The organism is Amycolatopsis sp. QT-25, from assembly GCF_029369745.1.
GTDB lineage: Bacteria > Actinomycetota > Actinomycetes > Mycobacteriales > Pseudonocardiaceae > Amycolatopsis.
In genome coordinates, this window is record NZ_CP120210.1 from 1,425,601 (window position 1) to 1,540,943 (window position 115,343).

Below are 115,343 nucleotides of genomic sequence, written 5' to 3' on the forward strand. Positions count from 1 at the left end.
TGCCGGAGATCCAGAAGGCGGCGGGGCCGGGCGCGGTCTTCGACACCATCGTGATGATCGAGAACTACCCGCACACCGCCGACGGTCTCGGCGACGACGGCGGGATCAAGATCGGCTCGGTCGCCACCCGGACTGGCACCAGCTATCCGCTGAGCATGAACGCCGGTCTCGGGGATCGCTTGCGGGTCAACGTGTCCTACCGGCCGGACCGGATCAGCCGGGAGACGGCCGCCGAGGTCGCGAGGCAGGTCGTGCGGGTCGCCGGACGGATACCCGCGGAGGCTTCGCTTCCCGTCGGCCGCCTGGCCGTGACGAGCGAAGCGGCACGCGCGTCGGTGGTGGAGCGCTGGAACTCGACCGGCGAAGCGCACGGCGGGCCGTCCGTGGTCGAGGCGTTCCGGAGCAGGGTGGGCGCCTCGCCGGAGGCGGTGGCGGTCGTCGACGGGGGACGCACCCTGTCCTACGCCGAGCTGGACCGCGCATCGGATCGCCTGGCGGGATACCTGGCCGCGACCGGCGTCCGGCGCGGTGACCGCGTCGGCGTGGTGCTGGAGCGCGGCGTGGACCTGCTCGTCGCCCTCCTCGCGGTGTGGAAAGCGGGGGCGGCGCAGGTCCCGGTGAACACGGACCATCCCGCGGACCGGATCGAACGGATGCTGTCCGACGCCGGGGCGTCGGTGGCGGTCTGCGTGGAGAAGACCCGGACCGCGGTGCCGGACAAGGTCGAGCCGGTGGTCGTGGACGCGCCGGAAGTCGCGGGAGCACGGCACGGGGCACCGTCGCTCACGGTCGGAGCGCACGACGTGGCCTACGTGATGTACACGTCGGGGTCGACCGGTGTGCCGAAGGGAGTCGCGGTACCGCACGGCAGCGTGGCGGCACTGGCCTGCGACCCCGGCTGGTCGCAGGACCCCGGTGATCGCGTGCTGCTGCACGCGTCCCACGCGTTCGACGCCTCGCTGGTCGAGATCTGGGTGCCACTGGTCAGCGGTGCCGCCGTCGTGGTCGCGGAGCAGGGGGCGGTCGACGCGCAGCGGTTGCGGGAAGCGATCGGACGCGGCGTGACCACCGTCCACCTGACGGCCGGGACCTTCCGGGTCGTGGCCGAGGAGTCGCCGGAGGCCTTCACCGGGCTGCGGGAGATCTTGACCGGCGGTGACGCCGTGCCGCTCGCCTCCGTCGCGCGGATGCGCCGGGCGTGCCCGGAGGTCCGGTTCCGCCAGCTCTACGGACCCACCGAGATCACCTTGTGCGCCACGTGGCTCGTCCTCGAACCGGGGGCCGGAACGGGGGACACCCTGCCGATCGGCGGGCCGCTGGACGGCAGGCAGGCCTACGTCCTCGACGCGTTCCTCCAGCCGGTGGCGCCGAACGTGACCGGGGAGCTGTACCTCGCCGGCGCCGGGCTGGCACACGGCTACGCGGGCGCCACCGGTCAGACGGCGCGGCGGTTCGTCGCCAACCCGTTCTCCTCCGGCGAGCGCATGTACCGCACCGGGGACCTGGCGCGCTGGACCGACGACGGCGAGCTGCTGTTCGCCGGGCGTGCCGACGCCCAGGTGAAGATCCGTGGCTATCGCGTCGAGCCGGGTGAGATCGAGGCCGCGCTGACGGAGGTCCCCGGCGTCGCGCAGGCGGTCGTGGTGGCACGGGAAGAGCGTCCCGGCGAGAAGCGGCTGATCGCCTACGTCACCGCGGAATCGGGACAGAGCCTGGAATCCGGCGCGATCCGCGAGCGGCTCGCGGACCGGCTGCCGGAGTTCATGGTGCCCGCCGCGGTGCTGGTGCTGGACACCTTCCCGCTGACGCTCAACGGGAAGATCGACCGCGCGGCCCTGCCCGCCCCCGAATTCACCGGGAAGCAGGCCGGTCGCGCCCCGCGCACCGAGACCGAACGCGTGCTGTGCGACCTGTTCGCCGAGATCCTCGGGCTGGACCGGGTCGGCGCCGACGACGGTTTCTTCGAGCTGGGCGGGGACTCGATCCTCTCCATGCGCTTGGCCGCCCGTGCGCGGCGCGAGGACCTCGTCTTCGGCGCGAAGCAGGTCTTCGAGCAGAAGACCCCCGCGGCGATCGCGGCGATCGCCGAACGCGGCGGGGTGGCACGGCCCGACGCCGAGGACGGTGTCGGTGAAGTCGCCTGGACGCCGGTCATGCGGGCGTTGATCGACCGTGATCACCACGCGATGACGCGGGGGGCGCTCGCGCAGTGGGTCACCGTCGGTGCGCCCGAAGACCTGTCCGCAGAGGTGCTGACCGCCGGTTTGCGCGCCGTGATCGACGCCCACGACCTGGTGCGGAGCCGGGTCGTCGAGCACGACGGGGAAGAGCCCCGGCTGGTCGTGGCCGACCGGGGAACGGTCGACGCGGCGAGGCTGGTCCAACGGGTCGAGGCCGGCACGGGTGACCTCGACGAGGTCGCGGATCGGTGCGCCCACGAGGCGGCCGGACGGCTGGATCCCGCCGGCGGAGTGATGGTCCAGGTGGTGTGGGTGGACGCGGGACCCGGCCGGAGGGGGCGGCTCGTCGTGGTGGCCCACCACATCGCGGTCGACGTGGTGTCGTGGCGCGTCCTGCTGCCGGACCTGCGACTGGCCTGTGAAGCCGTGGCCGACGGCCGGGAGCCGGTGCTCGATCCGGCGCACGTGTCGTTCCGGCGCTGGGCGCGGACACTGACCGAACAGGCGGTGAGCCGCACCGCCGAACTCGAAACGTGGACGCGGATCCTCGACGGGGCACCGGCGCGGGTGGGCGAACTCGACCGGTCGCGGGACACCGTGTCGACCGCGGGGCGCAGGTCCTGGACCCTGCCACGGGACCGGGCGAGCGTGCTCGTGGAGAAGGCCACCTCGGCCTTCCACTGCGGTGTCCACGAGGTGCTGCTGGCCACCCTGGCCGGCGCGGTGGCCCACTGGCGCGGCGGTACCGCCGTCGTGGTGGACGTCGAAGGGCACGGCCGTCAGCCCCTCGACGAACTGGACCTGTCGCGGACGGTCGGCTGGTTCACCGACGTGCATCCGCTCCGGCTGGACGTGGCCGGGGTGGACACCGCCGAAGCGCTCGCCGGTGGTGGCGCGGCGGGCAGCCTGCTGAAGAAGGTCAAGGAAAACGTGCGGGCCGTGCCCGACGGGGGCCTCGGCTACGGAATGCTGCGGTACCTCAATGCCGAGACGGGCCGGGTACTGGCGGCGCTGCCGGAGGCGGAGATCGGGTTCAACTACCTCGGTCGTTTCTCCGCCCGGCGCGGCGGCGCGGCGGAGCCCTGGGAGATCGCGGGGACCATCGGCGGCACGGCGGAACAGGACGCGCCGTTGCGTCACGTCGTGGAGATCGACGCGGTCGTGCTGGACTCCGCCGACGGACCCGAGTTCGGCCTGACCGTGACGTGGGCCGGGCGGGTGCTCGGCGAGGCCGACGCGGAGTCGCTCGCGAAGGCGTGGCTGGCCATGCTGACCGGCCTCGCCGCCCACGTCGGCGACGACCGCTCCGGCGGGTACACGCCGTCGGACTTCCCGCTCACCGCGCTGACGCAGCGAGAGGTGGAAGAGGTCGAGGCCGCCGTACCGGGCCTGCAGGACATCTGGCCGCTCTCGCCACTGCAGGAAGGTCTGCTGTTCCACGCCGCCGACGAGCGCGGCCCGGACGTCTACGCGAGCCTGCGGACCCTCGCCCTCGACGGTCCGCTGGACGTCCCCCGCTTCCGGGCCTCGTGGCAGGCGCTGCTCGACCGGCATCCCGCCCTGCGCGCGAGTTTCCACCAGCTCGAGTCCGGCGAGGCCGTGCAAGCGGTCGCCCGCGAGGTGGCGGTGCCGTGGCTGGAGACCGATCTCTCCCACCTGCCCGAAGACGAGGCGCTGGCGGAGTTCGACCGTCTCGCCGCGGCACTGCACGCCGAACGGTTCGACCTGACCCGGGCACCGTCGCTGCGACTGCATTTGGTGCGCCTCGGGGAAGGACAGCACCGGCTGGCCCTCGCGTCGCACCACATCGCGGCCGACGGGTGGTCGCTTCCGCTCCTCATCATCGACGTGGTGGCGGCCTACGAAGCCGGCGGCGACGGCCGGGCCCTGCCCGTCCCGACGTCGTACCGCGACTACCTCACCTGGCTCGCCCGCCAGGACAAGGCGGCCGCCAGGGAGGCATGGCGGACCGAACTCGCGGGACTCGACGAGGCGACCCACGTCGTGCCGCCGGACTCGATCATCGCGCCCATCGAACCCGACCGCGTCACGTTCGAACTCGGCGAGGACGAGAGCAGGCGGCTGGTCGAATTCACCCGCGGTCACGGCATCACGGTGAACACGCTGTTCCAAGGGGTCTGGTCGCTGCTCCTCGCCCGGCTGACCGGACGCGACGACGTGGTCTTCGGTGCCACGGTGGCCGGGCGCCCGCCCGAGATCCCCGGTGTCGAGTCCGCCGTCGGCCTGTTCATGAACATGCTGCCGGTCCGGGCTCGCCTGACCGGCGCCGAACCGTTCGTCGACATGCTGGCGGACCTGCAGGAACGTCAGGTCGGGATGATGGCGCACCAGCACATCGGGCTGGCCGAGATCAACCAGCTGGTCGGGCCGGGCGCGGCGTTCGACACGATCGTCGTCTTCGAGAACCCGCCGTCCCCGCTGAGCCCGTCCGACGACCCCGACGCGCTCGTCATGCGTCCGGCGGCGATCCCGAACGACACCGGGCACTACCCGCTGTCCATGCGGGTGTCCGCGGCCGGGGGCATCCGCGGTGAATGCATCTACCGCCCGGACGCCTACGACCGGGCACAGGCCGAAGAGGTCGTCGCGTCGATCCTCCAGGCCGTGGCGCAGGTCGTGGCCGAGCCGCGGCTGCCGGTGGGCCGGGTCGCCCTGCTCGCGCCGGAACAGCGCCGTCTGGTGGTGGACGAGTGGAACCGGACCGACGTCCCGTTCGACGCCGAGGCACTGCCGGTGCTGTTCCGCAGGCAGGTGGAGCGGTCGCGGGACGCGGTGGCGGTGGAGGACGCCAGGCGCCGCCTGTCGTTCGGCGAGCTGCTCGACGAGGTGGAATCCCTGGCCCGGCTGCTCGTGGGGCTGGGTGTGCGGCGGGAGACCAGGGTGGGCGTGGTGGTCGGCCGCTCGGCCGAGCTGGCGGTGACCCTGATGGCGGTGTCGTTCGCCGGTGGGTCGTTCGTGCCGGTCGATCCGGACTACCCGCGAGAACGGATCGAGCTGATGCTGACGAGTTCGGCACCCGAAGTACTGGTGTGCACCACCGCCACCCGGTCGGTCGTGCCCCCGGGGTTCGCGGGCTCGGTGCTGGTGCTGGACGAGCTGCCCGCTTCCGATCCCGACGTGGTGCTGCCGCGGGTCGCGGCGACCGACGCGGCGTACGTCATCTACACGTCGGGGTCGACCGGCGTGCCCAAGGGGGTGATGGTCACCCACTCCGGACTCGGCAACCTCGCCGCGGCGCATATCGAGCGCCTTGGCGTCACGTCCTCCTCGCGCGTCCTGCAATTGTCCGCCATCGGTTTCGACGCCATCGTTTCCGAGCTGTACATGGCTTTGCTGGCGGGCGGGACGCTGGTGCTGCCCGACGCGGAGAGCATGCCGCCGCGGGTGACCCTCGGCGACGCGCTGCGGCGGTGGGGCATCACCCATCTCACCGTGTCGCCGAGCGTGCTGGCCGCGGAGGAGGACCTGCCGGACAGCCTGGAAAGCGTGCTGACGGGCGGCGAGGTGTGCACGCCCGCGCTGGCGGACCGCTGGTCACCGGGCCGCCGGATGATCAACGCGTACGGGCCGACCGAGACGACGATCTGCTCGACGATGAGTTCCCCGTTGTCACCGGGACACGAAGTGGTCCCGCTCGGCGGCCCGATCCGGAACGTGCGGCACTACGTACTCGACTCCTTCCTGCAGCCGGCGGCGCCCGGAGTGGCGGGGGAGCTCTACATCGCGGGGGTCGGCCTCGCCCGCGGTTACCTCGGGCGTCCGGGGCTGACGGCGGAACGGTTCGTCGCCAGCCCGTTCGCCCCCGGGGAGCGGATGTACCGCACCGGCGACCGGTTCCGCTGGACCACCGACGGGCAGCTGATGTTCGTCGGCCGGGCCGACGCGCAGGTCAAGGTGCGCGGATACCGGGTCGAGCCCGCCGAGATCGAGACCGTGCTGTCGGAGCATCCAGGGGTCTCCCAGGTGGCCATCGCCGTCCACCGGGACGGGCCGGGCGACAAGCAACTGGTGGCCTACATCGTGCCGTCGGCGGACACCCCCGCCGGCCCGCTGATGACCGCGCTGCGCGAGCTGGCCGCCGAACGACTGCCGGAGTACATGCTTCCTTCGGCGTTCGTCCCGCTGGACAAGATGCCGCTCACGCCCAACGGCAAGCTCGACCATCGGGCGCTCCAGGCTCCCGACTTCGCCGGGCTGACCTCCGGACGGGATCCGCGCACGGCCACGGAAAAACGGCTGTGCGAACTGTTCGCGGAAGTGCTCGGCCTGGACCGCGTGGGTGCCGACGACAGCTTCTTCGAACTCGGCGGCGACTCGATCACCTCGATGCAGCTGTCCGCCCGTGCGCGCCGGAAGGGGCTGGAACTGACCCCCTGGCAGGTGTTCGAAGAAAAGACGCCGGAACGGCTGGCGGAGCTCGTCACGGAACTCCCGGCCGAAGGCGGGAACACCGTCGCGCCGGAACCCGAGGCGGGCATGCTCGTCGCCCTTTCCCCTGACCAGTTGGACCAACTCGAGGCCGGATTGGCCCGCGATTAACCGCCATAAGGAGCAGATCGTGACCGTTGACGACACTCGCGCGAAGCCCCGCTCCAGCGTCGAGGACGTCTGGCCTCTCTCGCCGCTGCAAGAAGGGATGCTCTATCACACCGCCCTCGACAACGACGGGCCCGACACCTACACGGTGCAGACCGTCTACGGCATCGACGGCCCGCTGGACGCGGGACTCCTGAGGGCGTCGTGGCAGGCACTCGTGGACCGGCACGCCGCGCTGCGGGCCTGTTTCCGCTTCGTCAGCGGCGCACAGATGGTGCAGGTCATCGCGCGGGACGCCGAGATCCCGTGGCGGGAAACGGATCTGTCCGGGCTGCCGGACGACGTCGCCGACGGCGAGGTGGACCGGCTGGCCGCGGAAGAGGTGGCCGAGCGGCTGAGCATCGAGGTCGCGCCGCTGATGAAACTGCACCTGGTCCGGCTGGGACCGGAACGCCACCGGCTCGTGCACACCCTTCATCACGTCCTCACCGACGGCTGGTCGATGCCGATCATCCATCGCGAGCTCTCCGCGATCTACGCCGCGGGCGGCGGCGCTTCCGGGCTGCCGCCCACCGTGTCCTACCGGGACTACCTCGCCTGGCTGGGACGGCAGGACAAGGACGCGGCCCGGACCGCCTGGCGGGACGAACTCGCCGGATTGGACACCCCGACCACGGTCGTCCCCGCCGACCCGGCCCGCGTGCCGGACATCCGCACGGCGGTGGTCGAACTGTCCCCGGAGCTGACGGACGGCGTGGCCAGGCTGGCGCGCGGCAACGGCCTCACCCTCAACAGCGTCGTGCAGGGCGCTTGGGCCGTCGTGCTGTCGCAACTGGCCGGGCGCACCGACGTGGTGTTCGGCGCGACCGCCTCGGGGCGGCCCGCGGACCTGGCGGGCGTCGAGTCGATGGTCGGTCAGCTGCTCAACACCCTGCCGGTGCGGGTCCGGCTCGACGGCGCGCGGCGGGCCGTCGACCTGTTCGCCGAGCTGCAGAGCAGTCAATCGGCGCTGATGGCCCACCAGCATCTCGGCCTGCAGGACGTGCTGGCCCTCGCCGGACCCGGAGCGGTCTTCGACACGCTCGTCATCTACGAGAACTTCCCCCGCGCCGGGCTCGGCGGACCGGACGACACCGGTCTGGTCCTGCGCCCGGTGAAGCGAGGACGCAACTCGTCGCATTACCCGTTCACCCTGATCACCGGACCGGGGGAGCGGATGCCGCTCATCCTCGACTACGACCGTGGCCTGTTCGACGAGGCGGCCGCGGAGTCGGTCGTCGGCGCGCTGGCCAGGGTGCTGGAGCGGCTCGTCGCCGAGCCCGACGTCCTCGTCGGCAGGCTGACGCTGCTGAGCGAGGCCGAGCACGCCTTGGTGGTGGACGAGTTCAACGCCACCGAAGGCCCGGTACCGGGGGCGTCCGTGGTCGAGCTGTTCGGGCGGCGGGTGACCGCGGCGCCGGACGCGGTGGCGATCACCGACGCGGGCGGCACGGACCTGACCTACGCCGACCTCGACCGGGCGTCGAACCGGCTGGCCGGGTACCTCGCCGAGCGCGGTGTCGGCCGGGGAGACCGGGTCGGGGTGGCCATGAAGCGGTCACCGGAGCTGCTGATCGCGTTCCTGGCGATCTGGAAGGCGGGCGCCGCCTACGTCCCGGTGGATGTCGAGTACCCGGCCGAGCGGATCGCGTTCATCCTCGCCGACTCGGAGCTTTCGACCGTCCTGTGCACCGAGGCCACCCGTGGTGTCGTGCCGTCGGGCGCGATCGTCCTCGACGCGCCGGAGACACGTGCCGCCATCGGCGCTTCGGCCGCCGCGGCGCGGGAGTTCCGGCCGAGCGCGGACGACCTGGCGTACGTGATGTACACGTCGGGATCCACCGGCACCCCGAAGGGCGTGGGCATCCCCCACGGGGCCGTGGCGGGCCTGGCCGGCGACGCGGGCTGGCGGATCGGTCCCGGCGACGGCGTGCTGATGCACGCGACGCACGTCTTCGATCCCTCGCTGTACGCGATGTGGGTGCCGCTTTCGACGGGTGCCCGAGTCCTGCTCACCGAACCGGGCGTGCTGGACGCGGCCGGGGTGCGGCAGGCCGTCGCACGCGGCGCGAACTTCGTCCACCTCACCGCCGGTACCTTCCGCGCGCTCGCGGAAACGTCGCCGGAGTGTTTCGAGGGCCTGGTCGAGATCGGCACCGGCGGCGACATCGTGCCCGCGCAGTCCGTGGAGAACCTGCGGCGGGCCCAGCCCGGCCTGCGGGTGCGGAACACCTACGGACCCACCGAGACCACCCTGTGCGCCACGTGGCTCCCGATCGAACCCGGCGACGTGGTCGACCGGGAGCTGCCGATCGGCCATCCCATGACGAACCGCCGGATCTACGTCCTCGACGCCTTCCTGCGGCCGGTCGCCCCCGGCGTGGCAGGCGAGCTGTACATCGCGGGCACGGGCCTGGCGCGCGGGTACCTCGCCAAACCGGAGCTGACGGCCGAGCGGTTCGTGGCGTGCCCGTTCCTCCCCGGCGAGCGCATGTACCGCACCGGCGACCTGGCGCGCTGGACCCGCGACGGCGAGGTGGTGTTCCTCGGGCGCACCGACGAACAGGTCAAGATCCGCGGTTACCGGGTGGAGCTGGGCGAGGTGGAGGCCGCGCTGGCGGCCCAGCCGGGAGTGGTCGAAGCGGTCGTCGTGGCGAGGGAGGACCAGCCGGGGGAAAAGCGCCTGGTCGGCTACTTCGTCTCCGACGGCGGTGACCCGGGCGCGGAGGAGATCCGGCGGCGGATGGCACTGGCCCTGCCCGCGTACCTGGTGCCCATGGCCGTCATCGCCCTGCCGGGCCTGCCCGTCACCGCCAACGGCAAGGTCGACCGCCGGGCCCTGCCCGCCCCGGATCTCGCGGGACGCGCGGCGGAGAAGGCGCCCGAGAGCGAGGCCGAGAAGGTGCTGTGCGCGCTGTTCTCCGAGATCCTCGGCGTCGACCAGGTGGGGGTCGACGACGCTTTCCACGATCTCGGCGGGAGTTCGGCGCTGGCCATGCGGCTCATCGCGCGGATCCGTGAGGAGCTCGGCGCGGATCTGCCCATCCGGCAGCTGTTCTCCTCGCCCACCCCGGCGGGGGTCGCGAGGGCGCTCGCCGCGAAGGCCCGCCCCGCGCTGGAAGCCGCGAAACGGCCGGACCGGGTGCCCCTCACCGCCCGGCAGCTGCGCGCCTGGCTGCTGGCCCGTCCAGGGGAAGAGACGGCCGGTCTGCACCTCTCGTTCGCACTGCGCTTGCGCGGCCGGCTGGACGTGCCCGCGCTGGCGGCGGCGCTCGGTGACGTCGCGGCCAGGCACGAGATCCTCCGCACGACCTTCCCCGGGGACGCGCGGAGCGTCCACCAGCACATCCAGGACGCCTTGGCGGTCGAGCTGACCCCGGTGCCCGCCACCGAGGAGGCCCTGCCCGGGTTGCTCGCCGAGCGGCGTGAGCTGGTCTTCGACCTCACCCGGGAGGTGCCGTGGCGGTGCGACCTCTTCGAGCTTTCGGAGAAGGAGCACGTCCTGCACCTGCGGGTGCACCGCATCCTCGCCGACGAGGACTCGATCGACGTGTTCTTCCGGGACCTGGCGGCCGCGTACGGCGCGCGCCGCGAGAACCGGGTCCCGGAGCGCGCGCCGCTGACCCTGCAGTTCGCCGACTACGCGATCTGGGAGCAGCGGCTGCTCGCCGACGAGGACGAACCGGGCAGCCTGACCCACGAGCAGGTCGTCTTCTGGCGGGACAACCTGGCGGGGATCGACGGGGAGACGGTGCTCCCGTTCGACCGGCCGCGGCCCGCCGTCCCGTCGCGGCGGACCGGAGCGGTCGGGGTGCGGCTGGACGCGGATGCGCACGCCCGGCTGACGGGGGCGGTGGAACGGCTCGGCGCGGACACGCACCAGTCGGTGCACGCCGCGCTCGCCATGCTGCTGAGCAGGTTCGGCGCGGGTCAGGACCTGGTGATCGGCACGACGCTGCCCAGGGACGAGGACCTCATCGACCTCGAACCGATGATCGGGCCGTTCGCCCAGCCGCGCGCCCTGCGCACGGACGTTTCGGGTGACCCGACCTTCCTCGAAGTCGTCTCCCGGGTCCAAGAAGCGGCCCAGGTCGCGGCCCAGCACCCCGACGTGCCTCTCGAACGGGTCGTCGAGCTGCTGGACCTGCCTGCCTCGCTCTCCCGGCATCCCGTGTTCCAGGTGGGCCTGCGGGTGGACGAGGAAGACCTCGGGTCGTGGGACGCGGCGGAACTGCCCGCCCTGCGCACCGAGGTCGAACCCGGCGGGACCGAGGCCAGGGAGCTGGATCTCGCGTTCGAGCTCACCGAGCGCTTCGACGACGACGACAACGAGGGCGGCATCGACGGCGTCCTGCGGTACGCCGCCGACCTGTTCGACGAGGCCACGGCCGAATCGGTGGCCAGGCGACTGGTCCGCGTCCTGGAACAGGTGGCGGAGGATCCCGGGCGGCGGATCAGCGATCTGGACATCTTCCTCGACGACGCCGAGCGCGGACGTCCGGTCATCGCACCGGCGCGGTGGTCCGGCGCGGTGCCGGCGGTGGTCGCGGCCCTGGCCGGGGAAAGCCAGCTCGGCGCCCTCCTGCTCGACGAGCGGCTGAACCCGGTGGCTCCCGGGGCCGTCGGCGAGCTGTACGTCACGGGGCAGGCGGTGGACGCGGGAACGGCCGGGGCGCCCACCGTGCCTTGTCCGTTCGGGCAGCCGGGGCACCAGATGCTGCCCACGGGCCTGCTCGCCCGCAAGACGCCCGCCAAGACCCTGGTCGTCGTGGGCGAGCGCCGGCGATCGACCGCCGCGGTGCGGACGGGTGACTTCGAGATCCTGTTGCCGCTGCGGGCAGGCGGCGACCGCCCGCCCCTGTTCTGCGTCCACGCGAGCGGCGGGTTGAGCTGGAACTACGAGCCGCTGCTGCGGTACCTGCCCTCGGATCAGCCGGTCTACGGGGTGCAGGCGCGCGGACTGGCCCGGACCGAACCACTGCCGGGCAGCGTCGACGAGATGGCGGCCGACTACCTCGAGCAGCTCCGCGCCGTGCAGCCGACCGGGCCGTACCACCTCCTCGGCTGGTCTCTCGGCGGGCGGATCGCGCAGGCGATCGCGACCCTGCTCGAAGCGGCGGGGGAGGAGGTCGGGCTGCTCGCCCTGCTCGACGCCTATCCCGTCTACATGGGACGGAACGCGACCGGCACGCCGAGCCAGCAGGCCGCGCGCGACGAAGAAGCGCTCGAAAAACGGAATCAGCAGGACCTGGACCTCGCGGGGCAACTGGTCAAGGGAGCGGGCGCCCGCTCGCGGCTCGAAGCGGTCATGCGCAACCTCTGGGAGGTGGGGCCGCGCCACACCACTTCACCCTCCTCGGGCGACATCCTGCTCTTCATCGCCACCGTCGACCGTCCCGGCCACCTGCCCGTCCCGGTGGCGAAAGACAGCTGGAAGGAGTTCACCAGCGGGGCCATCGAGCCGCACGAAATCCCGTCCAACCACTACGACATGGTGCAACCCGCGGCGCTGGCCCAGATTGGACCCATCGTCGCCGAGAAACTCCGGTCCCGGCCGGAACGTGAAAGGACACAACGATGACCAACCCATTCGACAACGAAGACGGTTCCTTTTTCGTGCTGGTCAACGAAGAAGGGCAGCACTCCCTCTGGCCGACCTTCGCGGAGGTGCCCGCGGGCTGGACGCGCGTGCACGGCGAGGCGAGCCGTCAGGAGTGCCTCGCCTACGTCGAGGAGAACTGGACGGATCTCCGGCCGAAGAGCCTCATCCAGGAAGTCGGCGCCTGAAAAGGTGTCCAACCGCTCAAGGCGGCCGGTCGGACGGGCTCGGCGCTCGTCCGACCGGCCTGACCGGTGGCCGGGCGAGGTGAAAGGACCTGTGCAGTGATCGAGGAGAACGACGTCGTCCGTGGCACGTTCGAGGAGATCAACGTCGATTTGGCGTTGGCGATCCACCGGCGTGCCCGCTTCGACCCGGTGCCCGAGCTGAGCGCTTTGATGGCCCAAGGCCCGATGGCCGTCCTGGGCGTCGAAGACGCGCCGGAAGGACGGACCGCTTGGCTCGCGATGGGGTACGACGAGATCCGGCAGGTCCTCGGCTCGGACAAGTTCAGCGCCAAACTGCTCTACGGCGGAACCGCGGCGGGCTTCACTTTCCCCGGTTTTCTCACCCAATACGATCCGCCGGAGCACACGCGCCTGCGCCGGATGGTGACGTCCCCGTTCGCGATCCGGCGGATACAGGGATTCCGGCCGCAGGTCGAGAAGATCGTCGACGCCACACTGGACGCCATCGAGGCCACCGGCGGCCCGGTCGACTTCGTCCCGCGGTTCGGCTGGCCCATCGCGACGACGGTGACCTGTGACTTCCTCGGCATTCCCCGCGACGATCAGGTGGAGTTGTCGCGTGCGCTGCACGCCAGCCGGGCGGAGCGGTCGGGCAAACGGCGCGTGGCGGCGGGGAACAAGTTCTGGACGTACATGAACCAGGTCGTGAGCCGCACGCGCCGTGACCCCGGCGACGATCTGTTCGGTGTGGTGGTGCGCGAACACGGCGACGACATCACCGACGCGGAGCTGATCGGTGTGGCGTCGTTCGTCATGGGGGCGGGCGGGGACCAGGTGGCCCGCTTCCTCGCGGCCGGCGCGTGGTTGATGGTCGAGCATCCCGAACAATTCGCCGTGCTGCGGGAAAAGCCGGACACCGTCCCGGATTGGCTGGACGAGGTGGTCCGGTATCTCACCAGCGACGAGAAGACCACCCCGCGCGTCGCGCTGGAGGACGTGAACATCGGTGGCTGCCCGATCAAGGCGGGCGACGCCGTCACCCCTTCTTTCCTGGCGGCGAACCGCCGCGACTTCCCCGGCGAGGAGGACCGGTTCGACATCGGCAGGGAAAAGCCCGCGCATGTCGCGTTCGGGCACGGCATCCACCACTGCCTCGGCAGACCGCTGGCCGAGATGGTGTTCCAGGTGGCGATTCCGGCGCTGACGCACCGCTTTCCCACGTTGAAGCCGGCCGAACCACACCGGGAGATCAAGTTGGGGCCGCCGCCGTTCGACGTGGAAGCCCTCCCGCTCGACTGGTAGCGCCGGCGGATGGTGGAAGTACACGAAGGCCCCCTTCCTGTACTCAGGCGCAAGGAAGGGGGCCTTCATGTACCGAGGAACAGTGACCGTGACGGGTGGTTCGGCTCGTCTTGTAGCAGAGGAGCTTTTCCTTTGAGTGGTGACGATTCGCGCCCGGTCCACATCCGGCGGCAGGGTCTCGACCCGGCGGACGAACTGCTCGCCGCCGGAGCGCTGACGGAGGTCACCGTCGGCTCCGGCGCGGACGCCGTGACGACCTGGATGGCCACCACGCACGCCGTCGTGCGGCAGGTGCTGGGCGATCACCAGAGGTTCAGCACCCGGCGCCGCTGGGACCGGCGGGACGAGATCGGCGGGGAAGGGATCTTCCGGCCACGCGAACTGGTCGGCAACCTGATGGACTACGACCCGCCGGAGCACACGCGGCTGCGGCAGAAGCTGACGCCCGGCTTCACCCTGCGCAAGATGCAGCGCCTGCGGCCCTACATCGAACAGATCGTGTCCGATCGTCTCGATGCCCTGGAACAGGCGGGATCGCCGGCGGATCTGATCGAGCTCGTCGCCGACGAGGTCCCCGGTGCCGTGCTGTGCGAGCTGATCGGGGTGCCGCGCGACGACCGCGCCATGTTCATGCAGCTGTGCCACGGGCATCTCGACCCCGCCCGAAGCCAGAAGAGGCGCGCGGCCGCGGGTGAAGCGTTCTCCCGCTACCTGCTGGCGATGATCGCCAGGGAACGGAAGGACCCGGGCGAGGGGCTGATCGGAGCCGTGATCGCCGAATACGGGGACGAGGCCACGGACGAGGAGCTGAGGGGCTTCTGCGTTCAGGTGATGCTGGCGGGCGACGACAACATCTCCGGGATGATCGGGCTGGGTGTGCTGGCGATGCTGCGGCATCCCGAGCAGATCGAGGCGTTCCGGGGCGACGAGCAGTCGGCACAACGGGCGGTCGACGAGCTGATCCGGTATCTGACGGTGCCCTATGCCCCGACGCCGCGGATCGCCAAGGAGGACGTCACCATCGGGGACCAGGTGGTGAAAAGAGGGGAGAGCGTCATTTGTTCCCTCCCCGCGGCCAATCGTGACCCCGCGCTGGTACCGGATCCGGAACGCCTCGACCTCACCCGCGAGCCCGTTTCCCATGTCGCGTTCGGCCACGGCATCCATCACTGCCTGGGTGCCGCTCTGGCCCGCCTCGAACTGCGCACGTTCTACACCATGCTGTGGCAGCGTTTTCCCACCCTGAAACTCGCGGATCCGGAGCAGGGGAACATGTTCCGCCTGACCACCCCCGCGTACGGACTGACTTCCCTGCTGGTCGCGTGGTGATCGGCCCCGGCCGTTCCCGGGCGGCGGGGTCGTCCACGCGAGGCGCTGGACCTCCGCTCGGCGACCGATGAAACTGGAGCCGACGACGGGGCGGGTCGACAAGGCACGAAACGCATTCCCGGTCAGTTAAGGAGCTTCCACTCGACATGGGGAACGGTATCGATCAGGCCGCGCCACTCCTGCGGGAGCCGGCGAACTTCCAACTGCGGACGAAGTGCGATCCGCATGCGGACAATTTCGACCTCCGGGCGCACGGCCCGCTGTTCCGCATCGTCGGGGAAGCGTCCGCTCAACTGGGCCGAGACTATGTCTGGCAAGCCTGTGGCTATGAGGTGGTCCGCAAGATCCTGGGGGATCACGAGAATTTCTCGACGCGTCCGGTGTTCACGCAAGGGGAGTCCGGGGCGCACGTCGAGTCCCAGTTCGTCGGGCAGATATCGACTTACGACCCGCCGGACCACACCCGTCTGCGACGAATGCTGACGCCCGAGTTCACACTCCGGCGGATTCGCCGGATGGAACCCGCGATCCAACGCCTCATCGACGATCGGCTCGACATGGTGGAGGCCGAGGGACCGCCCGCGGATCTCCAGGGGTTGTTCGCCGACCCGGTCGGCGCGGGTGTCCTGTGCGAACTGCTCGGCATCCCGCGCGACGATCGGCGTGAGTTCGTCCGCCGGATCCGGCGGAACGTCGATCTGGGCCGGGGGCTCAAGGCGAGGGCGGCCGACAGTGCGGCGTTCAATCGGTACTTGAACGGGTTCATCGCACGGCAGCGGAAGGATCCCGACGACGGATTCCTCGGCATGCTCGTGCGCGACCACGGTGACACCGTCACGGACGAGGAACTGAAGGGCCTGTGCACGGCGCTGATCCTCGGTGGGGTGGAAACCGTCGCCGGGATGATCGGCTTCGGGGTCTTCGCGCTGCTGGACAATCCCGACCAGATACCGCTGCTTTCGGCGGGCCCGGAAAAGGCCGATCGCGTGGTCGCCGAACTGGTGCGTTATCTGTCGCCCGTCCAGCAGCCGAATCCGCGCCTCGCCATCAAGGACGTGGTCGTCGACGGCAGGCTGATCAAAGCGGGGGATTATGTCCTCTGTTCCATTCTCATGGCCAACCGGGATGACGCGCTGACCCCGGAGCCCAACGTATTCGACGCGAACCGGGATTCGGTCTCGGACGTCGGATTCGGGCACGGAATCCATTATTGTATCGGCGCGGCGGTGGCGAGGTCGATGCTGCGGATGGCTTATCAGACCCTGTGGCGCCGCTTTCCCGGACTGCGGCTGGCCGTGCCCATCGAAGAAGTGAAGTTTCGCAAGGCGTTCGTCGACTGCCCTGATCAGGTGCCGGTCACCTGGTGACGCACGGCGGGGCACAAAAGGTTCGGCGGCCACAACGGATTGACACTCGATCGAGGAATGGTGGGGATATGTCGGTGGAAGATTTCGATGTGGTCGTGGCCGGTGGCGGGCCGGGTGGTTCCACCCTGGCCACCCTCGTCGCCATGCAGGGGCATCGGGTGTTGCTGCTCGAAAAAGAGGTGTTCCCGCGATATCAGATCGGTGAGTCGCTGCTGCCCGCCACGGTCCACGGGGTGTGCCGGATGCTCGGCGTCTCCGACGAGCTGGCCAACTCCGGCTTCCCGCTGAAGCGGGGCGGCACGTTCCGCTGGGGCGCCCGTCCGGAGCCGTGGACGTTCCACTTCGGCATCTCCTCCAAGATGGCCGGTTCGACGTCGCACGCCTATCAGGTCGAGCGGGCGAAGTTCGACCAGATCCTGTTGAACAACGCCAAGAGCAAGGGCGTGGTCGTGCGCGAGGGGTGCGCGGTCGACGACGTGGTGGAAGAGGGCGAGCGCGTCACCGGGCTGCGGTACACCGACCCCGATGGCCACGAGCGTGTGGTGTCGGCGCGTTTCGTGGTCGACGCGTCGGGCAACAAGAGCCGCCTGTACTCCCACGTCGGCGGCACACGGAACTATTCGGAGTTCTTCCGCAGCTTGGCGCTGTTCGGGTACTTCGAGGGCGGCAAGCGGCTGCCGGAGCCGGTTTCGGGCAACATCCTGAGCGTGGCCTTCGACAGCGGCTGGTTCTGGTACATCCCGCTGAGCGACACGCTGACCAGCGTCGGCGCCGTGGTCCGCCGGGAGGACGCCGACAAGATCCAGGGTGACCGGGAGGCGGCGCTCAACGCGCTGATCGCCGAGTGCCCGCTGATCTCGGAATACCTCGCGAACGCGACCAGGGTGACCACCGGCAAGTACGGCGAACTGCGTGTCCGCAAGGATTATTCGTACCAGCAGACGACCTTCTGGCGCCCGGGGATGATCCTGATCGGCGACGCCGCCTGCTTCGTGGACCCGGTGTTCTCCTCCGGCGTGCACCTGGCGACCTACAGCGCGCTGCTGGCGGCGCGGTCGATCAACAGCGTCCTCGCGGGCGACCTGGACGAGAAGACCGTGCTGAACGAGTTCGAGGCGCGGTATCGCCGCGAGTACGGCGTGTTCTACGAGTTCCTCGTCTCGTTCTACCAAATGAACGTGAACGAGGAATCGTATTTCTGGCAGGCCAAGAAGGTCACGAACAACCAGCACACCGAGATCGAGTCCTTCGTCGAGCTGATCGGCGGCGTGTCCTCCGGTGAGACGGCGCTGACCGCCGCGAACCGGATCACCGAGCGCAGCGCGGAATTCGCCGCCGCCGTGGACGAGATGGCAGGCGGCGACGGGGACAACATGGTGCCGATGTTCAAGTCACAGGTGGTCAAACAGGCGATGCAGGAAGCGGGCCAGGTGCAGATGAAGGCGCTGCTCGGCGAGGACGCCGAGCCCGAGGTGCCGCTCTTCCCCGGCGGGCTGGTCACTTCGCCCGACGGGATGAAGTGGCTGCCGCACCACCCCGTGTGACACCGACGCGGTTCGGGAGGGTGCGCCGTGGGCGGGGATCGGACGGAACAACGGAGGCGGAAATGCGTGTGTTGATTTCGGGGTGCGGCTCTCGCGGGGACACCGAACCGTTGGTGGCACTGGGGGTTCGGCTGCGGGAACTCGGCGCGGAGGTGCGGATGTGCCTGCCGCCGGACTACGCGGAGCGGTGCGCCGAGGTCGGGGTGCCGATGACGTCGGTCGGCCGTCCGGTGCGGGCGGGGGCACGCGAGCCCGGCGAACCGCCGCCCGGTGCGCCCGAAGTCGTCACCCAGGTGGTCGGCGAGTGGTTCGACAAGGTGTCGGCGGCCGCCGAGGGGTGTGACGCGGTGGTGGCGTCCGGTCTGCTGCCCGCCGCCGTCGCCGTGCGCTCGGTGGCCGAGAAGCTGGGCATCCCGTACCACTACACCGTCTGGTCTCCGGACCATCTGCCGTCGTGGCACGACGCCGCCCAGCGGGAGTCGTACAACCAGGGCTCCGACAAGCATTTCGGTGGGGTGGTCAACGACAGACGGGCCGGGATCGGCCTGCCCCCGGTGGAGAACCTGTTCGATTACGGCTACACCGAGCAGCCCTGGCTGGCGACGGATCCGATCCTGGCTCCGCCGCCGGGCGGTGCGTACGCCCGGCAGACCGGCGCGTGGATCCTGCCGGACGAACGGCCGCTTCCCGCGGAGCTGGAGGCATTCCTGGCCGACGGCCCGCCGCCGGTGTACGTGGGTTTCGGCAGCTCGTCCGGAGCCACGACCGCCGGCGCGGTGCAGGTGGCCATCGAGGCGATCCGTGCCCAGGGCCGCCGGATCGTCGCCTCCCGTGGCTGGGCCGACATGGTCCTGCCCGAAGACGACGCCGACTGTTTCGTCGTCGGTGAAGTGAATCTCCAGGAACTCTTCGCCAGGGTGGCCGTCGCCATCCACCACGACAGCACGGGTACGACGTATGTGGCCACGCAGGCGGGTGTCCCCCAGATCGTGGTGCGCAACGTGATCGACAACGTCGTGGAGCAGGTGTACTTCGCCGATCGGGTGGCCGAACTGGGTGTCGGTGTGGCACTCGAGGGTCCGATCCCGGCCTTCGAGGCCATGTCGGCCGCGCTCACCACGACGCTGGCCCCGGACACCCGCGCACGGGCGGCGGTCGTGGCGGGCACGATCCGCACCGACGGGACGACGGTGGCCGCGGAAGAGCTGTTCGACGCGGCAGGCCGGGAGAAGCCCGCTGTTCCCGCCTGACGGGCGACAACCTACCGAACGGGGAAGCAGATGATGCGTGTCTTGTTGTCGACGTCCGGCAGCCGCGGCGACGTCGAGCCGCTGATGGCGCTGGCGGTCCGGCTGCGGGAGCTCGGCGCGGAGGTGCGGTTGTGCGCGCCCCCGGACTCCGCGGACCGGGTGGCCGAGTTCGCGCTGCCGCTGGTGCCGGTCGGCCGCTCGGCGCGGCCGAAGGCGGACCGGAAGGCCCCGCCCTCGCGCGAGGAAATGGCCCGGTTCATGACCGAGTCGATCACCGTGCAGTTCGACGAGATCCCGGCGGCCGCCGAGGGCTGTGACGCGGTGGTGACGACCGGCCTGCTGCCCGCGGCCGTCGGTGTCCGGTCGGTGGCCGAGAAGCTGGGCATTCCCTACTTCTACGCCTTCTACTGCCCGATCTACGTGCCGTCGCCGTACTACGCGCCGCCGCCGCCCATCGGCGAGCCGCCCGCCCCGGAAGGCACCGGAATCCGGGAGTTGTGGGAACGGAACAAGCTGAGCGCCCTGAAGCGCTACGGGGCAACGCTCAACGGCAAACGGGCCGAGATCGGCCTGCCGCCCGTGGAGGACATCTTCACCTACTGCTACACCGAACAGCCGTGGGTGGCGGCGGATCCGGTACTGGCCCCGCTGCGACCGACGGACCTCGGCGCGGTGCAGACCGGCGCGTGGACCCTGCCCGACGAACGGCCGCTGTCCGCGGAACTGGAGGCCTTCCTCGCCGCCGGGTCACCTCCGGTGTACGTGGGCTTCGGTAGCCTGCACGCTCCCGCCGACGCCGCGAAAGTCGCCATCGAGGCGATCCGCGCCCAGGGCCGCCGGGTGGTTCTTTCCCGCGGCTGGGCCGATCTGACCTTGATCGACGACCAGGAGGACTGCCTGGCCATCGGCGAGGTCAACCAGCAGCGGTTGTTCGGCCGGGTGGCCGCCGTCGTCCACCACGGCGGGGTCGGCACGACGACCGTGGCCGCCCGTGCGGGCGTTCCCCAGATCCTCATCCCCCAGATCGCGGACCAGCCGTATTACGCCGGCCGGGTCGCCGAGCTGGGCATCGGGGTGGCACACGAAGGCCGGACACCGACCTACGCCTCGTTGTCCGCCGCCCTCACCACCGCGCTGGCGCCGGAAACCCGCACCAGGGCGGAAGCCGTGGCGGCCACCATCCGCACCGACGGGGCGACCGTGGCCGCGGAACTGGTGCTCGACGCGGTGAACCGGCAGAAGACGTCCGTTCCCGCGTGAACCATCGCCCCCGACCCGCTTCCCTTTCGTCCCTCGAGAAAGGTTCGAGACCGGCCATGATCGACCAACCGGACACCGCCACCCGAACGTATCAAGCCAGCAGGATGTGGCAGCAGATCGGTGAAGCACACCTCAACCGGGAGATGATCGCCGACCTGGCCGGATTCAAGAACAGCGAGGTCAATTACCGGCTCGCGCTGGTCAACGTGCAGACGAACGGCGTGCGGTTCCTGAAGACGCTGATCTATGGCCTGGCCGGCAGCTTGAGCAAGGACGCCTGGGCGGGGCTGACCCGTATCCGCCACCGCGAAGTGGGTGATCCGATTTCGGTGACCTACCACGGTGAGCAGGTGGACCTGGACTATCTGCGGGCCGCGCTGGAACTGGAGTTCATCGCGAACCGGGTCGACCTGGACCAGGCCGAGGTACTGGAGATCGGCGCCGGGTACGGGCGGACCGCCCACGCGATCATCTCCAATCACGAGATCTCCGGATACTGCGTCGTCGACCTGCCGAACACCCTGGAACTGTCGCGGAAGTACCTCGCCGCGGTCCTGACCGAGGAGCAGTTCGCCAAGGTCGACTTCGTGCCGGTGGACGCGATCGAAAGCACGCTGGCGGACCGGAACTTCGACCTCTGCCTCAACATCGACTCGATGGCCGAGATGAGCGCGGAGACGGTGCGGTCCTACCTCGCCCTCATCGATCAGCGGTGCCGCCACTTCTACGTGAACAACCCGGTGGGGAAGTACATGGACAAGAGCCTGGACTCGCACGCGCGCGGCGAGGAGGCCGTCGCGCTCGCCCTGAGCACCGGGCTGCTGACGGAGATCATCGACATCCACGACAACCGGGCCGTCGAAGCGCAGGCGCGGAACTACGTCGAGGCCTACGTGCCGGGCCCCGACTGGCACTGCGTCGCCGACGAGTGGGCCCCGCCGTGGAGCTACCTCTGGCAAGCGCTGTACAAGCGGCAAGGTCGTTGACGGACTCCGGTCTGTCGAGGGGTAAGGCAAGGGTGTCGTGTGGGTGGCAAGTCCGTGAAGGCCTCCTTGAGAGACCCAGGGTCCCTCAAGGAGGCCTTCACGGACTTCAAGACCCGGCGCCGGCGGCAGGTCGACTCACCTCTCGAATGACGCAGTGCGCATAGCTCGGAACGGCATCGGCATCAGGAAAACGTCCTTGGTGACGGGCAAAGGAGCGTCGGGGCGGGGCCGGTCGGCCCGGAACTGCGCCGTCCAGGGCACCTGGAGTCGGTCGAGACGGTCCGCGTGACAGAGATTTGTCCTTGAGAAAGCCCATCGGAACAGAGGTGCGGAATGCGTGTGTTGTTGTCGACGTGCGGATCACGAGGAGACGTCGAACCTCTGGTGGCACTGGCGGTGCGTTTGCGCGACCTCGGCGCGGAGGTGCGGATGTGCGCTCCGCCCCCCGCCGCGGAGCGGCTGGAGGAGGTCGGTGTCGCCCACGTGCCGGTCGGGGTGAAGCAGCGGGTGATGTTGCAGGAAGGGATGCCGCCACCGTCGCCCGAGGACGAGCGGCGGTTCGCGGCCGAGGCGATCGACATGCAGTTCGACAACGTCCCGGCCGCGGCCGAAGGCTCCGACGTGGTGGTGGTGACCGGGGAGATGGCCGCCGCGGTCTCCGTGCGGTCGGTGGCCGAGAAGCTGGGCATCCCGTACCACTACGCCGCCTACAGCCCCGTCTATCTGCCGTCCTCGCATTTCGCGCCGCCGCTGGACGAACGGACCACGCCGGGCGTGACCGACAACCGGGTGCTGTGGGAGCAGCGCCACGAGCGGTTCTACGAGCGGTTCGCCGGTCCTCTCAACAGCAGGCGGGCAGCGGTCGGCCTGGCTCCGCTGGAGAACCTGTTCGACTACGGCTACACCGATCGGCCGTGGCTGGCGACGGATCCGGTGCTGGCCCCGCTCCAGCCGGGCCTGGACGCCGTGCAGACCGGCTCGTGGATCCTGCCCGACGAACGCCCCCTTTCCCAGGAGGTCGAGGCGTTCCTGGACGCCGGGACACCGCCGGTGTACGTGGGTTTCGGCAGTTCGACCGCGCTCGGCACCGGGGAGCTGGCGACGTCGGTCATCAGGGCGATCCGGGCCGAAGGCCGCCGCGTGATCCTTTCCCGCGGCTGGGCCGAACTGTCCCTGCCCGACGAAGGGCCCGACTGTCTCGCCGTCGACGAGGTGAACCTCCAGGTCCTGTTCGGCCGGGTGGCCGCCGTCGTCCACGGTGGCAGCGCGGGTACGACGCACGTGGCCGCTCGAGCGGGTGCCCCGCAGATCATCGTCGCCCGGCACACGGATCAGCCCTATTACGCGGACCGGGTGGCCGCATTGGGGATCGGCGCGGCACACCACGATCCCTCCCCGAGCTTCGACTCCCTGCCGGCGTCGCTCGCCGCGGTCTTGCGCCCGGAGACCAAGGCCAGGGCGACCGAAGTGGCGGGCATGATCCGCGAAGACGGGGCCGCCGCCACCGCGGAGCGCCTGCTGGCCGCGGTCAGGCGGAAGAATTCCGCCGTTTCCGTGTGACCCGTCGATCCGGCCGGCGGCTCGTCCAGCCTTCACCTGTTGTCCCGTGGCACCGTTGACGCGAAAGTGACGCTATGTCTCAAGACCTCCGGCTACTGGCGCTCTCCCCCCATCTGGACGACGCGGTCCTGTCCTTCGGCGCCGGCCTCGCGCAGGCGGCGCAGGACGGCGCGGAAGTGCTCGTCACCACGGTGTTCGCCGGTACGGCGCCGCCTCCTTATTCGCCCGCGGCGGAGCGGATGCACTCGATCTGGGGACTTTCGCCGGAGCAGGACGCGCCGCTGCATCGACGGAACGAGGACATCGCCGCGCTGGCACATCTGGGGGTCGGCCACCGGCACGGCCGGTTCCTCGACGCCATCTATCGCAAGCTCCCCGACGGCCGCTGGCTGGCCGACAACGTGGAGGGCCGCAAGAAGCTGGCGATCAGCAGGCAGACTTCGCAGAGCGACCCGGAGCTGTTCGCCGCGGTGCAGGACGACATCGAAGCGCTCGTCCGAGAATTCGAGCCGACCTTGCTCGTCACCTGCGCGGCCATCAGCCATCACGTCGACAACGAGATCACGCGGGACGCCGCGCTGCTCATCGCGGCGGAGAAGGATCTTCCGGTCCGGCTGTGGGAAGACCTTCCCCACGCGGTCTTCGGCATGGGCTCGGCCGAACTGCCGTCGGGGTTCCGGCTCGGCGAGCCCGAGGCCGTCGTGGTCGAAGCCGAGGCACGGACCCGGAAGTTCGAGGCGCTCAAGCTCTATTCCTCGCAGATGCTGATGCTCAACGGGCCGCAAAAGGATCTGTTCGAGCAGTTGGACGGACATGCCCGCAAGATCTCGCCGGACGGTGCCTATCGCGAAACGACCTGGCCTGTCGTCTCCCGCGACGACAGCTGAGACCGCAGCACACGAAGAACTCGATCAGTCGGTACGGCAGGGGCGCCGTATCGTGCCGGGAGGTAACCGAATGTCCGAAACGCTCACCGTTCAACCGTCACCGAGTCCGGATCCGGTGCCCGAAGCCGGATCACCCCGCTGGATGCTTTGGCGTTCCCCGTCCGGACAACCGCCCTGGGCCCGGCCCGCCTTGCTGGGCATCGCCTTCGTGGCGGCGGTGCTCTATGCCTGGAACCTGCCGCGGGTCGACTACGCGCCGCTGTATTCGGACGCGGTCCGGAGCATGTCCGAGAGCTGGAAGGCGTTCTTCTACGCCGCCGTGGACCCGGAGGCGACGGCCACACTCGACAAGCTCGGCGGCTCGTTCGCGGTGCAGGCCGTCTTCGCCAAGGTCTTCGGCTTTCACGCCTGGTCGCTGGCGCTGCCGCAGGTGATCGGCGGCGTGCTCTCGGTGCTGGTGCTGTACCGGGTCGTGCGGCGATGGGCGGGTGTGGTCCCCGGTCTGCTCGCCGCGGCGATCCTCACCTTCACCCCCGTCGCCGCGTCCATGTTCGGGCACAGCATGGCGGACGGCCTGCTGACCCTGTGCCTGGTGCTGGCGGCCGACGCCTTCCAGCGCGCCGTGCTGGAAGCACGGCTCCGGTCGCTGCTCTGGGCCGGCGTCTGGGTCGGGCTGGGTTTCCAGGCCAAGATGATCACCGCGTGGATGATCCTGCCCGCGTTGGCGATCGGTTACCTGCTGACCGCGCCGACCGAACTGCGTCGCCGGGTGAAGCACGTGGCGATCGCCGGAGTGGTGACGCTCGCGGTTTCGCTGTCGTGGATCGCGCTCTACACCTTCACGCCGGCCAGTGCCCGGCCCTATGTCAGTGGCACCACGAACAACAGCGCGGCCGCCATGGTGTTCGGCTACAACGGCCTCGGGCGGGTGGGGATCGACGTTCCCGGTGCGCTGCCTCCCACCGGCCGGATGGCCGGACCGCCGGTGCTCGGTCCGCCGGACAATCCGCTGGACCGGTCGAAGCTGCGCGGCTCGAAGGGCGAGCCGGGTGAAGCGGGTCCGGGTCAGGCGGGGCCGGGTGAAGCCGGTCCGGGTCAGGCAGGGCCGGGTGAAGCCGGTCCGGGTCAGGCAGGGCCGGGTGAAGCGGGTCCGGGTCAGGCGGGGCCGGGTGAAGCGGGTCCGGGTCAGGCGGGGCCGGGCCCGGCGGGACGGGACCCGAGCAAGCTGAAGCCGGGTGACGTGATGGTGCTGCCCAACGGCGATGTGATCGTGGGGCCGGGCGGTGATCCGCCGCCGCCGGAGGACCCGTCGAAGGTCGCGAGCCGGGTGGACCCGGTGTTCAGCTGGTACAAGCTGTTCGACGGCCACCTCGGTGTCGCGATCGCCTGGCTGTTCCCCCTCGCGTTGCTGGCACTGGCCTGCGGGCTCTGGTGGCGGCGCCGGGCCGAACGTACCGACCCGGTGCGCGGCGGCTTGGTGTTGTGGGGGGTGTGGCTGGCGACCTTCACCGTCGTCTTCAGCGCGAGCGAGGTCGCGCACACCGCCTACGTGGCCACTCTCGCGCCCGCGATCGCCGCGCTTTCCGCCTTCGGCATCGTGCTGTTCTGGCGGGCGTACCAGGGCGGTGGCAGGCAGGCGTGGCTCCTGCCGCTCGCGCTCGCGGTCGAACTGGCCTGGGGTGCCTGGCTGTGGTCCGCTTACCCCAACTTCCTGCCGTGGGCGAAATGGGGAACGCTCGCGCTCGGCGTGCTCGCCCTTGTCGTGCTGGTTCTGGCGCGAGTGGCCAAGGGGGCCTCCGCCACGCTCGTGAAGGCCGGATTGGTCGTCGGTGTCGTGGCCATGCTCGCCGCGCCCGCCGCGTACTCCGTCTCCGTGCTCGACTCCGACTACGCGGGCGACTCCTTCGACGCCAACGCGGGGCCGGCCTCAGGTTCCGCGTGAGGTGAGCGCGGGCTCCGCGTTCGCGTGGCTCGCAGTGAAGTACATGATGGCCCCCTTCCTTGCGCCTAGGTACAGGAAGGGGGCCTTCATGTACTCGGGAAGATGTGAAGCGCCGTCGGTAACGCGAAAGGGGCTTCCCTCGCATCGCATGCGAGGGAAGCCCCTTCACAACTACCCCTGGCAGCTCAGGGAAGCCGCGGCGTGATGAGCGCCGCGAGCCGTGCGACGCCCTCTTCGATCAGTTCCGGCGTGAGCAGGCTGATCGACAGCCGAAGCTGGTGGAATCCGCCCTTGCCGCCGTAGAAGTGGTGCATCGGGGTGAACAGCACGCCGTGGTCGCGGGCGGCGATTTCCAGCAGCTCGTCGTCGACGACGAACGGGACGGTGACGGTGACGAAGAAGCCGCCCGTCGGGGTGTTCCAGCCGACGCCGGCGCACGAGCCGAGCTCACGGTCGAGCGCGCTCAGGGTGAGCTGGAGATTGCGCTGGTAGATGGCGATTTCCCGCGCGTTGGCCGTGGTGAGGCTGAAGTCGTTGAGCAGGAGCTTCCCGGCGATCACCGCCTGTGCGATGGGGGAGGTGTTCACCGTGAGCATGCCCTTGAGCTTCGAGAGCTGGTCGGCGAACAGGCCGCCGTCGGCCATCCGCTGATCCGCCACCGCGAAGCCGACCCGGGCGCCGGGCATGCCGGTCTTGGCGAAGGAGCCGAGGTAGACCACGGAGCCCGACCGGTCGAGCGACTTCAGCGAGGGGAGCCGCTCGGAGCCGAACAGGCCGTACGCGTTGTCTTCCAGGAGCAGGATTCCGTGCGCTTCGGCGACATCGAGGAGACGGTGGCGCGACGGCAGATCCATGCTGGTGCCGGTGGGATTGGCGAAGTTCGGGGTCACGTAACAGGCCCGCACCCGCTTGCCCTGTTCGTCGGCGCGCTTCAGCTGGAGGACGAGGTCGTCCGGGTCGATGCCGTTGTCGGTCGAGCGCACCGGCCACACGGGCGTGTCGGTGAGCAGCGCCGCCCCGGTCAGGCCGACGTAGGTGGGGGCGGGGGCGAGCAGCACGTCCCGCTCGCCCGCACGCAGCGTGCGGAGGACCAGGAACATGGCCTCCTGCGCGCCCACCGTGACGACGACGGATTCGGGGGCGGCGTCGATGTTCTCGTCCTCGGCGAGATTCCGGGCGATGAGATCGGCGATGACGCCCTTGGTGGTGCCGTATTGGAAGAGAGTGCGGGTTATCCCGGCCTCGTCCAATTTCCGGTCATCGCGCAGATGGGCGCAATAAGCGTCGATGTACTCGTGAATGAGCCGGATGTCGAAGAACTCTTCGTACGGCCGGCCTGCCGCCATGGAAATGGCCACAGGGTATTCGTCGATCAGCTCGTTGAGCAGGTTCATCGACGAGATGGCCGGATCGGTGAGCGATCCGTGCAGCGTTTCCACGTTCAAGTGAGTGGACAGACCGTTTGAATCCATGAATACTAGGATTTCCATACGCCGCCGAGGTGTCAAGAAAAGGCCGTGGACGCCGGGATCGTTCCCGTGGTCCGGTCCCATTTCCCGGAAGTGTCCGGGTTGTCCATCGCCGAATACTCCGGACACTCGATCTCTGCGGGTACGGTCGGATACGCGCCACGGCAGCCGGAAAGGACGCGGCCGTTGCGAGGAAACACTTTCGCCGGGACGGCTTCGGTGACCTCCGGCCGCCCCACCACCGAATCGCGGCGCAGCAGCCATATTCCCGGAGGAGCATCATGCTGATGACAACCGAGCACGGGATCCGGTTGTCCTACAACGACTGTGGTGACGGCCCGCCCGTTCTTCTGCTGACCGGCACCGGTGCGCCGAGTTCGGTGTGGGACCTGCATCAGGTGCCCGCGTTGCGCGCCGCCGGATTCCGCGTGATCACCATGGACAATCGCGGGATTCCGCCGAGCGACGACGGCACGGCGGGCTTCGCCATCGAAGACCTCGTCGCGGATGTGGCCGCCCTGATCGACTTTCTCGACGCGGTGCCGTGTCGCGTGATCGGGACGTCGATGGGTTCGTACGTCGCGCAGGAGGTCGCGCTCGCCCATCCGGAACTGCTGCATTCGGTCGTGCTGATGGCGGCCTGTGGCAAGAGCAGTCTCGTCCAGCGCGAGCTCGCCGAGGGTGAGGCGAAGCTGATCGAACAGGGCATCGAGTTGCCGCCGGGGTTCCTCGCCGCGGTCCGTGCCATGCACAACCTGGGGCCCGCGACCCTCGCCGACGACGATCTCGCCGGAGACTGGCTCGACCTGTTCGCGGCGTCGGGGCAGTGGGGGCCGGGCGTCCGGGCGCAGTTGCTGCTGAGCGCGTTGCCGGATCGCCTCGACGCCTATCGTGCGATCGAGGTGCCCTGCCACGTCGTGTCGTTCGAGCACGACCTCGTGGCGCCACCGGCCGCCGGGCTCGAACTGGCTTCGGCGATCCCCGGCGCGACCCACCGCACGATCTCCGCGTGCGGGCATTTCGGCTACCTCGAGAACCCGGAAGCGGTGAACCGCGAGCTGATCCGGTTTCTCCGCACCGAATCGCGCGAGACACTGGGAGAGACCGCATGACCGTCCTTTCGGCGGCCACGACACCGGCCCTGTTCGAGGCGACCGCAGCCGTGCTGCCGGATCGCCCGGCGGTGGCCATGGACAGCACCACGCTCACCTACGCGGAGCTGAACGGCGAGGCCAACCGGCTCGCCCGGCGGCTCGTGGCGCACGGCATCGGCCCGGAGCGGCTCGTCGCGCTGGCGATGCCGAGGTCGATCGAATTCGTCATCGCGATCCTTGCCGTGCACAAGGCCGGTGCCGCGTACGTGCCGGTCGACCCGGACTATCCGGAGGAACGCAAGCGGCAGATGCTGGACGACACGGCGGCGCACTGCCTGTTGTGCCTGCCGGGGCAGGATGTGGCAGGCGCCCCCGTCGTCCTGAGCGTGGAACGGGAACCGGGTGGGGCCGAGCCGAACCTGGACGACCACGACCGGATCGGCCCGTTGCGTCCCGGCCATCCCGCGTACGTCATCTACACCTCGGGTTCGACGGGACGGCCGAAGGGCGTGCTGGTCACGCACCGCGGCATCCCGAACCTCGCCGACGACTACGTGCGACGGCAGGAACTGGGGCCGGAGAGCAGGTTGCTGGCCTTCGCCTCACCCAGTTTCGACGCCGCGGTCGCCGAGTTCTGGCCGATCTGGCAGGCCGGTGGCTGCCTCGTGCTGGCTTCCGCGCCGGATCTGGTGCCGGGGGAGCCGCTCGGCAGGCTGGTGCGGGACCAGCGCATCACCCATGTCACGCTGCCGCCGTCCGCGCTGGCGCCGCTGGAGGAGGCGGGTGGCCTGCCCGCCGGGCTGACCCTCCTGGTCGCCGGCGAGGCCTGCCCCGCCCCGGTCGCGAAACGCTGGGCCGCGGACCGCGTGATGATCAACGCGTACGGTCCGACGGAGACCACCGTCGCGGTGACCGCGAGCGAACCCCTGACCGGTGAGGAGACGCCACCGATCGGCAGGCCGATCACCGGTGTCCGCACCTACGTCCTGGACGACCGGCTGCGGCCCGTGGAGGACGGGGACGTTGGCGAGCTGTACACGGTGGGACCCGGTCTCGCTCGCGGTTACCTCCGGAGAGCGGCCGCGACCGCGGAGCGGTTCCTGCCGGACCCCTTCGGTGGCCCGGGTGAGCGCATGTACCGCACGGGGGACCGGGTGCGGACGCGTTCGGACGGTCAGTACGTCTTCGTCGGCCGGGTCGACGACCAGCTGAAGGTACGCGGCCACCGGATCGAGCCGGGCGAGGTCGAGGCCGCCCTGCTGGCGGTGGACGGGGTGGCCCAGGCGGTGGTGACCGAGCACGAGAACAGGCTCGTCGCCTATGTGGTCGGCACCGGCGGCGAACGCGTGCCCGCCGAACGGCTCCTGCCGCCGCTTCGGGCGCAGCTTCCCGGCTATCTGGTGCCCGACGTGGTCGTCGGCTTGCCGAGCCTGCCGGTCTCGCCGAACGGCAAGATCGACCGGGTCGCCCTGCCCACTCCCGAAGAGGAACACGCGGGCCGCGCGGCGGGGCGGGAACCGCTCACCCCCACGGAAATCATCCTGGCCGAACTGTTCGCCGAAGTGCTCGGCGTCAGCAGTGTCGGCGTGGAGGACAGTTTCTTCGAGATCGGCGGTCATTCGCTGCTCGCGACCCGGCTCGTGAGCCGGATCCGGGAACGCCTGAAGATCCGGCTGAGGGTGCAGGCGTTCTTCGACGCGCCGACAGTGGCACGGCTCGCCAAGGTGCTCGACGGCGCACATCCCTGACCTGGAGACCATTCATGCAGACGACGGCAGCCGTCGACCTCGGCAATCCCGACCTGTACACGACCTCGGACCGGCACGACCGGTGGCGAGCGTACGCGGCGGAAGACGCGATGGTGTGGAGCGAGCCGGGCAGCTCACCCAGCGGGTTCTGGTCCGTGTTCTCGCATCGGGCGTGCGCCGCGGTGCTCGCCCCCTCCGCCCCGTTCACCTCCGAATACGGGATGATGATCGGCTTCGACCGCGACCATCCCGACCACTCGGGTGGCCAGATGATGGTGGTCTCCGAACAGGATCAGCACCGGAAATTACGCAAACTGGTCGGGCCACTGCTTTCGAGGGCGTCCGCCCGGAAGCTCTCGGAGCGGGTGCGCGCCGAGGTGCGCGGTGTACTCGACCGGGTTCTCGACGGCGGGGTGTGCGACGTGGCCGCGGCGATCGGCCCGCGGATCCCCGCCGCCGTCGTCTGCGAAATCCTCGGCGTGCCCGCCGAGGACCAGGACATGCTCATCGACCTGACCAACCACGCGTTCGGCGGTGAGGACGAACTGTTCGACGGGATGACCCCGCGCCAGGCGCACACCGAGATCCTCGTCTACTTCGACGAACTGATCACCGCGCGCCGCGCGAGCCCTGGCGAAGACCTCGTCAGCACCCTCCTGTCCGACGGCGACCTTTCGATCGACGACGTGGTGCTCAACTGCGACAACGTGTTGATCGGGGGAAACGAGACCACGCGGCACGCGATCACCGGTGCGGTGCACGCGTTCGCCGCGGTTCCCGGACTGCTGGAACAGGTACGGGACGGGAGCGCCGACGTCGACACCGTCGTGGACGAGGTGCTGCGCTGGACCTCGCCCGCCATGCACGTGCTGCGGGTGACGACCGATGAGGTCACCGTCAACGGCCGTGCCCTCGAAGCGGGCACCCCGGTGGTCGCGTGGTTGCCCGCCGCGAACCGGGATCCCGCCGTGTTCGACGAGCCCGACACGTTCCGGCCGGAGCGGAAACCCAACCGGCACATCGCCTTCGGGCACGGCATGCACCACTGTCTCGGCTCCGCGCTCGCGCGGATCGAGCTGGCGGTCGTGCTGCGGGAAGTAGCCGAGCGGGTTGCGCGGGTGGAGCTGGCCGAGGAGCCGTCCTGGCTGCGCGCGGTCGTCGTGCAGGGATACCGGGGACTTCCGGTGCGGTTCACCGGCCGCTGATCATGTCTGTCCGAAGTGGACGGAAGTGTCAAGCGGACAACATTGATGCGGAAATGGCTTCGCGTCATCCTGTGATCGAGGATTACATCTATTCCACGGAGGAATGTCTTGTCTTCTCAAGAAACCACGCAGAATTTCGAGATCGACCATGTGGAGCTGTACGTGGCCGACCTCGAGGCGGCCGCGTCCGGCTGGATGGACAGGTACGACTTCTCCGTCGTCACCACCGACCGGTCGGCCGACCACCGCGGCGTGACGTTGCGGCACGCCGCGATCACGCTGGTGCTCACCGAGCCGCTGTCCGACCGCCACCCGGGAGCGACCTACCTGCAGACCCACGGCGAAGGGGTGGCCGACATCGCGCTGCGCACTCCCGACGTGGCCGCCGCTTTCGAAGCGGCGGTGAAGGGCGGTGCGGAACCCATCCGTGAGCCGGAGAAGCGCGCGGACTCGGTCGTCACGGCCACCGTCAGCGGTTTCGGCGATGTCGTGCACACCCTGATCCAGAGCGACACCACCGAGGAAGCCTCCCGCGGCAAGGGAGGGGTGGAGCTGCGGGAGATCGACCACTTCGCGGTCTGCCTGAACGCGGGGGATCTCGGCCCCACGGTGGCGTTCTACGAGCGTGCCCTCGGGTTCAAGCAGATCTTCGAAGAGCACATCGTGGTCGGTGCCCAGGCGATGAACTCCACCGTCGTGCAGAGCGTGTCGGGGGCGGTCACCCTCACCCTGATCGAGCCCGACAAGACCGCCGACCCCGGCCAGATCGACGACTTCATCAAGGAGCACCACGGTTCCGGCGTCCAGCACATCGCCTTCACCAGCCCGGACGCGGTCCGCGCGGTCAAGGAGCTTTCCGGGCGTGGCGTGGAATTCCTGAAAACCCCGGACACCTACTACGACCTGCTCGGCGAGCGGATCGAGCTGGAGACGCACTCGCTGGACGATCTGCGCGAGACGAAACTGCTCGCCGACGAGGACCACGGCGGCCAGCTGTTCCAGATCTTCACCGCCTCCACGCATCCGCGTAAGACGATCTTCTTCGAGATCATCGAACGGCAGGGCGCGGGAACGTTCGGCAGCTCCAACATCAAGGCGCTGTACGAAGCCGTGGAGCTGGAGCGGACCGGGCAGAGCGATCTCGGCCGCGCCCGGCGATGACCCCTCTCTGCCTGGCCGACCTCGAACGTGCCGCGCGGACGGCCCTCCCCGGCGAGATCTGGGATTTTCTCGCCGGGGGCAGCGGGGCCGAGGCATCGCTCGAGGCCAATCGCGCCGCACTGGAGCGGATCTTCGTGATCCCCCGGATGCTGCGCGACCTGACCGGCGGCACCACCGATGCCGAGGTCCTCGGCCGGCGCGCCGCGCTTCCCGTCGCGGTCGCGCCGGTCGCGTACCAGCGGTTGTTCCATCCCGAAGGGGAGCTCGCGGCGGCACGCGCGGCGCGGGACGCCGGCGTGCCGTACACCCTCTGCACCCTGAGCAGTGTTCCGCTGGAGGAGATCGCGGCCGTCGGTGGGCGGCCGTGGTTCCAGCTGTACTGGCTGCGCGACGAAAAGCGGTCACTGGAGCTCGTACGCCGTGCGGAGGACGCCGGTTGCGAGGCGATCGTGTTCACCGTCGACGTGCCGTGGATGGGACGGCGGTTGCGTGACCTGCGAAACAGCTTCGCGCTGCCGGATTCGGTGACGGCGGCCAACTTCGACGCCGGGGTGGCCGCGCATCGCCGTACCGAAGGGCTTTCGGCCGTCGCCGACCACACCGCGCGCGAATTCGCGCCGGCCACCTGGGCATCCGTCGAGGCGGTCCGTGCACAGACGGACCTGCCGGTGGTGCTCAAGGGGATTCTCGCGGTCGAGGACGCCGTCCGCGCCGTCGACGCGGGTGCCGCCGGAATCGTGGTGTCCAACCACGGAGGCCGTCAGTTGGACGGCGCCGTACCGGGGATCGCGATGCTGGGGGAGATCGCGGACGCGGTCTCCGGTGGCTGCGAAGTGCTGCTGGACGGCGGGATCCGGACCGGTGAGGACGTGCTCAAGGCGGTCGCGCTCGGAGCGTCGGGGGTGCTGGTGGGACGGCCCGTCATGTGGGGGCTGGCCGCGGCCGGGCAAGAGGGCGCCCGCCAGGTGCTCGACCTGCTCGCCGTCGAACTCCGGAACGCGATGGGCCTGGCGGGCTGCGACTCGCTGAGCGCGGTCCGGCGGCTGGGCACACGGGTCGTCCGGTACGGCTGACGGCGCTGACGGCGCCGACGGCGCTGCTGCGGACGGGTCTTCCCGACGGCGAACACCGCATTGTTCTGTTCGTGTCCACCACATGCCTAGTGTCTCCGCGGTGGACCTTCCCTGAAGGAGGAAGGTGCTTCTCTCGCTTCCCGCGCCGATCGCCCCGATCGCCGCGCACAGTCTCCTGATCTTCTTGCTCCAGGCGGGCTTGCTGCTCCTGCTCGCCGTCGTCTTCGGGCGGCTGGCCGCCCGGTTCGGGATGCCCGCTGTCGTCGGCGAACTGTTCGTCGGGGTGCTCCTCGGCCCTTCGCTGCTGGCGTGGGCCGCACCGGGGGTGCACGGCTGGCTGTTCCCGGCGGTCGCCGAGCAGTACCACCTGCTCGACGCCGTCGGCCAGATCGGTGTCCTGCTGCTGGTCGGTCTCACCGGTATGCAGATGGACATGCGCATGGTCCGGCGGCGCTTCGGTGCCGCCGCCGGTGTCGGCTTCGGCGGCTTGATCATTCCTCTCGGCCTCGGTATCGGCGCGGGTTTCGTCCTGCCGCGGGTGCTGATTCCCGGCGGCACCGACGTCACCGTCTTCGCACTGTTCCTCGGCGTGGCGATGTGCGTCAGCGCCATTCCCGTCATCGCCAAGACCCTCATCGACATGAACCTGTTGCACCGCAACGTCGGGCAGCTCACGCTCGCCGCGGGAATGATCGACGACGTGTTCGGCTGGTTGTTGCTGTCCGTCGTCAGCGCGATGGCGGTGCAGGCGGTCACGGCGGGCACCGTGCTCGGTTCCCTTGCCTGTCTGCTCGCCATCGTCGTCTTCGCGCTCACCCTCGGCAGGCCGCTGGCGAGGGGTGCGCTGCGCGTGGCGGGCAAGTCCGACGGTCCTTGGGCCACCGTCGGTGTCGTTGTCGCCCTGCTGCTCCTCGCTTCGGCCGGTACGCACGCTCTCGGTCTCGAGGCCCTCTTCGGGGCGTTCGTCTGCGGCATCCTGATCGGTACGGCGGGGAAGGTGGACCCGGTCAAACTCGCGCCCCTGCGCACGGTCGTCCTTTCGGTGTTCGCGCCGCTCTTCTTCGCCACGGCCGGGCTGCGGATGGATCTCACCGCGCTCATCCGTCCGGAGGTACTCCTGACCGGACTCGCGGTGCTCGCGCTGGCCATCATCGGCAAGTTCGCCGGCGTGTACGCCGGAGCGCGGATCAGCGGCCTGAACAAGTGGGAAGGACTGGCACTCGGTGCCGGGCTGAACGCGCGCGGGGTCATCGGGATCATGGTCGCCACCGTGGGCCTGCGGCTGGGCATCCTCGGCGTGGAGATCTACACGATCGTCATCCTCGTCGCCATCGTCACCCCGCTGATGGCGCCGCCCATCCTGCGGTTCGCGATGAAGAGGCTGGAGCAGACCGCCGAGGAACAGGTGCGGGAGACCGAACAGCGGGCTTGGAGCACGCAAACGGCGACGAACCAGAAAGAACAGCTTCTCTAGTTTCTCCTGCGGCAACCAGGATCGCGCGAAACCAAGCCCCGGTCCGAATCCGAAAGCGAATTGGACGACCTGGACCGCCGACAGCCTCCGAAGCTACCTTTTGCCGGGGCATGGGGGCCGACGTAGCGAAGACGCGCCCGGGACTTCCGTTGGTGCACAGGGAGACCCTCGCGGTTTTCCTCGGTGCCGGCCACTGACCGATCGACGACATGGAGCAGCGCGATGACGAGAAGTCCTTTGATGCTGCGTCGCCCGGTACCACCTCCCACGGTGCGCCCGCGTGACGATCGCGGCCATTCCGATCGCATCGCCTTGTCGGCGACCACCACCGGCGGAGCGCACATGCGGACCGAAGACGTCCGCGCGTGGATCGCGGAACGCCGTGAAGCCAACGTCTTCCACGTCGAACACATCCCGTTCGCGGCTCTGGACCAGTGGGGCTTCCAGGCCGGGACCGGCAACCTCGTGCACAGCAGCGGACGGTTCTTCGCCATCGAGGGCCTGCACGTGATCGAGCACGACGGTCCGCACGGCGACGGCCCCTACCGCGAGTGGCAGCAGCCGGTCATCAAACAGCCCGAGGTGGGCATCCTCGGCATTCTCGCCAAGGAGTTCGACGGGGTCCTGCACTTCCTGATGCAGGCGAAGATGGAGCCGGGAAATCCCAATCTGGTGCAGCTTTCGCCGACCGTGCAGGCCACCCGCAGCAACTACACCAAGGCGCACGGCGGTACGAACGTCAAACTCATCGAGTACTTCGCCCCGCCCGACCCCGATCGGGTCATCGTCGACGTCCTCCAGGCGGAGCAGGGTTCCTGGTTCTTCCGCAAGAGCAATCGCAACATGATCGTCGAAACCCTCGAAGACGTGCCGATGGGGGACGACTTCTGCTGGCTCACCCTCGGCCAGATCGCGCAGCTGATGTACGAGGACGAGACGATCAACATGAACGCGCGGAGCGTGTTGTCGTGTCTTCCCTACCATGACCCGGCTCCCGGCGCGGTGCTCTCCGACGTCCAGCTCCTGTCGTGGTTCACGAACGAGCGGTCGCGCCACGACGTGCGTCCCAGCCGCATTCCGCTCAAGGACGTCCGCGGCTGGAAGCAGGGTGCCGAAGCGATCGAGCACGAGGACGGCCGCTACTTCAAGGTGCTGGCGGTGGCCGTGAAAGGCGGCAACCGCGAGAAGATCAGCTGGACCCAGCCGTTGCTGGAATCGGTCGGGCCGGGTGTCGTCGCGTTCCTCGTGCGCGAAATCGGCGGTGTGCCGCACGTTCTCGTGCACGCCAGGGTCGACGGTGGTTTCGTGGACACGGTCGAGCTGGCGCCGACCGTCCAGTGCACGCCCCACAATTACGCGCATCTGCCTGCGGAGGACCGCCCGCTGTTCCTCGACGCCGTCCTGGACGCTCCACCGTCGCGGATCCGTTACGAGGCGGTACATTCCGAAGAAGGCGGCCGCTTCCTCGACGTGCGGGCCCGCTATCTCGTGGTGGAGGCGGGCGACACGGCCGATCCGCCGCCCGGTTACGCCTGGGTCACGCCGGCCCAGCTCACCGCGCTCACCCGGCACGGGCACTACGTCAACGTGGAGGCCCGCACCCTCCTGGCGTGTATCAACGCCTTGACCGCACAGCCGCACGGAGGTGCGTGACATGAAGCTGATCACCGTTCTCGGCGCCTCGGGCTTCATCGGCTCGGCCGTCACGCGCGAACTGGCCCGGCGGCCGATCCGGCTGCGTGCGGTGGCGCGCAAGCACTTCACCCCCGCGCCCGGCCGAGCGGAGACCACCGTCGTCACCGCCGACCTCACCGACCGTGCGGCGCTCGCCGACGCGGTGGCGGGTTCGGACGCGGTCGTCTACCTGCTGCTGGGAGACGGCGGCTGGCGTGCCGCCGAGACCGAGGGCGCCGAACGCGTGAACGTGGGCGTGCTGCGGGACCTCGTTGATGTCCTCGGAAGTACCGGAGGGACGCCCCCGCTGGTGGTGTTCGGCGGTACCACCTCGCAGGTCGGTGTGCCACCACGGGAACCGCTCGACGGGAGCGAGCCCGACCAGCCGGCGACTCCGTACGACGTGCAGAAGCTCGAGGCCGAACAGCTCCTCAAGAAGGCCACCGCCGATGGCCGGGTGCGCGGTATCAGCCTGCGGCTGCCGACGATCTTCGGCGAGACCGCGACGGAAGGCGCGAACCAAGACCGCGGTGTCGTGTCCGCCATGGCGCGGCGAGCGCTCGAAGGCCTGCCGCTCACCATCTGGGGTGACGGGACGGTGCGCCGCGATCTGATCCACGTCGAGGACGTCGCGAAGGCGTTCACCGCGGCACTGGACCACCCGGATGCCCTGGTGGGCGGGCATTGGCTGATCGGGGCAGGCCGGGGCGACCGGCTGGGCGAGGTGTTCCGGCTCGTGGCGAAGGAGATGTCCGAGCACACCGGAACGAGCCCGGTGGAGGTGACCTGCGTGGAACCACCGTCCCACGCGCCCGCGACGGATCTTCGCAGCATCACCATCGATTCCACCTCCTTCCGGACGATCACCGGCTGGCGTCCGGAGATCTCGCTGTCCGAAGGTGTGCGCCGCACCGTCGCCGCATTGACCACCCCAGTTCACGGAAAGGCTCGCTCATGACCACGCGCGTTTGGGACTACCTGGCCGAATACGGGGAGGAGCGGCTCGACCTGCTCGACGCGGTCGAGACGGTCTTCAACTCGGGACAGCTCGTGCTCGGCGCGAGCTTGCGCGGCTTCGAAGCGGAGTTCGCCGCGTACCACGGGGTCGGGCACTGTGTCGGCGTCGACAACGGGACGAACGCCATCAAGCTCGGCCTCCAGGCGCTGGGGGTCGGTCCGGGCGACGAGGTGATCACCGTGTCGAACACCGCCGCTCCGACCGTGGTCGCCATCGACGGAACCGGTGCCACGCCGGTCTTCGTCGACGTCCGCGAGGACGACTTCCTGATGGACACGGGCCAGGTCGCCGCCGCGATCACCGAGCGCACCAAATGCCTGCTGCCCGTGCATCTGTACGGGCAGTGCGTGGACATGGCCCCGCTGAAGGAACTCGCGGCGAAGCACGGACTGTCCATTTTGGAGGACTGCGCCCAGGCGCACGGGGCCCGGCAGAACGGCACGATCGCGGGGTCGACCGGGGACGCGGCCGCGTTCTCCTTCTATCCCACCAAGGTGCTCGGCGCGTACGGCGACGGTGGTGCGACCATCACCTCCCGCGAAGACGTGGAGCGACGGCTGCGGCGGTTGCGGTACTACGGCATGGAAGAGCGTTACTACACGATCGAGACACCCGCCCACAACAGCCGGCTGGACGAGGTCCAGGCCGAGATCCTGCGGCGCAAGCTCAAGCGGCTCGACGCGTACACGGCAGGCCGCCGCGCTGTCGCCGAACGCTACGCCGAAGGTCTCGGCGACACCGGGCTGAAGCTTCCGCGGACCGTTCCCGGCAACGAGCACGTGTACTACGTGTACGTGGTGCGCCATCCCCGGCGCGACGAAATCCTCGAGCGGCTCAAGGCGTACGACATCCAGTTGAACATCAGCTACCCGTGGCCCGTGCACACCATGACCGGGTTCGCCCACCTCGGCTACGAGACCGGCTCGCTGCCGGTCACCGAGAAGCTGGCAGGCGAGATCTTCTCGCTGCCGATGTACCCGGCGCTTTCCCCGGACCTGCAGGACAAGGTCATCCACGCGGTCCGCGAAGTGCTGTCCGCCCTCTGATCACGCCAACCACAGGAGCAGCCGTGCAAGCACGTAAACTCGCCGTCGAGGGAGCGCTCGAATTCACTCCCCGCGTCTTCCCGGACGATCGGGGCCTGTTCCTCTCGCCGTTCCAGGAGGAAGCCTTCATCGAGGCCCACGGCGGACCGCTTTTTCCGGTGGCGCAGACGAACCACAGTGTGTCCAAACGAGGCGTGGTGCGCGGCGTCCACTACACCGCGACTCCGCCGGGGATCGCGAAGTACGTTTACTGCGCCCGTGGCAAGGCCTTGGACATCGTGGTCGACATCCGGGTCGGCTCGCCCACGTTCGGGAAGTGGGACGCGGTCCTGATGGACCAGGAGGCCCATCGGACGATGTACTTCCCCGTCGGGGTCGGCCACGCCTTCGTCGCGCTCGAGGACGACACCGTCATGTCCTACATGCTTTCCGGCGGTTATGTGGCGGAGAACGAACTCGCCCTCTCGGCCCTGGATCCCGCACTGGGCCTGCCCATCGACTCCGGCGTCGACCCGGTCCTGTCCGAACGGGACCAGGTGGCCATCACACTCGCCGAAGCGCGGGAGCGGGGCCTGCTGCCCGACTACGCCGCCAGCCGCGAGATCGAGCGGCGGCTGTCCGGAGTCCCGCTCTCCGCCTGACTTTCGCTCTGTCCGTGAAGGACTCCTTGAGGGACCCAGAGTTCCTCAAGAAGTCCTTCACGGACCATCACCCGAAACGAGAACAGAGAAAGGTGAGATCGATGCCCGCTGCGCACGTCAAGCAGCTCCTTCGAAGCAAGCTGCGAACTTGGGGATGGATGTATCGATGACTGCTCTTGCCGAATCAGCCGAGGACTTTTCCGCACTGACGGATCTCCCCGAGATCACCCGGTTCGCCGGGGTGGGGACGGCGGTTTCCGCGTCGTCCTACTCGCAGGCCGAACTCCTCGAACTCCTCGACATCGAGGATCCGAAGATCCGTTCGGTCTTCCTCAACAGCGCCATCGACCGGCGTTTCCTCACCCTGCCGCCGGAGGGTCCCGGCGGTGCCCGCGCGGCGGAACCGCAGGGTGACCTCCTCGACAAGCACAAGAAGATCGCCGTCGACATGGGCTGCCGGGCGCTGGAAGCCTGCCTCAAGTCGGCCGGAGCGACGCTTTCGGACCTGCGTCATCTGTGCTGTGTCACCTCGACCGGGTTCCTGACCCCCGGGCTGAGCGCGCTGATCATCCGAGAGCTGGGCATCGACCCGCATTGCAGCCGCTCGGACATCGTGGGCATGGGCTGCAACGCCGGGCTGAACGCGCTCAACGTGGTGTCGGGCTGGTCCGCGGCTCATCCGGGCGAACTCGGCGTCGTCCTGTGCAGTGAGGCGTGTTCCGCCGCCTACGCCCTCGACGGCACCATGCGGACCGCGGTGGTCAACAGCCTCTTCGGCGACGGATCCGCGGCCGTCGCGCTCGTTTCCGGCGACGGACGCGTGCCGGGTCCGCGTGTCCTGAAGTTCGCCAGCTACATCATCACCGACGCCCTCGACGCGATGCGCTACGACTGGGACCGTGACCAGGACCGGTTCAGTTTCTTCCTCGACCCGCAGATTCCCTACGTGGTCGGCGCGCACGCCGAAATCGTCATCGACCGGCTGCTGTCCGGGACGGGTCTGCGCCGCGGCGACATCGGCCACTGGCTGGTGCACTCCGGCGGGAAGAAGGTGATCGACGCCGTCGTCGTCAACCTCGGCCTGAGCCGGCACGACGTCCGCCACACCACCGGTGTGCTCCGTGACTACGGGAACCTTTCCAGCGGCTCCTTCCTCTTCTCCTACGAGCGGCTCGCCGACGAAGACGTCGCCCGCCCGGGGGATCACGGCGTGCTCATGACCATGGGGCCCGGCTCCACGATCGAAATGGCGCTGGTCCAATGGTGACGCGTAACGAAGTCGAGGGTGAACCGATGCTGCGCTTCGACGGCTCCCGTCCGCTGTCCGCCGCGGTGGTCGAGGAGATCGACGGCCTCTGCGACCGTGCCGAGGACCAGCGTGCACCGGGACCGGTCATCCTCCACGTCACGGGCGCCCCGCCCGCCGACTGGGCGAAGGGGCTGGCGGTCGGCCTGGTCTCCAAATGGGAGCGGGTCGTGCGCCGGTTCGAGCGGCTCGGCAGGCTCACCGTCGCGGTGGCGTCGGGCGACTGCGCCGGAACGGCACTGGATCTGCTGCTCGCCGCCGACATCCGGATCGCCGAGCCGGGGACCCGGTTGCGGCTCGCCTGGGCGGGCGGCGGCGCCTGGCCGGGGATGAGCCTCTACCGGCTCACCCAGCAGGCCGGTGCGGCCGCCATCCGGCGGGCCGTGCTGGTCGGCACCCCGATCGAGGCGGATCGCGCGCTCGCCCTCGACCTGGTCGACGAGGTGTCCGACGACCCGGCGAAGACGCTGGCCGAGCTGGCCCGGATCACGGACGGACCCGAAACGGCGATCCGCCGTCAGCTGATCTTCGAAGCGGGCTCGACCACCTTCGAGGAGGCGCTCGGTGCCCACCTGGCCGCGGCCGACCGCGCCTTGCGGCGGGAAGCCAAGTCGTGACGACGGATTCGCCTGCTTCCCCGCCAGGGCTCGATCTCCGGGCCCTGGCGGGGGAGGCCCACCGGGTCGACGACGACGTCCGGGCCCTGCGCGCGGCCTTCGTCGAGGCGCACGCCGAAGAGATCTACGGCGAACTCACCGGCGGCCGGACGCGGTACCTGCGCGTCGACGAACTCGTCCGGGCCGCCGCCCTCGCCTTTCCCGGTCTGGTGCCCTCGGAAGAGCAGATGGCGGCCGAGCGCCTCCGTCCGCAGGCGGAAAAGGAAGGCCGCGAGATCGACCAGGGCATCTTCCTGCGCGGGATCCTGCGCGCGCCGAAGGCCGGTCCGCATCTGCTCGACGCCATGCTGCGGCCCACCGCCAGGGCGCTGCGGCTGCTGCCGGAGTTCGTCGAGACCGGTGACCTGCGGATGGAGGCCGTCCGGCTGGAACGCCGTGACGGCGTCGCGTATCTGACCCTGTGCCGGGACGACTGCCTGAACGCCGAGGACGCCCAGCAGGTCGACGACATGGAGACCGCGGTCGATCTGGTGCTGCTCGATCCGGCCGTCCGGATGGGGCTGGTGCGGGGCGGGGTGATGAGCCATCCGCGGTACGCGGGGCGCCGGGTGTTCTGCGCGGGGATCAACCTCAAGAAGCTCGGCTCCGGGGACATCCCGCTCGTCGACTTCCTGCTGCGGCGGGAAATGGGCTACCTCCAGAAGATCTTCCACGGGCTGCTCACGGACGGCTCGTGGCGATCCCGGCTGACCGGCAAGCCCTGGATGGCGGCCGTCGATTCGTTCGCCATCGGCGGCGGCACGCAGCTTCTCCTGGTCTTCGACCACGTGCTGGCGGCGTCCGACGCGTACCTCAGCCTGCCCGCCGCGAAGGAGGGGATCATCCCCGGCGTGTCGAACTTCCGGCTTTCCCGGATCGCCGGGCCGCGAGTGGCCCGGCAGGTGATCCTCGGCGGACGGCGGCTTCAAGCGGGCGAACCCGACGCCCGATCCCTCGTCGACGAGGTCGTGCCGCCGGAGGAGATGGACACGGCGATCGACCGCGCGCTGGCGCGGCTCGACGGGGAGGCCGTGGTGGCCAACCGGCGCATGCTGAACCTCGCCGAGGAACCGCCGGAGGAGTTCCGCCGGTACATCGCCGAATTCGCGCTGCAGCAGGCTTTGCGCATCTACGGCGCGGACGTGCTCGGCAAGGTGGACGGTTTCGCGGTGGGCTCGCGATGAGCGCATCCCGGGTGCGGTACGAGAAAAAGGACCACGTCGCCTACGTGACGATGGACCGGCCCGAAGTGCTGAACGCGATGGACCGGCGGATGCACACGGAACTCGCCGGGATCTGGGACGACGTCGAAGCCGACGACGACATCAGGGCGGTGGTCCTGACCGGCGCGGGCGAGCGCGCCTTCTCCGTCGGCCAGGACCTCAAGGAACGCGCGCGGCTGACCGAGGAAGGCGTCGAGGCCTCGACGTTCGGCAGCGGCGGTCAGCCGGGACATCCCCGGCTGACCGACCGGTTCACGCTGTCCAAGCCGGTGGTCGCCCGGGTGCACGGCTACGCGCTGGGCGGCGGTTTCGAACTGATGCTCGCCTGCGACATCGTCGTCGCCTCCGAGGACGCCGTCTTCGCGCTGCCGGAGGTCCGCCTGGGCCTGATCGCCGGCGCGGGCGGCGTGTTCCGGTTGCCGCGACAGCTTCCGCAGAAGGTGGCGATGGGCTATCTGCTGACCGGGCGCAGAATGGACGCGGCGACGGCGCTGCACCACGGTCTCGTGAACGAAGTCGTATCGTTCGCCGAACTCGATCGGTGCGTCGCCGAATGGACGGACAGCCTCGTGCGCGCCGCTCCGCTTTCGGTCCGCGCGATCAAGGAGGCCGCACTGCGCTCGCTCGATCTTCCGCTCGAAGAAGCGTTCAAAGCCTCTTATCCCTGGGAAGAACGTCGACGGCACAGCGCCGACGCGAGCGAAGGAGCCCGTGCTTTCGCCGAAAAACGGGATCCGGTCTGGACCGGTCGCTGAATCGGCGGGAATCGGGTTGGACAGGGCTTCTCCCATTGTTTCGAGTGGCGGATGGTGGAAGATTTCGGGGTGGGGGAGATCCCCGAAAATCTTCTCGCTCGACCACTGCCGGGCTTGCCCTTCCCTTCATCCGAGACCGCCGACCGGGCCGGGAAATCCCGGCTTTCCCTCCCGTCCGGTGCCGGCAGAAACCCTGGACATCTGTGATGACAACCATCGCCGCGGTCGAACTCGACAACCAGCGCATCGACCGCATGGTCCCGCTGGTCACCCCCGCCTTGCTGCACCACGAACTGCCGCTCGGCGCCACCGCGGCCGACACGGTGCGGCAAGGCAGGGAGAACGTCCTCCGGGTCCTCGACGGGACGGACGACAGGCTGCTCGTGATCGCGGGACCCTGCTCCATCCACGATCCCGCCGCGGCCCTCGAGTACGCCGATCGCCTCGCCGCCCTCGCGGGCCGATTCGTCGACGACCTCCTGGTCGTCATGCGCGTGTACTTCGAAAAGCCCCGCACGGTCGGCGGCTGGAAAGGGCTCATCAACGACCCGCACCTCGACGGCACCGGCGACGTCAACCGCGGCCTGCGCATCGCGAGGGAGCTGCTGCTCGAACTCGCCGAGAACGGTCTGCCCGCCGCGTGCGAGTGGCTGGACACCACCATCCCGGCCTATCTCGCCGACGCCGTTTCGTGGGGCGCGATCGGCGCCCGCACGGTCGAGAGCCAGCACCATCGCATGCTGGCCAGCGGCCTGTCCATGCCGGTCGGCTTCAAGAACCGCCGCGACGGCGATGTCACCGTCGCGGTCGACGCGATCCGTGCCGCCGAGGCGCGCCACGTCGTCCCCGGGGTCGACCCCAGCGGGCTGCCCGCCATTCTGCACACCGTCGGCAACCCGGACTGTCACGTCGTCCTGCGCGGCGGAAACAGCGCGCCGAACCACAATCCCGCTTCGGTCCGCGCGACGCTCACCGCCCTGCAGAACGCCGGCCTGCCGCGCCGGGTGGTGATCGACGCCAGCCACGACAACAGCCGCAAGGACCATCTCCGGCAGGCCGTCGTCGCCGACCAGATCGCCGAACAGCTCAGGAACGGCCAGCGCGGCATCGTCGGGGTCATGCTCGAATCCAACCTCCAGGCGGGCCGTCAGGACCTCCACCCCGACCGGCCGCTCGTCTACGGCCAGTCCATCACGGACGCGTGCATCGATCTCGCCGCCACCCAGCAGGTCTTCCAGGCCCTCGCCACCGCGACCGCCGCCCGCCGGGCCGGCGCGAAGTGACTACCTGAGCGCCTCGGCGCACCCCAGCGCCGTGTTCGACGAGTCCTTCGGCCTCGGGGCCGAACGGCCCCATCGGCGCACTCGCCCGGCACTTGTACGAACCCCAGGCGCAGCGGTGGAGCCTGACCTTCGTCAACCTGCGCGACGGACTGCTCACCCCGGCGGTCCACGGCGACTTCCACGGCGGCGACCGGCTCGGCGACCGGCCGGGCAAGGTGCGCTTCCTCGTCTCCGGCAAGGTCCGGACACGGCGAGATCCGGGCAGGCGTTCCCGGCCGACGGCGGGACGACCCGGGAACCGAACCGGGCCGCCGCGGACCACCGCGTCCGCCGGTGAAGCCTCGCTACAGCGGGTCGTGAGTGGCGATTCGGGTGCTGACCCTGAGGTTACTCACGACCATCTGGACCGACCGCTCACTCTCGCCCGCCGCGGTTGTCGGGGACGAGAAGTGTCCGGGATCCGAGCTCTCCCGGTGACCCTCCCGGTGGAATCCGGTCGCGGAGCGTAGCCGGACCCGGCTCGACCCCCGTGGTCCGCGGGGTTAGAGAGGGTAGGATCTTCCCGCCGAGGACGTCGTTGACACGCGGTGGACCGGGAGCGGAAATCTTTCGGGAACCGCCGCGCGGGCGGATGCGTCGATGTACACGAACGGCGTCATCGCGTTTCGGGAAACGACGCGCACGGGTGGGTGTGAACTCATAAGGTGCGCGGTAGAGCAGTGTGGGTCAGGCAAGCACGCGCGCAGGCGCCGGACTGGAGGGATCATCCATGACTCGCCGATTCGATCCAGAGCAGATCGCCGCGCTGGCCAAGAAGGTCGGCGGGCTCAAGGACGGCTTCAGCGGGACGGGCAAGGACCTGGGCGACGGTGATCCCGGAGGAGCGTTCGGCGACCTGAAGAACGCGGCCGGCACGGGGACCACGATAAAGGGTTTCCACCGCGGTGTGAACGCCGAGCTGGCGGCCGCCGCGAAGCTGGTCGACGCCGCGTCGAACGCACTGGCCAACGCCGCCCAGCGCATGCGGAACGACGAAGCCGCGGGTGTCGACACCCTCCGCGGCGGCGCCCGCGAGCGGGACTGATCGGCTTGAAGACGGGAACCAGGGGGATTTACCGATGACCACCGCGGAGCGGAATCCGAGCACGCTCGACGACCCGGTGCACGACCGTCCGAAGTCGTTGGACGCCATCGACAAACACGCCCAACAGGCGCAGAAGCTCAATTCGGGCGCGGTCAACGACCAGGCGAGGAAGGTCGGCGGGGCGGCCACGAAGGCGAACGACCTCGGCGACGACCTCAAGGTCTTTCGCGACGACGTCCTGCGCAACTGGGAGGGCAAGGACGCCGACGCCGTCGCCGAACATCTCGAAAAGCTCGGCAAGGCCAGCTACAAGGTGAGCGACAAGGCCGAGGCCGCCAAGAACATCCTCCAGCGAGTTTCCGAGATCCTCGACGAGGTCAAGAAGAAGGTCGCACAGCTCGCCCAGGAAGCCAATGACAAGGACGCGGACAACCGCAAGCTGATCGACTCGGCCCGCCGCCGGAAGAACAGCTCGAAGGACGACAACGAGATCGCCGCCGCCGCGACGGACATCGAGCGGCTCCGGCAGCTCAACGAAAAAGACTCGAACGGCAAGAAGGACGAGATCGAGAAAGCGCTGGACGACGCCGAGAAGCAGATCGACGATCTCCTCAAGCCGCTCGGCCTGGAGATCGAAGGCGGCTTCATCGAGCTCATCCCCGCCGACGACGGCCAGACGACGGCGTCGAGCGTCAACGCGAAGCCGGTCAACTCCAACGTGGGCAGCGCACCCAGCTACGGCGGGGGAGACGGCGGCGGTGGTGGCGGTGGCGGCGGCGGTGGTGGCGGCCCCGCCGGGGTGCCGGGCGACGGCAGGCCCGCGAAGCCGATCGACGCGCGAGGCGACAACCCGGCGAAGATCGCCGAGCAGTTCCTCGGCCGCAACGCCGGCGACCTCAAGGGCAGTGGCGAACTGCCCGCCATGCAGTCGTGGGTGCCCAACAACGTCAACTGCGCGAACTTCGTCTCCGGCTGTCTCGAGGCGGCGGGCCTGATCGACAAGGGGCAGGCCAGCGCCTCGGTCGCGGGCCTGACGGCCAACCTGGAGGCGGACGGCTGGAAGTCGGTGCCGCTCTCCGAAGCGAAACCGGGCGACGTGGTGATTTCGAACAACGGCGGGCACGTCGTGTTGTACGCGGGCGATGGTCAGTTCATCGGCTCGAACAACGTCAACCCCGACGGTTCGCAGAAGATCAGCATGGGCGGCGGTGGCGGCCTCGTGAAGATCCTCACCCCGCCGACCTGATCCGAACCAACGCCAGAGCTTCACCGGGCAGGCTGATGCGGCCGCGTCGCTGTCCCGCCAGTGGGAGGTAGCTTGATGTACACCCCGTCCGCACGACCCTTTCCGGTGTCGTTGACTCCCGGCGACCCGGTCCGGGAGGCGGTACTCGAGGCCGCCACCGCCCGGCTCGACCAGGAGTTCGGCGATGGGGTCCGGGTGGCCGTGGAACAACTCGACCGGCTCGGCCCCTGGGTGTTCCTCCAGGGGACGATGCGCGGCACCGAAGCCGGTCGCCCGTACTACGCCGGCACCATCTACGAGAACAAGCGGGCCGACGGCGTCATGTCCGACGTCTACGTCGCCCTGCTCAAGAAGAAGAGTGAGACGAACGTCGACGACGACGCGCGGTCTTGGCGGGTGGCCGACTGCGCCATCGGCCCGACCGACGTCGCCTGGCTGACCTGGCCGGACGAGCACGAAGTCCCGCAGGAACTCTTCGGTTTCTGAGGCGCCGCGAGTGTCCCCCGCCCGCGCGGGCGTGAGGCTCTTCCCCAAGTACATGAAGGCCCCCTTCCTTGCGCCTAGGTACAGGAAGGGGGCCTTCATGTACTTCTCACGACCCTTACGAGGCCCGGCCCCATTCCGGCAGAGCCCGGGCGACCTCGGCGGGGGAGGGCATCCGCGCGATTTCCCCGGCGATCACCAGTGCCGCGTCGCGGTGATCGGTGTTTCCGTGGTGGGGCAGAAGACTCCGGGTGTGTTCGGCGATCGCTTCCGCGCCGAGTTCGCCGGGCCGGAGGCTCAGCGCGGCGCCCGCGGCCACCAGGGCTTCGGCGTTGGCGAACTGGTCCGCTCCCTGGGGCAGGACCAGCTGCGGGACGCCGGCGGCGAGCGCGCCGAGGGTCGTGCCGCTGCCGCCGTGGTGCACGACCGCGTCGGCGTGCGGCAACAGCTCCGCCTGCGAGATCCACGCCCGCACCGTGACGTTGTCCGGCACGGCGCCCAGCTCCTCCGGGCGGACCCGGCCGGTGGCGACCACGATCCGGGCGCCGAGCGGGGCCAGGCCCTCGATGGCCGTGGTGAGGATCTCCGGCGTGCCGAAAGCGGTGCCGAGCGTCAGGTAGATCAGCGGTCGCGTGGTCCTCTCGACGTGGGGTGACGGCTCGGAATAGGGCACGGGACGCAGTTCGACGCGCTCGGCCGTCGCGAGGAAATCCTTGTCCTGCAACGACGGCGGGCAGATGTCGAGATGTGGCCGGTCGGGCGCGCCGCCGGCGGGCGTTGGCCGCTGGAGTCCGATGCCCTCGGGGATCATGCGGCCGAACCCGTGCCAGAGGCCGGGAATCCCGGCGCGTTCCGCGGCGACGGCCGCCCCCGGCAAACCCCATTCGTGCACGACGAGGTCGGGCTGTAACCGGGCCAGTTCCGGTTCGAGGTCCTCGGCGTAGATCTCGTAGTACGAATCCGCCGGGCGAAAGGGCCGGAGCCCGTTCCTGAGCAGCGGCGGATGGACGTGCTCGCCTGCGGCGAAACGCACTTCGTGCCCGGCTTCCCTGGCGGCGATCGCGAGCGGGATCAGGGGATAGGTATGGCCGACCGAGGCAAGGCTGGCGAAGAGAACGCGCATGGGGACCGGTTTCGTCGAGGGGCTGCATGGCTGCACAACTCAGATGTTAAGAACATCTGAGTTCGAGCCTAACCGCGGCTCCGCGACATCAAAGCGTCGGGGCGTGTTTGAGTACGCCTTCACGCCGTGGGGTGCCGAACTACGCGAACCGATCGAGAGCTCGATCCGCTGGTCCGCCCCTTCGATGGTCCGTGGCCCCCGGCGGCGACGCCTTCCGCCCGGAGTGGCTCGCCCCCGCCCTGCTCCATTCCCGGGTCGAAGTGCGCGCCTCGGCGACGGTGGGCCTCGAAATCGGCGGCTCGATGCCCTCACCCTCGGCGACGCGCGCGGGCTCGGGCTGGGTCGAGATCGATGGCGACGAGTCCGTCGTGCGCACCGTTTTCGCCGCCTGACCGCGGGGTCGATACGGTTGCCGGATGAGCGAGACGCTGGATGAGACCGTCGCGCGTGTCATGGCCGGTGTGAGCACCACGATCGCCGACGGCGACAGTATGTTCGCGGGCAACAACGTCGAGCACTACCTGAGCGTGTCCAGGGACGCGTTGCGCGCGGTGCTCGCCGCGCTGCACGTCACCGGACGGCCGGAACCCCGGCGGCTCTTGGACTTCGGGTGTGGTTACGGCCGAGTGCTGCGCTCGCTGCGTGCCGCTTTCCCGGCGGCCGAACTGATCGCGTGTGACCTGGACCCGGTGGCGCTGGCCAGTTGCGCGGAGGCGTTCGGCGCGCGTGCGGTGCCCGGCGCGCCGGACGTCGACGACATCGAGCAGGTCACCGGCGTGGATCTGCTTTGGTGCGGTTCGGTGCTCACTCATCTCGATGCCCCGCACTGGGGCCCGCTGCTGCGCTACTTCTCTCGCGCGCTGGCTCCCGGTGGGGTCGCGGTGGTCACCACGCACGGCCGCCGGATGGCGATGCGAGCCGAGGCGGGCAAGGACTACGGGCTGGACGCGCGGGCGACCGACCGCGTGCTCGCCGCGTACAAGGCCTGCGGTTTCGGTTACAACGACTACGCGGGCAACGACGGGTACGGCATTTCGCTCAGCTCGCCCGGCTGGGCGGTGCAACGCGCGTTGGAGGCGCCCGATCTGCGTCTCGCCGGGTACGACGAGGCAGCGTGGGATCTCCACCAGGACGTGATGGTGCTGGTCAAGGACGCCGACGCGACACTGAAGGCCGACCTTTAACCGCGCTTCAGGAGGACGAGGAACTGGCCGCCGCCGGGCTCGACACTCGCGGTCACCGGCACTCCCGGCACCAGCCGGGAGAATCGGTCGACCAGCCAGTCCGCCGCCTCCCTGGCGTCCTGAGCGGTCGGGCACCGGGCCACCAGTTCGCGGCCGCCCTTGCGTTCCAGCCGTCCGGCGACGGTGATCAGCGGCGCCGGTTCGGCCACGTGCAGCCGATCCGGCCAGGCGATGACCACCTTGACCGCGCCCTTGCGGGTGTTGCAGCCGCGGTGCGCGAGCCGCTCGGTGACCTTGGCCTTGCGGTCGGCCGTCCGGCTGTCGACACTGGGGCCCCGCGGGTCGTTCACCGACATGTCCGGGTCGACCGGTTCGTCGCAGACCCAGCATCGCCAGCCGTCGCGTTCGGCCACGTCGTCGAGAAGACTCATTCGGTCAACCTAGCCGGGACCGCCTGCGTCGTGACGGCAACGCGCGAGGGCGGAGGGCGGGCACTCTGCTGAGTCCTGCCGGCTCCCGCCTGAACTCGACGCCGATAGTGGACCGTGCCGCGCAATGCCGGTGCGGTGAGTGCTTCGGTGGCGATCGCGAGAAGGTGAGCTCCCGCCGCGTGATCGTACGAGCCGACCTGGAGCGCGCCGGAGGGGCGCTGAACTCGAGCCGGAAGTGGCAGGAACCGTTCTCGGCGGCGGCGTCCCCCCACGGGACGTCGCCGACCTCGCGGATCATCACCTCGTGTTCGGGCGAGTCGACCCAGTGCCCGCTCTTCCCGTCGACCGGGAAAGCGCTTTGTTCGGCGGCGAAGTCGATGCCGGCTATCGGCTCGCCGCCCACCGCGGTGGGCGCGTGAGCGGATCTCACCGAGTTCGCCCGGGTTTCGATCGCTCCGCGCGAATAATACTACTCAGGCTGCGCGACTGTCCTTTTTGGAGTGTCGAAAACGCCGGGGAATCCCATCGAAAACCAGGATCTTGAGGAGCTGCGGAGGCCATTGCCGGGTGGCCGGTGATGTGCCAGCATCGTCGGCATGACGGTCGGCGATGTCAGAATGGCCACTTTTGTCTTCTTGCGGGATCGGCTCACCGGGCTGCTGACGTCCACTGGCTGCGGTTTCGACGTCTACCCGCACGGATCCTTCGTGAAGGGGACGCAAGTGGATCCGTACGGCGACGTCGACATCGTCGTCGAACTTTGTCATCCGGTGGTGTCCGAATGGCGAGGCGGCTTCGAACCGGCCCCCGGTACACGGTTCGGCAAACGGGTGAAAGGCCGGGCGCCCACTCCGGAATTCCTGTGGTTCAAGGAAACCGTGGCACGAGCACTGAGTTACGACTTCGAGACGATGTCCCCTGGCCTGGCGTCCATGGTCGCCTGGGGCAAGGTCCAGCGCGTGCTCAAGGTGGCGCCGGTTTTCCCTGGTCACGTCAACGCCGATCTGCTGGTCTGCCAACGGTTCCTGGAGACGCCGCCCCTTTCCGTGAACACGGCGGACCAGGGGGTCGTCTTCTGGGACGGTCACGGTGAACTCCAGGTCAGTCATCCGAGGAAGTACATCGCGAAGGTCAAGGAAAAGGACATGCGCACCGACGGCATGTTCACGAGCTTCGTCCGGCACCTGAAAGCGAACCACGTCGGCATGAAGCAGCAGGGCGCGGGGAGCAGGCGTTCGTCCATTCCGGGGCAGAAGGTCCCGATGGACTCGTCACTGGGCGTGTCCTCGGCGACCCTGGAAATGCTGGCGTACGGGGTTCCCAACGACCACTACTCCTCCCGGAGCCTGAACGCGACGCGGAAGAAGGTGCGAACCTATCTCCGCACCGTCGCCGAGACCGAACGCTCGCGTGAGTCGTTCGTGCCGTGGGATCTGGTCAACGACACGACCTATCCGCAATGGATCGAGTTCATGCACGGAGGTTTCCGGATGCTGCTCTCGAACGAGAGATTGTGGGCCTGACGATCAGGGCGAAGGGGGAAACGGCTCGTAGGAGTCGCTGACCGCGTCGAAGGTGAACGCCGTCCACCGGCCGTGTTCCGGCGCCGCCAGCCGGGCACCGAGTGCGACCGCGATCGCGACCGGCCCGCTGAGGAAGATCGCGTGCCCGCCGGTCCGGGCGCCGGCGGTCAGCGGCGCCTCCCGCCAGGCGCGGCAGATCTGCTCCACCGCCCCGGTGAAGGTGGCGGTGTCCTCGGTCAGCAGCGGTGACCCGGTCCGGATCCGCAGGAGGTAGCCGAAACCATGGCGACGGCAGGACGCCATCACCTGGTCGAAGAACTGGTCGCCGCGGCCCTGCAGATCCACCGCGAGGGCGACCTTGTCCGGGTCGCCGTCGTCGACGGCCTCCAGCCGGTCGACGTCCAGCGGTTCGACGTCGGAATCGATCGCGCGCAAGGACGTCGCGGGGAAGTACGCCGGCGCGCCGTCCGCCTGCCGGATGGCGTGCACCACCACCTCACGAGCGTGGGTGTGGCCCAGCCGGGCGCCGAACCGGAACGCGACGTGCAGCGGCATGGTGGGGATCAGGTCGATCCGGACGGCGTCGGGGGTCAGGCGTTCGGCCATCGTGGTGGCGGACAACGTCTCGTCGGCGAGGGCGTCGACCAGTTCGCGGTCCCGGGCGCCGTCGCCGGGCAACTCGATGCCGGTCTTCAGCGTGATCGTGCAGGTGCGCTGGCTGAACTTCTCCGCCTGCTGCTCCAGTTGCCGGGCGCGAGCCTGTCCGCGCCTGCCGTCCGCCGCGGTGACCACGATGCCGACCCGTACTCGACGGCGAAGACGGCTCCTCGCCCACAGGCCGAGCGCGACGAGGCCGAGCGCGGCGGCGAAGGCCAGCACGAACCACCATCGCCCGGCCGGCTCGCCCGCCAGGAACGACTTCGCGGCCTCGACCCCGAACCCGCCCGCCGCCATCCCGCCGACGGTGAGCGGAGCCGTGCCATCGGTGACGGCCGCCCACCGTCCCGCGGAGCCACCGGAAGTGTCACCGGAGCCGACGACCGTCAGCCGGGGCGAAACCGGCCGTCCTGAACCTGTCACCACAACCATCCGTTCGTGGTGTGCGCGAACCAGTGGATCGGGCCACTCTATTCGGCCGGTGAACAGCGTCGCCGCCGCCCTGACCGCCCGCGGGCCCTGGCACGTGACATCGACGAGGCGAAGGCGCCCTCCACTGCGGCTGACGTGGTGAAGGGCGCCTTCGGTGCGGGCGACTATGTCAGCCGGTGACGTCCAGGTGCGCGGAGACAGGGGTGGGCTTGGGTGCCTTGCCACCCGGCTGGGGCTTGTCACCGGCGGGTTTGGTCGGGGGTTCCGGGGTGGCGCCGGACCTGGCGCAGGTGGCCGACGCGATGTCCAGGGTTTGGGCGCTGCCGAGGAGCCTGGCCGACACCGCGGTCACGGTGAGGGTGCCGTCGGCGTTCTTGGTCTGCTTGTTGACCACCAGTTCGGCCAGCTGGGCGAGCGGGATGGTCGTGTTCGGCGGGACCTGGTCGAGGTCGAGCGCCTTGCCGCCTGCCTTCAGCCTGGTGATCGACGCCGACCCCTTGCCGTCACGGCATTCGGCCTCGATGGCGTCGGCGCTCAAGCCGGGCAGCGCGACCGTGGTGGGCAAGAGGCCGAGGTTCAGCGCGAGACCGGCTACCCCGGACCGGGCCTGCCCCGGCTGCACCTCGGCGTTCAGGGCCTTCGCGGTGATCAACGCCGGGCCGGGAGTCGGCAGTCCCACCGAGGTGAGGGATTCCTTGCCGGTGCCGGAGACCGACGGGGTGCGGGGGATCTTGGTCAGGCCGGAAGCGGTGATGGCGTACGCGGACGCGACGGGCGCGGCCGTGGCGGGCAGGGCGGTGAGGGCGAGCAGTGCCGCCGTCGTACCGGCGAGCACACTCGTTTTGCGCGGGGACAAGGAAAATACCTCCGTGAGGGAATCAGGCGATCTGGACGACGGTGCCGAGCGGCAAGTCCACGAGGCGGTTCAGCGCCTCGCGGGTGACGCGGATGCACCCGTCGCTGGTGGCTTTGCCGACGAAGCTGTCGTCAGGCCAGGTGTGCAGGCCGACCGTGCCGGGACCGCCGCCGAAGGTCTCGTGCGAATCGGAATGACTGCTCAGCGGCAACACGATCGGGCTGTAGGTGTTCACGCTTTCCTTGATCGAAGCGAGGATGAACGCGCGGCCGGTCGGCGTGGGGTGTTCGGGCTTGCCGATTCCGATGGTCCACGAGCCGGTCTGCTTGCCCGCTTCGAAGACTCGCAAGCGGAAATCGGCGAGGTCGACGGTGACGTGGAAGTCGTTGAGCGCCGATTCCACGGTGTCCGGCGTGGCACGCAGCCACCCCGTCGCCCCATTGGGACGGGCGGGCAGCAGTACCTGGGCCCACTCGCCCTGCCGGGCGATCACCGGCACCCAGGTCGGCGAACCGATCTGCGTTTCGGGCAAGCGGGCGATCGGCTCCGCGCCGGGGGCGCGGTGGATCACCGCGTCTTCCTTGGGATGCAGTACTTCGCCGCCGGTGGGTGCGGTGGGGAGCGGGTCGGCGGGCGCGGAGACCAGCTCGCCGAAGGTGTTCGCCTCCGGCAGCGCGGCGAGTGCTTCGGGGGAGTGGGTCCGTGCGGCCGACGGGGTGACGGCACCGCCTTCGTTCGCGGTCGTGCCGCAGCCGGACAATGGCAACGCGACCAGCACCAGCGCGATGAGCGCGTGAATCGTCGGTGGGCGTGCATGACCGCGAGAAACCTGCGGAGTGATCATCGGGGCCTGTCCTTGTGCAGAGTCATCCGCAACGGGATTCGATTCCGGAAGGTCAATTCCTAACATCGAAACGATCTGTCAATCAATGCTCACGATGTGTATTCGAATCCGTTCTGCCTGCGTTTTTCCGCTGTTTCCCCAGGTCGCGGGCAGTCGATACATTCACCCGATCGGTGCTTGTACGGAAGATTCGGTAACGTCGGGAAAATCCACTCAGCGTGGGTTCCCGTCGCCGTTTTTCGAGGAAATGACCGGAAATCACGACACGATGATCACCCGGCGTGGTCGCTTCCCCTCCGGGTCCGCGCACGCGGCGAGGTGATGCGATCGGTGCGACCCTGGGGGTATGACCGATCGGCCAGGGCCACGACGAGAACTGGAGCGGATCCGGCAGAGCGGTGGGCCGGGCGCGGCTCACTCCCGGACCGCTCTGGGCACCGGGCCGCTTCCCGGGCGGTTGCGGGCCGCGATCCTCGCCTTGGCGTTCGCGCGAGGCGAAGGTGGCAGCACCTGTCCTTCCGACGCGGCCAGGGCGCTGGCGGACGAGTGGCGTCCGCTGATGCCACGCGCTCGGGAACTGGCACGCGAACTCGCACGAGCGGGCGAGGTGCGGCTGACCCAGGGCGACCGGTCGCTCGACCCGGACGGAGAGTGGGCGGGACCGATCAGGATCCGGCTGTCCGGGGACGCGGATGGCTGAGCCGGAGCGCACGCCCGACGGGCACTTCGTCGTGATCGACGGCCGGCGCTGGCGAGCGACCGATCCGGAGATCCCGGAGGAAGCGGCGGCCCGGTTGCGCGGCCTGCTGATGCGGGCCCGCCGGGACGTCGGCGCGGCCCTTCGTGCTCAGGACTCCGAAGCCGAGCGGGAGGCCCGGGCGCGGGTGCACGCCGCCAAGGTCGCCCTCGGTGAGCGTGGCACCCCGTGGTGGGAGCAAGACCACGCCGAGCGGCGGCAACGGTGGGAGCACGGGCTGGAACAGTTGGGTTGACCGCTGCCGGTGGGTCCTCCCACGCGATCGCGTGGGAGGACCGGGCAGGCGGCTACCGCTTGACGTAGAGATCCCACGACCACGTCGACGCGGAGCAGAAGTAGGCCGACCACCGGCCGTTCTGCTGGCCGGTGTGGCCGTTGAGCTTGCAGTCGCCCTCGGTCGACCAGCTGGACTCGTGGTAGTACCTCGGGTCGACGCCCGCGCTGGCGGGTTGCGCGAGCGCGATCATCGACGCCAGCGCGCCCATGACGGCGGCGGCCGCCGCGATCTTCTTCTTCACTTGGATGGCCCCAGTTCTTTCGTGGAACACGTGCGCGCACAAACAATCACGAACCGGGCTCGCTTGTCTGCCGAACGGGCATATTCGACAAGTTGTCGACGGTGTCGGGTGCGGCGGCGTCCGGCGGGGCCCAGTCGTGCGCGCGACGCGGCCCGAACACGCCACGGTCGACCGAGGCGCATCGTCGGATGACGCGGGTCCCGCCCGGATGAAGACCCGCCCCCACAACGAGGGAACCGGCGGCGGCGAACCGGCCCACCGAACGGTTCTTCCGGAAGGCCGCCGGCACTCGCCGTCAGGCGGCGGGTTCCTCCTGGAGGGCACGTACCTCGACCCTGCTTCGCAGCGCACGCGAGGCCTGCTTGGCCCATTCGATCGCGACGTCGTCGTTCTCGGCCTCGATGATCCAGAAGCCACCGAGGTACTCGACCTTCGAGTTCGGCGGCCACCGCTTCGTCGGGGGCGGTGGTGGCGGCGGCGAGGTGCCACGCCCGGCGGTCCGCGTCGGCCTCCGTACCGAGCGCGTCGGCGTACGCGCGATGCACCTCGATTGGGGGAACAGCAGTTGGTGCAGACCGCCATAGGCCAGCTCGGAGTCGGACTCGACCCCCGTCCCGCGGACCACGTGCATGCCCTCGGCTTCGGCGATCGACACAGCGTGGTCGAGAAGGACCGACTTCCCGATGCCCGCAGCGCCAGCACGCCGCTGCGCGCGTCACGCGCCTCCGTCAGCAGGCGCCGGATCCGCGCCAGCTCGACGCCCCTTCCCACCAGCGACATGCGGTCACCCTAGAGGGCACGCCGGTGCGACTCCGGGCAGCCTCGCGGCGATGAGTTCAGCCGGCTCGCCCGGCGCGGGAACCCTTCCCGCACGCCCGGCCGGCATCCTGCTGTCCGAAGTGGACAGTGGGCTGGCGGTGGCCGGGGAGGCTTCGTCCGTCACCGGGGTCCGGCGGTGGTGGACATCTCGGCCGTCAGCCGGTCGGCTGATCCGCTTGCAGGTGCTCGAGGATCGTGGTGGCGATGTCGGCGAACCGGTCCAATTCTTCGGGCGTGAGACGGTCGATGACAAGGCGCCGGACCTCTTGGGCGTGGCTGGGCGCGGCTTGCTCGAGCGCGGTGCGGCCTTTCGCCGTCATCACCGCCTCCATGCCGCGCGAGCCGCATCGTTCGCGGGTGATCAGGCCGCGTTTGCCCATCCTGGTGAGCTGGTGGTGCATGCGGCTCTTCTCCCAGGTGGCCATCCGGCCGAGTTCGTGGGCGCGCATCCGCCCGTCCGGCGCCTCGGACAGCAGCGCGAGCACGGTGTAGTCGGCGTTGGACAGGCCGCTGCTGGCCTGGAGCTGCTGCTCGATGCGGGTCCGCAGCAGCTCCAGCATCTGAAAGGACACCCGCCACGCGCGGAGCTCGTGTCCGGTCAATCCCTGGTGCTCCATGGCGCCATCCTAGTCCGCGAGTTGACATGTCAACTCAGCCGCGTAACCTCCAGTCGACACATCAACTCGAAGGGCCGATCGGGATGCGTCGCCGCGGCGGGTCCTCCTGATCTCCGGGCCATCGCCGGCAGGAAGGCATCCCATGACCGCACCACGTGACGACGATGAGCCGCCGGAGCGGGCCGCTCCGCGAACCGGGCGGCGCGACTTCCTGAGGACGGCAACGGTGGCGGCCGCGGGAACGAGACTGTCCGCGGCCGGTCCCGCCGCCGCGGACAGTGATGCCGAGGCGGCCGCCGATGGCCGTCCGCCGAAGGACAGCGGGCAACCGGGACGCCGCTACGTCATCCGTGGCGGCGCGGTGATGTCCATGGACCCGGACGTCGGCGATTTCGCGACCGCCGACGTTCTGGTCGAGGGCGGCAAGATCGTCGAGATCCGCCCCGGCATCCGCGCCGGCCACGCCGACGTGCTCGACGCGCGGGGGCGCATCGTGCTGCCGGGCTTCGTCGACACGCACCACCATCTGTTCGAGACCGCGGAACGCGCATTCCTCGCCAACGGCCTGCTCCTCGACGACCACTCGGGTTCGCCGAGCGCGTACCCGAACTACGGCGAGCACATCCTGGGGGGTTTCGCGCGGGCCTACCGGCCTCCGGACGTCTACATCAACTCGTTGTTCGCCGGGCTTTCGCAGCTCGACGCCGGTGTCACGACGGTGCTGGACGTCTCGCAGATCCACCACTCTCCCGAGCACACCGATGCGGCGATCCAGGCGCTCGTCGACACCGGACGGCGTTCGGCGTTCGGGTTCTTCGAGGGTGACGGCCGCGCGGGAGCCCGGTATCCAGAGGACGCCTATCGCCTCCGGGACCGGTGGTTCTCCTCGAACGACCAACTGGTGAGCATGGTCATGGGCGGGGAGCTCCACCTCGGCAGGCAGGTGTACACCCGCGCCTGGGCGATCGCCCGGGAGCTGGAGCTCAAGATCGCCGCGCACGCGGTCGGATCGTGGGGGATGCGGCCGGTCTTCGACGCTCTCGCCCAGGGCGCCGCCGGGGTCGAGGTGGGGCCGGACAACCTGTTCATCCACATGACCGGCATGTCCGACCGGACCTGGCGACGGTTACGGGACGCCGGTGCACAGGTCTCGCTGGCCTTCCCGATCGAGATGAGCATGCGGCACGGCACGCCGCCCATCCTGAAGATGCGGCGACTCGGCATGGAGCCTTCGCTGAGTTCCGACGTCGAGACGACGATGGCCGCGGACCCGTTCACCCAGATGCGCTCCGCGATGACCATGCAGCGCATGCTCGTCAATCAGCTGGTCCTGGACCAAGGCGACCTCGTCCCGCCGGGCAACTGGCCCACGCCGGCCCCTGGTACGCCCGAACTGCTCACCGTCCGCGACGTGCTGCGGTACGCGACCGTCACCGGTGCCCGGCATCTCGGACTCGACGGCAGGACCGGCACCCTGACGCCCGGCAAGGAGGCCGACATCGTCCTGCTCGACGCCACCGCACTCAACGTGGCCCCGCTCAACAGCGTGCCGGGAGCCATCGTGTCGCTGATGGACCGCACCAACGTCGAGACGGTGATCGTCGCCGGCAAGGTGCGCAAGTGGAAAGGGCGGCTGCTCGACACGGATCTGGCCCGGCTGCGCCGGGAACTCGAAACGTCCCGCGACCACCTCTTCGCGGCGATGGGCCTCACGCAGGATCTGTTCGCCTGGAGCTGAGAAGCCGTCGCGGCAATACGAGCTCGGCGGCCGGTCCGCCGCGGTCGGTCGCACGAACTCGAATACGGTTCCCGCGATCGTGTCACCGAAGGGGACCGTTATTCCTTCTCGCGGTCACCTATTCGAGTGGAGTGGCCGGGTGGGTATTGACCTTGCCGCCAGGGCGGCACTCAGTGAATTGTCGCTGGTCAGCTTCGAATGAGCGGACGCGCGCGCCGCCAGCGGGCGTTTTTTCGCCAGGGGGGCGCTGCGGCGCCGGATGCGTGGCACCTAACATTCACCCGCGATGACGGCACGCGATGCCTGCCGATCAGAGAATTGACGAGCGAAGGAAGTCAGCGCTGTGACGCACACGGGAAGCGAGATGACCGATGGTCGTCTTCTCACTCGTGTGCTCGTCCTGGTGGGGGGTGTCATCGCGGCGACCGTCGTGGGATGGCTCGTGGGCGATGTCACCGCGAGGGCGGATGTCCCGGTCGTCGACGAAGCGTCCGAATGGCTCGCTCCGATGACCGCGGTCGAGATCGATCTCCCGGAAACGGCGACCCCCGCGTGGTCGGGTGATCCGCTTTCAGCGGTGGCGAGTCCGTCGTTGCCCGTGCCCGCGGTGCTTGCGCCTGCCCGGAACTCGAAAAGCGTGCTGTCGCTCGTCGAGCGCGCCGTGCTCTCGGCCGAAAAGTTCGACGGCGTGGCGAAATCGATGGCGAATGTGGTCACGGCCGCCGACGGGGCCGCCCGTCACGCTGTCACCGCCCTGGACGCTTCCGGCCCGCGGTGGCCGGGTGAGGTCAGTCGAGACCTCATGGCGGTTTCTGCCTCCGTCGCTGGTCCGCCGGTGTCGAACTCGGTGACCACCCCGTCCGCGCTGGACTTCCAGGGAGCGGCCGACGGCCGCACCGCCCTCTCCGCACCCTGCCGGGACGACTCTTCCGGCGAGCCTGCGTTCTCGGCGTCGCGCGCACGCACGTCCGGTCACACCGCGGGGAAGTCGAGTCCGCCGTGGTCACCGATGTCGCCCATGTCACCGTGGTCACCGATGTCACCGATGTCACTGTGCGGCACGTCGACAAGTCTCGCCGTGGCCTGCGGCGGCGACCACGGAAGTGGCGCCGTCCTGCTCGGGCGTCCTGTCCGGGCCGATCGGGTTTCGCCGGATCGCGGCGATGACGGACACCAGGCCGTGCTGGCCGTGGTGCGCCGTCCGGACGTCACTCCCGGCTGATCCTGTCACGACCACCTGCGCGTCCGGTGTCGATTCCCCTTCCGTGCGTGGTCGCTTTCCCGCGGTGATCGCCGTTGTCCACGGCGTTCCCCTGCCGTAGTTCCCTTTTCCGCGTGGCGGTCGTCCGCGACTCGTTCCAACGGCGCGCCACGAAGTATTTCCCATTTGTCAGTAAAGGAGTTTTGTCATGCAAAACTGGATGAAGTACCTGCTGCAGAGCGCCGTGACCACCGGTGGCCTGCTGATGCTGGGCACGGGTATCGCCTCGGCGAGCGAGAACTTCAACCCCGATCTGCCCGCCTCCCCGCTGGACCAGATCGTCGCCCCCGCGGCCAGCGGGCTGAGCGAGGCCGTGAAGCAGGCGCGGCCGCTGCAACAGCTGGACGCGGCGGACGAGGATTCCTTGCAGCCGTCCGTCGACGCGGTGGTGCACGACGTCCCGGCAGCGGTGCCGCCCACCAGCACACCGGTCGGACCGGTGTACCCGGTGCCGGCGGGGTTGCTGGACTTCCTTCCCCTGCGGCTCGACGAGATCGTGAGCGAGGCGCAGGAGCCGAACCTGAACGGCCCGCTGGGCGCCGAACTGGGGGCGGCCGAATTGCCTGCCCTTCCGATTCTCACGCGTGTCGAGCAGGCACCCGCCTCGCTTCCGGTGCGGAAGCCCACCCTTCCCGTCCAAAGCGAATTCGCGATACTGCCCGCTCCGGTCGACACGACCGTCGCCACCGATCCGCTCGACGCCGGCTCCGGTACCAGGGTGACCGCTGTCCACGTCGCCGCGCCGAGGTCTGCGACCGAGCGCCGGACTCCCGGCTCCACGCTTCCGTTGGTGGGCGGGCTCTTGCCCGCCGGGGAGTCGATCCTCCCCACGAAGATGGCCACGAACGGTCGTTTGCCCGTGCTCGGTGAAATCGCCGCACTGCCCCAGAACGCGCCCCTGCTGGGCACCGGTACCCCGTCACCCGCATTGGAAGACAACGGGGTGCTCGAGCTGACCGCGGTTCAGCAAGTCGCCGGCTCGGTAGGAAACCTGCTGCGGAAGTAACGCCAGGGACCGATCGCCGTTCGGGATTCCGGGTCCGTGAAGGCCCCCTTCCCCGCGCCAGACGCGGGGAAGGGGGCCTTCACGCAATGCCCCGCAGCTCGAGTTGGTCACCCCGTTCACCTGCGGCTTCTTACCGGTGGGCGGCAGCTCGCGCGAGGCGTGTGTCTGTTGGGGGGAAGGCAACTTGGCGCGGAGTCCAACAGTCCACAAGGGACACAACGACCCCAGTGCCCGTTATTCCGCCGCCGTGGTTCTCTCTCTCGTGTAGTACATGAAGGCCCCCTTCCTTGCGCCTAGCGCAAGGAAGGGGGCCTTCATGTACCTACGGTCGCCCCAGGCGCACCGGCGCAGCCGACGAAACTCGACCCTCACCTGCCGAAGTGCGTGACGGCCTCCTTTCCTGCTTCAGCGCAGGGAGGAAGGTCTTCACGTACTTCGAGCGAGTCGTCAGACGGGCCAGGCTTCGGCTTCGGCGGTGAGGGCGGTGGTGATGTCGATTCGTCCGGTGCGCACTTGCCACGCCAGTGAATTCGGCTGAGGTTCCAGTAAAAGCCAACCCATGACCGCTTCGTCGTCGTAACAGGGTGAATCGGGGTCACCCACCCCCAGCGCGTCGAAGTACTCACGGGCGGGCCAGGTTTCGGGCACCCACCTTCGAGCCCAGCGCACGACGATGCGGGCGAGGTCGTTGCGGCCGTCCGCCGGATGGATCAGGCGGTCACCGGTCGTACAGACCAGCTGCGAGGTGAAAGCCGCGCCCGTGGGCGCGGTGACGAGTTGGTCAGTCACTTTTTCTCCCGGACAAGCGAACGTGAGCCAGGTCTTTCGTGCAACGTGCATGGTCGGCACGACGGTCCTTCGCGGACGCCGTGCGCAAGGGGCGCCAGAGCTGCCCGGGTACGCGGGACACTCGAACCCGGCGTGCCTGGAAGCGGCTAGCTGATGAGGTTCTTGCGCATCGCCTGCCCGACCGCGTGCGCGCGGTCGGTGGCGGCCAGCTTCTTGAACAGACGTTGTGCGTGGGTTTTCACCGTGTCCTCCGCGAGGCGCAGGTCACTGCCGATCTCGTTGTTCGTTTTACCGAGGCTTATCCCGCGCAGCACTTCGATCTCCCGCTTCGACAAGGCCGGCGCTTGTTCCACCGTGACCCGGGGCCCGGGCAAGGAGAAGGTGCCGGTGCTCGTACTGCTCGCTTCGCAGGCGAGGAACGCGGACGCCCCCGCCCTGATCACGTCGATCGCGAGGGAGGCCGGTTCCGGTGCGCCGAACACCACGACCCTCGTGCCGGGCCGGAGCGCGATGATCGTCCTGATCGTCTCCGTCAGGACGTCCGATGGGGTTCGGGCACTCAAGAAGACCGTCTCCGATGGCCGAAGACGGAATTCGGCGATCAGTTCCGTGCTGGTCCCGGCGGATCCGACCCGCCGCATCCCCGGCGCGTGCACGAGCAGGCGGACCATGCGCTCCCGCGGTTCGCGTCGGCCGTCCAGGACAAGGGCGTTCACCGCCACATCCTCCGTTTGTCGAGGCGATGGGTCACCAGGGTGGTGCGCGGCCACCTCGGCGATCGGAGGGGCGGCGCTTTCGGGGGAGCGTACACACACGGCGACGGGTGAACAGGGGCGGTCTTCGGTTCCGCGGAAGAGTTTCGGCTGCTCATCGAAGTGGTGAGGTCTTGGGGACGATCGAGGAAATCCTTGCTGGAAAAGGAACAGGCAATCCTACCGGGTGACGGCAACCCAGGTCGCAGCGTCGAGGATGGCCTCTTTAGGGGTAATCACAAGGTAATCGAGGCGCTGGGCGGAAGCGCGGGTCGACTTTGACCGAGTGACTGAACGGCCGGCTTATCGGGGACGCGGAGAAGCGCTTCGCCCGATCGGGCCACGCATCGCGTGTTCAGGACATCGCGGGAGCCACACGATGGTGGCACCAACTGGAAAAGTTCCTGCGGTGTCAGTACGTTTCCCTCGTCGCAGGACATAAGCACGTTGCTTGACGTCCGTCCGAAGCGATCTTCCGAATCGAGGAGATTCTCAAATGCTGAAGAAGATCGGGTTTGTCGCGGCCGGGATCGCCGCCGGAGCCTTCATCACCGGTGGTGTCGCGTCCGCCGACACCCCTGACCCCTACTACTACGACTACGACCACAGCGGCCAGGTCGGCCTGGTCAACCTGAACAACATCGACGCGCTGCACAACGTGAACGCCACGCTCGGCCTGTGCGGCAACGACGTGAACGTGCTCGGTGTCCAGGTGCCGATCCGTGACTCGCTCAACGGCATCGGGGTGCCGATCCTCTCGCCGGGCTCGCACGAGGCCGAAGGCACTTCGCCGTACAACTGCGCCTCGGGTTCCGTGACCGACGGTGGCACGGTGCAGGACAACTAGAAAATCTCGGTGCCACGGTCGCCCCCGCCTGTACGGGAGGTGACCGGGGCACGGGGTCGGCGATTCCCGCCGCTGTCGTGACGGGTGCCCGGAGGACGGGGAGAGCTGCACACTCCTGCTCCGTATTCCAGGCCTCCCACGGCGCGGAGTGACGCCGACACGGGTGGGGCCCGGTCGCGAAGCCGTCTCCACCCGGCGTCATCGCACCATGACCGACCTCGCCGGGGCGTGGCGAACGCCACCGTCCCGGCTCTCTCGTCCGCCGGGGCGTCCGGTGAGACAACATTCTCAAGGAGTTTTCCAGATGATCAAGCAACTCGGCTTCGTCGCCACCGCCCTTGCCGCCGGAATGGCGATCGTCGGCGGAACCGCCTCCGCGGCGGGTACCACCGTCGCGGACTACCCCCACTCGATCGACCACAACGACCAGCTCGGGCTCGCCAACCTCCAGAACCTCGACGTGATCCACAACCTCAACGTCGTCGCCGGTGTCTGCGACAACAACGTGAACGTGCTCGGCGTCCAGGTCCCGATCCGCGACGTCGCCGAAGGCATCGCCATTCCGGTCCTGTCGCCCGGCGCGACCGAGGCCGAAGGCACCACCCCGGACAACTGCGCCAGTGGCCTCATCCAGGACGGTGGGACCCTGCAGGGGAACTGAGCGATCCTCTTCGGAGCCGCCGCGTGGAGATCTCTCCGCGCGGCGGCTTTTTGCGTGCCAGGTCCGGATTTCCGGTGGATGAGGCCAGGCGCCCGGCACGGCCCGGGCAGCCTGGTCCCATCATCCCGCCGTCCCGATCGGCGACTTGCCCATGATCTTGCCAGAGATCACGATCGCCGCCAGCCGACGGAATCCACGTCAACCGCAGTGCGCCTGTCCGGGGCAACTGCGGAGGAATTTGACGATCGGCCCACGTGAGAAGACTCCGGACAACCCAGGATCGCCGTCCGGCCATTCGATCGACAGCGCCACGGACGAGGAATTGTTCCCGTAGTTCGTCTCCAGCAGTGTGCGGTCCCCGTTCACCGTGTTCACCAGTGTGTAGAGCCCGGAGGGCACCTGGGTGATGTCCAGCCACTGGAAATCGACGTCGTACTTGTAGTCGTCGCCTGAGCCGACGGAGATCCCTTCGACGACGTCGAGTGCGTTCGGTTCGTGATGACGGCAGTTGTTCGCGCGGAGCCGCTTGGCGAGTTCCGCGTCCGGGCCGGTGGTCCCCGGGACACGGGCCGGTTTGACGGGGTCGGCGATCGGGAACCGGTCGCCGAGGCAGAATCCGTTCTTGCGGTCGGTGACGACGACCTTCCCTTGTTTCGACGTCAGCGCGAAATGTTCGAAGTTCATCAGGTGCCAGTGCTGATGGGCCATGGCCGGTTCGTAGTAGGTGAAGGCCTGGGTCGGCCGCTGTGCGGCGGTGTAGTCGGCGGGGATGGACCCGTTCTTGGCGTCGCGCAGGGCCTGACGGACGGACATGCGGGATTGCTTCGTGTCGTCGCGCCGGCCGTAGAGCAGCAAAGGCCCGTCGCCGATGTTCTCTTCCGAGCTGGTGAAGCGGATTCTGACGGCTTTCGCGGCGGCGGGAAGAACACAGCGGCCGTTCGGCGCGGCCGGATCGATCACCATGCACACGTCCCAGTCGGTGCAGCGAAGCGGATCACCGGAGAACCCTCCGGCGCAGCCCGGTGGTGCCTGCCGGAGATCGGGAAGCAGGAAGCCCGGTGACGCGTCCGAACGCGGAACGGCGGTGGTGATCGCGGTCGCGAGCACCACGGCCGTCAGGGCGAGGTATTTCTTGAGCAAGGACTTTCCCTTTGTGTGTGGGCATTCGATCGGCATAGCCTATTCGAGTGGAGTGTTTTCTGGTGAGTACCGCAACCGGATCACACCATGGATTGATCGTGACGACGTCGGTGGTCTCGGTGGGTAGCGTGCGTGCAGAACTGAGTCGAAAGGACCTCCGAATGTCGATCGTCACCGGTTCCGGCGCACCACCGGAAGAGCGGACCGACGTGCTCACATGGTCGCGGCGGCGGACGATGACCGGTGGTGTCGTGCTGGTCTGTGGCACCCGGCCGGAACTCATCAAACTGGCCCCGTTGATGAAGTGCCTCGGTGACCGTTGTGCCGTCGTCTACACGGGACAGCACTACGACGAGTCGTTGTACTCGCGTATCCGCGCGGACTTGCCGTCGTCGCAGTGGTTTCGCGAACTGGGCGTGACCACCGACGGCCGTGCCGCGCAGCTCGGCCAAGCGATCGGCGCCGTCGACAAGACCCTGGCCGAGTTCCCTCGTCCGGTGGTGCTGGTTCAGGGCGACACGACGTCCGCGCTCGCCGGGGCGCTGGCGGCGAACGCACGGGAACTCCCGCTCGTGCACGTCGAGGCCGGGCTGCGCAGTCATGACCGGGCGATGCCCGAGGAACACAACCGTGTCCTCATCGACCATCTCGCCGATCTCTGCTGTGCCCCGACCGAGCTCAATCGGCGAAACCTCGTCGCCGAGAACATCGCCGCCGAACGGATCGCGGTCACCGGCAACACGGTCGTCGAGGCCCTTCTCGCCGGGCTCCCGTCCGCGGCGGCCAGGGCCGATCTCCTTTCCGTTCGCGGATTGCGCCGGGACGAATACGTGCTCGCGACGCTCCATCGGCCGGAGAACGTCGACGATCCCGCGCGGCTGGCGGAAATCCTGCGAGAGCTCGGCAAGCTGCCGCTTCCGGTGGTGCTCCCTTTGCATCCCCGGACGAGCAAGAGCGTGCGTCGGTTCGGCTTGACCCGGCTCCTCGTCCCGCTCCTGGTGCTCGAACCCCAGGCTTATCCGTCTTTCCTCGCGCTGGCCGCCGAAGCGGCGGTTCTCGTCTCGGATTCCGGTGGTATCCAAGAAGAAGCGAGTGTGCTGAAACGGCCGGTGATCGTGGTCCGCCGCAGTACCGAGCGCCCCGAGATCTCCGGTGACTTCGGGACACTCGTGCCGCCAGGGCCGCGGATCGGTGCCGAGGCGGCACTGTGGCTGGACGACGTGGCGGGGCACCGCGAGCGGCTGCGGCACATTCCTTCACCGTACGGGGACGGGTCCGCCTCGCGCCGGATCGTCGACGCCATCGAAGGCATGAACCCGCCGCGGTGAACCGCTCACGGCACCCGCTCGCCGACGTCCTGCCGGCCGAGACTCTCGAAGAGCAGGCCGGTCACCCGGTTCGCGAGCTTGACGCTCGAGTTCCAGCTCGTGACGTCCGGGTACACGTGTGCGGTGGTCGCCAAGAACAGGTTCGTGCCGTCGACCGTGACGGGCGGCCGTGCGGCCAGGTACCCCAGTGGATACACCGGCTCGACGAACGGTGCTTTGAACACCCGCACGGACTCGATGTCCTCCGGGCGCAGCTCGGGGAAGAGCTGCCTGAGCTGATCCGTCCACTGAGCGGCGATACGGTCCGGCTCGCCTCGGTAGAGCCGGGACGAACGGTCGGTGTAGCGCATGACGTAGACGAGATTGGCACCACCGTGTACCTCGGTACCGGTGAGGGCGGACATCTCCACCACGCCGTCGAAGCCCGTACCGGAGCGCAACACCGGTGTCCAGTAGTGTCCGGTCAGCCGACGGCGGAGGAAGAACACCCCGGTGACCACTCCCTGGTACCGGAGATCGTTCCCCGGCAGGCACTCCGCGAGTTCCTCGTCCGCGAGGCGGCGCAGCTGCGGCAGCGGAAGGGTCGACACCACCTTGTCCACTTCGAGCACCTCACCGTCGGGCAGGGTGAGTGAGCAGCCGTCGATGGTGCTGCGCAGCCGATGGACCGGGGTCGACAGGCGAATCGTCCCACCCGCGTCCTCGATGGACTTCCGCAGCGCGTCGATGATCGTCCGGTAACCCCCGCCGGGGTATCCGCGCGTCGCGACATTGCGTTCCCGGCCGAGTCGCTGCCACAGGTACAGCGCGGGGACGTCACCGAAGGAGGGGCCGAATTTCGAGCCGAACATCGGCGCGAAGAGCTCTTCCCAGATCCGGCGGCCGTAGAGGCCGCGCAACCAGTCTTCGGTGCGGAGCAGGTCGAGATCGCGGCCGTTTCCCCACCGGCGCACCAGCAAGGACGCCAGGCCGAACCGAATTCGCTCGTGGAGCCGCAACGGGGTGAACCGCAAGAGGTCGAGTGCGGAATTGAACCGATGACGGCGGCCGTCGACGACCATGCCCATCGTCGTCTTGCGCCAGCGCACGGCGTCCTTCAGACCCACCTCGTCCAGCAGGGCGAGGAGATCGGCGTCGGTCGGCATGACGCAGTGGTAGAACCGCTCCACCGCTTGCTCACCGTGCGCGAAGAACGTGCCGAGCCCGCCGAGCTGATCACTGGCTTCGAGCAGGGTGACCTCGACCCCGCGGCGGGCGAGCCGGTGGGCCGTGGCCAGGCCGCAGATCCCGCCGCCGATCACCGCGACAGGAGAGGAGAACGGGTTCGTCACCGGAGGATCACAACTTCCGGTAGGGCGCCGGGCTGAGCCGGTCACGGACGAGCAGTTTCAGGTATTGCCCGAGCGTCCGCCGGAGCTTCAGCTTGCTCGGTCCCTGCTTGCGGTCGTAGCGCAGGGCGAGCGGAACCTCTGCGATCACCGGGCTGCAGTGACGGAGCTTGAGCAAAAGCTCCACCATGCACGCGAAGCCCTGCTCTTCGATGAGCCGCTCGCCCCAGTGCGCCGAGGCTCTCGCCAGCAACGTGGCGCGATAGGCGCGGTAGCCGCTGGTGAAGTCGCGGACCCCTTCGACGGCGAGGGCGTGCCGGAAAAGCCCCGCGGCGCCGCGGGAAAGCAATCGCCTGACCGGCGGCGCGGTCCGATCGTCGCCGCCGGGGACGAACCTCGAACAGATGGCGACGTCCGCGCCGCCGGCGATCTCTTCCCGCAAGCGGCGGATCAGGCCGGGATCGTGGGTGTCGTCGGCGTCCATGACGACGACGATGTCGTCGTCCTGTGCTTTCTCCAGCGCGGCACGGAGACCGGTCTGCACGGCGCGACCGAGGCCCAGATTGACGGCGTGCCGTACGACGCGCACGTCCAGTCCGCCGAACCCGGCTTCGGCCACGGCGGCGGAGCGATCGGACGAACCGTCGTCGACCACCCAGACGGTGAGCTCCTCGGTGAGCGCGGCCTCGGCGAGCCGTTCCAGCAGAACGGGCAAGGCCGTTTCTTCGTTGAACGCGGGCAGCACGACATGCGCCCGTCCAGTGGTCCGTGCCCGTTCACGGTCCGGCTCCGCTCTCGTGGCAAGAGCGGTCTCATTCGCTGACACGTATCCCCTTCGACTACTCGAAACAACCCGCACGGCCGTAAACCTCGGTTCGGCCGACAGCTCATATTCGGCTATGTTGAACCCTTTCTTTAGGGTCGGCCGAGATCCCCCGAAAGGAGGGTGATCCCTGAAAACACACCGTGTTCACCGGTATCCCCTGAAAGGTGGATTCCCGCCGTTCGCCCGATCGGGTCCGCCGGGTGGGATACGAGCAAAAAGATGGCGGACAGAGCAGGATTTGGTCCGATTGGCTGGCTTGTGACGAAAGTGGAAATTCATCGTGAGGACGAAATCGATCCACGGCGGATCTGGCAGCGGGCGGGTTTTCCGTTCGCCACGCAGACCCGGGCAGCACTCGGCCGGGCGAATTCGCCCCTCCCGGCGGGGACCGGCGCGGTGACCGAACTCAAGACCCCGGCACTCGCCGGACCACCACTGCGGGACCGGGTGTATCGGCGACCGGTCACCACCAGGCGGAGGCGTCCCTTGCTGGCGCGGGTGAACGCCGTCGCGGTGCTGCTGGTCGCGGTCGACGTCATCGCGTGGCTGGTGGCGGCGCGGATCGCCGGAGCCACCGTGCCTCAAGCACTTCTGGCCGGAACGATCCTGGCGGGCGCCCGTGTCGCCGGACGGGTGCACCGCCGCCGGCTGTGGTTGTCCTGGCTGCAGGACCTGCCGCGATCGGTGGGTACTTCACTGCTCGCGTTCGTGGTGATCACGTGCTTGGTGGCGCTGACCGGGCCGGTGGAATCGGGGATGACCTCGCTTCACCGGCTGGTACTGGAGTTCGCCGTACTGAGCGAAGCCATGCGCCCGTGGGTGTTCGCCTTCGGGCGATGGGGGCGTAGGCGGCTTCGGCGCTGTGACCGCGCCATCGTGGTCGGTGCGGGGGACAGTGGCGGTGACCTGATCCGCACGATGCTGCGGCATCCGGAATTCGGTCTCCTGCCGGTGGGATTCGTCCCCTCCGGCCCGATCGCGAAGACGTCCGCGCTCCCGGTGGAGGTGATCCGTGACGGGCTGGCCGAGGCCATCGTCCGGCATGGCGCGGGGACGGTCGTGCTCGCGCACGCCGGAGAAGACGACAGCTCCGCCGTCGACGCGGCCGTCACGGCACATCGGCTCGGGTGCGTCACCCTGGTCCTGCCTCGGCTGTTCGCGCTCTGTCCGGACAGACTCGGAGTCGACCGGATCCGGAGCTATCCGCTGATGCGGCTGGCCGGGTCGCCGACCCGGCGGCCGAGCTGGCTGCTCAAGCGCGTGATCGAGGCCGTGCTGGCCGCCGTCGCGCTCGTGGTACTGGCGCCGGTGATCGCGTCGTGCGCGGTCGCGGTCCTGCTGGAGAGCGGGTTCCCGGTGATCTTCCGCCAAGTGCGCGTCGGCGTGGACGGCCGTACCTTCCTGCTGTACAAGCTTCGCAGTGTCCGGCAGGAGACGGTCGACGATTCGGCGACACGCTGGTCGGTGGCGGGCGACCACCGGGTCGGCCCCGTCGGCCGGTTCCTGCGGAAGTCCTCTTTGGACGAACTGCCGCAACTGTGGAACGTGGTGCGCGGGGACATGGTCCTGGTCGGGCCGCGGCCGGAGCGGCCGGTGTTCGTCGAGGAGTTCTCCGCCGTCCACGACCTCTACTGGGCCCGCCATCGGGTGCCGACCGGGTTGACCGGTCTCGCGCAGGTCCACGGTCTGCGCGGGGACACCTCGATCGCGGACCGTGCCCGGTACGACAACTACTACATCGCGAATTGGTCGCTCTGGCTCGACCTCAAGATCATCATCCTCACGATGGGAGAACTGTTTTGCCGAAGGCGGCGCTGACGTTCGGACGCCCGGCCGTCATCCGGCTCGCCGCCGGATGCGCCGCGGTGGTCCTGGCCGCCGGATGTGTGGCCAGTTCGGCAGGCGAGTCGACGGCGCCACCGCCGAAACCGGTGGCGCCGTGCGCGTGGTGGTACGGGATCGGGCAGCCGCCGACGGCGGACGATCTGAGGCTGGCCGCCCGGCGGTACGACGTCGTGGTGCTCAACGCCGACCAGACTTCGGCGATGCGGACGCTGCGGGAGCTCAATCCGCGGGTCAAGGTGCTCGTCTACAAGGATCTGTCCAGCACCCGCAACTACGCGGGGGCGGTGAACGGGGGTGAAGACGCCGAGTACCTGCCGAGCGGCATCGGCTACGTCGCGGCGCAGCGCGCGCATCCCGAATGGTTCGCGACCGACACCCGAGGGCGGCACATCGAATGGCAGGGTTACCCGAAGCACTGGCAGATGACGGTATGGGACCCGGCCTACCAGAAGGCGTGGATCTCCGCCGTGATGACGGAAGTGACCAGGGAGGGCTGGGACGGGATCCTGGCGGACAACGACTTCAACTCCCTGAGCCACTATTCGACGGCCATCCTCGCCGGGACGACGACCACGGCGGAAACCGACCGGAAGCTGCGTGACGGGCTCGACGCTTTCCTTGCGCTGATCGGGGACGCCGTGCAGAAGGCGGGGAAGTTGTTCGTGCCGAACGTGTCGGAGACGCATCTGCTGCCGGGAAGGTGGACGGCGCATTCCCGCTTCGGCGGTGCGATGGAGGAGAACTTCGGATTCCGCGAGGACGGCGGGACGGGGGGCCTGCTCACCTTCCGCGGCAACGAGTTCCAGGAGTTGCGGGCCCAGGCCGCGCTCGGCGAGTCACTGTTGCTGCTGGTCACCCGGACGAGATCGGTTCAGCAGCACCGGGCGGGATACGCGAGTGCCGCGTTGCTGGCCGGTCCGCGGACGTGCTGGACCCCGGCCACCACGGACGACTACCGGGATCCCGAATGGTCTGTTCTGCAGGGCAGTGACCTCGGGGAAGCGGTCGACGCGGCGGGGCGGCAGCCCAACGGGGTGTGGACCCGGACCTTCACCGGCGGCTGGGTCGCGGTGAATCCCACGTCGGCGGCTCAGACCGTGACGCCGCCCGAAGGACTCGTCGTAATGAGCCCTCGCTCCGCGGCGACGTCTTCCACGACGTCTTCCGCGCCGCCTTCGCCGTCCGAGCCTTCTCCACCGTCCGAGCCGTCTTCGTCACCGGCACCGCCCGCTCCGATCACCCTGGCCGCCGCCGACGGGATCGTGATGGTCAAGCCGAAGTAGTGCCCGTAGGTCAATCGCGGCGTGAGAGGTAAGGCAAACGTGTCGTGTGGGTGGCAAGTCCGTGAAGGCCTCCTTGAGGGACCCAGGGTCCCTCAAGGAGGCCTTCACGGACTTCAAGACCGGCCCAAGACCGGCGCTGGTCCGGCCGCCGAAGCCTTGCGTGCCCCGATCGCCGGGGTCTGACGCGCTCGTGAACATCCACGAAGGATTTCGGACGGTTTCGTCGGCTGTGCCGGTGCGCTTTGGGTGGCCCACGAGAGAGAGGTACGGCGGCGGCCTAGCCGGGCACAGGGGGCGTGAGTAGTAAGTGCGTTAGAACGCTCATTACCACTCACGATCCTTGGCGAACGCCCTGAATCGGGCACCAAAGGAGACAGGATGTCCTTTGTGGATGTTCCGGCCCATGATCGCCCCCGACAACCCGAAACATCACTCACGACCACCGCGACCGACCAGGCCACTTCTGCCTTACCCCGAGGGGGCACCCCGGGCGGCGAGCAGCGAGGTGTACAGGTCGAGGTGCCGCCGCGCGCAGACATCCGGTGCGTAACGCCGCCGGGCTCGTGCGGCGAGCAGGGCGCCTGTCCGGGCCGGGTCCGGGTCGGCGAACAGCGCACGCAGGCGTTCGGCCAGGGCGGGAACATCACCCGGCGGTACCAGGGGAGCGGTGCCGAGCATGTCGGCCACTCCTCCGGTATCCGTGGCGACGACGGGTTTCCCCGCCGTCATGGCTTCGGCCACGACCAAGGGTTGCTGTTCCATGGCGGACGGCAACACCAGCGCGTCCGCCTTCGCCAGCAGAACGGGGACATCCGGCCGGAAGCCCAGGAAATCGACGCGCCCGCCCAAGGACGGTGCCCGCGCGGCTTGTTCGGCGTCGGCCCGTTGAGGGCCGTCGCCCACCACGGTCAGCCTGGCACCGGGCGGGAAGACACCCGGCATCGACAGCGCGGCGAGCAGGTCCAGGATTCCCTTGCGCTCCACCAGGAGACCCACGAAGATCAGGTGCCGGACCGGCCCGGAAGGGGGGCTCGGTTCGGCGGGCTCGACGCAGTTGTCGATCCGGCTCAGCCGGCTCGACGGCACGCGCAGCCGCGCGCGGAGGAACCGGCCCATCGCCCCGGCGGGCACGATGGTGTGATCGAGGATCCGGGCCACCGCCGCGTCGCCGGTCAGCACGGCCCGCGTGTAGGCGGACGGCCCCCCGGCACGCTGTTCGGCACGGAACCAGCTCTCGGTCACGTCGTCCGGCACACCGTGGTAGGTCTGGACCAGCAGCGGCCGTACCGGGCGGGCGAAGCGCATCCCCGCGAGTACGAGCCCCGCGCGGCGATCCTGTGCGTGCACCACGTCCGGCCGCCAGGCCCGGATCGCCGCCCGCGCGCGGCCAGCGGCGGCGACGTCCTGCTTGCCCGCCACGAGAAGCGGCTCGTGGTTGTCTCCGAGCAGGTCGGCGCCTCTGGCGGGAACAGGTCCGAACACCCGGACGCCGACCCCTTCGCCGTGCAGGGTCGCGGCGAGCCGGACGGTGACGTCGACCGGGCCACCCCGGTCCTGGGTCAGCAGATAGGCGACACGGTTCACCGGATGCGTTCCTCCATGACGAGTTTCTCGACGAGCACGGCGATCTGGTCGGTCATCCGCCGCCGGTCGAAGGACAGTTCCACGCGCCGTCGACCACGATCGCCTTCGAGCCGGGCCAGTTCCGGCTCGGCGAGCCGGGCGGCCACCGCGACGGCGAGCGTGTCCAGGTCGCCCGGCGGCACCACACTGCCCGCGTCGGCGACGCTTTGGCGCATCCCGCCGACGTCGAAGGCGACCACCGGCCGGGCGCACGCCATGGCCTCCAACGGCACGAGGGCCATTCCCTCGGCGCGCGAGGGGAGTACCACGACGTCCGCGGCCGTGTAGAACGCCGCCGGGTCGTCGGTGTGCCCCGGCCATCGCACCGATCCGTGTGCCGCCATCGGATGACGGTCACGCCACACGGGGCCCATCGGCCCGTCACCGGCGAGCACGAGTTGCGCGCCGGGCACGCGCCGCAGCACCTCCGGCCAGGCCGACAGCAGCTGATCCTGGCCTTTCAGTTCGGCCAGCCTGCCGACGCAGACGGCGATCGGTGCTCGTTCGGGCAACCCCAGCCGTCGCCGTGCCGTGGTCCGGTCGCGAGGGGCGAACCTCGTCGTGTCGACACCGTTGCAGACGACTTCCGCGTCCGCGGTGACCTTCGCCTTCCGTCCGGCGGCGAGTTCGTCGTCGCTCACGCACACGACGAGATCGGTCCAGCGGGAGGCGAGCCGTTCCCAGGTGGCGGACGCACGACTCAACGGTCCGCGCACGGTCTCGAAGGACCAGAGGTGCGGTTGGAACACCGTCGGCAGCTTCCCGCGCAGTGCCAGCCGTCCCGCCAGGCCTGCCTTCGAGCTGTGCAGGTGCACGGCGTCCGGCCGTAATCCGGCGAGGAGGCGGTGCAGTTTCACCGTTTCGGTGATCACCCGCGGCCCGGGGGAGCGGGTCGCCGTCCAGCCGCGCACCTCGATCCCGTGCCACCGCAGGCGTTCGGCGAGCAGGCCGGACGGCGGGCACACCACGGTCACCGACCAGCCTCGATCCCGTTGGGCCACCGCCAGTTCGAGGACGACCGCGGCCACGCCGGCGGTCACCGGCTGGGAGACGTGCACGATGTTCATCGCGTACTCCCCCGGAGCGGCGCTCGCAGTTCGCCGCGGTGGAAGACCAGCGTCGCCGCGGCGTAACCGGCGACGAGGACCAGGCCCTCGCCGAGGGTTCCCGGCAGCGAATCCGCTGTCCCGAACAAGCCCGCGTGGTCGAGCAGGACGGCGGGCAGGGCGCCGAGCACGCAAGCACCCAGCAGACGGATCACGATCCCGGCCAGATCGGGCATCGGAGGCGCGACGCCGAGCCCGGTGAGGACGCGCCACGCGATCGGGAGCATGAGCCAGGCCGAGGAGAACTGAACCGCCGCCACCGCGCCGATCCCGATGTCCGCCAACAGCGCCAGTCCGGCCACGAGCATCGCCAGATGGGCGCACTCCAGCGCCAGATACCGCTTGGCGTGCCCGGTCGCCTTCACCGCCTGGTACCAAATTTGCAGCAGGCAGATACTCAGGCCGTAACCGGACAACGGGAGCATGAGATCGGCCGCGTCCGCCCACCGCGTGCCCAGCACCACGACACGGTCGGCGAGTACGACCAGCGCGAGGTACAGGCCGCCGGCGAGCACGAGCACGGCACGGGTGAACCGGGTGACCATCTCCCGCAGCGCGCCTGCTTCTTCGCGCAACCGCGTGAACACCGGAAAGGCCACCGCGCCCAGTACGACCGCCACCATGATGTAGGGCACCCAGGCCAGCCGATAGGCCAGCGAGTAGACGCCGACCGCTTCCGCCCCGAACAGATGGCCGACCGCCAGGTAGTCGAGGTTGACGAGCACCGCGGCCACGACGGCGGCGGGCCCCACGGCCGAGGCCCAGCGCAGGGCCTCCGCCGCCGCCGAGGGGTCCCAGCACGGCCGCACGCCGCCGCCCACCAGCGCACCGAACAGTGGCTGAGCGACCGACGTGCACACCAGGCCGATCACGACCGACGCCGGTCCGGCACCGCCGAGGGCGAGCACGACCGTCACGACGGCACCCAGGACCGCGCTCCCGCCGTCGGGTACGAGCCGTCGCCGGAAGTCCAGTTTCCGATGCAGCAGCCCCAGCTGCACACCGCCCGCGGCGGAGAACGGGAGGCCGACCGCGGCCAGGCGGACCAGGCCGGCGGCGTCCGGGGCGCCGAGCAACGCGGTGACCGGACCCGCCGTGGCGGCGAGCACGATGCCCAGGACCACGCCGGCGCCCACACTCATCGTCAGCACGGTCCCCGCCATCCGGCGCGGATCGCGTCCGGTGCGGCTGATCACGTCGTAGACGCCGATCGACTGCACCACCTGGCCGAGGTTGACCATCGACACCGCCAACGCGACGATCCCGAGTTCCCCCTCGGTCAGCAGCGCCGCCAGGATCAGCGTGATCAGCATCTGGCTGCCCTTGCTGACCAGGTTGACCGCGCCGAGCCACAGCGAGCCCCGGACCGCCTTCGTGCCGAGACCGCCGGTCATCCGCCGCTCCCGGCGTGGACCGGCGAGGCGGATCGTGTCCCGGTCAGCCGGACGGCGCCCCAGACCAGCGCGCACCACGCGAAGACCACGGCGACCCCGTCGACCGTGACGGCCACCCGCGTGCCGAACAGGGAGACCACCGCCGAGTCCACTGTGTACAGATGGGCGAACGGTATCGCCGCCGCGAGCACGGCGAGTCCGGTCGCGCCCCATCCCGGCTCGGCGCGATGACGCCACCAGAGCACCGCCACCGCGGTCATCGCGGGCACGGCGATCAGCACGTCACCGGGCTGGTGCACCACGCAGACCACCACGGCGAGACAGGTGAGCAAGTCGGCGACCGGTGCGGCCGACAACCGGTCGAGCCGCCGCACGAGCAGCACGCTCGTCACGAGCACCCCCGCCAGGACGAGCGGCTCGATGCCGGACGGAGCCCGGCCGGTGATCCGGAACAACACCGCCGCGACGTCGATCCGTTGTGCGGTCAGGGAGTCGACAGCACCGTAAGCGGTCCCGCGGGCGTGGGCGATGTTCGCGGCGACGACGTCGAGGAAGGCGCCGACCCCACCACTCCGGATCACCAGCAGCACCACGACCGGGAGGCTGGCCGCCGCCGCGACGGCGGTCCCGGCCAGCGCCACCCGCCGCGATCCCCTGGCGAAGAGCAAGATCGCCAGCGGAAGACCGAACTGCGGTTTGAGCCAGGCGAGCGCGAGGGCCACCGCCGCCCAGCCCGGCCGGTCCCGCCGGGCGAGCAACGCCCCCGCCGCGCCGACGGCGATCAGCGGGTTCACCTGGCCGACGTAGAGCTGCGCCTTCCCCACCTGACTGGTCACCAGCAGTGCCGCGAGCACCACGGTGGTGACCGCGAACGGGACGGGGACGAGCCGCCGGACCGCGACCGTGGCCAGCGCCGCGAGCGCTACCAGCAGCAGCAAGGAGAACACCGTGAAGGCCACCGCGCCCGCCCGGTAGCCGGGCAGCGCGAACGGCAAATGCGCCATCAGGTGGTAAGGCTGGTAGAGGTTGAAGTCCTGCCGCACCGGCCAGTGCGCGAACATCGCGGCGGGATCGTAGGGATCGCCGCCGGCGAGGAACTCGCGGATCGGGAAGTACAGCGCGTCGCGGAAGTCCTGCAGCCGCTCCTCGGCCGGGTCCGCCCGCCCTGGCAGCGGCACCCGCCACGACGGCGCGAGCGCGTGCCACGCACTCACCGAGCCGACGATCGTCGCGACCACCAGGACGGCGCGGTCCCTCGTGCTCACGCCAGCACCACCGCGATGAGCACGGCCTCGGCGGGCAGCACACCGGCCGCCGCGGTCAGCTCGTCCCGGCTTCGCCGTCCGGCCACGGCCACCACCGCAGAGCCGTTTCGGTTCTGGTCCGCCGAAAGCGCGGCCGCCAGCTTCGCGGCCGTCTCGCTGTATTCGGGGGCGACCGGGACCACACGCACCGGCTGTCCCGTCGCGAGGCCGAGAACGGACAGCCGGTCGGTGATCGCCGGGTCGTCGCCGCGCAGCACCGCCACCGGCCGCTGGATGCCGGCCGCGAGCAGCGCCCGGCGCACGGACCTCGGCCCCCCACCGGGTTTCGACGGCGTCGACCGGCGGATCGCCGCTGTGGCGAGTCCGGCGGCCACGGCCGCGACCAGGGCGAGCCCGATCACCAGCGAGGTGTCCGGTGCGACCACGGCGACGTCGGCCTTGGCGTCCAACGGCCGCAGTCTGCCGACCGGGGCCAGCAACTTCGCGTCGACCAGGGCCTTGCCCAGTGCCGACGCCGTCGCATCCGCCTGCTCCGACGACGCCGTCCGCACCGACAGGCGCGCCAACCCGGACGCCGGCACCAGTTCCACCGAGATCCGGCGGCCGAGTTCTTCCGGCGAGTACCCGGAAACCGGGGCCGCGGCCTGCAGCACCGAAGGGCTGCGGGCGAGTTCGACCAAGGCGGGCAAAGCCAGGGAGACGACTTCGCCGTACTGTGCGACCGAGCCCTCCGCCAAGCCGACGGGCTCGGCCAGCAGGCTCACGCGTCCCTGGTACTGCTCGTCGCGGGACAGGCCCACCACCAAGACCAGCGAGCCGATCAGCAGTCCCACGGCGGCGCCGAGGGCCGCGGTGCGCGGAATTCTCGTCAGGAGTTCTTTCACCGCTTGCCTTCCAGCGTCGTACGGAGCAGTTCGTCGTAGGCCTTCATCACCGTGTGGGGGTCGTACTCCCGCTGGATCGCCCGCAGTCCTTCGGCGGCCACGGAGTTTCGTGCGGACTTGTCGCGCAGCAACGCGTCCAAGGCCTTCGCCACGGCCAGCGGGTCGCCGGGCGGCACCACCACCCCGGCGCCGCCGGACAGCACTTCACCGACACCGCCGACGTCGGTCGCGACGACCGGCCGCCCGGCCGCCATCGATTCGAGTACGGCCAGCGGCAGGCCTTCCCAATCGCTGGTCAGCACCGTCACGTCGGCCGCCGCGAGAAGATCGGGCACGTCTTCGCGCGTACCGAGGAACCGGACCCGGCCGCTCACGTCCTCGTGCCGGGACTCGAGTTCGGCGCGGAGGCTCCCGTCACCCGCCAACCACAGCACCGCGTCGCTTCCGAGCAGCGCCCACGCGTCCAGCAGCACGTCATGGCGTTTCTGCGGCTCCAACCGGGCGAGGCAGAGCACGACCGGCGTCCCGGCCGCGACGCCGAGCGACGCCCGCACCGCCGCCCGGCCGAAGACCGGCCGCCGAGCGAACACGGCGTTGCGGATCACGTCCGGACGGGTCAAGCCCGCTTCGGCCAGCCGGTCGGCCGTGGCGGGGGAAACGGCGACCACGCGGTCGGACGTACGTCGAACGATGCGTGCGGCCATCGTCAGTTCGTCGTCGGCGACGCCGTGGAAGACGGTCACCAACGGCCGCCGCCGCCGGGGAACGAGCGCGAGCCGGGCGATGAGGCTCGCGCCGACGTTGTGGGCCACCACGATTTCCGGCCGGAATCGGGCGAGTGCCCGGCGTACCGCCCACGCCGCCCGCAGCACGCCGGTCCCGCTGCGCAGGGCGAGCGGGACCGGGAAGGTCGCCACCCCGGCCGCGGCCAGCGCGTCGGCGCGGAAGCCGCCGGCACTGGCGACCGCGGACACCCAGCCGTACTCCTCGCCGCGGGCCGCCATGCCTGCCACGAGGGTTTCGGCGCCGCCCGCGCCCATCTCACCGATCACGTGCAGGACACGCATCGAAACCCGCCTTTCTCTCGGCGAACCCGGTCTCCGGCCGCCACGGCGAACGCCGTCAGCGACCACAACGGGAGGTAGTACTGTTCGGAAAGGAACGTCGAGGCGACCAGGACGGCCAGCAACGACGCCTGGATCACGATCGCCTCGGTCCTGGCGGCGGGCCCGCCCGTCCTGACGGCCCGTTCGCTCGCTGTCGCCGCGATCCCGATCATCGTGATGAACAGGGCGAATCCCGGCAGGCCCAGTTCCGCGGACACCTCGAGGTACATGTTGTGCGCCACCGGGGTCTGCTCGTCGAGCTCCGCGTTGCGTGATTCGGCGGCGTACTCTTCGCGAAAGCCGCCAGGACCGACGCCCAGCACCGGATGTTCGGCCACCATGCGGGCCGCCGCCTGCCAGCGCAGCTCCCTGGTGTCCACATTGGAGGCCGCGATGTAGGTCTTCTCCTGGAACGCCCGCTCGATTCGCGGCCCGGCGAGCGACATCACCGCCACGCAGAGCACGCCGGCCGCGGCGGCCGAGACGGCGAGTACCCGCCAGGACACGACCCGGCGCAGGGTCAGCCAGCCGACGGCCGCGGCCAGTCCCAAGGCGCCACCGCGGGAGAAGGTCGCCGTCGCGCCGGCCACCAGCACCAGGCAAGCGAGGATCAGGAGGGGCGACCGCCGAGGTGCGTCCCGACGCGCGACGAAGAGCAGGGGGACCGCGGCGACCAGGAAATAGGCGAGGTCGTTCGGATCCTCCAGCGGGCCACCGGCGCGTGCTTGCCCGTCGACGAGGAGGCTGTACAGCCCGCCGAGCGCCGCCGCGGTGGCTCCCGCGGCCATGGCCAGCAGCAACCCGCGGATCGGCACCTCACGACCGGCGAGATCGGCCAGTACCGCGGTGAGCACGAGAAAAGGCAGCCAGCGCAAGGTGTATTCCGCGGTGAAGGCGCCGGACGACTGGGCCGCCGCGGTGATCGCCACCACCATCGCGAGCAGGGAAAGCACCGCGTGCAACGGCGTCGGCCGGGGAAACCGTCGCTGATGGACACGGGTCGCCAGCCACGTGGTGACGAGCAGCGCGGGCACGACCTTGCCGAGATGCGGGTGCCCAGCCGCGAGATAGCCCTCGATCGGCGCCAAGGCGACCGCGGCGTACGCGAGAGCGCGCAGCATCACCGCCCGTGCGTCGTGGTCGACGGGGGTGACGACGGTGAAGGCGGTCATCTCCCGGCGTCCAGGCAGGTCACCGGGCGTTCCCGCCGCGGGTTGCTCCGGTGTACGTATTCACCGGTGCCGACGACGTCGAAATGCTCGCGCAAGGCACGCAGCACCCACCCGAGCCAAGCCACCTTGCGGCCGCCGGGCGTGGCCATCCCGGGAAAGAACTCCATCCCGGGTGCTTCCGCGCCGCCGAGGACGTCGGTGGGATGCAGCAGGAGGGACGGCGCCACCTTCCTGGCGAGACAGAGCCGTAGTGCCGTCTTGAAATATCCTCTGGCCAACCGGGGCGAGATCTCGTGCAGCTGCAGGAGGTACGAGCCGTGGATCGGCGTGCGCAGCAACGGCATCGTCGTCACCGGAAGTTCCACGAGACCGGTGCCGGCGCTCGTCCGCCAGCGATACGCGTGCACCGGTGCCAGCACCCGCGAAAAGCCACCGAACAGTTCGTCACGTCCGTCGCCGCTCTCGTGCGGGGGTGCCGTGCGATTGTGATAGGCCCTGGCGAACGGGCCGATCCAGGTCGGGAGGGTGCTGGCGTCGTAGGCGTATCCGCGTCCGGCCAGTACCTCGACGAGATCGCGGCTGAGGCTGAAGCCCGGCCCGCGGAAGCCGAGGGGGAGCGGGGCACCGGCCTCGACGATCGCGTCGTCGGTCCGCCGCAGTTCGTCTTCGAGACGGGCACGGGTATAGCGGTGAAGCCAAGGCTCGTGGCCGAACGAGTGGTTGCCGACTTCGTGACCGGCGGCGGTGATCTCGTTGACCGCCTTGGCGCCGTCTTCGCGGACGACGTCGGCACCGACCACGAACACCGTCGTCGTCAGCCGCTGCTCACCGAGTACTTCGAGCAGCCGCGGCACGGCCGACGGCAGAAAACTGGGATACCGGCTCCACTCGGGGTCACCGTGGGTCTTGCGATAGGCCCACAGGTTGTCGAGGTCGATCGACACGCTCGCCAGTGGCCGCGCGGTCATGCCGTCTTCTCCGCGACACCGGCCGAGGCGGACGTGGAGCGGGCCAGCGAGCCGAGCACCAGTACACAGGCGACGACCGCCGTGAGCCCGGAGAACACCCAAGGCGTGGTTCCTTCGGCGACTTGATCACCGAGCACCGTGATGCCGGTGACGGAGGACAGCACGATCGTCGTGGCGTCGGCCGTGGCCACGACCGCCGTGGCCAGGCCACGCTGCAGAGCGACCGCCATCGAAGCCTGCCCGAGTACGGCGGCGGCCAGCATCAGCCCGGTCAACGGATTCGACGGCAGCGAGCTGAGTTCCTCATGGGCGAGCACCCGGCTGATGATCGCCACCACGGCGAACGAAACCCCGGAAAGCACGGCGGGCACGAGGAAAGTGTCCGTCCGGCCCAGCTGGGTCATGGTCACTCCGATCGCGACCAGCGCGACGGTCAGCAGCAGCACGGTGGCCGTCGAGAAATCCTCGGCGACCGAGGGCTTCGACGAGCCGGCGAGGACGACCAGTCCGCACGCCATCAGCGCCAGCATCAGCACCTCACTGAGCCGCACCCGCCATTTCAAGACCACGACGCCGAAGAGGGTCGCCAGGCCGATCGCCGAGGACGAAGCGGTTTGCACCAGGTACAGCGGCAGTGATTCGCGAGCGAAGAACGCGAACGCGAAACCGCCCGCCTGTCCGGCGAAACCCACGAGATAGAGCCGGTCGGCGGCCAGCCGGGCGAGCAGTCCCAGACCTGTTCCGTGCTCAGGCGCGGCTCGCCGGGCGGCGACGCTCTGCGCGACGATCCCTATCGCGTACAGCGCGGCCGACACGACGAGTATCCCGTAAGCGACCACCAACGGCTCCTTCTCACCACGTCACGAACCGGGCCGGCATTCGGCCATTTCGCTGAGCTGGCAGGAAGCGTAGAGATGCGGCGGAGTCGCCACGTTCGAAGGACCGTGGCAGGCTTTTCGTCACCCAAAGAAAGGCTTGCCTTCGGTGCTGGCAATTCGGAAGGGTAATGAAGCGCGGCCTGACGCAATTCCTCGACACGGTAGGTAATCGACCTCCGCCCGTGTACCGCGCGAAAGAGTGCGCACCGGGGCACCGGGCTCATCAGGTCACCGTCGTCAGCATCGATCCACGCGGCACATTCCGCCTTTCGGATTACATGGACCTTGGTCAAAGGCGGTTTCGAACCACACGATGATGGCATCGGATGGAGATCCGTCCACCGGGGTCGGTAACTTTGCGCTGCGGCAGGCCGGTGTCTTCACCTACGTCGCCCCATTACCCAATCGAGGAGAGTTCATGCTGAAGAAGATCGGTTTCGTCTCCGCCGCGATGGCGGCCGGAGCGTTCTTGACCGGCGGGATCGCGGCTGCCGGGACGCCGGGGGACGAAGGTCACGGTCACCCCGGTTACGACATCAGCGAGCAGGTCGGCCTGGCCAACCTGAACAACATCGACTTGCTGCACAACGTCAACGCCGCCGTCGGCGTCTGTGACAACGACGTGAACGTGCTGGGTGTCCAGGTGCCGATCCGTGACTCGCTCAACGGCATCGGGGTGCCGATCCTCTCGCCGGGCGCCCACGAAGCCAGCGGTGAGTCCCCCTCCAACTGTGCCGCGGGCGGCGTGCTCGACGGCGGGACCAGCCAGCACAACTGAGTGCCGGTTCCCGTTGGGTGTGCGGGAACCAAGACGCGGGTGGAATCGTGACGATTCGCGTTCGACCGAGGTGCCCGGTACCTGCCGCTCGACGGCGGCGTACCGGGCACCTCGTTGCTTTGGTGGCCGTAGTCCGTGGTGATCCCAGCCGGACAGGCCGTCGTGTCATCACCGCGCACGGGAGGGTCCCCGGCGTGAATCCGGGCGGGGGCCGGTCTCTGGTCGATTCCGAAGTGCTGCGAGGACTCGCGGTGACCTATGGCGTCCTCGCGTTGGTGCATCTCCATCTGGCCGCGGAAACAAGTGCGACCTGGTCCGCGGTCCTCGCGTTCGCCTATCTTTGTGTGGCCGCCGTCTGTGCGAGAGCAGGCCGCTGACGCCTCGCCCGCGTCACCGACCGCGATCGCCGCCGCCCTCGGATCGAGTTCGGACTTCGCCGGACGGCGTCCACCCCGCATCCCGGCTCGACGAAGCGCTCGTGACTTCGGCGCAGGAACCCGGTTTCGCTTTTCGTTCAGGGGCTTCGCCGCGTGCCTTCCAGTCTGGGACGGTGGGCCAACCGGGCGAGGACGCGGTCCACGTCGTACCGCTCGGCGGGCGGCAGGGGAGCGCCGATCGCGGCACGTTCGCCCGCGGCCTCCGCCAGCAGCGTCGTGGCGAGGTCGTGGTCGCCCGCGAGCGAGTACGCGCCGGCCAGGCCTTCGAGCGCCAGAGCTATCGCGCGCGGGTCGCCGGTGATCTCCGCTGTGGTCCGAGACCGGGTGTGCCAGGACAGTGCTTCTGGGGCGTCGCCACGGAGTTCGGCGATGAAGCCCAGCTCGGCGGTGGCCAGCGCGACGCCGGGCGCGTAACGCGCTTGCTCGTGCCAGGACAGGATTCTGTGCAGCACGGCCTCCGCTTCGGCCAGGTCGCCGGTGCGGCGGGCACCGAGCGCCAGTCCCAGGTCGGCGTGCACGACCCCGGCCTGGTAGCCGTGCTCGGCGGCGAGGCGGCTCGCTTGCCGGTGCCGGGCTTCGGCCGCGGAGTGGTTGCCGGACAACAGGTCGAGGCGCGCCAGGCCGGTCTGCTGATCGACCACGTCGAGCCACAGCTGATGTTGGCGGGCCAGGTCGAGCGCCTTGGTGCGCAAGGCCACCGCCGCCGGGTAGTCGCCGGCGATCTCGGCGAGGAAGGCGAGGCAATGCATTGCTTGGATCCGGCCCCACGCGTCGCCGAGCGCGTCGAACAGCGTCCGGGACGTGAGGGCCAGCTCGCGTGCGGTGCGCAGCTCTCCGCGCAGGATGGCCTGGAAGGCGGTGATCACCAAGGACGCCGCCCGCAACCACGGGTCCGCGGTGGACACGGCCGCCATGCGGTGCGCGCTGGCCGTCAAGTCACCGCCGGTGACATAGAGACAAAAGCCGAGGAACCAGGCCGCGTCCGAGTCCTTCGTGGAGTGTTCGATGGCTGTGCGGCGGGCGACCGCGTCGGTGCCGCCTCGGCGAAGGAGGACGAAGCCGGTCAGCCAGGCGGAGACCGGATCGCGCAGCGGGTGTTCGCCCGGCAGGGCGAGTGCCTGTTCGAGCCGCCGTTCGGCTTCACCCAGTCTGCCGCGCAGGAACCAGTACCACGTTCGCGCGTGCACCAGCCGTAACGCGCGGTCCAGATCGCCGGTGCGCACGGCGGTGTCCAGGGCACGACTCAGGTTGGCGGATTCGCGGTCCAGACGCGGCAACCATTCGCGCGCGTCGGCGTCGCGGAGCCGGGCCTGTTCGGCGAAGTCGAGGTAGTGGCTCAGGTGGCGGTTCTGGAGATCGGCCAGTTCCCCCGACTCGGAAAGCCGGATGACGGCGTATTCCCCGATGGACTCCGGCAGGCGGTAGCGCGGCCCTTCGGTGACCATCACCAGGGATCGGTCGACCAGGCGGGACAGGACGTCGAGCACGTCCGAGGCGGGGAGCGACGCGTCGGCGGAGACGTGTTCGGTGGCCACCAGGCCGCTGCCCCCGGCGTGCACGGCCAGGCGGCGCAACAGCACGCGCTCGGGATCGGTCAGCAGCTCCCAGCTCCAGTCGATCACCGCCCGCAGGGTGCGCTGCCGGGCCGGAGCGATCCGGCTGCCGGTGGTGAGCAGCCGGAACCGGTCGTCCATTCTCGACAGCAACTCCGAGGCGTCGAGCAGCCGCAACCGGGGCGCGGCCAGTTCCAGCGCCAGCGGAAGCCGGTCGAGCCGTAGGCACAGCGAGGTAAGGGTGTCCGCGTCGGCGGTGGTCAGGTCGGCGCCGGCGGCCTCCGCGCGGGTGGTGAGCAGCCGGACGGCGTCCGTCGGGGTGAGCGGGGGTACGGCCTCGAGCCGTTCGCCCGGCACGCCGAGCGGCTCACGGCTCGTGGCCAGTACACGGACCCCGGGTGCGGCGCGCAGCAGCCGCGCCACCAGTTCGGCGACTTGCGCCACGACGTGCTCGCAGTTGTCCAGGACGAGCAGCAGACGCTGATCCCGCAAGGCATCGGCGAGGTGCGTCGCCGGCCCGGACCCGGATTCGTCACGGACGTGCAGGACCCGCGCGACGACTTCGGCGACCTCGCCCGCGTCGGCGGTGAGGTCGATCGACCACACGCCGTCCGGGAAACCGGTCACGGCCTCGGCCGCGCCATGCGCGAGGCTGGTCTTGCCGACACCGCCGGGCCCGGTCAAGGTGACGAGCCGATGTGCGGTCAGCAGCTCGCGGACCGTGCGGACGGCGTGCTCGCGGCCGACGAGTTCGGTGAGCGCGGCGGGCAGATTGGTCCTGGGGCTCGCGGTGACGCGGAGCCGGGGATCCCGGCGCAGCATCGACTCGTGCAGCGCGGTCAGCTCCGGGCCGGGGTCCACGCCCAGTTCGTCGGCGAGGCGGTCGCGTAACTCGGCATAGCCCGAGAGCGCCTCGGCCTGCCGTCCGGAGAGGTAGAGCGCCCGCAGGTGCGCGGCGCGAAGCCGCTCACGCAACGGATGCAGCTCGGCGTGCTCGGTGAGTCCGGCGAGGGCGGCGCCGACGTCGCCCAGCGCCAGCCGAGCCTCGGCGAGCAACTCCACGGCCTCCAGGCGTCGCTCGCCGAGTCCGTGGGCCACCGGCCCGGCGAAGGCGTCGTCGGCGACGTCCGCGAACGCCGCACCGCGCCACAATCCCAGCGCCTCGGTCAACAGCGCGACCCGGGCGCGAGTGGGCGCGTCCCGGGCGGCCGCGAGCAGCTCGGCGAACTCGTCCGCGTCACGCGTTCCCCTCAGCCGGTATCCGGCCGGACCCGACTCGACAGACCCCGGCCCGATCGCCCGGCGCAACCGGGACACCTTGGTCTGCAACGCGGCGAGCGGGTTCGCCGGCTGATCGTCACCCCAGAGATCCAGCAGGAGCCGGTCCGCGGAGACCGGTTCACCGTGGCGGGCCAAGAGCGCGGCGAGCAGGGCGCGGACCTTCACCTCGGGCACCGGCACCAGGGTGCCGTCCGCCGCCCACACGGCCAGCGGGCCGAGCACCCCGAAACGCACGCTTTCACCCTACTCGCTGTCGGCCGCCCGACAGCGAACCGAAAGCGCGAGCCCACACCATGGTCCTCCCTGAGCCGACGAACGAGGAGTGAGCACATGAAGCACGAGAAAGTCCCGGTCAGCGTGCTGGGCACGGGCCGACTGGGCACGGCGCTGGTGGCGGCGTTCCTGGCGGCAGGCCATCCGGTGACGGTGTGGAACCGCACCTCGGGAAAGACCGCTCCGCTGGCGGCGAACGGCGCGACGGTCGCCGGATCGGTGGCCGAAGCGGTGGCGGTGAGCCCGCTGGTGCTGACCGTCCTGCTCGACCACGCCGCGGTCCGCGCGAAGCTGTCCGAAGTGGACCTGCGGGACCGTACCCTGCTCAACATCAGTTCCAGCGCCCCCGACGACATCCGCGCACTGGCGGAGTGGGCGAGCGGGCGGGGCGCGGCCTACCTCGACGCGGCCGTGATGGCCCTGCCCCAGGCAGTCGGCACCCCCGACGCGCAGGTGCTCTACAGCGGCTCGGCCGCGGCGTTCGACCGCTACGGCGAGCAACTGGCCGCGCTGGGCACCTCCCGCTACCTGGCCGAAGACCCTGGCGTGGCGGAGCTGTACAGCATCGGCCTGCTGAGCGCCGGGTACGGCACCCTATTCGGTTTCCTGCACGGTGTGGCCTTGCTCGACACCGCCGGAATGCGCCCCACGGATTTTTTGGAGATGGTGGTGCCGTGGCTGGGCGGCATGCTCGCGTTCCTGCCGGAGCTGGCCCGCGAAATCGAGACGGCGGACTACACGTCCGGCGAATCCAGCCTGGAGATCAACCTGAGGGCGCTGGAGTACATCGAGGCCACGAGCCGAAGCACCGATGTCGCGCCCGGCTTCGTGAAACCCGCGTTGGACCTGGTGCGCAAGCGGATGGAAACCGAGGGGCCGACCGACAGCGTGGCCGGTGTTTTCGAAGCCATGCGCCGAAAAGTGTGACTTCCGGCCGGACGCCACCCCGCACCGTCGACGCGTCCCGCTCGATAGTTCGTGCCCGTCCTGTCTGTCCATACTGGACAGGTACGGAAACGGTACGGCGACAGGGATCTGGGCGTATCCGGGCCGCTCTCGAGAACGCGATGCGTGCCATATCGACTCAAGCTACGCGGCAGTGAGGTTCTCTTAATAAGGTAAGGCAAGGGTGTCGTGTGGGTGGCAAGTCCGTGAAGGCCTCCTTGAGGAACCCAGGGTCTCTCAAGGAGGCCTTCACGGACTTCACGACCCGGCGCCGGCGTCACAGCGTTCCCCCGGGTCTTCGTCTCCTTGGTCGGCCCGGGAGATTTCGAGCAGGTCGACGACCACCCACTGCACCTCGGTGGCGTCGACCATCGTCGTGAGAGGTGACCGAAGCGAAGCGTTCGTCCCGGCGTACTCGTTGTTCGAGTTGGTCGGCGTCCGCGCGCCGCACCGGCCTTCCGGCCGCGGTCAGGCCGAGTCGTCCCGAAATCTTCACGTCGAGCTGTGGACAAGAGGGCCGCGGACGTGTTGGGCTGAGACCCGGCCGAACCTGGCGTAATCGGCTGTTTCTGCCCTGCGACGTCGAGGAGCGGTGCCCTGAGCCTGTCGGAGTACCTCCGGGAGAACTGGATCGACGTCGTGAACGACGCGATCCTGCACGTGGATCTCACCCTGGTGGCGATGGCACTGGCCGTGCTGATCGGCATGACGATCGGCCTGCTCACCTACCGTCGGCGGTGGCTCGGCGCGATGGCGACCACGACGACGGCGGCGTTCCTGACCGTGCCGTCGATCGCGCTGCTGGGCATCCTGATCGGCCCGTTCGGGCTGGGGCTGACGAATGTCCTGTGCGCCTTGGTGCTCTACGCGCTTCTGCCGATCACCCGCAACACGATCGTCGGGCTGCGTGGCGTCGACCCGGCCGTGGTGGACGCGGCGCGTGGTATGGGGTTCGGCCGCGTGCGGCTGCTGTTCCGCGTGCGGCTCCCGCTCGCCTGGCCGGTGATCCTTTCCGGCATCCGGGTCTCGACGCAGCTCACGATCGGTATCGCGGCCATCGGCGCGTATGTCAAGGGCCCGGGCCTCGGCAACCAGATCTTCGACGGGCTCGGCCGGTTCGGCTCGGTCAACTCGCTGAACCAGGTACTCACCGGAACGCTCGGGATCATGGTGCTGGCGCTGCTGTTCGACCTCGCCTTCGTGCTGGTCGGCAAGCTGACCACACGGCGTCGGCCCCGTACCCCCCGAGCGTCGGCTCCGGTGACGACGGGGGAAGCCGCCGGAATGGGCGGGGAGACGATCGAGCTTCGGGACGTCAGCAAGCATTACCCCGGCCGAGCGGTACCGGCGGTCGAACGCCTGACGATGCGCATCCCCGCGGGTGAGATCGTCGTGCTGGCCGGTCCGTCGGGGTGTGGCAAGACGACGACCATGCGGATGATCAACCGGCTCGTCGAGCCCACCGTGGGCGTCGTCACGATCGGCGGCACCGACGTGTCGGCGCTCGACCTCGACGAACACCGGCGCAACACCGGCTACGTCATCCAGCAGATCGGGCTCTTCCCGCACCTGCGGGTGGACGCCAACATCGGCGTGGTGCCGCGGCTGCTCGGCTGGACCCGGCGACGTGTCGCCGACCGTGTGCGCGAGCTGCTCGAGGTCGTCGGCCTGACCCGCGAGCACGGCGTCCGGTACCCGCGCGAGCTTTCCGGCGGTCAGCAGCAGCGCGTCGGGGTGGCGCGGGCGATGGCCGCGGACCCGCCCGTCCTGCTGATGGACGAGCCGTTCGGCTCCACCGACGCGATCACACGCGCCCGGCTGCAGGACGAATTCCTTCGCCTGCAACGGGAAGTACGCAAGACGATCGTGTTCGTCACGCACGACTTCGACGAGGCGCTGAAGGTCGGCGACCGGATCGCCGTGCTGCGGGAGCGATCGGTGATCGCGCAGTACGACACGCCTCAGGCGATCCTCGCCGCGCCGGCGGACGGTTACGTCGCGAGCTTCGCCGGCTCGAAACGGAATCTGAAGCGGCTCGCGCTGATCCGGGTGGGTGAGCTGGACCTCCGGCCGGCGACGGGGCCGGACGGCCTGCCTCCGGTCCGGCTCGACGCCACCCTGCTGGACGTGCTCGACGTGATGGTGCGGACCGGCAGCACCGAGGTCGTGGTCACCGAGGACGGCACCGCGCGGCCGCGGGGGGTGTGCGACGTGCCCCGCCTCGTCGCGGCACTCCGACCCGCCGACGAGAGGCCCGCCCCCGCGATCCCGGCCGCTGAGGAGGCGCCCGCCCCGGGTCCCGACGCCACGGTGCCCGCGTCGCCTCGTCGGCGCCGGCTCGGGTTGCTGGTGCGTCCGGTCCTGCTGATGCTGGCCTTGCTGGCACTCTTCGTCATCGTGCGTGCGCACCCGATCGACTCGATCGAAGAGCGTTTTCTCAACACCGGCGAGATCTTCACCGAACTGGGCGCGCACCTGCGGCTCACCCTGATTTCGACGGTGTGCACCATCGCCATCGCCCTCCCGCTCGGCATCCTGCTGACTCGCGCCGGTGCCCGCTGGGCCAGGCCGATCGGCCTGGGGCTGGGCAACCTCGGCCAGGCGATCCCGTCGATCGGGTTCGTCGTGCTGCTCGCGCTCTGGATCGGCACGGGCACCGCGACAGCGGTGACGGCGCTCGTCGTCTACGCGACCTTGCCGGTGCTGCGCAACACGATCGTCGGGCTCGACGGCGTCGACCCGGCCCTTGTCGACGCCGCGCGCGGCATGGGGATGAGCAAGACGGCCGTCCTGTGGCGGATCGAACTGCCGCTGGCGGTCCCGGTGATCATCGCCGGGATCCGGACCGCGCTGGTGCTCACCGTCGCGAGCGCGACGCTGGCGACGTTCATCGACGGCGGCGGTCTCGGCGGAGGGCTGGTCGCCGGGATCGGTCTGTACCGCCCGATCCTGAGCTTGACCTTCGGCATCATCGTCGCCGTACTGGCACTCTTCGTCGACTGGCTGGGGCTGGTCGCCGAGGAGATCCTGCATCCGCGCGGCACGTAGCCCGACCGACCCCAAGGAGGACCAACCCATGCGGATGCTCCAGCGCACGAACGCCGCTGTGCTCGCCCTCGTCGTGGCAGCGACGCTCGTGGCCGGCTGCACGATCGGCAAGGACGAGACCGGCGCCCGGGTGGGCGCGGGATCCATCAAGAAGATCGACGCGTTGGACGGGGTCCAGATCCGCGTCAGCTCCAAGGAGTTCGACGAGCAACTGCTGCTCGGTCAGCTCGCCCTCGTCGCACTGCAAGCGGCCGGGGCGAGCCCGCAGGACAAGACCAACATCACCGGCTCGAGCAACGTCCGCCAAGCGCTGACCAGCGGCGCGGTCGACCTGTACTGGGAGTACACCGGCACCGCCTGGATCAGCTACCTCAACCAGACCAAGCCGATCAGCGATCCGCAGGCGCAGTACGAAGCGGTCAAACAAGCCGACGCCGCCAACGGCGTCACGTGGTGGGCACGCTCGCCGGCCAACGACACCTACGCCCTCGCGGGCAATCCGGCGACCCTGGCCCGGACCGGTGTCAAGACGCTGTCCGACTACGCGGCCCTGGTGAAGCGGGACCCGGCCGCGGCCTCGACCTGTATGGGGCCGGAGTTCAAGAGCCGGGACGACGGGTTCCCCGGCCTGGCGAAGACCTACGGGTTCACCCTGCCCGACCCGCAGGTGCACCTGCTCAACGACGCCGTCGTCTACGCGAGCGTCGGCAAGGGAGATCCCTGCGGCTTCGGCTCGGTCGCCTCCACCGACGGGCGCGTGGCCGCGCAGCAGCTCACCGTGCTCGAAGACGACAAGCATTTCTTCCCTACGTACAACCCCGCGATCACGATCGCCACTCCACTCGCCCGGAAATACCCGCAGCTGGAGCAGGTCTTCACGTCGATCGCCGCGAAGCTGGACACCGCGACGCTCACGGACCTCAACAAGAAGGTCAGCGTCGACGGCCAGAAGTCCGCAACGGTCGCCCGCGACTGGCTCAAGTCGGCAGGCTTCATCAGCTGAACCGTCGTCGCCGCGGCAGCTACCCGGCGCGGGCGCGCGGGTTCGCCGGAAGGTCGTTCACAGCTGCGTCGCGAGCCAAAGCGCCATCCAGGTCAGGCAGCCCAGCGCCCCGCCGACGCCGAAGGCGAGCAGCATCCGCCGCACGGCGGCGATCTCACCCGCTCGCCCGGTCACCTCGGTCATCCCAGCGTGAACATTCGTCATGTCGGTCATGGTCGGGCTTTCCCCGGGAAGCCACGGTTTACGCCGGACTCACCGGTCTGGGTGAGCTTGACGAGGCGGCCCGCACACCGTGCCCTTGCCGACCAAGGCGCACCGACTGCCCGTCCCCGAATAACGGATACGGATACGGATACGAGGAGATCGAGCCGCCGTCGGATAGTCGGGACAGGCTGGTGGGCAACGGTGTCACCGACGCTCGTCGCGTCGAAACGCCGGCCGGAGGGGGAGCGAGGTGTCGAGTCCGAGCAGGGCGAGTTTCCGTCGCACGGTGTCGGAGACGACGACGTCCAGCCCTGTGGGGCGATGCTGAACCAGGCGAATCAGCGGCGGAAGAGCCTCGAACGACAAGTAGGTGACCGCGGAGAGGTCGACGGCGACGGCGACGTCCAACGGAGCGGACAGTGCGTCTTGGAGTACCGCCGTCATGACTGGGGCGTCGGGCAGTTCACCGGCCGCTCGAACGGTGAGAACCGGCCGGTCGCCGGCCGCGGCGTGTTCGGGCGGACGGGAGTCGTCGACCGAGCCTGTGATGATGGACATTCGCGCGCTCCTCCGAGGCCGAAGGCCCTCCCGCCGGTCGGTTCCGGACAGGAAGCACAGCTGGCGGGCTTCGGCTACCTACGTAAGTCGCTGGTGATTCGTTACGCGTTAGCTTGCGGATGGGCCTGGCCGGGAAAGCTCCTGTTCACCGAGCCCGGCGTCCTTCCAACGGGTGATCGCTGCACCCGCTGGCCGAGATTTTGAATCGGTCTTCGGGGCCTCGTCGATGGGCTACTTCCTGCCTGAAGAGGGGTGAGGCGATGGCTCGATCCCGTGTCGGCCGGGTCGAAGAGCAAGGTGGCCGAACCGTCCGCCGATCGGCGTGACGACAGCGGGCCCGCTCAGGCGTGGAGAACCGATAACCGAGGAGGTTGGGCTCCGGTTCTAGGCCAATCCAGTACACCCGTGTCCGCATGGTCGATCTTGCGGAGCTCGGCAGTACGGTGCCGGCGATCCGGATGTGGATCAGCCCTCAGCCGCAGTGCGGGCCGTTTACGAACGCTCCCAACGATTCGAGAGCCCTGAGTCGGACGGCGCGATATCAAGCTCTTTCGTGGGCCATGACCGGGGCGCGGGGCCGAACGCGCGGCGCGCGGCGCGGACGGCCACGGCGGCAACGGTGGCGTTGGCGCCGCCGCCGATCACCGCGCCGATGCCGAACGGGACGACCCGGCCGAGCACGATGACGCTCTGCTTGGTGCCGTACTTGGTGACGAAGTTCTTGCCCAGGACGTTGTTGATCTGGCGCAGCGTCGTCGAGGGCACCTTGCCGACGAGCTGACGGGCCCAGTGCTGACCGGTGCGCTCGGCGACCTTCCCGATGATGGTCTCGGAGCCGGACTGGCCGAGCATGATCCCCATGACGAGCGTGCGACGGCGTTCGATCTCGTCCAGCCGGACCCCGTGGACCTCGGCGAGTGAGAGGACGAACAGGGTGCTCAGCTCGAGCGAGGAGAAGAACTCGCCCGCCGACAGCGCCAGCGCGATCCCGGTACCGACAGCGGGCGCGGCCGCAGTGGCCCCGACCGCGGCGCCCGTGCTCGCCAGCGCGCTGACGTACATCCGCTCCAGGGTGCGCACGACCTCCTCGGGTGTCGCATCCGGGTTGCGCTGCCGGGCACGGGCGATGTTCTTGCGCACCAATGGTGCTTGCGCGCCGATGGCCTTGTCCACCAGGTTGAGCAACGGCCGGCCCCGTCCGCTCGACACCGGACCCGCTTCTTCGAGGGCGTCAGAGACCACACCGAACTCCTTGAGTCGTCACGTTCCCCACAGTTTCGCATCCGAGCACGGTGTTCGTGCTCGGGCTGTCGTTCAGGCGAGCGAGTTCGCTCCCTGCGTGCTCGGTGTCGTGTTCGTCGAGGCTGTCCCCAGTCGATCCGGTGGATCCGATGGAGCTGGTGCCGTGCGCGTGTCGGTGACGCGATGCTTCCGGGTGGGTCCGATGGAGCTGGTGCCGTGCGCGTGTCGGTGACGCGATGCTTCCGGGATCGTCCGGGCCACGGTGGACTATGCGATCGAGCACGCGACGGCCGAGCCTTGGCTGGCGACGATGCCGCACCAGGGTCACGCCTTCCTGGCGGGAGAGCCACGCCGGCTGGTCTTTTCCCAGGTGCCGCAGGCGCTCATGCTGCACCACCGGCGTGCACCGTTTTTGCTGGTGTCGTGGAACAGCCACCCACAGCTGCCGTCGTGGCCGAGGCATTCTTTGATCCGACTGAAGTCGGCGTTGATCGCGGTCTCCACCGCGGAGTGCGCTATCGGCCACAGAACGCAGTCGAGTTCGCCCTTCGGTGACCAGTTCCAGTTCAAGCCGTTCGGGGTGGAGACCAGGCCGGCACGCCGCATCGCCTCTGCGTACGCCTGCTGGAGGTGGGTGAGTGCCGGGCCGGGTGGCTCATCGCCTTGGGCGATGGCGACGAAGACCGCGTAGATCGCCTCGCGGAGTTCCTTGGCGCGCGAGAGTGTGGTTCGGGCGGCTTCAGGATCGCGTTGGCCGCGTTTGCGCAACAGCTCCGCTCGGTTCGCCCCGATGGTGCCGGCGTCCGTGGACCAGTCGACGAGGCTGGGGAAGTCGGCGAGATGGTCGTGAGAGTTCTTGTCGGCGCGATCCCGGCGTGGGCCCACGGTGTTGGCGAAGTCCAGACAGAGGAGACCACCGATGTGCTCGAGTGGTTCAGACATCGACGTCCCTTCCGGCAGGCGCGGTGCCGGCCCGCGACGAGGGCAGTTGGCGGCAGCGCACATCACTAACGTAACGGGGGCACCGGCGAGTTCGCTGAGCCGTCGAAGTCTCCGTGTCGCCGGTCGCCGCATTCATCCTCAGGTCGAGTGCTTTCCGATCGAGCGCGAGTGCGCCGTGGCAAGGCCGCCAGGGTGACGAGGGCGAGCAGGGTGGCGATGGCGAAGGCGGTGGTGAGGCCGGCGAGGTCGACGACGAGTCCGAGTGCCGCCGGGCCCGCGGCGGCGCCCAGCGTGATGAAGACGACCACGATGCTGAAGCCTCGGGTGGGGTGATCCGGGAACACCGTCGAGCTCCAGAGCGACAGCAGGGTGCCGCCGACCATGAATCCGATGCCGTAGAGCACCGCGGAAGTCAAGGCGAACCCCCAGCCCGGAGGAGCCAGCCAGAGAACGGCGGTCGAGGCGGAAAGGACGACCTGGGCGGCCACGAAAATCGGGCGAAGGCCGTGTTGTCGCACGAAGCGCCCGGTGAAGACACCGATCGTTCCCGCGATCCCGATGACCGTCCACAGGGCCGGGGCCACACGTTCGTCTCCGCCATTGGCCGTGGCGACGGCGACCCCGGCGAACGACCAGTAAACGGCACCGACGAGTCCTGATGACGTCGCAGCAGCGAACAAGGGCCAGGCGCCCCTCCGGCGCGCCAGTTCGAGCCAGCGAACCGGCGCAGGCGATTGTTCGCGGGTCACCGGGGCGGACGGCAGCGAACGGAGATTCCACGCCATCACGGCGAACGCGGCCAAGGCCGCGGCGAGCCAAACCACCCTCCATCCAGAGCCGGTCGCGAACAGGGCGGCCGGGCCGGCGAGGACGACTCCGAAGGTGGTGCCGGTGCTGATCAACGACAGCGCGTGTGCACGCTTCGTGGGTTGGACGGTGTCCTCGACGACGTCGGAGTATGGCGTCCAGACCCATCCCGGAGCCATTCCGGACAGGGCCACTCCCGCGACCAGGACCCCCATGTTCGGCGCCGCGGCGATCATCAGCATCCCGGCGCCGGCGCAACCCAGCCCCACGCCGATCGGCAGTCGCGGCGATCTCCGGCCCGCCCACCAGCCGACGACGACGAGTGCGATCAGTTCACCGAGGTAGCCGATGCTGGTCACGGCGCCGAGGACTCCGGCGGAGCCGCCGAATTCGGCCTGGAAGCGGGGCAGGAACAGGCCGTACCCATATCGTCCGAACCCGTAGGTGACCGCGAGGGTCGCCAAACCGGACAGACCGAGACGCCACGGGCCGGTCCACTCGCCGCCTGCTTTCTCCGCCGGGACGGCCGCCGTTCCAGTGTGCATGTCCCCGGCTACCCCCGACCGTGTCACCCATGCACCGGTGATCATGCTTTCACTGGATCGGAGTAGTGATTGCCTTGTTCGGAGGAGAAATGTCGCACTGTAAATTAGATCGAGCCCGGTTGACTCCGCGCATCTCACTCGGCAAAACTGATTGCACCGGTATACGCAGTTTTGCCTGTACCGATACTAGCTGTGTTCGAGCCGCTGGTGCCGGTCCGGCTGGTCGCAGGCCTGTGACGGCCTCCTTCCCCACGCTGAAGGCAGGAAAGGAGGCCGTCCCGTACTTCGGGTAGGGGTGGGTCGAGTTTCGTCGGCTGCGCGGGTGCGCCTGGGGCGGCCACGAGAGAGAGCTACGGCGGCGGCTTAGCGGGCACTGGAGTCGTCATGTCACTTGTGGACTGTCAGAGCCACGCCAGGCCTCTTCAGCGATTTCGGGTCTGCTCCGACTTCAGTACGCCAAGTTCCCAGCACGATCAGCCGATCTGCTTGTTTCGCGGTCCAAGGCGGGTTGCGCATGGTCAACGGAGCCGCTGGTCACTGGACCGCTTCGGCCTTCGCGTTGCGGTCGATGGCCGACCATGAGCTGGTGTCCGTGCAGAGTCCGCAGGAGTTCCCCGGCCCGAAGAAGAGGTCCGTGGCGCGCTGGTCACCGGCGAGCCAGTATCGGAACCACGCGACGACCGCGCCCTTCAGGGTAGGACGGGTTCCGTTGGTGAGCAGGTGGTTGCCATTGCGGAGCTCCGCGAAGATGGCGGCGACCTGGTCGGCTTTGTCGTAGCGGGATCGCACCCAGCCGGAGTTGACGACGATGTCGTGTTGCCCGGTGATGAACAGGCTCGGTCCGCGCACCGTGGTGACGTCCCCGCCAGGTCCCGGTTCGATCGGGACGGTGACGCTGACGAGGGGGTCGCTGCCGACGACGAGTGTGCCGCCTCCACCTTGAGAGTGGCCGGACGCACCGATTCTGCTTCCGTCGATGGAGTGGTGGAAGATGCTGCCGGGCCGCTGGTCTTCGTCGAGGAGAAAGCGGGCGCCTGCCAGCATTTCCTCTCCGGAACCGGAGGTCTTGGTGTTCGCGGCCGCGACGACGATTCCCCACGAGGCCAGGTGGCGCAGCAGGAAGTCGTAGTAGTCCGGGCGGGCGCCGGTGCCGTTGCCCCAGATCACGACGGGAAACCGGGTGCTGTCGGAGGCGATGGTCTTCGGGTAGTAGAGGGTGTGATCGGGTCTGCCTTGTGTCTTGACCACCTCGTGCGGTCCGGGCTTCTCGAAAAAATCGGGCGGGACCGCGGTCGAAGCGATGGCGGGAGCCGCCAGGACGAGCATGACGGCTGAGATGATCAGTGCGACCAGCGACAGGAATCTTTTCTTCACGACGGTGGTTCACCCTTCGGTACAGATGGTCGACGTGCCCAGCCCTGGTGGGCGGTGGTGCCGTGACGGTCTCGTGTTCGGTCCGGCTCCGGCATCGTGGTAACTACGTAAGACCGTGATCCATCCCGCGTACGGGTGAGTTCCGGCTGCGCCGTGAGCGTTCGCTGGGCAGACCTGGTCAGGTTGCTTGGACACCCCCCCGGAGGTGGGGTCGGATGTGCGGTGACCTTGCTGTGGGTGAGGAGATCGGGAACGTGAAGGCCCGGTCGGACCTGGCCGGTCTGCTGGTCGGCCGCGCCGGGTTTCGATACCCAACGACGGCCCCCGGGACTACTGGCTCCTCCTGGACCGTCCTCACCACACCGGGAGCCGCCAGGGCAAAGCTGCTCGACACCCGCGGCGGGAAGTCCAGCGGGCACAGTGGCGCGCTCCTGTCCGGGATTCCGGCGCTCTACCTTCGAAGCCCCAGCCTGCACACGGATCGGGTGGTCGCTGCTCCCGGCGAACGGTACGAACATCTGCCTGAGTGCCGGCCACCGCAGGACGGGAGGTCGTTCACGCGGACAGCGGTTCGGAATACGGGAATTCCGTCAAGCGCTCACCAGTGTTCTGGCGGATCAAATACGGGTTCTCGAGCTTGACACCCTCGGTTCCGTCGTCGGCGGTCACATAACTCTCTGCGCAGATGATCATCCCTGCCTCGAATGTGCCGTTGTAGGACGGCGTGCGAGCTTCGTACGGCGGTGCGACCTGGGGGTATTCCACGGACATCCCGACTCCGTGAAGGTATCCGAAACTGTACCTGTGATAGCCCTCGGGCGGAGTCCACGCCCGGTGGCGAAATTCCTGGAAGGATAACCCGGCGCGTAGAAGGCCGGCGTTGTGTTCCAGTTGTTCGTGAGCAAGCGCGTACAGGGTTCGCTGCGTGCCTGTTCGCCGCCTATCCCCGGCGAGAAAGGTGCGGGACACGTCGGCGTTGTAACCGAACGGCCCGATCATGTCCGTGTCCAGGCATACGAGGTCACCCGCCTCGACCACACGAGTCCCCGCTTCCTGATACCACGGCCTGGTTCTGGGGCCCGAGTTCAACAGTCTTGTTTCGATCCATTCCCCACCTCGTTCGGCGTTCACGCGGTTGAGGATCGCCCAAAGTGCGTTCTCGCTCATCCCGGGGACGGCCGTGGCCTCGGCGATCTCGGCAAGCGCGGCCTCGGCGACAGCCAAGGATTTGCGCATACAGGTCACTTCGTCACTCGACTTGATCATGCGTGCGCGTTCCATGAGGCTCTGGCCGTACCGCACGTCGACCCCCGCTTCCCGCAACGCCATCAATTCCGGCACGCTCGTCCTGTCGACTGCCAACGGGCCTTGGGAACCGAGGAGATCGGCGAGCTCGGCCGCCCAGTCCGCTGCTCGCTCTGCGACTTCCGGACCACCGGAGATATGGTTGACCGCCACCGCCTGCCGTATCTCTCCGATGGTTTCGAGTCCGGCACTGAGGTGATCGGCATCGCGGTACTCGAAAAGAATGGCGGATCCTTCAGCCGGTACGTAAAGGTAGCGGCTCGGAAAATGCATCGTCCACACCTGCATGTTACGGGCGTCTGTGGCGTATCGAATATTGACCGGGTCATTGAGGACGGCGGCCGCGCAGCCCGCCTCCCGCAGTGATTGTTGCACCCGATTCAGCCGGTATGTCCGCATTCGCTTCAACTCGGCTTCACCGGTCATTGGCGATTCAGGACTGTCGACCTCCGACATGGTGCGATCCTCCTGGTCGAGAAGTTGTGGCGGTGGTAGTCGCGCCTCGGCGATCGATCACGGCAATCATGAACCTTCAGGGGGGCAGGTCAACAAAAGTACAGCCTGCGCCGAGCGACGACAACGACTTCGATCCGGTCCTGACACACACTGACCCACCGCGGGTCCTGCCTGCATATCCCGTGAGGTATGGGTTCATGTCGGAACAGGTATTGTCCGTTCACTTCGATCCGGTACCAGCCACCTGTCACAGCGAAGCAGTGCGGCCTGCGATCACCCCGGGGTTCCACCTCGGCCGGGGGCCTTGCCTGGCGCGGTGCCGGTGGGTTGGATCGACATCATGGTCGCCCTACCGATTCGCGACAGTTCCGGCAACGCCTTGGTCGACTTCCATTTCGTCGCGGAAGACGAGTCGGCACATGTGGCCGAAGGGGTGGCCATGCCTGCGTCACTGGTGGTGGTGAATCTTGCGGACGACGTTCTGATGATCTTCGACGGCTGGCGTAGGCAGTGGGAGCTTCCTGGCGGAATGCGGGAACCAGGCGAGACCGCGCGGCAGGCTGCGGTGCGCGAACTGCACGAGGAGACCGGCATCCACGCGACGGAGCCGACCTTCACCGCTGTGGCCGAGTTCGACCTCAAGAAACCGGATCGCCGGGAACTTCTGGCTGTCTATCACGTCCGGCTCCAGGCCGTACCCCAGTTGACCGTGAACGACGAAGCGCTGGACTTTCGATGGTGGGCACCGTCCTCACCGGTGAGCGACGACATGAGTCCGCTGGACGCGGAGATCGCCAGACTGGTCGACGGGCGCCGCGCGACTCCGATCCGACCTGAAGCACCGATCACCGACAACCAGAAACCCCACGGGCAGTGACTGACTGCTATCGAGGGTAGAGCAAGCATGGCGCGTAGGGATCGGCGGAGCATCGGACTCGCAAGTGAGTCCGATGCTCCTTATCGTCCACAAAGGACATTTACTGATGTCGATGCTGCTTTGAGCTGTGTGCACTGCGTTATCGAGAGGTAAGTCGACCTGTCGTGTGTACGGCGTGTGGTCGCTCTGTGTAAGCGTCTTGAAGTCCGTGAAGGCCGCCTTGGGGGACCCAGGGTCCCTCAAGGCGGCCTTCACGGACTTGCCACCTCACGACACACTTGCCTCCCCCGATCGCGCCAACACGGTCGTTCGGCGTCGACGCGGTGCCGGAGGGATCACTCCTGTGCACGCATAAAAGATTTCTCAAGCCGGCCGGTAAGTGTCGCTTCGACGGATTCGGTGGGCTCCCACGCCCCGAACCGACGAGGTGGGTGCTGGTAGTGGTGGGCAGCGCCACTACGGGGCATGGCGTCGACCTATGGTTTTCGGAGTCCGGCTTCCGTGAATTGTCAGTTTCGTCAATCGTCCACGGTTCGAGCTGCCAATCCCGTACGACCTTGATCGAGCGTAAGCGCGTCCGCTTTTCACCGGCGCCGGTTGGTCGTTCGAGTGCTTCCCGGTGTCCTTTGTGGTTGGCCACCCGTACGGACTATCGCTTCTGGTGAGCGTTTGGTGGTTCACTGGCTGTTGCTGACGGGAGCTGGGATCTGTCGGGGGTTCCTGGGGTGAGCTGCAGCCAAGCCGGCTCGACCGTCGCGACTGTGATTCGTATGCGTCATCGCGTTCTGGCGATGGTTCGCGCGGATCGGGACTGAGGGTCCGGGGGGACCCGAAAGGACTCGGGCAATGCTGAAACTGGGGCGATTCTGGGCGGTCGGTTCGCTGGCGGCGTTGGTTCTCGTGGGGGTGACGCCGCCGCGGAGCGCGGTCGCCGCGCCGGGGGAGACGGCGGTGGCGCGGGTGGCGGCACCGCCCTCGGCGCGGTGCCCTGTCACACCCGCGGCGAAACCGCCGGAGCGGATTTCCGCGCAGGCGCCGGAAGGCAGGCCGTTCCCGTCGTCGCAGGCAGCGGCTGGGTACTCGGCATTGGATACACCCCGACGGATGATTCCCGGCGATGAGTACCCGATCCGGGTCACGCTGACGAACACCACATCGGCGCCTTTATCGGCTGCCAGGCAGGTGTTGTCGTATCACTGGAGCACGCCGAACGGTGGCGACGCCACGGCAGGGAACCGGCTGGACACACGATTGCCGGCGGATCTCGCGCCAGGGGCCTCGGTGGTGCTCGACGCGAAGGTGAAGGCGCCGTCCCTCGCCGATATCGGCAACGACCGTGAACAGTTCGTCCTCCGCTGGGACGTCTATGACAATCAGAGCAGGACTTGGTTGTCCGACAGTGCCGGGGTCGCTACACACGACCAGGACGTCCGTGTCGAGAAGCCGACCTCCGACCAGCTTGGTCTCGAACAGTTCTACTCCTACGGCGGAGTCGCCACCGGCGCCGGTGGGAATCTGTCGGTGAACCAATTCTCGGGCAACGGCGTCTGGAACTTCGACGTGCTGTCCAATCCGAGCAGAGGACAGGCAAGCTTCCTTCGGCTCTCGCACAACACCTCCGACACCTCCGACGCATACGCGGGTCACGGATGGTCGGTGAGCGCGTCGACGTTGAACCGGCTGGGAACGCCGTTGGCGTTCGGAGGTCTCCTGCCGGGAGTGTTGGGCTGGCCGAGCACGGTCGGTCTCGTCGACGGGGACGGCACGAGCCATGAGTTCGAGCTGAACAAGAACAACAGCGGGGACTCGAAGAACTGGACCTACGACAGCCCGGCGGGCGTGCACCTGTATCTGCAATACCTGCCCGACGGCAAGGAGGACCGGCGCTGGGTGTTCACGACGCCCGAGCGGACGCAGTTCTTCTTCGACGGCCAGGGCTACCACACGTCCACGGTGGACAAGACAGGTAACACGATGTCGTTCACCTACGAGCGTGCGCTGCTGGGCAATCGCAACACCGGAGTGCTCAAACACATCACCGACGCCGCGGGTCGGCGAACCCTCACGCTGGATTACTATCAGCGCGGGGACGCCTTCTCGTACATCGTCGGCGGCAAGAAACTGACCGGCACCGCCCTGGACAACCTGTTCATCATCGACAAGGTGAAATCGGTCACGGACGTCTCCGGCCGTTCTGTCGCTTTCACCTACACCGATCGCGGGCACCTCGGCGAGTTGGTCGACGGTGTGGGCAGCCCTGACGCCAAGCCGTTCGGCTTCTTCTACGATGGCGCGAACAGCAAGCTGCTGTCGGTGGTGGATCCCAACGGCAACACCACCAAGGTCGACTTTTTCACCGACGCCGGCGACTCGCTGCGCAAAGGGAATGTCCGTACGGTCACCGATCGACGCGGTGCCAAGACGGGGTTCGACTATGCCGATGCGGACGGCGACACCGGGTCGAAGATCGAGTCCACGGTGGTCGACGGGAACGGCCACGCGACGAGGTCCCTGATCGACGGTTACGGGCGGGCCGAGCGGATCACCAACGCGAAGAACGAGAAGACCCAGCTGCACTGGGACGAGGACAACAACGTCATCCGGCTGGTGGAGAACAACGGGGCGACGCAGAGCTGGGTCTATGACCAGAAGACCGGCTTCCCGCTGGAAATCAAGGACGCCGAGGCCAACCGGGCGAATGGACCGCCGACCCGGCTCGCCTACCGTACGACGCTCGACGGGTTCGTCGCGGATCTGACGGAGAAGGTGACTCCGGAAGGTCGCAAGTGGACGTTCGTGTACGACGACAAGGGCAACCTGGTCGCCGTCACCGATCCCAAGGGAACCGCGACCCCGGATCAGAACGACTACACCTCGCGGTACTCCTATGACGGCTTCGGCCACCTCATCACCCAGAAGGACGCCAACGGGCACACCACCGTCTACGGCGACTACGACGCCAACGGCTACCCGCGGTTGATCACCGACGCGTTGGGCTGCACGACGTTCTACCGGTACGACGGCGTCGGCAACGTCACCTCGATCACCGATGCACGGGGCAAGACCAGCAACTACACCTATGACGTGTTCAAACGGCCACTGGACACGCGCGAACCCAAGGACCAGGCGGCCGGAATCCAGATCGTCACACCCGGCCCCCGGTACGACCGCAACGACAACGTGGTGACCAGCACCGCCGCGAACGGCGCCGTCACCCGCGTCGTCTACGACCAGATGGACCAGCAGGTCGCGACCTACTCGCCGAAGGACGAACCCGGCGGGCCGGAGAAGATGGCCGCGTTCACCTACGACGCGGTCGGCAACCTGCTCAAGCAAACCGAGCCCAAGGGCATGCTCACCCCGGCCGATCCCGACGACTTCACCTACACCTTCGTCTACGACGAGGTCAACCAGCTGTCGCAGGCCACGGACGTCAACGGCAACCGGATCACCGCCGAATACGACGACGTCGGCAATCTGGTCAAGGAAGTCGACGCTCGCAAGAACAAGACCGCGGACCCGAACGACTACACCACCCGGTACCGCTTCGACGCCAACCATCAGGTCGTCGAAACCATCGACGCGGACGGCAACACGGCCAAGTCCCGCTACGACCGTGACGGCAATGTCGTGGCTGCCACCGACGAGGACGGCAACGAGACCCTCATCGCGCTGGACGAGCGGGGGATGCAACGTGAGGTCCGCTCTCCGCACAGCAGCGACGGCGGTCTGCGGTACTTCACCACCCGGTACGAATACGACCAGGTCGGCAATCTGACCCGCACGGTCACTCCGCGAGGCGTGGACACACCGGACAAGCCGGACGACTTCGTCGCGGAGACGGTGTACGACGAGCTGAACCGGGTCCGTGAGGAAGTCCTGCCCTACGACCCCGCCGACGTCGAGCACAAGACCGCGGTCAGCACGATCTACTCCTACGACGAGGTCGGCCGCGTCGTGGAGATCAGTGCGCTGCCTTCGCACGGCGAATCCACGCGCAATGTCACCAAGCAGACCTACTTCGACAACGGCTGGCTACGGACCTCGACCGACTCGTGGGACATCAAGACCGGCTACGACTACACCGCGACCGGTCAACAGGCCAACCGCACCGTGACCAGTGCCGGCGGCGGCGCACAGCGAGTGCAAACCTGGGAGTACTTCCCCGACGGCAAGCTCAGCAAGCGCTCGGACGACGGGGCACCGGTCGGCCGCAACGTCGTCGTGGTCGACGACGCCAGTACGACCCGCGTCCAGGTCGACGGCGACTGGAAGCCGGCCGAGTCGCCCCAGGGATTTCAGGGAGGTAAGTACCACGTCACCAAGGGTGACGGCGGGGGCAGATCCTTCTCCTGGAAGGCCGGCGTGCCCGCGGACGGTGACTACGAGGTGCTGGTGCGCTACCCCGGCGCCGGGGCCACCGACGCCGCCTACACCGTGAAGCACGCCCGCGGCAACAGCACGGTCAAGGTCGACCAGACCAAACGTGCCGGTGAGTGGGTGAGTCTGGGCAAGTACCCCCTTTCGGCAGGCCAGCCGCGTGAAGTCACGCTTGATGGCAAGGCGAACGGCACGGTCTCCGCGGACGCCATCCAACTGGTCCGCGACAACAAGTCCGAGGTGGACGACGAGAAAAAGACGTTCGGTCATCGTTACGACCCGAACGACAACCTCGTCGAGCTGACCGATTCCTCACCGAACAGCCCGATCGACGCCTACCGGATCACTTACGACGCGGTGGACCTGGCGAAGAAGGTCGAGGAACTGAAAGACGGCGCGGTCAAGCACAGCACCGACTACGCCTACGACGAAAACGACAACCTGACCTTCGCCGAATACGACGGGAAATCGTCACTCTACGAATACAACACCCGTGACCTCGTGGCCAAGGTCACGAACAAGAAGAACGACGGCGACGCGGGCAAGGTCAATTCCTTCGAATACACCAAACGCGGGCACATCCAGCGACAGGTCAAGAGCAACGGCAACACCGTCGACCACACCTATTACCTCGACGGCCTGTCCCGCAAGCAACTGGAGAAGAAGAGGGACGGCACGGTCGTCGTCGAGCACAACCTCGAGTACGACTCCAACTCGAACCGGGTGCGAGACGAAGGCCGTAAACAGAACGCCGACAACCACGGCGCGACGATCGACACCGACGCCGCCTACACCTACGATCCGCGCGACCGGGTCCGCAAGGTCACCAAGAAGGGCGGTGACGGCGAGCGGACCGAAGAGTACAAACACGACGACAACGGCAACGTCTGGGACCAGACGGTCGGCGGCAAGCGCACGACCTTCGACTACGACCGCAACCGGTTGATGTCCTCGACCACCGACGGTCAGACGGCGAACTACGACTACGACGCCTTCGGCCGCCTGTTCAAGGTGACGCAGTCGGGCAAGCAGGTGGAGAAGTACACCTACGACGGATTCGATCGCAAGACCGAACACGTCAAGGACGAGGGTGCCGGCTCCAAGACGACGAAGTACACCTACGACCCGCTCGACCGGCAGCAGACGAAGGTCGAGGGCGACAGGACGACGGCCTTCCACTACCTCGGCCTTTCCGACCAGGTGCTCACCGAAGACGAGAACGGAAAGCTGCGCAAGGCCTACCAGTACTCCAACGACGGCGAGCTGCTCGCCCAGGTGAAGTTCAAGGACGACGGCTCGGAAGAGGACTCGGTGTACGGGTTCAATCCGCACTCCGACGTCGAGCAGGTCACCGACTCGAAGGGCGACACCAAGTCCACCTACGGGTACACCGCTTACGGCAAAGACGACGAGAAGGAGTTCTCCGGCGAGGACAAGCCGGACCAGGCGAACCCGGACAAGGCCGAGGAGAACTCCTACCGGTTCAACACCGCCCGTCACGACAAGAGTTCCGGGACCTACGACATGGGGTTCCGCGACTACTCGCCGGGATTGAACCGGTTCCTGACCCTGGACCTCTACAACGGGGCGCTGGCGGATCTGGGCATGGCCACTGATCCGTGGACGAACAACCGCTACACCTTCGGCGCGGGCAACCCGTTGTCGCAGGTGGAAATCGACGGCCACGGCTGGTTCGACGACGCGGTGGACTGGGTCAAGGACAACGCCAAGGACCTCGGCCACGCCGCGCTCGATGTCGCCGGGGTGATCCCTGTGGTGGGTGAGGCGGCGGACCTGGCCAACGCGGCTTGGTACCTGGCTGAGGGCGACCATGCCAACGCCGCGTTGTCCGCGGCCGCGGCGGTCCCGTTCGCCGGCTGGGGAGCCACGGCCGTGAAGGCCGGCAAGTACGCGGTCAAGGGCGCCGAGGCCGCGCAGGGCGCCGCGAAGGCCGCCGATGCCGGGCAGTCGGCGGCGAAGACGGCGAGCAAGGCGGCCGACGCCGGAGCCAATGGGGCGAAGACCGCGCCCGCACCCAAACCCGCCCCGAAGGCGGGCGGCTCCAGCGGCGGCAAACCGTCCGGCGGCGGCGGTGGCAAAGCGGGCGGCACCGCCTCCACCGGCAAGAAGGCCTCGGGCAGCGGATCGGGCGGTGGCAAGGCCGCCAACGGTGGAGGCACCAGCGCCACCAAGGGCGGTGACGGACTCGCGGAATACCGGAAGAGCCAGGGGATGCCGCGCGCCGGGTCCGCGGACGACGCGCACACAGCTGCTCGGCTGGACGTCGGTGGCAGGTCGTTCTACGGTCACAACGCGCACGGCCGGAACATCGACATCAAGGTCAACGCGCAGACGAAGACCCATGCCGAAGCCGATGTGTTCCAGCAGGCCAAGGACGCGGGTGCCACGGGGGAGCGGGCCACGTTGCACGTGGACCGGGATCTGTGCACCGCTTGTGGTGTCAAGGGTGGCGTCGGTTCGCTCATGCGGGGCGTCGGAATATCGAGACTTACCGTAAACTCGCCATCCGGGCGATTCGAGATAACCGCTCAGCGCCCTTCGGTCCCGCGGCGAATCGAATGACAGGAGCCTGGCGATGGCGAGTATCCGGATCCAGAGTTGGCACGGACAGAAAGTGGAATCACGCCTGATCGAGAACGCCGATATCGCACAGATGCGAGACTCGGTCGACGCTCTGGACAACAAGGTGACCACTGAAGTGACGGTGGAGCAGGCCGATGAGTCCTATTTGGTGATCGGTGGCGGTGACGGCCGCTATCATGTCGCATACGGAAACGCCGACGACGATTTTCGCACGTTGCAGGACGAGAGCCGCCCCGCCGGAGAGGAAAAGCTCGTCACCGGTGGTCAGTTGGGGGTTTTCCACTCGGCCAGCATCGTCGGCAAGCCGCTCGCGGTGCGCGCGGCGGAAACCTTCATCGCCACCGGTGAACTTGACAAAACATTGTTCTGGAAAGAGGAATGACACCGAAGCCTGCGGTGAGCGCGCCTCGCGGGCGAGTGAAGTCCGCATCGCGTAGGCCGAGGTGTCGTGCGAAGAGCGGGTGAGTTGAAGACGATGTCACCGGCGCGAGTCGAGCTCGCCCGGCAGGCGCAATCGGAAAGTCAGCGCGGCACGGTGTGGCCGAGAAAGTCGAGGGGTCGAGTATGTACTGGGGACGGTTGGGCGGAATAGGTGCCGCGCTGGCGGTGGCGATACCGGTCTTCACGGCGCCGGCGGTCGCCGCCGGTCAGGAACTGCCGTTGTCCGGATTCGGTGACCTGGCCGTGGACAGCGCGCACGAGCGGGTGTTCGTTTCCGGAGGCGCTTCGTCGAACGGTGTGGTGGTCGCGGACTTTTCCGGCCGGGTGCGAACGACCATCGCGAATCAGCCGGGCGCTGATGGCTTGGAATTGAGTGCCGATGGTACGAAACTGTATGTGGCGTTGTCGGCGGGTGACGGGATCTCGGTCATCGATACGGCGACGTTGACAGAGACCGCACGGCATTCGACCGGACCGGGCACCTGCCCGACTCACCTGGCCCGAACGGGGTCCGTGGTGTGGTTCGGCTACGGATGCGAAGACGGGAACTGGTCCGGCAAGATCGGCAGCTTGGACCCCGCGGCCGCGCCTCCGGTGCAAGGTGACCTGCAAGGTGCCACCCGATTCCAGCGTGCGCCACTGGTGGTCTCTTCCGGCGCGGCCGCCGGTCCGCTGGTCGCCGGCCAGTTGTCGTTGAGCCAGTCGCTGGTACAGGTGTACAACGTGTCGGGTGGCGCGTTGACCGCTGGGACGTCCGGAGACGTGGTGGGCGCGGGGCTGACCGACCTGGAGGTCAGTGGCGACGGCGCGACCTTGTTCAGCGCCGCGGGATCACGCGACCGCGTCGAAGCCTTCGCGACCGCTGACCTGGCGCGCCGTGGCGCGTACGCCACCCGCCCCCGGCCGGCGGCGGTGTCCCTGTCACCGGACAGCGTTCACCTAGCGGCCGGCGCGCTGACCTCGGACAGCCATGACGTGCTGGTGTACCGAGCCGGTGGCGTCACGCCGGTGAAAACGATCTCGCTCGACAGTGGCGAAACGGTTCAGCCACGCGGGCTCGCCTGGTCGGCGGACCAACGGCGGTTGTTCATCATCAGCCGGCATGACAACGACCCGGAACCACACCTGGAGATCGAGCGCTATCCCGTCGGCTGACGAAGTTCGAGGTAGGCGGCCGTGACGCTCACCGCCGAATGGCCGTCCCACCACCCGACGTCCCCGTGGCCGGTGACACGGCACTGATGGCCGACTTGCACTTCCAGTGACCGGATGTACCGTCGGGGAACGACCGCCGCCCTACCTGGGGGATCTGCCAGGTAGGGCGGCGTTTTGTCACACCGCGGGCAACACCAGCCAGCTCGTCCTTGCCGCCACCGGCGGGGAACAGGTGTTCTCCGCCGGTTACGACACCATCGACCAGACTCAACGCCGCACCATCACCGAAACGTCGACGGCACCACCCAGGTGACCGACAACGGAGCCCGCGCCAGCTACACCCGCGACCTTGACGGCACCGCCATCATCCAAACCGCGACCACCTCATCGTCGACTACCAAGGCAGCGTCCCCGGTTCGATCGACAGCGATGGTGACCTGGCCGCCACTACACCAGCAGCCCGTACGGCACCGCCACGGGACCGGCAGCCGAAACAAGCCACTTCCGCTGGATCGGCACCTATCGACTCCGCAGCGGGACCAACCTCACCGGCTACCGCCGCTACAACCTCACCTGGGCCGCTTCACCCGAACCGACCCCACCGGCCAAGAACCCGACCCCGGTGACTACGCCACCGGCGACCCCGTCGACCGCAGCGACCCCACCGGCACCTACAGCGCCGACGCCGCCGTCTCGGACGCGGACACCGTTGCGAAATCCACTGGCGCCGGCTTCGGCGCTATGGGGGGTCTGTCGCCTGTGCGTTCGGCCCAGTCGGCTGCGGTGCGGGTGCCGTCAACGTCGTTGGGCTCGGCATCGTCGTATGCATTACAGTCGTGACGTGCAAACGGTTCGAGCCGGCCCTGTGTCGAACCCGCTGTCACGAACCTGGGCGGATCCTGTCGTCCTCTCCGTACCTGAAAGGAAGTCAACCAAATGGGATATCGACCCAAAATCAAAACCATTCATGTCATAACGGCTTTGGTAATGGTAATTCTTGCTGTCGTGGTAAGTTTCATTGGTGCCGATCTTGCGGAAAAATACAATTTGCCTTGGCTGAACTACCTGCTGCTGGCTGTTATAGTAGTGATAGCACTCATTCTGTTTTTCAGATCGGATCTTGCCAAAAGTTTGCCCAAGAAGAGGAGGTAGCCTGCCACTTCTGTCGCGGATGCGACGGCTGGTCGAGGGTATTCTCATCACCCGGGCTTGCTGCAAATTCATCCCAGACTTTCCAGTAGTGCATACAGGAGCCCGTCGATCAACGGCTCCGGCGTTGCCCACTGCTCGTCGGTCGGGTCGAACCGCCTCGTCACCGCTAAGGTGTCCACGAGGTCTCCGGTGGTGTTCAGGCGGCGGGGTCCTGCCTGCGGGGATACCGGCGGAACCGGCGCACGCGCCGGTGAACTTCAGCTGACTTCCCCGGTCGCCTCGAGAGGTTCGGCCCGCCGTCAAGATATCGCCGCCCGTCGCCGCCGCGTCTCCGGTTCCGGTTTCGAAGTCCGGAACAGCACTGCGACGAGCAATGCCACGCCAAGGCACAGTGCGCCGAGCACCCACAGCGCGACGCGAGCGCGTTCGAAGGCCGTCCGGCGTCCCAAACCGTCTTTCACGACAGCGTCCGCGCCTCACACCTGACCCTTCCGGTGTCTTCATGAGTGCACGTGACGCCGTAGTCGAAGGGTGGTTTCCGGTCACCGACCCGGTGGCCCGCTTCGACACCACCGCCTTCGACCTGAACGCCTATCTGGGACGGATCGGCCACCCGCGCGCCGAGCCGTCCGCGAAGACGCTGCGCTCGCTGCACGCCGCGCATGTGCGGGCCATCCCGTTCGAGAACATCGACGTGGTGCTGCGACGGCACCGCGGCATCGAACTGACGGCCATCATGGACAAGCTGGTCCGTCGGAACCGCGGCGGCTACTGCTACGAGCACGGCCTGCTGTTCGCCGCCGCGCTGGAGGAGCTCGGGTTCACCGTGCGGCGCAGCTTCGCCAGGGTGCGGCCGGACCGGGCGAGTGGTTCGTACACCCACATGCTGGTGGTGGTGCCCGTCGAGGGCGTCGAGTATCTGGCGGACGTCGGTTGATCGACGGCGCCGAGGTGGACCAGGCGGGCCGGCGGCACCGGATCCGCCGGGAAGACGGTCAATGGCTGTTCGAGAAACGCGCCGCCGACGGCTGGGACACGCTGCACGCCACCCTCGGCTTGCCCGCCAGACAGGTCGACTACGAGGTGTTCCACCATTACACCTCCACCCACACTCGCTCGCCGTTCACCGGCCAGCTGGTGGTGATGCGGTTGGCCGAGGGGGTGGGACGGAAGTTCGTCGGACGCCGACTCGTCACCGAGTACGCCGATGGTCGCCTCGAGACCACCGAGATCACCACCGACCGGCTCGCCGGCACCCTGCGCGCGCTGGACGTCGAGCTGACCTCGGCCGAGCTGTCCGCGGTGCACGAGTTCTACGAGTCCACAAAGGATGCCTCGCTCGAACAGCTGTGAGAAGTCACGTGACACCCGCTTGGCTCAGCACCCGCCCGAGGAACCTCGCAGGTAACCCGCGATGACGTCCAAGTGGCTCTGCGCCCGAAACCAGACACGCCCGCTCCCGTGTATCTGAGTGTGGAGGATCAGGGGCATTGAGCGTCCCGAATCCTCCACACTTACGAGGTGCCGGCCGATCGCGGACTCGGTCATCGAAACCTTCGCCTTTCCCGCAAAGAAGCGTGCAGGGAATCAGGGCGGAGGTTGAGCGTCATGGAGACGTTGGCGGACTTCGGCGGACTTGTGTGGATAGCCGGTGTCGTCGTAGAGGTCTCTGGCGTGGCGGCCAAGGTGGGCAACGCTGAGGCTGTCGCGTGGTGGCGCCAGCACTCCACCAAAGCCGCATTCTCCCAGCCTGAACGGGCTGCTGACGATGCCCGTGCCCTGGGTGCATCACGCACCGGCTCGGGCCCGGTCGGAGGGCGTCTCATACAGGGCGAGCGCGCGGAAGAGGTCATAGCCAAGATCAGCCGGGGGATGATCCTCGCTGCCGCCGAAACTCGCTGATGCGTTTCTCGGCCGCGTTGAAAGCGGCCACTTCAGCCTTCCCCATCTTCGGCGGTTGCGGTGAGCAGGTAGAGGTGCTCGGGGTCGACGGTCAGGTGGCGGGGGTGAGACCTGGTCCCAGGCTCTGTCGGTATTCGAGGGCCTCGGGGTCATCGCGGTAGTCCAGGAGGTTGCCGGTGAGGGCGGCCAGTAGTGTTTTGACTTCTGCGGGGGTGGCGCGGAAGTACTCCCGGCGTCGGTTGACCCGGTTGATCCGGCGGTCTTCAAGCTGGGTGTGGAGCTGGTGCTCGATGCCGACCGCGTCGGCGGAGAAGAACAGGGCGTGCACGTCGAAGCGGAACGGCACGGACGCGGAGCCAAGTTCACGCACTCGTTCCATTGGTTCGAGGCGTCGGGTCATGCCGATTTTTACGACACCGGGCCCGAACGAGCCGATGTTGCTGATCACGTAGACGTAACCGGCGCGGATGTTGGCCTCGCGCTGCTCGATACCGGCGAGCGCGGCGTCGATGTCGGACAACTTGGCCTCGAGCTCGGCTAAGCCCTGCAGGTCACCACTGTCGCGGAGCGCGGCGATGGCGTTGCGGTAATGGGTTTGCTCCTTGAGCAGGCGCTCGTGCTCGCGACGGTACTCCGCCAGCGCTTTCGCCTCTTCCCGCAGCGCGGCGCGGTGCTCGCGTTCGGCCTCTTTTTCCTGCTGTTTCTTCACCAGGTAGTCGGCGGTGAGTTCGAGCTCGGTGATCCGGGTCTGGTGGTAGACGGGGTTGATCCGGATCGAGGCCATGGCACCGAGCTTTTCGATGGTGCGGACCGCGGTCTGCAGCCGTTTGATCGCCGAGGGGAGGTTGCCTGCCTTGAGCACACGGACACAGTTCTCGGCTTCGGCGTTGTAGGCGCGCAGCATCAGCTTCGACAGGTCGCCGACGAACTTGCGGCCCTTGGCCAGAGAGTTGTTGTAATGGAAATTGTCGGCGGACTCGACGGCGGTCTTCGCCCTGGTCATGTCTCTGATCGCGGTTTTGACGCTTTCGAGCTCGGCTTTGTAGGCTTCCGCGTCGGCGAGCACGTGCCTGTACTGGTAAACCCCGACTTCCTGCAGGAGCCGGGCATCATCGGTCTCGACCACCTCCGCACGTAGATCCGCCAGTTGCGCCTGGAACCGGGCGAGATCGGTGGTCATGGCCGCGGTCTGCCGCCGGTAGTCCGCCTGTGCAGCCTGCAGCCGCTGAGCCAGCGTGGCGACCTCCTGCTGACGCTAAAGCACGTCTAATGCGCCCAGTCGCTGCAACTCCTGGCGCAGGGCCGCGTTCTCGTGCAACACCGCGTCGAGTTCTTCCTGTCGCTTGCGCCCGCCGAACACCCGCGCCTCCCTTGGCAACTCCGGAGCGGGCAACGACGTTGCCCGCTGCGAGCCGTTGATCGTGTTTACCGGCGCGGGTGAGTGTGCCCGCTTCCACACCAATCGAGGTACCGCCGCAAGGGGCGCTGACCCGTCGACTCCTTCCGCCTCTGCGGCACCATCAAACCTCTCGGGGGTCAAAGCCCGGCCCGACGTGCTCAAGGTCGGGCCGGGCGTCGGGGTGGTCGGCAGCGGGTAAGTGGTCGCGCTCTGCCTCGCCAGGTGGCGCCAGTACTCCATAGAAGCGGTCTCCGTCGATGCCGGCGTGTACGGGGCCGACAACAAGTGCCGGTGGAACTGGTCCGCCCGACTTGGAGTCATTAGCTGCGCAGGAGGCGTGCTGATCCGATCCAGGCCCGCTCGTGCCGAGTGTCGGAGCGGGTTCACCGATCAGGCTTCTGGGCGTAACACGCCGGAATAGACTGAAGGTGCGATTAGCGCACTCTAGACGACCAAGTAAGAGCGGGAGTTCTCTCTATGCCTTCATGGCAGAACGGAATCATCATGTATACCGTTCGTACTATTTTCTTCGCCATCGTATTCTATGCAGTATGGTTGTCCTGGTTTTCGTCGTGCCGGGTGTGCCAGACATAGGATGCTATGCAGGCCTGCAAACGTGAGCCGAGTTCGAGTTTGGTGATGATCTGGATGAGATGACATCGGACGGTTCGCTCCGAGATGTACAACCGGTCCGCCAGCTCTTGATTGCTCATACCCGCGCTGAGCAGGCAGAACACATCGGTTTCCCGGCGGGTGAGTAGATCGACTTTACGTAGCGCTTCAGACCATATACGCGGCGCGAAGGTATCGACTTTGTTCATGCAGCGGCTCCCCCTGAAGTGGCTGCTATCCCCGATAGCGCCGCAGATTATCACCATGGTTACGGAACGTGCCACCCCCGAAAGGGTAACGGAACCCGGCTCGCCGGCGGCGTCACCTTGCCCAGTTGGCCGGCCGGTCCCCGAAACCGTCGGGATCGACGATGCCCCGCTGTTCTTCCGGTGCGACGATCGACTTGCGTGGTGCGAAGCGCTTGATTCGCGACTTTGATCGGCCTTCCGCCCGTCCGGCGGCAGGGGCGATCACCCATTCCAGTTCCTGCGCCCCGCCGGGCGGCGGAGCGCTGTCGAGAGGAAAGTGCGATGAACTCGGAGAACCCGTTCGATCTCGAGATCCAGGTCGCCAATCCCGTCCAAGGCGCAGATCCGGACTTCCCGACGATCCCGTGCAGCATTCCGTGCACGAGGATCTGCACCGGTCGCACGGCGTGCTGCTCGCGGGTCAGCTGCATCACGCAGTGCCCGATCGCCTGCGGCTGATCCAGCAAGCTCGCGGTGTGCGGTCCGGAGGGCCGCACACCGCGTTCCATCCCGCCGTACGACAGTAGGGAGTGAGTCGGTGCCCACCGTGCCCGCGTTCGGAACGATGGTGAACGATCCCTCGCTGAACGATCGTGCTCGCGAGTGCGCGGAGCTGCTCGTGCGGAGACTGGCGGATCCCGAACTGGTCGCCGAGGCCGTCGCTCGTTGTGACCGTGCCGCCCAGTACCCGTTCGAGTGGGGCGGAGCCTCCCTTTTCGTCGGTCCCGCCGGGACCGCGGTCGCCTTCCAGAATGCGGCTCGCGCGCTGCCCGCCGAAGCCGACTACTGGCGTGAGCTCGCCTACCGACAACTCGCCGCCGCCGCACGCCACACCTGCGACGTGCCACTGGCACAGTGCAGCATGGCCTCGGGCACCGCAGGGCTGGCGTTCGCCTTCGCCCAATGCGCTGTGGACGATCCTCGTTACCGGCCGACGCTGCGCAAACTGTCCGCTCGGCTGGCGACACAGGTGCTGGCGACGCCGGGCCCGCGCGGCGTCAACGGGGTCACGGACGCCGACTACGACCTGATCAATGGCAGAGCAGGCATTCTCGCCCAGCTCTGCACGGACTGGCGCTCGGATCAGCTCGTGGAGCAGGCGGTGGGCAGCCTCGTGGACGACCTCGTCTGGCTGTGTACGCCGACGAGCGCGACCGGGCGAGAGCCGTGGTTCATCCCCCCGGCCAACTATCCACCGCTCGAGGAGTACCACGAAGACTTTCCCCACGGGT

General features: G+C 68.7%; 91 protein-coding genes and 3 pseudogenes (2 of these 94 only partly in view). 61 read left to right on the forward strand and 33 right to left on the reverse strand.

From position 1 onward, the window contains the following. The 13 genes from P3102_RS06875 to P3102_RS06935 form a co-directional block, all read left to right on the forward strand. Window positions 1-6,740: the 3' portion of a non-ribosomal peptide synthetase gene (locus P3102_RS06875; RefSeq protein WP_276367469.1), read on the forward strand. It extends 5,470 nt beyond the left edge of the window; only the last 6,740 of its 12,210 coding nucleotides appear in the window; its start codon lies beyond the left edge, outside the window; it ends in the stop codon at window positions 6,738-6,740. A gap of 19 nt (window positions 6,741-6,759) precedes the next feature. After that, entirely contained in the window at window positions 6,760-12,357 is a 5,598-nt protein-coding gene (locus P3102_RS06880) for a non-ribosomal peptide synthetase (RefSeq protein ID WP_276367470.1), read from the forward strand. Beyond that, complete coding sequence (locus P3102_RS06885; protein WP_276367472.1) at window positions 12,354-12,563, forward strand: MbtH family protein; 210 nt, start codon at window positions 12,354-12,356, stop codon at window positions 12,561-12,563. The genes P3102_RS06880 and P3102_RS06885 overlap by 4 nt, the downstream gene beginning before the upstream one ends. A 138-nt stretch (window positions 12,564-12,701) precedes the next feature. Beyond that, window positions 12,702-13,865: a cytochrome P450 gene (locus P3102_RS06890; RefSeq protein WP_276371026.1), complete on the forward strand. Its 1,164-nt coding sequence runs from the start codon at window positions 12,702-12,704 to the stop codon at window positions 13,863-13,865. A 132-nt stretch (window positions 13,866-13,997) separates the two neighbouring features. Further along, a complete protein-coding gene (locus tag P3102_RS06895) occupies window positions 13,998-15,194 on the forward strand; it encodes a cytochrome P450 (RefSeq protein WP_276367473.1) in 1,197 nt (398 codons plus the stop codon). A gap of 146 nt (window positions 15,195-15,340) precedes the next feature. Continuing rightward, entirely contained in the window at window positions 15,341-16,561 is a 1,221-nt protein-coding gene (locus P3102_RS06900) for a cytochrome P450 (protein ID WP_276367475.1), read from the forward strand. Window positions 16,562-16,629: 68 nt separating this feature from the next. Next, on the forward strand, window positions 16,630-18,105 hold the full coding sequence (locus P3102_RS06905) for a tryptophan halogenase family protein (RefSeq protein WP_276367476.1): 1,476 nt from the start codon (window positions 16,630-16,632) through the stop codon (window positions 18,103-18,105). A gap of 62 nt (window positions 18,106-18,167) precedes the next feature. Continuing rightward, the gene (locus P3102_RS06910; protein WP_276367479.1) at window positions 18,168-19,355 is read left to right on the forward strand and encodes a glycosyltransferase; all 1,188 of its coding nucleotides are present in this window, start codon (window positions 18,168-18,170) and stop codon (window positions 19,353-19,355) included. A 33-nt stretch (window positions 19,356-19,388) separates the two neighbouring features. Beyond that, window positions 19,389-20,615 (forward strand): glycosyltransferase, encoded by a 1,227-nt coding sequence (locus P3102_RS06915; RefSeq protein ID WP_276367481.1) that lies wholly within the window; start codon window positions 19,389-19,391, stop codon window positions 20,613-20,615. 56 nt (window positions 20,616-20,671) lie between these two features. After that, window positions 20,672-21,601: a putative sugar O-methyltransferase gene (locus P3102_RS06920; RefSeq protein ID WP_276367483.1), complete on the forward strand. Its 930-nt coding sequence runs from the start codon at window positions 20,672-20,674 to the stop codon at window positions 21,599-21,601. Window positions 21,602-21,934: 333 nt separating this feature from the next. Further along, window positions 21,935-23,161 (forward strand): glycosyltransferase, encoded by a 1,227-nt coding sequence (locus P3102_RS06925; protein WP_276367484.1) that lies wholly within the window; start codon window positions 21,935-21,937, stop codon window positions 23,159-23,161. 74 nt (window positions 23,162-23,235) lie between these two features. Continuing rightward, on the forward strand, window positions 23,236-24,048 hold the full coding sequence (locus tag P3102_RS06930; protein WP_276367486.1) for a PIG-L family deacetylase: 813 nt from the start codon (window positions 23,236-23,238) through the stop codon (window positions 24,046-24,048). A 70-nt stretch (window positions 24,049-24,118) separates the two neighbouring features. Further along, entirely contained in the window at window positions 24,119-25,990 is a 1,872-nt protein-coding gene (locus P3102_RS06935; RefSeq protein WP_276367487.1) for a glycosyltransferase family 39 protein, read from the forward strand. Window positions 25,991-26,175: 185 nt separating this feature from the next. On the opposite strand, the gene P3102_RS06940 is transcribed toward P3102_RS06935, so the two are convergent. After that, window positions 26,176-27,462 (reverse strand): PLP-dependent aminotransferase family protein, encoded by a 1,287-nt coding sequence (locus P3102_RS06940; protein WP_276367489.1) that lies wholly within the window; start codon window positions 27,460-27,462, stop codon window positions 26,176-26,178. A 278-nt stretch (window positions 27,463-27,740) separates the two neighbouring features. On the opposite strand from P3102_RS06940, the gene P3102_RS06945 reads away from it, so the two are divergent. The 18 genes from P3102_RS06945 (at window position 27,741) to P3102_RS07030 (ending at window position 47,632) form a co-directional block, all read left to right on the forward strand. Continuing rightward, the gene (locus P3102_RS06945; protein WP_276367490.1) at window positions 27,741-28,571 is read left to right on the forward strand and encodes an alpha/beta hydrolase; all 831 of its coding nucleotides are present in this window, start codon (window positions 27,741-27,743) and stop codon (window positions 28,569-28,571) included. Next, on the forward strand, window positions 28,568-30,301 hold the full coding sequence (locus P3102_RS06950) for an amino acid adenylation domain-containing protein (protein ID WP_276367492.1): 1,734 nt from the start codon (window positions 28,568-28,570) through the stop codon (window positions 30,299-30,301). The genes P3102_RS06945 and P3102_RS06950 overlap by 4 nt, the downstream gene beginning before the upstream one ends. 14 nt (window positions 30,302-30,315) lie before the next feature. Further along, the gene (locus tag P3102_RS06955) at window positions 30,316-31,506 is read left to right on the forward strand and encodes a cytochrome P450 (protein ID WP_276367493.1); all 1,191 of its coding nucleotides are present in this window, start codon (window positions 30,316-30,318) and stop codon (window positions 31,504-31,506) included. A 108-nt stretch (window positions 31,507-31,614) separates the two neighbouring features. Then, the gene (gene hppD, locus P3102_RS06960) at window positions 31,615-32,667 is read left to right on the forward strand and encodes a 4-hydroxyphenylpyruvate dioxygenase (protein WP_276367495.1); all 1,053 of its coding nucleotides are present in this window, start codon (window positions 31,615-31,617) and stop codon (window positions 32,665-32,667) included. Then, window positions 32,664-33,740: an alpha-hydroxy acid oxidase gene (locus tag P3102_RS06965; RefSeq protein WP_276367497.1), complete on the forward strand. Its 1,077-nt coding sequence runs from the start codon at window positions 32,664-32,666 to the stop codon at window positions 33,738-33,740. Before hppD ends, P3102_RS06965 begins: the two co-directional genes overlap by 4 nt. Before the next feature lie 124 nt (window positions 33,741-33,864). Further along, window positions 33,865-35,214, forward strand: coding sequence for a cation:proton antiporter (locus tag P3102_RS06970; RefSeq protein WP_276367498.1), 1,350 nt, complete (start codon window positions 33,865-33,867; stop codon window positions 35,212-35,214). A gap of 240 nt (window positions 35,215-35,454) precedes the next feature. Continuing rightward, the gene (locus P3102_RS06975) at window positions 35,455-36,867 is read left to right on the forward strand and encodes an NDP-hexose 2,3-dehydratase family protein (RefSeq protein ID WP_276371028.1); all 1,413 of its coding nucleotides are present in this window, start codon (window positions 35,455-35,457) and stop codon (window positions 36,865-36,867) included. A 1-nt stretch (window position 36,868) separates the two neighbouring features. Next, window positions 36,869-37,846, forward strand: coding sequence for an NAD-dependent epimerase/dehydratase (locus tag P3102_RS06980; RefSeq protein ID WP_276367500.1), 978 nt, complete (start codon window positions 36,869-36,871; stop codon window positions 37,844-37,846). After that, window positions 37,843-38,952, forward strand: coding sequence for a DegT/DnrJ/EryC1/StrS family aminotransferase (locus P3102_RS06985; RefSeq protein ID WP_276367501.1), 1,110 nt, complete (start codon window positions 37,843-37,845; stop codon window positions 38,950-38,952). Before P3102_RS06980 ends, P3102_RS06985 begins: the two co-directional genes overlap by 4 nt. A 23-nt stretch (window positions 38,953-38,975) precedes the next feature. After that, window positions 38,976-39,593 carry a dTDP-4-dehydrorhamnose 3,5-epimerase family protein gene (locus P3102_RS06990; protein ID WP_276367503.1) on the forward strand — a complete coding sequence of 206 codons (618 nt, stop codon included), beginning with the start codon at window positions 38,976-38,978 and terminating at the stop codon, window positions 39,591-39,593. A gap of 166 nt (window positions 39,594-39,759) precedes the next feature. Then, window positions 39,760-40,860 carry a 3,5-dihydroxyphenylacetyl-CoA synthase DpgA gene (gene dpgA / locus P3102_RS06995; RefSeq protein WP_276367504.1) on the forward strand — a complete coding sequence of 367 codons (1,101 nt, stop codon included), beginning with the start codon at window positions 39,760-39,762 and terminating at the stop codon, window positions 40,858-40,860. 26 nt (window positions 40,861-40,886) lie between these two features. Next, window positions 40,887-41,516: an enoyl-CoA-hydratase DpgB gene (gene dpgB / locus P3102_RS07000; protein WP_276367506.1), complete on the forward strand. Its 630-nt coding sequence runs from the start codon at window positions 40,887-40,889 to the stop codon at window positions 41,514-41,516. Then, the gene (gene dpgC / locus P3102_RS07005; RefSeq protein ID WP_276367508.1) at window positions 41,513-42,739 is read left to right on the forward strand and encodes a (3,5-dihydroxyphenyl)acetyl-CoA 1,2-dioxygenase DpgC; all 1,227 of its coding nucleotides are present in this window, start codon (window positions 41,513-41,515) and stop codon (window positions 42,737-42,739) included. The genes dpgB and dpgC overlap by 4 nt, the downstream gene beginning before the upstream one ends. Then, window positions 42,736-43,533 (forward strand): enoyl-CoA-hydratase DpgD, encoded by a 798-nt coding sequence (gene dpgD / locus P3102_RS07010; RefSeq protein WP_276367509.1) that lies wholly within the window; start codon window positions 42,736-42,738, stop codon window positions 43,531-43,533. Before dpgC ends, dpgD begins: the two co-directional genes overlap by 4 nt. A 206-nt stretch (window positions 43,534-43,739) precedes the next feature. After that, entirely contained in the window at window positions 43,740-44,816 is a 1,077-nt protein-coding gene (locus P3102_RS07015; RefSeq protein ID WP_276367511.1) for a 3-deoxy-7-phosphoheptulonate synthase, read from the forward strand. Between the two features lie 769 nt (window positions 44,817-45,585). After that, window positions 45,586-45,900, forward strand: a complete 315-nt coding sequence (locus tag P3102_RS07020) for a hypothetical protein (RefSeq protein WP_276367512.1) — start codon at window positions 45,586-45,588, stop codon at window positions 45,898-45,900. A 34-nt stretch (window positions 45,901-45,934) separates the two neighbouring features. Further along, window positions 45,935-47,146, forward strand: coding sequence for a peptidoglycan-binding protein (locus P3102_RS07025; protein ID WP_276367514.1), 1,212 nt, complete (start codon window positions 45,935-45,937; stop codon window positions 47,144-47,146). A 105-nt stretch (window positions 47,147-47,251) separates the two neighbouring features. Next, window positions 47,252-47,632, forward strand: a complete 381-nt coding sequence (locus tag P3102_RS07030) for a hypothetical protein (RefSeq protein ID WP_276367516.1) — start codon at window positions 47,252-47,254, stop codon at window positions 47,630-47,632. Between the two features lie 115 nt (window positions 47,633-47,747). On the opposite strand, the gene P3102_RS07035 is transcribed toward P3102_RS07030, so the two are convergent. Next, window positions 47,748-48,752, reverse strand: coding sequence for a glycosyltransferase (locus P3102_RS07035; protein ID WP_276367518.1), 1,005 nt, complete (start codon window positions 48,750-48,752; stop codon window positions 47,748-47,750). Window positions 48,753-48,943: 191 nt separating this feature from the next. On the opposite strand from P3102_RS07035, the gene P3102_RS07040 reads away from it, so the two are divergent. Together P3102_RS07040 and P3102_RS07045 are read left to right on the forward strand one after the other, a co-directional pair. Next, window positions 48,944-49,144: a hypothetical protein gene (locus P3102_RS07040; protein WP_276367519.1), complete on the forward strand. Its 201-nt coding sequence runs from the start codon at window positions 48,944-48,946 to the stop codon at window positions 49,142-49,144. Between the two features lie 24 nt (window positions 49,145-49,168). Beyond that, window positions 49,169-49,936 (forward strand): class I SAM-dependent methyltransferase, encoded by a 768-nt coding sequence (locus tag P3102_RS07045; protein ID WP_276367521.1) that lies wholly within the window; start codon window positions 49,169-49,171, stop codon window positions 49,934-49,936. Here the strand turns inward: P3102_RS07045 and P3102_RS07050 are convergent. Continuing rightward, complete coding sequence (locus P3102_RS07050; RefSeq protein WP_276367523.1) at window positions 49,933-50,367, reverse strand: hypothetical protein; 435 nt, start codon at window positions 50,365-50,367, stop codon at window positions 49,933-49,935. The two genes, P3102_RS07045 and P3102_RS07050, sit on opposite strands and share 4 nt — an antisense overlap. Window positions 50,368-50,546: 179 nt before the next feature. Here P3102_RS07050 and P3102_RS07055 point away from each other — a divergent pair, with 179 nt between their 5' ends. Next, window positions 50,547-50,786: a hypothetical protein gene (locus P3102_RS07055; RefSeq protein WP_276367525.1), complete on the forward strand. Its 240-nt coding sequence runs from the start codon at window positions 50,547-50,549 to the stop codon at window positions 50,784-50,786. 198 nt (window positions 50,787-50,984) lie between these two features. After that, window positions 50,985-51,890 (forward strand): hypothetical protein, encoded by a 906-nt coding sequence (locus P3102_RS07060; protein WP_276367527.1) that lies wholly within the window; start codon window positions 50,985-50,987, stop codon window positions 51,888-51,890. 3 nt (window positions 51,891-51,893) lie between these two features. On the opposite strand, the gene P3102_RS07065 is transcribed toward P3102_RS07060, so the two are convergent. From P3102_RS07065 to P3102_RS07075, 3 genes are all read right to left on the reverse strand, one after another. Further along, window positions 51,894-52,970: an SAVED domain-containing protein gene (locus P3102_RS07065; RefSeq protein WP_276367528.1), complete on the reverse strand. Its 1,077-nt coding sequence runs from the start codon at window positions 52,968-52,970 to the stop codon at window positions 51,894-51,896. 178 nt (window positions 52,971-53,148) lie between these two features. Further along, window positions 53,149-53,835 carry a choice-of-anchor P family protein gene (locus P3102_RS07070; RefSeq protein ID WP_276367530.1) on the reverse strand — a complete coding sequence of 229 codons (687 nt, stop codon included), beginning with the start codon at window positions 53,833-53,835 and terminating at the stop codon, window positions 53,149-53,151. Window positions 53,836-53,857: 22 nt separating this feature from the next. Further along, window positions 53,858-54,679 carry a L,D-transpeptidase gene (locus tag P3102_RS07075; RefSeq protein WP_276367531.1) on the reverse strand — a complete coding sequence of 274 codons (822 nt, stop codon included), beginning with the start codon at window positions 54,677-54,679 and terminating at the stop codon, window positions 53,858-53,860. Window positions 54,680-55,025: 346 nt separating this feature from the next. Here P3102_RS07075 and P3102_RS07080 point away from each other — a divergent pair, with 346 nt between their 5' ends. After that, window positions 55,026-55,379 (forward strand): DUF3253 domain-containing protein, encoded by a 354-nt coding sequence (locus tag P3102_RS07080; RefSeq protein WP_276367533.1) that lies wholly within the window; start codon window positions 55,026-55,028, stop codon window positions 55,377-55,379. Beyond that, window positions 55,372-55,671 (forward strand): hypothetical protein, encoded by a 300-nt coding sequence (locus tag P3102_RS07085; protein WP_276367535.1) that lies wholly within the window; start codon window positions 55,372-55,374, stop codon window positions 55,669-55,671. Before P3102_RS07080 ends, P3102_RS07085 begins: the two co-directional genes overlap by 8 nt. Before the next feature lie 52 nt (window positions 55,672-55,723). Here the strand turns inward: P3102_RS07085 and P3102_RS07090 are convergent, their stop codons facing one another. From P3102_RS07090 to P3102_RS07100, 3 genes are all read right to left on the reverse strand, one after another. Beyond that, complete coding sequence (locus P3102_RS07090) at window positions 55,724-55,954, reverse strand: hypothetical protein (protein ID WP_276367536.1); 231 nt, start codon at window positions 55,952-55,954, stop codon at window positions 55,724-55,726. A gap of 295 nt (window positions 55,955-56,249) precedes the next feature. Continuing rightward, window positions 56,250-56,609 carry a YciI family protein gene (locus P3102_RS07095; RefSeq protein WP_276367538.1) on the reverse strand — a complete coding sequence of 120 codons (360 nt, stop codon included), beginning with the start codon at window positions 56,607-56,609 and terminating at the stop codon, window positions 56,250-56,252. A 319-nt stretch (window positions 56,610-56,928) separates the two neighbouring features. Further along, window positions 56,929-57,390: a MarR family transcriptional regulator gene (locus P3102_RS07100; protein WP_276367539.1), complete on the reverse strand. Its 462-nt coding sequence runs from the start codon at window positions 57,388-57,390 to the stop codon at window positions 56,929-56,931. Between the two features lie 142 nt (window positions 57,391-57,532). On the opposite strand from P3102_RS07100, the gene P3102_RS07105 reads away from it, so the two are divergent. From P3102_RS07105 to P3102_RS07115, 3 genes are all read left to right on the forward strand, one after another. Then, a complete protein-coding gene (locus tag P3102_RS07105) occupies window positions 57,533-59,128 on the forward strand; it encodes an amidohydrolase family protein (protein WP_276367541.1) in 1,596 nt (531 codons plus the stop codon). A gap of 343 nt (window positions 59,129-59,471) precedes the next feature. Continuing rightward, window positions 59,472-60,350, forward strand: a complete 879-nt coding sequence (locus P3102_RS07110; RefSeq protein WP_276367542.1) for a hypothetical protein — start codon at window positions 59,472-59,474, stop codon at window positions 60,348-60,350. Between the two features lie 187 nt (window positions 60,351-60,537). Then, the gene (locus P3102_RS07115; protein ID WP_276367543.1) at window positions 60,538-61,395 is read left to right on the forward strand and encodes a hypothetical protein; all 858 of its coding nucleotides are present in this window, start codon (window positions 60,538-60,540) and stop codon (window positions 61,393-61,395) included. Between the two features lie 447 nt (window positions 61,396-61,842). Here the strand turns inward: P3102_RS07115 and P3102_RS07120 are convergent, their stop codons facing one another. Both P3102_RS07120 and P3102_RS07125 read right to left on the reverse strand, forming a co-directional pair. Beyond that, the gene (locus P3102_RS07120) at window positions 61,843-62,184 is read right to left on the reverse strand and encodes a hypothetical protein (RefSeq protein ID WP_276367545.1); all 342 of its coding nucleotides are present in this window, start codon (window positions 62,182-62,184) and stop codon (window positions 61,843-61,845) included. A 146-nt stretch (window positions 62,185-62,330) separates the two neighbouring features. Next, window positions 62,331-62,900 carry a response regulator transcription factor gene (locus P3102_RS07125; protein WP_276367547.1) on the reverse strand — a complete coding sequence of 190 codons (570 nt, stop codon included), beginning with the start codon at window positions 62,898-62,900 and terminating at the stop codon, window positions 62,331-62,333. A gap of 532 nt (window positions 62,901-63,432) precedes the next feature. Here P3102_RS07125 and P3102_RS07130 point away from each other — a divergent pair. Together P3102_RS07130 and P3102_RS07135 are read left to right on the forward strand one after the other, a co-directional pair. Then, the gene (locus P3102_RS07130; RefSeq protein WP_276367548.1) at window positions 63,433-63,783 is read left to right on the forward strand and encodes a hypothetical protein; all 351 of its coding nucleotides are present in this window, start codon (window positions 63,433-63,435) and stop codon (window positions 63,781-63,783) included. Between the two features lie 304 nt (window positions 63,784-64,087). Further along, a complete protein-coding gene (locus tag P3102_RS07135; protein ID WP_276367550.1) occupies window positions 64,088-64,444 on the forward strand; it encodes a hypothetical protein in 357 nt (118 codons plus the stop codon). A gap of 198 nt (window positions 64,445-64,642) precedes the next feature. Here P3102_RS07135 and P3102_RS07140 read toward each other — a convergent pair whose 3' ends face one another. Beyond that, complete coding sequence (locus P3102_RS07140; RefSeq protein ID WP_276367552.1) at window positions 64,643-65,584, reverse strand: lysyl oxidase family protein; 942 nt, start codon at window positions 65,582-65,584, stop codon at window positions 64,643-64,645. Window positions 65,585-65,745: 161 nt separating this feature from the next. On the opposite strand from P3102_RS07140, the gene wecB reads away from it, so the two are divergent. Beyond that, window positions 65,746-66,912 (forward strand): UDP-N-acetylglucosamine 2-epimerase (non-hydrolyzing), encoded by a 1,167-nt coding sequence (gene wecB, locus P3102_RS07145; protein ID WP_276367554.1) that lies wholly within the window; start codon window positions 65,746-65,748, stop codon window positions 66,910-66,912. A gap of 5 nt (window positions 66,913-66,917) precedes the next feature. Here the strand turns inward: wecB and P3102_RS07150 are convergent, their stop codons facing one another. Together P3102_RS07150 and P3102_RS07155 are read right to left on the reverse strand one after the other, a co-directional pair. Continuing rightward, entirely contained in the window at window positions 66,918-68,243 is a 1,326-nt protein-coding gene (locus P3102_RS07150) for an NAD(P)/FAD-dependent oxidoreductase (RefSeq protein ID WP_276367555.1), read from the reverse strand. A 7-nt stretch (window positions 68,244-68,250) separates the two neighbouring features. Next, complete coding sequence (locus P3102_RS07155) at window positions 68,251-69,066, reverse strand: glycosyltransferase (protein ID WP_276367557.1); 816 nt, start codon at window positions 69,064-69,066, stop codon at window positions 68,251-68,253. Between the two features lie 267 nt (window positions 69,067-69,333). Here P3102_RS07155 and P3102_RS07160 point away from each other — a divergent pair, with 267 nt between their 5' ends. Together P3102_RS07160 and P3102_RS07165 are read left to right on the forward strand one after the other, a co-directional pair. After that, on the forward strand, window positions 69,334-70,884 hold the full coding sequence (locus P3102_RS07160) for an exopolysaccharide biosynthesis polyprenyl glycosylphosphotransferase (RefSeq protein WP_276367559.1): 1,551 nt from the start codon (window positions 69,334-69,336) through the stop codon (window positions 70,882-70,884). Next, entirely contained in the window at window positions 70,866-72,194 is a 1,329-nt protein-coding gene (locus P3102_RS07165; RefSeq protein ID WP_276367561.1) for a putative glycoside hydrolase family 15 protein, read from the forward strand. Before P3102_RS07160 ends, P3102_RS07165 begins: the two co-directional genes overlap by 19 nt. 468 nt (window positions 72,195-72,662) lie before the next feature. Here the strand turns inward: P3102_RS07165 and P3102_RS07170 are convergent, their stop codons facing one another. The 9 genes from P3102_RS07170 to P3102_RS07210 are packed head-to-tail and all read right to left on the reverse strand — an operon-like array spanning window position 72,663 to window position 82,551. Further along, window positions 72,663-73,778 carry a glycosyltransferase family 4 protein gene (locus P3102_RS07170; protein ID WP_276367563.1) on the reverse strand — a complete coding sequence of 372 codons (1,116 nt, stop codon included), beginning with the start codon at window positions 73,776-73,778 and terminating at the stop codon, window positions 72,663-72,665. Continuing rightward, window positions 73,775-74,884, reverse strand: coding sequence for a glycosyltransferase (locus P3102_RS07175; protein ID WP_276367564.1), 1,110 nt, complete (start codon window positions 74,882-74,884; stop codon window positions 73,775-73,777). Before P3102_RS07175 ends, P3102_RS07170 begins: the two co-directional genes overlap by 4 nt. Then, window positions 74,881-76,317, reverse strand: coding sequence for an oligosaccharide flippase family protein (locus tag P3102_RS07180; RefSeq protein WP_276367566.1), 1,437 nt, complete (start codon window positions 76,315-76,317; stop codon window positions 74,881-74,883). The genes P3102_RS07175 and P3102_RS07180 overlap by 4 nt, the downstream gene beginning before the upstream one ends. Further along, window positions 76,314-77,582, reverse strand: a complete 1,269-nt coding sequence (locus tag P3102_RS07185) for a glycosyltransferase 87 family protein (RefSeq protein ID WP_276367567.1) — start codon at window positions 77,580-77,582, stop codon at window positions 76,314-76,316. The genes P3102_RS07180 and P3102_RS07185 overlap by 4 nt, the downstream gene beginning before the upstream one ends. Beyond that, complete coding sequence (locus P3102_RS07190; protein WP_276367570.1) at window positions 77,579-78,466, reverse strand: hypothetical protein; 888 nt, start codon at window positions 78,464-78,466, stop codon at window positions 77,579-77,581. Before P3102_RS07190 ends, P3102_RS07185 begins: the two co-directional genes overlap by 4 nt. Beyond that, complete coding sequence (locus P3102_RS07195; protein WP_276367572.1) at window positions 78,463-79,533, reverse strand: glycosyltransferase; 1,071 nt, start codon at window positions 79,531-79,533, stop codon at window positions 78,463-78,465. Before P3102_RS07195 ends, P3102_RS07190 begins: the two co-directional genes overlap by 4 nt. Next, window positions 79,515-80,744: an O-antigen ligase family protein gene (locus P3102_RS07200; RefSeq protein WP_276367573.1), complete on the reverse strand. Its 1,230-nt coding sequence runs from the start codon at window positions 80,742-80,744 to the stop codon at window positions 79,515-79,517. Before P3102_RS07200 ends, P3102_RS07195 begins: the two co-directional genes overlap by 19 nt. Beyond that, window positions 80,741-81,712, reverse strand: coding sequence for a polysaccharide deacetylase family protein (locus tag P3102_RS07205; protein WP_276367575.1), 972 nt, complete (start codon window positions 81,710-81,712; stop codon window positions 80,741-80,743). Before P3102_RS07205 ends, P3102_RS07200 begins: the two co-directional genes overlap by 4 nt. Beyond that, on the reverse strand, window positions 81,709-82,551 hold the full coding sequence (locus tag P3102_RS07210; RefSeq protein ID WP_276367576.1) for a hypothetical protein: 843 nt from the start codon (window positions 82,549-82,551) through the stop codon (window positions 81,709-81,711). The genes P3102_RS07205 and P3102_RS07210 overlap by 4 nt, the downstream gene beginning before the upstream one ends. A 457-nt stretch (window positions 82,552-83,008) precedes the next feature. Between P3102_RS07210 and P3102_RS07215 the strand changes: the two genes are divergently transcribed. Continuing rightward, window positions 83,009-83,368: a hypothetical protein gene (locus tag P3102_RS07215; protein ID WP_276367578.1), complete on the forward strand. Its 360-nt coding sequence runs from the start codon at window positions 83,009-83,011 to the stop codon at window positions 83,366-83,368. Window positions 83,369-83,882: 514 nt separating this feature from the next. Here the strand turns inward: P3102_RS07215 and P3102_RS07220 are convergent. Further along, window positions 83,883-86,873 carry a BTAD domain-containing putative transcriptional regulator gene (locus tag P3102_RS07220; protein ID WP_276367579.1) on the reverse strand — a complete coding sequence of 997 codons (2,991 nt, stop codon included), beginning with the start codon at window positions 86,871-86,873 and terminating at the stop codon, window positions 83,883-83,885. A 96-nt stretch (window positions 86,874-86,969) separates the two neighbouring features. On the opposite strand from P3102_RS07220, the gene P3102_RS07225 reads away from it, so the two are divergent. The 5 genes and pseudogenes from P3102_RS07225 to P3102_RS07245 all read left to right on the forward strand — a co-directional run bounded on the left by P3102_RS07225 (window position 86,970) and on the right by P3102_RS07245 (window position 91,908). After that, on the forward strand, window positions 86,970-87,839 hold the full coding sequence (locus P3102_RS07225; RefSeq protein WP_276367581.1) for an NAD(P)-binding domain-containing protein: 870 nt from the start codon (window positions 86,970-86,972) through the stop codon (window positions 87,837-87,839). A gap of 768 nt (window positions 87,840-88,607) precedes the next feature. Continuing rightward, window positions 88,608-89,009, forward strand: a pseudogene (locus tag P3102_RS07230) (ABC transporter permease); the annotation flags it as partial. 132 nt (window positions 89,010-89,141) lie between these two features. Further along, window positions 89,142-89,918: pseudogene (locus P3102_RS07235) on the forward strand (ATP-binding cassette domain-containing protein); the annotation flags it as partial. 516 nt (window positions 89,919-90,434) lie between these two features. Beyond that, window positions 90,435-90,905, forward strand: a pseudogene (locus P3102_RS07240) (ABC transporter permease subunit); the annotation flags it as partial. A gap of 28 nt (window positions 90,906-90,933) precedes the next feature. Then, window positions 90,934-91,908, forward strand: a complete 975-nt coding sequence (locus P3102_RS07245; protein WP_276367582.1) for a glycine betaine ABC transporter substrate-binding protein — start codon at window positions 90,934-90,936, stop codon at window positions 91,906-91,908. Between the two features lie 57 nt (window positions 91,909-91,965). Here P3102_RS07245 and P3102_RS07250 read toward each other — a convergent pair whose 3' ends face one another. The 7 genes from P3102_RS07250 to P3102_RS07280 all read right to left on the reverse strand — a co-directional run bounded on the left by P3102_RS07250 (window position 91,966) and on the right by P3102_RS07280 (window position 99,341). After that, on the reverse strand, window positions 91,966-92,112 hold the full coding sequence (locus P3102_RS07250; protein WP_276367584.1) for a hypothetical protein: 147 nt from the start codon (window positions 92,110-92,112) through the stop codon (window positions 91,966-91,968). Window positions 92,113-92,316: 204 nt separating this feature from the next. Continuing rightward, entirely contained in the window at window positions 92,317-92,670 is a 354-nt protein-coding gene (locus P3102_RS07255) for an anti-sigma factor antagonist (protein WP_276367586.1), read from the reverse strand. A gap of 492 nt (window positions 92,671-93,162) precedes the next feature. Next, window positions 93,163-93,912, reverse strand: a complete 750-nt coding sequence (locus tag P3102_RS07260; RefSeq protein WP_276367587.1) for a hypothetical protein — start codon at window positions 93,910-93,912, stop codon at window positions 93,163-93,165. A 324-nt stretch (window positions 93,913-94,236) separates the two neighbouring features. Further along, window positions 94,237-94,854 carry an ABATE domain-containing protein gene (locus P3102_RS07265; RefSeq protein WP_276367588.1) on the reverse strand — a complete coding sequence of 206 codons (618 nt, stop codon included), beginning with the start codon at window positions 94,852-94,854 and terminating at the stop codon, window positions 94,237-94,239. 65 nt (window positions 94,855-94,919) lie between these two features. Next, window positions 94,920-96,206, reverse strand: coding sequence for an MFS transporter (locus P3102_RS07270; RefSeq protein ID WP_276367590.1), 1,287 nt, complete (start codon window positions 96,204-96,206; stop codon window positions 94,920-94,922). Window positions 96,207-96,740: 534 nt separating this feature from the next. Continuing rightward, window positions 96,741-97,580: an acetylxylan esterase gene (locus P3102_RS07275; protein WP_276367591.1), complete on the reverse strand. Its 840-nt coding sequence runs from the start codon at window positions 97,578-97,580 to the stop codon at window positions 96,741-96,743. A 555-nt stretch (window positions 97,581-98,135) separates the two neighbouring features. Beyond that, entirely contained in the window at window positions 98,136-99,341 is a 1,206-nt protein-coding gene (locus P3102_RS07280) for a M24 family metallopeptidase (RefSeq protein ID WP_276367593.1), read from the reverse strand. A 316-nt stretch (window positions 99,342-99,657) separates the two neighbouring features. Between P3102_RS07280 and P3102_RS07285 the strand changes: the two genes are divergently transcribed. From P3102_RS07285 to P3102_RS07315, 8 genes are all read left to right on the forward strand, one after another. Beyond that, window positions 99,658-100,218 (forward strand): NUDIX hydrolase, encoded by a 561-nt coding sequence (locus P3102_RS07285; RefSeq protein WP_346660163.1) that lies wholly within the window; start codon window positions 99,658-99,660, stop codon window positions 100,216-100,218. An 846-nt stretch (window positions 100,219-101,064) separates the two neighbouring features. After that, window positions 101,065-107,181: a deaminase gene (locus P3102_RS07290; protein ID WP_276367595.1), complete on the forward strand. Its 6,117-nt coding sequence runs from the start codon at window positions 101,065-101,067 to the stop codon at window positions 107,179-107,181. Between the two features lie 13 nt (window positions 107,182-107,194). Then, window positions 107,195-107,584: a hypothetical protein gene (locus P3102_RS07295; RefSeq protein WP_276367597.1), complete on the forward strand. Its 390-nt coding sequence runs from the start codon at window positions 107,195-107,197 to the stop codon at window positions 107,582-107,584. A gap of 155 nt (window positions 107,585-107,739) precedes the next feature. After that, window positions 107,740-108,798 (forward strand): hypothetical protein, encoded by a 1,059-nt coding sequence (locus P3102_RS07300; RefSeq protein ID WP_276367598.1) that lies wholly within the window; start codon window positions 107,740-107,742, stop codon window positions 108,796-108,798. A gap of 106 nt (window positions 108,799-108,904) precedes the next feature. Then, entirely contained in the window at window positions 108,905-109,111 is a 207-nt protein-coding gene (locus P3102_RS07305) for a hypothetical protein (RefSeq protein ID WP_276367600.1), read from the forward strand. Window positions 109,112-110,452: 1,341 nt separating this feature from the next. Then, complete coding sequence (locus P3102_RS37785; RefSeq protein WP_346660164.1) at window positions 110,453-110,887, forward strand: arylamine N-acetyltransferase; 435 nt, start codon at window positions 110,453-110,455, stop codon at window positions 110,885-110,887. Further along, window positions 110,884-111,303 (forward strand): arylamine N-acetyltransferase, encoded by a 420-nt coding sequence (locus P3102_RS37790; protein WP_346660165.1) that lies wholly within the window; start codon window positions 110,884-110,886, stop codon window positions 111,301-111,303. The genes P3102_RS37785 and P3102_RS37790 overlap by 4 nt, the downstream gene beginning before the upstream one ends. Window positions 111,304-111,558: 255 nt before the next feature. Then, window positions 111,559-111,852: a hypothetical protein gene (locus P3102_RS07315; RefSeq protein ID WP_276367601.1), complete on the forward strand. Its 294-nt coding sequence runs from the start codon at window positions 111,559-111,561 to the stop codon at window positions 111,850-111,852. A 91-nt stretch (window positions 111,853-111,943) separates the two neighbouring features. Here the strand turns inward: P3102_RS07315 and P3102_RS07320 are convergent, their stop codons facing one another. Both P3102_RS07320 and P3102_RS07325 read right to left on the reverse strand, forming a co-directional pair. After that, window positions 111,944-113,032 (reverse strand): DUF4041 domain-containing protein, encoded by a 1,089-nt coding sequence (locus P3102_RS07320; protein WP_276367603.1) that lies wholly within the window; start codon window positions 113,030-113,032, stop codon window positions 111,944-111,946. Window positions 113,033-113,793: 761 nt separating this feature from the next. Beyond that, window positions 113,794-114,072: a helix-turn-helix transcriptional regulator gene (locus P3102_RS07325; RefSeq protein ID WP_276367604.1), complete on the reverse strand. Its 279-nt coding sequence runs from the start codon at window positions 114,070-114,072 to the stop codon at window positions 113,794-113,796. Window positions 114,073-114,393: 321 nt separating this feature from the next. On the opposite strand from P3102_RS07325, the gene P3102_RS07330 reads away from it, so the two are divergent. Together P3102_RS07330 and P3102_RS07335 are read left to right on the forward strand one after the other, a co-directional pair. Continuing rightward, window positions 114,394-114,570, forward strand: coding sequence for a hypothetical protein (locus tag P3102_RS07330; RefSeq protein WP_276367606.1), 177 nt, complete (start codon window positions 114,394-114,396; stop codon window positions 114,568-114,570). A 79-nt stretch (window positions 114,571-114,649) separates the two neighbouring features. Continuing rightward, window positions 114,650-115,343: the 5' portion of a lanthionine synthetase C family protein gene (locus tag P3102_RS07335; RefSeq protein WP_276367607.1), read on the forward strand. 653 nt of this gene lie beyond the right edge of the window; 694 of the gene's 1,347 nt are visible here — the first part of the coding sequence; its start codon is at window positions 114,650-114,652; the stop codon falls past the right edge of the window.

Coding starts and splice junctions, on each gene's coding strand:
- P3102_RS06885 (WP_276367472.1), top strand. CDS start 12,354: ATGACCAACCCATTCGACAACGAAGACGGTTCCTTTTTCGTGCTGGTC.
- P3102_RS06900 (WP_276367475.1), top strand. CDS start 15,341: ATGGGGAACGGTATCGATCAGGCCGCGCCACTCCTGCGGGAGCCGGCG.
- P3102_RS06905 (WP_276367476.1), top strand. CDS start 16,630: ATGTCGGTGGAAGATTTCGATGTGGTCGTGGCCGGTGGCGGGCCGGGT.
- P3102_RS06910 (WP_276367479.1), top strand. CDS start 18,168: ATGCGTGTGTTGATTTCGGGGTGCGGCTCTCGCGGGGACACCGAACCG.
- P3102_RS06915 (WP_276367481.1), top strand. CDS start 19,389: ATGCGTGTCTTGTTGTCGACGTCCGGCAGCCGCGGCGACGTCGAGCCG.
- P3102_RS06920 (WP_276367483.1), top strand. CDS start 20,672: ATGATCGACCAACCGGACACCGCCACCCGAACGTATCAAGCCAGCAGG.
- P3102_RS06925 (WP_276367484.1), top strand. CDS start 21,935: ATGCGTGTGTTGTTGTCGACGTGCGGATCACGAGGAGACGTCGAACCT.
- P3102_RS06930 (WP_276367486.1), top strand. CDS start 23,236: ATGTCTCAAGACCTCCGGCTACTGGCGCTCTCCCCCCATCTGGACGAC.
- P3102_RS06935 (WP_276367487.1), top strand. CDS start 24,119: ATGTCCGAAACGCTCACCGTTCAACCGTCACCGAGTCCGGATCCGGTG.
- P3102_RS06940 (WP_276367489.1), bottom strand. CDS start 27,462: ATGGATTCAAACGGTCTGTCCACTCACTTGAACGTGGAAACGCTGCAC.
- P3102_RS06945 (WP_276367490.1), top strand. CDS start 27,741: ATGCTGATGACAACCGAGCACGGGATCCGGTTGTCCTACAACGACTGT.
- P3102_RS06950 (WP_276367492.1), top strand. CDS start 28,568: ATGACCGTCCTTTCGGCGGCCACGACACCGGCCCTGTTCGAGGCGACC.
- P3102_RS06955 (WP_276367493.1), top strand. CDS start 30,316: ATGCAGACGACGGCAGCCGTCGACCTCGGCAATCCCGACCTGTACACG.
- P3102_RS06965 (WP_276367497.1), top strand. CDS start 32,664: ATGACCCCTCTCTGCCTGGCCGACCTCGAACGTGCCGCGCGGACGGCC.
- P3102_RS06975 (WP_276371028.1), top strand. CDS start 35,455: ATGCTGCGTCGCCCGGTACCACCTCCCACGGTGCGCCCGCGTGACGAT.
- P3102_RS06980 (WP_276367500.1), top strand. CDS start 36,869: ATGAAGCTGATCACCGTTCTCGGCGCCTCGGGCTTCATCGGCTCGGCC.
- P3102_RS06985 (WP_276367501.1), top strand. CDS start 37,843: ATGACCACGCGCGTTTGGGACTACCTGGCCGAATACGGGGAGGAGCGG.
- dpgA (WP_276367504.1), top strand. CDS start 39,760: ATGACTGCTCTTGCCGAATCAGCCGAGGACTTTTCCGCACTGACGGAT.
- dpgB (WP_276367506.1), top strand. CDS start 40,887: ATGCTGCGCTTCGACGGCTCCCGTCCGCTGTCCGCCGCGGTGGTCGAG.
- dpgD (WP_276367509.1), top strand. CDS start 42,736: ATGAGCGCATCCCGGGTGCGGTACGAGAAAAAGGACCACGTCGCCTAC.
- P3102_RS07015 (WP_276367511.1), top strand. CDS start 43,740: ATGACAACCATCGCCGCGGTCGAACTCGACAACCAGCGCATCGACCGC.
- P3102_RS07020 (WP_276367512.1), top strand. CDS start 45,586: ATGACTCGCCGATTCGATCCAGAGCAGATCGCCGCGCTGGCCAAGAAG.
- P3102_RS07025 (WP_276367514.1), top strand. CDS start 45,935: ATGACCACCGCGGAGCGGAATCCGAGCACGCTCGACGACCCGGTGCAC.
- P3102_RS07035 (WP_276367518.1), bottom strand. CDS start 48,752: ATGCGCGTTCTCTTCGCCAGCCTTGCCTCGGTCGGCCATACCTATCCC.
- P3102_RS07045 (WP_276367521.1), top strand. CDS start 49,169: ATGAGCGAGACGCTGGATGAGACCGTCGCGCGTGTCATGGCCGGTGTG.
- P3102_RS07050 (WP_276367523.1), bottom strand. CDS start 50,367: ATGAGTCTTCTCGACGACGTGGCCGAACGCGACGGCTGGCGATGCTGG.
- P3102_RS07060 (WP_276367527.1), top strand. CDS start 50,985: ATGGCCACTTTTGTCTTCTTGCGGGATCGGCTCACCGGGCTGCTGACG.
- P3102_RS07075 (WP_276367531.1), bottom strand. CDS start 54,679: ATGATCACTCCGCAGGTTTCTCGCGGTCATGCACGCCCACCGACGATT.
- P3102_RS07080 (WP_276367533.1), top strand. CDS start 55,026: ATGACCGATCGGCCAGGGCCACGACGAGAACTGGAGCGGATCCGGCAG.
- P3102_RS07085 (WP_276367535.1), top strand. CDS start 55,372: ATGGCTGAGCCGGAGCGCACGCCCGACGGGCACTTCGTCGTGATCGAC.
- P3102_RS07100 (WP_276367539.1), bottom strand. CDS start 57,390: ATGGAGCACCAGGGATTGACCGGACACGAGCTCCGCGCGTGGCGGGTG.
- P3102_RS07105 (WP_276367541.1), top strand. CDS start 57,533: ATGACCGCACCACGTGACGACGATGAGCCGCCGGAGCGGGCCGCTCCG.
- P3102_RS07115 (WP_276367543.1), top strand. CDS start 60,538: ATGCAAAACTGGATGAAGTACCTGCTGCAGAGCGCCGTGACCACCGGT.
- P3102_RS07130 (WP_276367548.1), top strand. CDS start 63,433: ATGCTGAAGAAGATCGGGTTTGTCGCGGCCGGGATCGCCGCCGGAGCC.
- P3102_RS07135 (WP_276367550.1), top strand. CDS start 64,088: ATGATCAAGCAACTCGGCTTCGTCGCCACCGCCCTTGCCGCCGGAATG.
- wecB (WP_276367554.1), top strand. CDS start 65,746: ATGTCGATCGTCACCGGTTCCGGCGCACCACCGGAAGAGCGGACCGAC.
- P3102_RS07175 (WP_276367564.1), bottom strand. CDS start 74,884: ATGAACATCGTGCACGTCTCCCAGCCGGTGACCGCCGGCGTGGCCGCG.
- P3102_RS07180 (WP_276367566.1), bottom strand. CDS start 76,317: ATGACCGGCGGTCTCGGCACGAAGGCGGTCCGGGGCTCGCTGTGGCTC.
- P3102_RS07195 (WP_276367572.1), bottom strand. CDS start 79,533: ATGCGTGTCCTGCACGTGATCGGTGAGATGGGCGCGGGCGGCGCCGAA.
- P3102_RS07200 (WP_276367573.1), bottom strand. CDS start 80,744: ATGACCGCCTTCACCGTCGTCACCCCCGTCGACCACGACGCACGGGCG.
- P3102_RS07205 (WP_276367575.1), bottom strand. CDS start 81,712: ATGACCGCGCGGCCACTGGCGAGCGTGTCGATCGACCTCGACAACCTG.
- P3102_RS07215 (WP_276367578.1), top strand. CDS start 83,009: ATGCTGAAGAAGATCGGTTTCGTCTCCGCCGCGATGGCGGCCGGAGCG.
- P3102_RS07225 (WP_276367581.1), top strand. CDS start 86,970: ATGAAGCACGAGAAAGTCCCGGTCAGCGTGCTGGGCACGGGCCGACTG.
- P3102_RS07245 (WP_276367582.1), top strand. CDS start 90,934: ATGCGGATGCTCCAGCGCACGAACGCCGCTGTGCTCGCCCTCGTCGTG.
- P3102_RS07250 (WP_276367584.1), bottom strand. CDS start 92,112: ATGACGAATGTTCACGCTGGGATGACCGAGGTGACCGGGCGAGCGGGT.
- P3102_RS07255 (WP_276367586.1), bottom strand. CDS start 92,670: ATGTCCATCATCACAGGCTCGGTCGACGACTCCCGTCCGCCCGAACAC.
- P3102_RS07265 (WP_276367588.1), bottom strand. CDS start 94,854: ATGTCTGAACCACTCGAGCACATCGGTGGTCTCCTCTGTCTGGACTTC.
- P3102_RS07270 (WP_276367590.1), bottom strand. CDS start 96,206: ATGCACACTGGAACGGCGGCCGTCCCGGCGGAGAAAGCAGGCGGCGAG.
- P3102_RS07280 (WP_276367593.1), bottom strand. CDS start 99,341: ATGTCGGAGGTCGACAGTCCTGAATCGCCAATGACCGGTGAAGCCGAG.
- P3102_RS07290 (WP_276367595.1), top strand. CDS start 101,065: ATGCTGAAACTGGGGCGATTCTGGGCGGTCGGTTCGCTGGCGGCGTTG.
- P3102_RS07295 (WP_276367597.1), top strand. CDS start 107,195: ATGGCGAGTATCCGGATCCAGAGTTGGCACGGACAGAAAGTGGAATCA.
- P3102_RS37785 (WP_346660164.1), top strand. CDS start 110,453: ATGAGTGCACGTGACGCCGTAGTCGAAGGGTGGTTTCCGGTCACCGAC.
- P3102_RS07315 (WP_276367601.1), top strand. CDS start 111,559: ATGGAGACGTTGGCGGACTTCGGCGGACTTGTGTGGATAGCCGGTGTC.
- P3102_RS07320 (WP_276367603.1), bottom strand. CDS start 113,032: ATGACCACCGATCTCGCCCGGTTCCAGGCGCAACTGGCGGATCTACGT.
- P3102_RS07325 (WP_276367604.1), bottom strand. CDS start 114,072: ATGAACAAAGTCGATACCTTCGCGCCGCGTATATGGTCTGAAGCGCTA.
- P3102_RS07330 (WP_276367606.1), top strand. CDS start 114,394: ATGAACTCGGAGAACCCGTTCGATCTCGAGATCCAGGTCGCCAATCCC.